The 112,877-nt window shown below is 70.9% G+C and carries 109 protein-coding genes and 1 riboswitch (2 of these 110 only partly in view); of the genes, 57 read left to right on the top strand and 52 right to left on the bottom strand.

Features of this window, described 5'->3' with window-relative positions:
- The 8 genes from AB0B90_RS13710 to AB0B90_RS13675 form a co-directional block, all read left to right on the top strand.
- On the top strand, positions 1–665 hold the 3' portion of the coding sequence (locus AB0B90_RS13710; protein WP_362897252.1) for an acyltransferase. Its footprint begins 493 nt before the window's first position; only the last 665 of its 1,158 coding nucleotides appear in the window; its start codon lies beyond the left edge, outside the window; its stop codon occupies positions 663–665.
- 87 nt (positions 666–752) lie between these two features.
- A complete protein-coding gene (gene dop, locus AB0B90_RS13705; RefSeq protein WP_350948294.1) occupies positions 753–2,270 on the top strand; it encodes a depupylase/deamidase Dop in 1,518 nt (505 codons plus the stop codon).
- A 119-nt stretch (positions 2,271–2,389) separates the two neighbouring features.
- A riboswitch (cobalamin riboswitch) is annotated at positions 2,390–2,520 on the top strand.
- Between the two features lie 34 nt (positions 2,521–2,554).
- A complete protein-coding gene (locus AB0B90_RS13700) occupies positions 2,555–2,749 on the top strand; it encodes a CbtB-domain containing protein (protein ID WP_350948295.1) in 195 nt (64 codons plus the stop codon).
- Positions 2,750–2,756: 7 nt separating this feature from the next.
- The gene (locus AB0B90_RS13695; protein WP_350948296.1) at positions 2,757–3,497 is read left to right on the top strand and encodes a CbtA family protein; all 741 of its coding nucleotides are present in this window, start codon (positions 2,757–2,759) and stop codon (positions 3,495–3,497) included.
- Complete coding sequence (locus tag AB0B90_RS13690) at positions 3,494–4,066, top strand: histidine phosphatase family protein (RefSeq protein ID WP_350948297.1); 573 nt, start codon at positions 3,494–3,496, stop codon at positions 4,064–4,066. Before AB0B90_RS13695 ends, AB0B90_RS13690 begins: the two co-directional genes overlap by 4 nt.
- 43 nt (positions 4,067–4,109) lie before the next feature.
- On the top strand, positions 4,110–6,236 hold the full coding sequence (locus tag AB0B90_RS13685; RefSeq protein WP_362922669.1) for a VWA domain-containing protein: 2,127 nt from the start codon (positions 4,110–4,112) through the stop codon (positions 6,234–6,236).
- A gap of 93 nt (positions 6,237–6,329) precedes the next feature.
- Positions 6,330–6,932 (top strand): cob(I)yrinic acid a,c-diamide adenosyltransferase, encoded by a 603-nt coding sequence (gene cobO, locus AB0B90_RS13680; protein WP_350948299.1) that lies wholly within the window; start codon positions 6,330–6,332, stop codon positions 6,930–6,932.
- Positions 6,926–8,248 (top strand): cobyrinate a,c-diamide synthase, encoded by a 1,323-nt coding sequence (locus tag AB0B90_RS13675; protein WP_350948300.1) that lies wholly within the window; start codon positions 6,926–6,928, stop codon positions 8,246–8,248. The genes cobO and AB0B90_RS13675 overlap by 7 nt, the downstream gene beginning before the upstream one ends.
- A gap of 219 nt (positions 8,249–8,467) precedes the next feature.
- On the opposite strand, the gene AB0B90_RS13670 is transcribed toward AB0B90_RS13675, so the two are convergent.
- The 3 genes from AB0B90_RS13670 to AB0B90_RS13660 all read right to left on the bottom strand — a co-directional run bounded on the left by AB0B90_RS13670 (position 8,468) and on the right by AB0B90_RS13660 (position 10,982).
- On the bottom strand, positions 8,468–9,355 hold the full coding sequence (locus AB0B90_RS13670; protein WP_350948301.1) for a serine/threonine-protein kinase: 888 nt from the start codon (positions 9,353–9,355) through the stop codon (positions 8,468–8,470).
- A gap of 215 nt (positions 9,356–9,570) precedes the next feature.
- A complete protein-coding gene (locus AB0B90_RS13665) occupies positions 9,571–10,365 on the bottom strand; it encodes a serine/threonine-protein kinase (RefSeq protein WP_350948302.1) in 795 nt (264 codons plus the stop codon).
- 212 nt (positions 10,366–10,577) lie between these two features.
- Positions 10,578–10,982, bottom strand: a complete 405-nt coding sequence (locus AB0B90_RS13660; RefSeq protein WP_350948303.1) for a hypothetical protein — start codon at positions 10,980–10,982, stop codon at positions 10,578–10,580.
- Between the two features lie 229 nt (positions 10,983–11,211).
- Here AB0B90_RS13660 and AB0B90_RS13655 point away from each other — a divergent pair, with 229 nt between their 5' ends.
- From AB0B90_RS13655 to AB0B90_RS13620, 8 genes are all read left to right on the top strand, one after another.
- Positions 11,212–11,421: a ubiquitin-like protein Pup gene (locus AB0B90_RS13655; protein WP_329079325.1), complete on the top strand. Its 210-nt coding sequence runs from the start codon at positions 11,212–11,214 to the stop codon at positions 11,419–11,421.
- A 507-nt stretch (positions 11,422–11,928) separates the two neighbouring features.
- Positions 11,929–12,747, top strand: coding sequence for a proteasome subunit beta (gene prcB, locus AB0B90_RS13650; RefSeq protein WP_350948455.1), 819 nt, complete (start codon positions 11,929–11,931; stop codon positions 12,745–12,747).
- 25 nt (positions 12,748–12,772) lie between these two features.
- Entirely contained in the window at positions 12,773–13,573 is an 801-nt protein-coding gene (prcA, locus tag AB0B90_RS13645; RefSeq protein ID WP_350948304.1) for a proteasome subunit alpha, read from the top strand.
- 415 nt (positions 13,574–13,988) lie between these two features.
- Complete coding sequence (locus AB0B90_RS13640) at positions 13,989–14,618, top strand: hypothetical protein (protein WP_362922666.1); 630 nt, start codon at positions 13,989–13,991, stop codon at positions 14,616–14,618.
- Positions 14,619–14,779: 161 nt separating this feature from the next.
- Positions 14,780–16,138: a Pup--protein ligase gene (gene pafA / locus AB0B90_RS13635; protein ID WP_350948306.1), complete on the top strand. Its 1,359-nt coding sequence runs from the start codon at positions 14,780–14,782 to the stop codon at positions 16,136–16,138.
- Between the two features lie 96 nt (positions 16,139–16,234).
- Positions 16,235–17,188, top strand: coding sequence for an FKBP-type peptidyl-prolyl cis-trans isomerase (locus AB0B90_RS13630; protein WP_350948307.1), 954 nt, complete (start codon positions 16,235–16,237; stop codon positions 17,186–17,188).
- A 276-nt stretch (positions 17,189–17,464) separates the two neighbouring features.
- Positions 17,465–18,106: a transcriptional regulator gene (locus AB0B90_RS13625; RefSeq protein ID WP_362922664.1), complete on the top strand. Its 642-nt coding sequence runs from the start codon at positions 17,465–17,467 to the stop codon at positions 18,104–18,106.
- 32 nt (positions 18,107–18,138) lie between these two features.
- Complete coding sequence (locus tag AB0B90_RS13620; protein ID WP_350948456.1) at positions 18,139–18,615, top strand: DUF3291 domain-containing protein; 477 nt, start codon at positions 18,139–18,141, stop codon at positions 18,613–18,615.
- Here the strand turns inward: AB0B90_RS13620 and AB0B90_RS13615 are convergent.
- Positions 18,561–19,676 carry a DUF3866 family protein gene (locus tag AB0B90_RS13615; protein ID WP_362922662.1) on the bottom strand — a complete coding sequence of 372 codons (1,116 nt, stop codon included), beginning with the start codon at positions 19,674–19,676 and terminating at the stop codon, positions 18,561–18,563. The genes AB0B90_RS13620 and AB0B90_RS13615 overlap by 55 nt on opposite strands.
- Positions 19,677–19,715: 39 nt before the next feature.
- Between AB0B90_RS13615 and AB0B90_RS13610 the strand changes: the two genes are divergently transcribed.
- The 6 genes from AB0B90_RS13610 (at position 19,716) to AB0B90_RS13585 (ending at position 26,998) form a co-directional block, all read left to right on the top strand.
- The gene (locus AB0B90_RS13610) at positions 19,716–20,672 is read left to right on the top strand and encodes a WYL domain-containing protein (protein WP_350948310.1); all 957 of its coding nucleotides are present in this window, start codon (positions 19,716–19,718) and stop codon (positions 20,670–20,672) included.
- Positions 20,669–21,625: a WYL domain-containing protein gene (locus AB0B90_RS13605; RefSeq protein WP_350948311.1), complete on the top strand. Its 957-nt coding sequence runs from the start codon at positions 20,669–20,671 to the stop codon at positions 21,623–21,625. The genes AB0B90_RS13610 and AB0B90_RS13605 overlap by 4 nt, the downstream gene beginning before the upstream one ends.
- Before the next feature lie 278 nt (positions 21,626–21,903).
- Positions 21,904–22,239, top strand: coding sequence for a Sec-independent protein translocase subunit TatA (tatA, locus tag AB0B90_RS13600; protein ID WP_350948313.1), 336 nt, complete (start codon positions 21,904–21,906; stop codon positions 22,237–22,239).
- A gap of 58 nt (positions 22,240–22,297) precedes the next feature.
- Positions 22,298–23,236 (top strand): twin-arginine translocase subunit TatC, encoded by a 939-nt coding sequence (gene tatC / locus AB0B90_RS13595; RefSeq protein WP_350948314.1) that lies wholly within the window; start codon positions 22,298–22,300, stop codon positions 23,234–23,236.
- A 17-nt stretch (positions 23,237–23,253) separates the two neighbouring features.
- Complete coding sequence (locus AB0B90_RS13590; RefSeq protein WP_362922659.1) at positions 23,254–24,129, top strand: YegS/Rv2252/BmrU family lipid kinase; 876 nt, start codon at positions 23,254–23,256, stop codon at positions 24,127–24,129.
- Between the two features lie 139 nt (positions 24,130–24,268).
- Positions 24,269–26,998 (top strand): DEAD/DEAH box helicase, encoded by a 2,730-nt coding sequence (locus AB0B90_RS13585; protein WP_362922657.1) that lies wholly within the window; start codon positions 24,269–24,271, stop codon positions 26,996–26,998.
- Positions 26,999–27,094: 96 nt separating this feature from the next.
- Here AB0B90_RS13585 and AB0B90_RS13580 read toward each other — a convergent pair whose 3' ends face one another.
- The 3 genes from AB0B90_RS13580 to AB0B90_RS13570 form a co-directional block, all read right to left on the bottom strand.
- Entirely contained in the window at positions 27,095–28,522 is a 1,428-nt protein-coding gene (locus AB0B90_RS13580) for an RNB domain-containing ribonuclease (protein WP_350948317.1), read from the bottom strand.
- A 120-nt stretch (positions 28,523–28,642) separates the two neighbouring features.
- Positions 28,643–29,545, bottom strand: a complete 903-nt coding sequence (locus AB0B90_RS13575; RefSeq protein ID WP_350948318.1) for a 5'-3' exonuclease H3TH domain-containing protein — start codon at positions 29,543–29,545, stop codon at positions 28,643–28,645.
- Between the two features lie 17 nt (positions 29,546–29,562).
- The gene (locus tag AB0B90_RS13570) at positions 29,563–30,711 is read right to left on the bottom strand and encodes a SpoIIE family protein phosphatase (RefSeq protein WP_350948319.1); all 1,149 of its coding nucleotides are present in this window, start codon (positions 30,709–30,711) and stop codon (positions 29,563–29,565) included.
- Between the two features lie 292 nt (positions 30,712–31,003).
- Between AB0B90_RS13570 and AB0B90_RS13565 the strand changes: the two genes are divergently transcribed.
- A complete protein-coding gene (locus AB0B90_RS13565; protein WP_350948320.1) occupies positions 31,004–32,119 on the top strand; it encodes a Xaa-Pro peptidase family protein in 1,116 nt (371 codons plus the stop codon).
- 89 nt (positions 32,120–32,208) lie between these two features.
- Here the strand turns inward: AB0B90_RS13565 and AB0B90_RS13560 are convergent, their stop codons facing one another.
- Complete coding sequence (locus tag AB0B90_RS13560; RefSeq protein ID WP_350948321.1) at positions 32,209–33,618, bottom strand: NAD(P)/FAD-dependent oxidoreductase; 1,410 nt, start codon at positions 33,616–33,618, stop codon at positions 32,209–32,211.
- A 221-nt stretch (positions 33,619–33,839) separates the two neighbouring features.
- Complete coding sequence (locus AB0B90_RS13555; protein WP_362922653.1) at positions 33,840–34,802, bottom strand: pirin family protein; 963 nt, start codon at positions 34,800–34,802, stop codon at positions 33,840–33,842.
- 163 nt (positions 34,803–34,965) lie between these two features.
- Between AB0B90_RS13555 and AB0B90_RS13550 the strand changes: the two genes are divergently transcribed.
- The 3 genes from AB0B90_RS13550 to AB0B90_RS13540 all read left to right on the top strand — a co-directional run bounded on the left by AB0B90_RS13550 (position 34,966) and on the right by AB0B90_RS13540 (position 38,209).
- Complete coding sequence (locus AB0B90_RS13550; protein WP_350948323.1) at positions 34,966–36,576, top strand: ATP-binding protein; 1,611 nt, start codon at positions 34,966–34,968, stop codon at positions 36,574–36,576.
- Between the two features lie 46 nt (positions 36,577–36,622).
- The gene (locus AB0B90_RS13545) at positions 36,623–37,099 is read left to right on the top strand and encodes an Lrp/AsnC family transcriptional regulator (protein WP_350948324.1); all 477 of its coding nucleotides are present in this window, start codon (positions 36,623–36,625) and stop codon (positions 37,097–37,099) included.
- A gap of 156 nt (positions 37,100–37,255) precedes the next feature.
- Entirely contained in the window at positions 37,256–38,209 is a 954-nt protein-coding gene (locus AB0B90_RS13540; RefSeq protein ID WP_362922651.1) for a nucleoside hydrolase, read from the top strand.
- 23 nt (positions 38,210–38,232) lie between these two features.
- Here the strand turns inward: AB0B90_RS13540 and AB0B90_RS13535 are convergent, their stop codons facing one another.
- The 3 genes from AB0B90_RS13535 to AB0B90_RS13525 form a co-directional block, all read right to left on the bottom strand.
- Positions 38,233–39,204 carry a BadF/BadG/BcrA/BcrD ATPase family protein gene (locus AB0B90_RS13535; protein ID WP_350948326.1) on the bottom strand — a complete coding sequence of 324 codons (972 nt, stop codon included), beginning with the start codon at positions 39,202–39,204 and terminating at the stop codon, positions 38,233–38,235.
- Positions 39,201–40,460, bottom strand: coding sequence for a 6-phospho-beta-glucosidase (locus AB0B90_RS13530; protein WP_350948327.1), 1,260 nt, complete (start codon positions 40,458–40,460; stop codon positions 39,201–39,203). Before AB0B90_RS13530 ends, AB0B90_RS13535 begins: the two co-directional genes overlap by 4 nt.
- A gap of 285 nt (positions 40,461–40,745) precedes the next feature.
- Positions 40,746–41,942: an ROK family transcriptional regulator gene (locus AB0B90_RS13525; protein ID WP_350948328.1), complete on the bottom strand. Its 1,197-nt coding sequence runs from the start codon at positions 41,940–41,942 to the stop codon at positions 40,746–40,748.
- A gap of 172 nt (positions 41,943–42,114) precedes the next feature.
- Here AB0B90_RS13525 and AB0B90_RS13520 point away from each other — a divergent pair, with 172 nt between their 5' ends.
- The 4 genes from AB0B90_RS13520 to AB0B90_RS13505 all read left to right on the top strand — a co-directional run bounded on the left by AB0B90_RS13520 (position 42,115) and on the right by AB0B90_RS13505 (position 48,623).
- Complete coding sequence (locus AB0B90_RS13520) at positions 42,115–44,463, top strand: ATP-binding domain-containing protein (protein WP_350948457.1); 2,349 nt, start codon at positions 42,115–42,117, stop codon at positions 44,461–44,463.
- Between the two features lie 677 nt (positions 44,464–45,140).
- Positions 45,141–47,087 carry an apolipoprotein N-acyltransferase gene (gene lnt, locus AB0B90_RS13515; protein ID WP_362922647.1) on the top strand — a complete coding sequence of 649 codons (1,947 nt, stop codon included), beginning with the start codon at positions 45,141–45,143 and terminating at the stop codon, positions 47,085–47,087.
- The gene (locus tag AB0B90_RS13510) at positions 47,087–47,839 is read left to right on the top strand and encodes a polyprenol monophosphomannose synthase (protein ID WP_350948330.1); all 753 of its coding nucleotides are present in this window, start codon (positions 47,087–47,089) and stop codon (positions 47,837–47,839) included. Before lnt ends, AB0B90_RS13510 begins: the two co-directional genes overlap by 1 nt.
- Before the next feature lie 220 nt (positions 47,840–48,059).
- Complete coding sequence (locus tag AB0B90_RS13505) at positions 48,060–48,623, top strand: FxsA family protein (protein WP_362922645.1); 564 nt, start codon at positions 48,060–48,062, stop codon at positions 48,621–48,623.
- On the opposite strand, the gene AB0B90_RS13500 is transcribed toward AB0B90_RS13505, so the two are convergent.
- Positions 48,610–49,053 (bottom strand): SRPBCC family protein, encoded by a 444-nt coding sequence (locus AB0B90_RS13500; RefSeq protein ID WP_362922643.1) that lies wholly within the window; start codon positions 49,051–49,053, stop codon positions 48,610–48,612. The two genes, AB0B90_RS13505 and AB0B90_RS13500, sit on opposite strands and share 14 nt — an antisense overlap.
- A 255-nt stretch (positions 49,054–49,308) precedes the next feature.
- Between AB0B90_RS13500 and AB0B90_RS13495 the strand changes: the two genes are divergently transcribed.
- A complete protein-coding gene (locus AB0B90_RS13495) occupies positions 49,309–49,800 on the top strand; it encodes a GNAT family N-acetyltransferase (RefSeq protein ID WP_362922641.1) in 492 nt (163 codons plus the stop codon).
- A 127-nt stretch (positions 49,801–49,927) separates the two neighbouring features.
- On the opposite strand, the gene AB0B90_RS13490 is transcribed toward AB0B90_RS13495, so the two are convergent.
- Together AB0B90_RS13490 and AB0B90_RS13485 are read right to left on the bottom strand one after the other, a co-directional pair.
- Positions 49,928–50,494: a snapalysin family zinc-dependent metalloprotease gene (locus AB0B90_RS13490; protein WP_350948334.1), complete on the bottom strand. Its 567-nt coding sequence runs from the start codon at positions 50,492–50,494 to the stop codon at positions 49,928–49,930.
- Positions 50,495–50,559: 65 nt separating this feature from the next.
- On the bottom strand, positions 50,560–51,687 hold the full coding sequence (locus AB0B90_RS13485) for a S1 family peptidase (protein WP_350948335.1): 1,128 nt from the start codon (positions 51,685–51,687) through the stop codon (positions 50,560–50,562).
- Between the two features lie 521 nt (positions 51,688–52,208).
- Here AB0B90_RS13485 and AB0B90_RS13480 point away from each other — a divergent pair.
- A complete protein-coding gene (locus AB0B90_RS13480) occupies positions 52,209–52,394 on the top strand; it encodes a hypothetical protein (protein WP_350948336.1) in 186 nt (61 codons plus the stop codon).
- Positions 52,395–52,537: 143 nt separating this feature from the next.
- Here AB0B90_RS13480 and AB0B90_RS13475 read toward each other — a convergent pair whose 3' ends face one another.
- Both AB0B90_RS13475 and AB0B90_RS13470 read right to left on the bottom strand, forming a co-directional pair.
- Positions 52,538–53,815 (bottom strand): aminoglycoside phosphotransferase family protein, encoded by a 1,278-nt coding sequence (locus AB0B90_RS13475; RefSeq protein ID WP_350948337.1) that lies wholly within the window; start codon positions 53,813–53,815, stop codon positions 52,538–52,540.
- Positions 53,816–53,923: 108 nt separating this feature from the next.
- Positions 53,924–54,796 carry an MHYT domain-containing protein gene (locus AB0B90_RS13470; protein WP_350948338.1) on the bottom strand — a complete coding sequence of 291 codons (873 nt, stop codon included), beginning with the start codon at positions 54,794–54,796 and terminating at the stop codon, positions 53,924–53,926.
- 318 nt (positions 54,797–55,114) lie between these two features.
- On the opposite strand from AB0B90_RS13470, the gene AB0B90_RS13465 reads away from it, so the two are divergent.
- The gene (locus tag AB0B90_RS13465) at positions 55,115–55,375 is read left to right on the top strand and encodes a hypothetical protein (RefSeq protein WP_350948339.1); all 261 of its coding nucleotides are present in this window, start codon (positions 55,115–55,117) and stop codon (positions 55,373–55,375) included.
- Between the two features lie 133 nt (positions 55,376–55,508).
- Here AB0B90_RS13465 and AB0B90_RS13460 read toward each other — a convergent pair whose 3' ends face one another.
- The 4 genes from AB0B90_RS13460 to AB0B90_RS13445 form a co-directional block, all read right to left on the bottom strand.
- Positions 55,509–56,336, bottom strand: coding sequence for an isocitrate lyase/phosphoenolpyruvate mutase family protein (locus AB0B90_RS13460; RefSeq protein ID WP_350948340.1), 828 nt, complete (start codon positions 56,334–56,336; stop codon positions 55,509–55,511).
- A 259-nt stretch (positions 56,337–56,595) separates the two neighbouring features.
- Entirely contained in the window at positions 56,596–56,940 is a 345-nt protein-coding gene (locus AB0B90_RS13455; protein WP_350948341.1) for an RNA polymerase-binding protein RbpA, read from the bottom strand.
- A 147-nt stretch (positions 56,941–57,087) separates the two neighbouring features.
- A complete protein-coding gene (locus tag AB0B90_RS13450) occupies positions 57,088–58,443 on the bottom strand; it encodes an MFS transporter (RefSeq protein WP_350948342.1) in 1,356 nt (451 codons plus the stop codon).
- 76 nt (positions 58,444–58,519) lie between these two features.
- Complete coding sequence (locus AB0B90_RS13445) at positions 58,520–59,317, bottom strand: glycerophosphodiester phosphodiesterase family protein (protein ID WP_350948343.1); 798 nt, start codon at positions 59,315–59,317, stop codon at positions 58,520–58,522.
- A gap of 286 nt (positions 59,318–59,603) precedes the next feature.
- On the opposite strand from AB0B90_RS13445, the gene AB0B90_RS13440 reads away from it, so the two are divergent.
- The gene (locus AB0B90_RS13440; protein WP_350948344.1) at positions 59,604–61,292 is read left to right on the top strand and encodes a ubiquinol-cytochrome c reductase cytochrome b subunit; all 1,689 of its coding nucleotides are present in this window, start codon (positions 59,604–59,606) and stop codon (positions 61,290–61,292) included.
- A gap of 49 nt (positions 61,293–61,341) precedes the next feature.
- Here AB0B90_RS13440 and AB0B90_RS13435 read toward each other — a convergent pair whose 3' ends face one another.
- The 5 genes from AB0B90_RS13435 to AB0B90_RS13415 all read right to left on the bottom strand — a co-directional run bounded on the left by AB0B90_RS13435 (position 61,342) and on the right by AB0B90_RS13415 (position 66,159).
- Positions 61,342–61,899, bottom strand: coding sequence for a TrmH family RNA methyltransferase (locus AB0B90_RS13435; protein WP_350948345.1), 558 nt, complete (start codon positions 61,897–61,899; stop codon positions 61,342–61,344).
- A gap of 235 nt (positions 61,900–62,134) precedes the next feature.
- Positions 62,135–62,749: a methyltransferase gene (locus AB0B90_RS13430; protein WP_350948346.1), complete on the bottom strand. Its 615-nt coding sequence runs from the start codon at positions 62,747–62,749 to the stop codon at positions 62,135–62,137.
- Between the two features lie 163 nt (positions 62,750–62,912).
- Positions 62,913–63,860, bottom strand: a complete 948-nt coding sequence (locus AB0B90_RS13425) for a VWA domain-containing protein (RefSeq protein WP_362922636.1) — start codon at positions 63,858–63,860, stop codon at positions 62,913–62,915.
- On the bottom strand, positions 63,857–64,864 hold the full coding sequence (locus AB0B90_RS13420) for a DUF58 domain-containing protein (protein WP_350948348.1): 1,008 nt from the start codon (positions 64,862–64,864) through the stop codon (positions 63,857–63,859). Before AB0B90_RS13420 ends, AB0B90_RS13425 begins: the two co-directional genes overlap by 4 nt.
- A gap of 290 nt (positions 64,865–65,154) precedes the next feature.
- Entirely contained in the window at positions 65,155–66,159 is a 1,005-nt protein-coding gene (locus AB0B90_RS13415) for a MoxR family ATPase (RefSeq protein WP_350948349.1), read from the bottom strand.
- A gap of 226 nt (positions 66,160–66,385) precedes the next feature.
- On the opposite strand from AB0B90_RS13415, the gene AB0B90_RS13410 reads away from it, so the two are divergent.
- The 5 genes from AB0B90_RS13410 (at position 66,386) to AB0B90_RS13390 (ending at position 71,815) form a co-directional block, all read left to right on the top strand.
- Positions 66,386–67,150, top strand: a complete 765-nt coding sequence (locus AB0B90_RS13410) for a hypothetical protein (RefSeq protein ID WP_350948350.1) — start codon at positions 66,386–66,388, stop codon at positions 67,148–67,150.
- A gap of 282 nt (positions 67,151–67,432) precedes the next feature.
- Positions 67,433–68,035, top strand: a complete 603-nt coding sequence (locus tag AB0B90_RS13405; RefSeq protein ID WP_350948351.1) for a PadR family transcriptional regulator — start codon at positions 67,433–67,435, stop codon at positions 68,033–68,035.
- Between the two features lies 1 nt (position 68,036).
- On the top strand, positions 68,037–69,437 hold the full coding sequence (locus AB0B90_RS13400; RefSeq protein WP_362922633.1) for an FAD-dependent monooxygenase: 1,401 nt from the start codon (positions 68,037–68,039) through the stop codon (positions 69,435–69,437).
- Between the two features lie 190 nt (positions 69,438–69,627).
- Positions 69,628–71,286 (top strand): catalase, encoded by a 1,659-nt coding sequence (locus AB0B90_RS13395; protein ID WP_350948353.1) that lies wholly within the window; start codon positions 69,628–69,630, stop codon positions 71,284–71,286.
- 256 nt (positions 71,287–71,542) lie between these two features.
- Positions 71,543–71,815 carry a WhiB family transcriptional regulator gene (locus AB0B90_RS13390; RefSeq protein WP_350948354.1) on the top strand — a complete coding sequence of 91 codons (273 nt, stop codon included), beginning with the start codon at positions 71,543–71,545 and terminating at the stop codon, positions 71,813–71,815.
- 76 nt (positions 71,816–71,891) lie between these two features.
- Here the strand turns inward: AB0B90_RS13390 and AB0B90_RS13385 are convergent, their stop codons facing one another.
- The 14 genes from AB0B90_RS13385 to AB0B90_RS13320 form a co-directional block, all read right to left on the bottom strand.
- Complete coding sequence (locus AB0B90_RS13385) at positions 71,892–72,830, bottom strand: DUF72 domain-containing protein (RefSeq protein ID WP_362922631.1); 939 nt, start codon at positions 72,828–72,830, stop codon at positions 71,892–71,894.
- A gap of 267 nt (positions 72,831–73,097) precedes the next feature.
- Positions 73,098–73,865 (bottom strand): DUF3152 domain-containing protein, encoded by a 768-nt coding sequence (locus AB0B90_RS13380; protein ID WP_362922629.1) that lies wholly within the window; start codon positions 73,863–73,865, stop codon positions 73,098–73,100.
- A gap of 259 nt (positions 73,866–74,124) precedes the next feature.
- Positions 74,125–75,807: a phosphoenolpyruvate--protein phosphotransferase gene (ptsP, locus tag AB0B90_RS13375; RefSeq protein WP_350948357.1), complete on the bottom strand. Its 1,683-nt coding sequence runs from the start codon at positions 75,805–75,807 to the stop codon at positions 74,125–74,127.
- On the bottom strand, positions 75,800–76,084 hold the full coding sequence (locus AB0B90_RS13370) for an HPr family phosphocarrier protein (protein ID WP_350948358.1): 285 nt from the start codon (positions 76,082–76,084) through the stop codon (positions 75,800–75,802). Before AB0B90_RS13370 ends, ptsP begins: the two co-directional genes overlap by 8 nt.
- Positions 76,085–76,210: 126 nt before the next feature.
- Complete coding sequence (locus AB0B90_RS13365) at positions 76,211–77,242, bottom strand: zinc-dependent dehydrogenase (RefSeq protein ID WP_350948359.1); 1,032 nt, start codon at positions 77,240–77,242, stop codon at positions 76,211–76,213.
- Entirely contained in the window at positions 77,239–77,697 is a 459-nt protein-coding gene (locus tag AB0B90_RS13360) for a PTS sugar transporter subunit IIA (RefSeq protein WP_350948360.1), read from the bottom strand. The genes AB0B90_RS13365 and AB0B90_RS13360 overlap by 4 nt, the downstream gene beginning before the upstream one ends.
- Positions 77,690–77,998: a PTS lactose transporter subunit IIB gene (locus AB0B90_RS13355; RefSeq protein WP_350948361.1), complete on the bottom strand. Its 309-nt coding sequence runs from the start codon at positions 77,996–77,998 to the stop codon at positions 77,690–77,692. The genes AB0B90_RS13360 and AB0B90_RS13355 overlap by 8 nt, the downstream gene beginning before the upstream one ends.
- Before the next feature lie 3 nt (positions 77,999–78,001).
- Entirely contained in the window at positions 78,002–79,114 is a 1,113-nt protein-coding gene (locus AB0B90_RS13350) for a PTS mannitol transporter subunit IICB (protein WP_350948362.1), read from the bottom strand.
- A 65-nt stretch (positions 79,115–79,179) separates the two neighbouring features.
- Entirely contained in the window at positions 79,180–80,121 is a 942-nt protein-coding gene (pfkB, locus tag AB0B90_RS13345; RefSeq protein ID WP_350948363.1) for a 1-phosphofructokinase, read from the bottom strand.
- Positions 80,122–80,218: 97 nt separating this feature from the next.
- A complete protein-coding gene (locus AB0B90_RS13340) occupies positions 80,219–80,980 on the bottom strand; it encodes a DeoR/GlpR family DNA-binding transcription regulator (protein ID WP_350948364.1) in 762 nt (253 codons plus the stop codon).
- Positions 80,981–81,386: 406 nt separating this feature from the next.
- Complete coding sequence (locus AB0B90_RS13335; protein WP_362922627.1) at positions 81,387–81,929, bottom strand: RNA 2'-phosphotransferase; 543 nt, start codon at positions 81,927–81,929, stop codon at positions 81,387–81,389.
- Between the two features lie 27 nt (positions 81,930–81,956).
- A complete protein-coding gene (locus tag AB0B90_RS13330; protein ID WP_350948366.1) occupies positions 81,957–82,397 on the bottom strand; it encodes a type II toxin-antitoxin system PemK/MazF family toxin in 441 nt (146 codons plus the stop codon).
- Positions 82,398–82,548: 151 nt separating this feature from the next.
- A complete protein-coding gene (locus tag AB0B90_RS13325; protein ID WP_350948367.1) occupies positions 82,549–82,752 on the bottom strand; it encodes a DUF5302 domain-containing protein in 204 nt (67 codons plus the stop codon).
- A gap of 141 nt (positions 82,753–82,893) precedes the next feature.
- Complete coding sequence (locus tag AB0B90_RS13320; protein WP_350948368.1) at positions 82,894–83,076, bottom strand: hypothetical protein; 183 nt, start codon at positions 83,074–83,076, stop codon at positions 82,894–82,896.
- Positions 83,077–83,164: 88 nt separating this feature from the next.
- Between AB0B90_RS13320 and AB0B90_RS13315 the strand changes: the two genes are divergently transcribed.
- Positions 83,165–83,686 (top strand): MarR family winged helix-turn-helix transcriptional regulator, encoded by a 522-nt coding sequence (locus AB0B90_RS13315; protein ID WP_350948458.1) that lies wholly within the window; start codon positions 83,165–83,167, stop codon positions 83,684–83,686.
- Complete coding sequence (locus AB0B90_RS13310) at positions 83,641–83,868, top strand: HGxxPAAW family protein (protein WP_350948369.1); 228 nt, start codon at positions 83,641–83,643, stop codon at positions 83,866–83,868. The genes AB0B90_RS13315 and AB0B90_RS13310 overlap by 46 nt, the downstream gene beginning before the upstream one ends.
- A gap of 37 nt (positions 83,869–83,905) precedes the next feature.
- Here the strand turns inward: AB0B90_RS13310 and AB0B90_RS13305 are convergent, their stop codons facing one another.
- Positions 83,906–84,577, bottom strand: coding sequence for a response regulator (locus AB0B90_RS13305; RefSeq protein WP_350948370.1), 672 nt, complete (start codon positions 84,575–84,577; stop codon positions 83,906–83,908).
- Positions 84,574–86,256 (bottom strand): sensor histidine kinase, encoded by a 1,683-nt coding sequence (locus AB0B90_RS13300; protein WP_362922624.1) that lies wholly within the window; start codon positions 86,254–86,256, stop codon positions 84,574–84,576. Before AB0B90_RS13300 ends, AB0B90_RS13305 begins: the two co-directional genes overlap by 4 nt.
- Before the next feature lie 88 nt (positions 86,257–86,344).
- Here AB0B90_RS13300 and AB0B90_RS13295 point away from each other — a divergent pair, with 88 nt between their 5' ends.
- The 3 genes from AB0B90_RS13295 to AB0B90_RS13285 all read left to right on the top strand — a co-directional run bounded on the left by AB0B90_RS13295 (position 86,345) and on the right by AB0B90_RS13285 (position 89,209).
- Positions 86,345–87,709 carry a cation:dicarboxylase symporter family transporter gene (locus AB0B90_RS13295; RefSeq protein ID WP_350948372.1) on the top strand — a complete coding sequence of 455 codons (1,365 nt, stop codon included), beginning with the start codon at positions 86,345–86,347 and terminating at the stop codon, positions 87,707–87,709.
- A gap of 221 nt (positions 87,710–87,930) precedes the next feature.
- Positions 87,931–88,773: an amidohydrolase family protein gene (locus AB0B90_RS13290; protein WP_362922622.1), complete on the top strand. Its 843-nt coding sequence runs from the start codon at positions 87,931–87,933 to the stop codon at positions 88,771–88,773.
- 73 nt (positions 88,774–88,846) lie between these two features.
- Complete coding sequence (locus AB0B90_RS13285) at positions 88,847–89,209, top strand: DUF2203 domain-containing protein (RefSeq protein WP_362922620.1); 363 nt, start codon at positions 88,847–88,849, stop codon at positions 89,207–89,209.
- A 30-nt stretch (positions 89,210–89,239) separates the two neighbouring features.
- Here the strand turns inward: AB0B90_RS13285 and AB0B90_RS13280 are convergent, their stop codons facing one another.
- On the bottom strand, positions 89,240–89,650 hold the full coding sequence (locus AB0B90_RS13280) for an organic hydroperoxide resistance protein (protein WP_362922618.1): 411 nt from the start codon (positions 89,648–89,650) through the stop codon (positions 89,240–89,242).
- 78 nt (positions 89,651–89,728) lie between these two features.
- Between AB0B90_RS13280 and AB0B90_RS13275 the strand changes: the two genes are divergently transcribed.
- Positions 89,729–90,160 (top strand): MarR family transcriptional regulator, encoded by a 432-nt coding sequence (locus AB0B90_RS13275; protein WP_350948378.1) that lies wholly within the window; start codon positions 89,729–89,731, stop codon positions 90,158–90,160.
- Positions 90,157–90,519 carry an MmcQ/YjbR family DNA-binding protein gene (locus tag AB0B90_RS13270; protein ID WP_362922616.1) on the top strand — a complete coding sequence of 121 codons (363 nt, stop codon included), beginning with the start codon at positions 90,157–90,159 and terminating at the stop codon, positions 90,517–90,519. The genes AB0B90_RS13275 and AB0B90_RS13270 overlap by 4 nt, the downstream gene beginning before the upstream one ends.
- On the opposite strand, the gene AB0B90_RS13265 is transcribed toward AB0B90_RS13270, so the two are convergent.
- Positions 90,503–91,444, bottom strand: a complete 942-nt coding sequence (locus AB0B90_RS13265; RefSeq protein ID WP_362922614.1) for a hypothetical protein — start codon at positions 91,442–91,444, stop codon at positions 90,503–90,505. The two genes, AB0B90_RS13270 and AB0B90_RS13265, sit on opposite strands and share 17 nt — an antisense overlap.
- A gap of 120 nt (positions 91,445–91,564) precedes the next feature.
- Between AB0B90_RS13265 and AB0B90_RS13260 the strand changes: the two genes are divergently transcribed.
- From AB0B90_RS13260 to AB0B90_RS13245, 4 genes are read left to right on the top strand one after another with little or no spacing between them, the layout of a single operon-like run.
- Positions 91,565–92,773: an LLM class flavin-dependent oxidoreductase gene (locus AB0B90_RS13260; protein WP_362922612.1), complete on the top strand. Its 1,209-nt coding sequence runs from the start codon at positions 91,565–91,567 to the stop codon at positions 92,771–92,773.
- Entirely contained in the window at positions 92,770–94,095 is a 1,326-nt protein-coding gene (locus AB0B90_RS13255) for an NtaA/DmoA family FMN-dependent monooxygenase (RefSeq protein WP_362922610.1), read from the top strand. Before AB0B90_RS13260 ends, AB0B90_RS13255 begins: the two co-directional genes overlap by 4 nt.
- The gene (locus AB0B90_RS13250) at positions 94,092–95,270 is read left to right on the top strand and encodes an LLM class flavin-dependent oxidoreductase (RefSeq protein ID WP_362922608.1); all 1,179 of its coding nucleotides are present in this window, start codon (positions 94,092–94,094) and stop codon (positions 95,268–95,270) included. Before AB0B90_RS13255 ends, AB0B90_RS13250 begins: the two co-directional genes overlap by 4 nt.
- The gene (locus AB0B90_RS13245) at positions 95,270–96,418 is read left to right on the top strand and encodes an LLM class flavin-dependent oxidoreductase (protein ID WP_362922606.1); all 1,149 of its coding nucleotides are present in this window, start codon (positions 95,270–95,272) and stop codon (positions 96,416–96,418) included. The genes AB0B90_RS13250 and AB0B90_RS13245 overlap by 1 nt, the downstream gene beginning before the upstream one ends.
- 165 nt (positions 96,419–96,583) lie before the next feature.
- Here AB0B90_RS13245 and AB0B90_RS13240 read toward each other — a convergent pair whose 3' ends face one another.
- Positions 96,584–97,741 (bottom strand): cation:proton antiporter, encoded by a 1,158-nt coding sequence (locus tag AB0B90_RS13240; RefSeq protein ID WP_350948385.1) that lies wholly within the window; start codon positions 97,739–97,741, stop codon positions 96,584–96,586.
- Between the two features lie 8 nt (positions 97,742–97,749).
- Positions 97,750–98,232: a cation:proton antiporter regulatory subunit gene (locus AB0B90_RS13235; protein WP_350948386.1), complete on the bottom strand. Its 483-nt coding sequence runs from the start codon at positions 98,230–98,232 to the stop codon at positions 97,750–97,752.
- Between the two features lie 234 nt (positions 98,233–98,466).
- Between AB0B90_RS13235 and AB0B90_RS13230 the strand changes: the two genes are divergently transcribed.
- The 4 genes from AB0B90_RS13230 (at position 98,467) to AB0B90_RS13215 (ending at position 102,245) form a co-directional block, all read left to right on the top strand.
- Positions 98,467–99,255, top strand: coding sequence for an ABC transporter permease subunit (locus AB0B90_RS13230; RefSeq protein WP_350948387.1), 789 nt, complete (start codon positions 98,467–98,469; stop codon positions 99,253–99,255).
- Between the two features lie 131 nt (positions 99,256–99,386).
- The gene (locus AB0B90_RS13225) at positions 99,387–100,112 is read left to right on the top strand and encodes an ABC transporter ATP-binding protein (RefSeq protein ID WP_350948388.1); all 726 of its coding nucleotides are present in this window, start codon (positions 99,387–99,389) and stop codon (positions 100,110–100,112) included.
- Positions 100,109–101,107 (top strand): ABC transporter substrate-binding protein, encoded by a 999-nt coding sequence (locus AB0B90_RS13220; protein ID WP_362922604.1) that lies wholly within the window; start codon positions 100,109–100,111, stop codon positions 101,105–101,107. The genes AB0B90_RS13225 and AB0B90_RS13220 overlap by 4 nt, the downstream gene beginning before the upstream one ends.
- Before the next feature lie 28 nt (positions 101,108–101,135).
- Positions 101,136–102,245, top strand: coding sequence for an LLM class flavin-dependent oxidoreductase (locus tag AB0B90_RS13215; RefSeq protein ID WP_362922602.1), 1,110 nt, complete (start codon positions 101,136–101,138; stop codon positions 102,243–102,245).
- A gap of 193 nt (positions 102,246–102,438) precedes the next feature.
- Here the strand turns inward: AB0B90_RS13215 and AB0B90_RS13210 are convergent, their stop codons facing one another.
- A complete protein-coding gene (locus AB0B90_RS13210) occupies positions 102,439–103,467 on the bottom strand; it encodes a TetR/AcrR family transcriptional regulator (RefSeq protein WP_362922600.1) in 1,029 nt (342 codons plus the stop codon).
- 85 nt (positions 103,468–103,552) lie between these two features.
- On the opposite strand from AB0B90_RS13210, the gene AB0B90_RS13205 reads away from it, so the two are divergent.
- Together AB0B90_RS13205 and AB0B90_RS13200 are read left to right on the top strand one after the other, a co-directional pair.
- Positions 103,553–105,265 (top strand): right-handed parallel beta-helix repeat-containing protein, encoded by a 1,713-nt coding sequence (locus AB0B90_RS13205; protein ID WP_350948392.1) that lies wholly within the window; start codon positions 103,553–103,555, stop codon positions 105,263–105,265.
- Between the two features lie 337 nt (positions 105,266–105,602).
- On the top strand, positions 105,603–105,887 hold the full coding sequence (locus tag AB0B90_RS13200; RefSeq protein WP_362922597.1) for a DUF1540 domain-containing protein: 285 nt from the start codon (positions 105,603–105,605) through the stop codon (positions 105,885–105,887).
- A 108-nt stretch (positions 105,888–105,995) separates the two neighbouring features.
- Here the strand turns inward: AB0B90_RS13200 and AB0B90_RS13195 are convergent, their stop codons facing one another.
- Positions 105,996–106,505, bottom strand: a complete 510-nt coding sequence (locus AB0B90_RS13195; RefSeq protein ID WP_362922595.1) for an ATP-binding protein — start codon at positions 106,503–106,505, stop codon at positions 105,996–105,998.
- Positions 106,506–107,146: 641 nt separating this feature from the next.
- Between AB0B90_RS13195 and AB0B90_RS13190 the strand changes: the two genes are divergently transcribed.
- Positions 107,147–108,523: a helix-turn-helix transcriptional regulator gene (locus AB0B90_RS13190; RefSeq protein WP_350948398.1), complete on the top strand. Its 1,377-nt coding sequence runs from the start codon at positions 107,147–107,149 to the stop codon at positions 108,521–108,523.
- Positions 108,524–108,547: 24 nt separating this feature from the next.
- Here AB0B90_RS13190 and AB0B90_RS13185 read toward each other — a convergent pair whose 3' ends face one another.
- The 4 genes from AB0B90_RS13185 to AB0B90_RS13170 all read right to left on the bottom strand — a co-directional run.
- Positions 108,548–108,739 carry a hypothetical protein gene (locus AB0B90_RS13185; RefSeq protein WP_350948399.1) on the bottom strand — a complete coding sequence of 64 codons (192 nt, stop codon included), beginning with the start codon at positions 108,737–108,739 and terminating at the stop codon, positions 108,548–108,550.
- Between the two features lie 97 nt (positions 108,740–108,836).
- The gene (locus AB0B90_RS13180; protein WP_362922592.1) at positions 108,837–110,288 is read right to left on the bottom strand and encodes an MFS transporter; all 1,452 of its coding nucleotides are present in this window, start codon (positions 110,286–110,288) and stop codon (positions 108,837–108,839) included.
- A 324-nt stretch (positions 110,289–110,612) separates the two neighbouring features.
- Positions 110,613–112,217: a M4 family metallopeptidase gene (locus tag AB0B90_RS13175; protein WP_362922590.1), complete on the bottom strand. Its 1,605-nt coding sequence runs from the start codon at positions 112,215–112,217 to the stop codon at positions 110,613–110,615.
- 232 nt (positions 112,218–112,449) lie between these two features.
- Positions 112,450–112,877: the 3' portion of a DJ-1/PfpI family protein gene (locus AB0B90_RS13170; RefSeq protein ID WP_350948402.1), read on the bottom strand. 544 nt of this gene lie beyond the right edge of the window; only the last 428 of its 972 coding nucleotides appear in the window; the start codon falls outside the window, past its right edge; it ends in the stop codon at positions 112,450–112,452.

Below are 112,877 nucleotides of genomic sequence, written 5' to 3'. Positions count from 1 at the left end.
TGATCTTCGGGGTGACGCTCAACCGCTGCCTGGTCTTCATGGGCGTCTGGCTGCTGGCGGCCGGGTTCTTCGCCGGGAGCGACGAGGCGTGGGTCGAGCTCGTGGTCATGCCCAAGTACGCGGCGTACTTCGTCGGCGGCATGGCGTTCTTCCTGATGACGAGGTTCGGTCCCAGGCTCGTCCTGTGGTGCCTGGCCGGGATCAGCGGCGGCCTGGCCGTGAGCGCGGCGATCGACCGGGTGGCCGGGCGCGTCGAGAAGGTCGGCTACGCCGCGATGCCCGTGCCCGAGTGGGCCGTGGTCGCCACCGTGGTCGGTTTCTACGTGCTCATGGCCATGGTGGCGCTGGGATGGCTGGGATGGCTGCGCTGGCGCGGCCTGGTCGTCCTGGGCGCGCTCACCTACCCGCTCTACCTGTTCCACACCCCGGCCGCGGTCCTGATCGTCCCCGCGCTGCGGGACGTGCTGCCGCCCCCGCTGACCGCCCTGGTCACGGTGCTGGCCGCGACGGCGTTCTCCTATCTGGTGTACCGGGTGGCCGAGCGTCCGCTTCAGGAGTTCGTCAAATCCGTGCGGCGGAGAAGGGCCGCATCCCCGTCTCCGTCACAGCTCCCCGCGCTCTCCTCGATCCCCCTCGCAACGGGCGAAAAGGCTTCGGTGCCATAACTGTCCGACCACCGGGCATAGTGAAGGGTCTAGGGTCGGGAATAGATACCACGGAGAGAAACAGTCCCTGACGAACAGAGGGTGCGCATGACGGTACGGCGGGTGATGGGCATCGAGACCGAATACGGCATCTCCGTGCCCGGACAGCCGGGGGCCAACGCGATGGTGACCTCCTCTCAGGTCGTGAACGCCTATCTGGCGGCCTCGGCCGCCAGGGCACGGCGCGCGCGATGGGACTTCGAGGAGGAGAACCCGTTGCGGGACGCACGGGGGTTCGACCTCGCGCGGGAGGTGGCGGACCAGAGCCAGCTGACCGACGAGGACCTCGGCCTGGCGAACGTGATTCTCACCAACGGGGCCCGGTTGTACGTGGACCACGCCCATCCCGAATACTCCACACCCGAGTGCACCAATCCTCGGGCGGCGGTGATCTGGGACAAGGCGGGCGAACGGGTGATGCACGACGCGGCGGTTCGCGCCTCGGCGATGCCGGCCAACGCCCCGATCCAGCTCTACAAGAACAACACCGACAACAAGGGCGCCTCCTACGGCTGCCATGAGAACTACCTCATGCGCCGGGCCACCTCGTTCGCCGACATCGTCAGGCACCTGACGCCGTTCTTCGTCTCCCGGCAGGTCGTCACCGGCGCGGGCAAGGTCGGCATCGGTCAGGACTCACGGGGCGAGGGCTTCCAGATCAGCCAGCGGGCCGACTTCTTCGAGGTCGAGGTGGGGCTGGAGACGACGCTCAAGCGGCCGATCATCAACACCCGGGACGAACCCCACGCCGACCCGGAGAAATACCGTCGCCTGCACGTCATCATCGGTGACGCCAACATGTCGGAGATCTCGACCTACCTGAAGCTGGGGTCCACCGCGCTCGTCCTGGCGATGATCGAGGACGGCTACTTCACCCGAGACCTCGCCGTGGACAACCCCGTCCAGGCCCTGCGCGCGGTCTCACACGACCCCACGCTCAAGTACGAGATCTCCATGCGCGACGGCCGCAAGCTGACGGCGGTGCAGCTCCAGATGGAATACCTGGAGCTCGCGCGCAAGTATGCCGAGGAGCGCAGCGCCAACGGCCTGGACGAGCCCACCAAGGACATCCTGGAGCGCTGGGAGTCGGTCCTCACCCGCCTGGCGGAGGATCCGATGCAGCTGTCCGGCGAGCTCGACTGGGTGGCCAAGCTGGAGCTTCTGGAGGGATACCGGACCCGTGACGGCCTTCCCTGGTCGCATCCGCGTCTGCAGCTCGTCGATCTCCAGTACTCCGACATCCGTCCCGACCGAGGACTCTACAACCGGCTGGTCGCCCGGGGCCGCATGCAGCGCCTGGTCACCGAGGAGGAGGTGCAGAGGGCCATCGAGGTGCCGCCCAACGACACCCGGGCCTACTTCCGAGGCCGCTGCCTGAGCCAGTACAGCGAGTCGGTGGCCGCGGCCTCCTGGGACTCGGTCATCTTCGACATCCCCGGCCGTGAGTCGCTGCAGCGCGTCCCCACCCTTGAGCCGCTGCGCGGCACCAAGGCCCACGTGGGAGAGCTGTTCGACCGCTGCCGTACCGCCGCTGAGCTGGTGACGGCGCTCACCGGCGAGCAGTGACGTCCTGAGCGGGGCCTGAGAAGGGCCTGAGAGGGGGAGGCGGCCCGGCCGGGCCACCTCCCCCTCTTCGCGCCTACCGGATCCCGTCAAACCGGACACCTGGATTGACGGGGGACGGAGAATCGGGATACGTTCCGGGTGCTTTGTGGCGGTGCGAGGGAAATCCGGTGAAATTCCGGTGCGGTCGCGCCACTGTAATCCGGCCCGCGAGGGCCGGGAGCCAGGTCACACTCGGCCGCCACCGACCTACGAAAAGGGACGCGTCAATCCCGGAGGAGGTGGCCGTGAGCCAGATCTCGGCACCGCACACCCAGCCCATCCCATGGCACTCGCTCACCCGCTGGCTGCTCGCCGTACCGGCGCTGCTGCTTCTCGCCTATCTGGTCACCTTCGACCAGGGGGCGATCTCCCAGGCGGGAAACTACCTGCACGAACTCATGCACGACGGGCGTCACCTGCTCGGCGTACCGTGCCACTGAGCCGCAGGTGATCTCCAAACTCATCGTCCGGGGCCTCGTCGCCGGACTGCTCGCAGGGCTGCTCGCGGCCGTCTTCGCCTACACCGTCGGCGAACCACGCATCGACCAGGCCATCGCGCTCGAGGAGGCGGCCGCGGCCGCCTCCTCGGCCGAACCACACGACGACACCGGGACCGCCGCCCACTCCCACGGTGAGGAGGAGGCCCTCGTCAGCAGGGACGGGCAGCGTTTCGGGCTCTTCCTCGCCCTCGGCCTGTACGGCCTGGCGATCGGGGGCCTGTTCTCCCTCGTCTACGCGGCCGTACGCGGCCGGGCGGGACCTCGCTCGGAACCGGTGCTCGCGGTCACGCTCGCCGCCGCCGCGTTCACCTCCGTCGTCCTCATCCCTTTCATGAAATATCCCGCCAACCCACCGGCGGTCGGTGACCCGGAGACGATCGACCAGCGCACCGTGCTCTATCTGGTCGCCGTGGCCATCGGGATCCTCGCCGTCGCCGCCGGCACCGCCGCCCACCGCTACGCCTCGCGGAGTGAACCGTGGGTGCGCTGGCTGTCGGCGGGCGCCGCCTTCCTGGTCCCCGTCGTCGCGGCCTGGATCCTCCTGCCGGAGATCTCGGAGGTGCCCCAGGGCTTCCCCGCCGATCTCCTGTGGGACTTCCGGATCGCCTCGATAGGAACCCAGGCGGTCTTCTGGGCCGGTGTCGGCGCGCTCTTCGCCTTCGCCGCCCGCAGGCGCGGCCCGGTGTGACGACCCCCTCGGGGGTCACCCGCCTGCTCCTGGTCTGCCACGCCTCCACCTCGGCGACGGCGCGGGCCGCGTTCCCCGTCGACGAACCACTCGACGAACGCGGCCTGCGCCGGGCCGAGAGGATGGCGCGGCACCTCGGCTGGGCAGACCCCGGTTCAGCGGCCTGCCCGGCCGAGCTGCGCTGCGTCCAGACGGCGGCGGCGCTCGGCCTGCGGGCGGAGCACGACCCGCTGCTCGCCGACTGCGACCACGGCCGCTGGAGTGGCATGACGCTCGGCGAGGTCGAGGCCGCGGAGCCCGAGGCGCTCGCCTCCTGGCTCGGCGATCCGGGCGCGGCGCCGCACGGCGGGGAGTCGATCACCGCGCTCCTCGCCAGGGTTTCCGGCTGGCTCGCCGTCCGTACTCCCGGCAGGGCCGTCGCGATCACCCATCCGGCGGTCATCCGTGCCGCGGTCGTCCACGTCCTTGGCGCCCCCGCCCGCTCCTTCTGGCGCGTCGACGTCGCGCCGCTGGCCCGGGTGGCACTCACCGGGCGCGGCGGGCGCTGGCGGCTCAGCCACCTCCCCTGACGGCGCGACCACCCGACCACGTGAATGCGAAGGAGATCCCAAGGTGCGCAACCCCCGCTATCCCTTCACCGCGATCGTGGGGCTGGAGGACCTGAAACTCGCGCTGATCCTCAACGCGGTCTCCCCCCGCGTCGGGGGAGTACTGGTCAGAGGGGAGAAGGGCACCGCCAAGTCCACGATCGTGCGGGCGCTGGCCGCTCTCCTGCCGCCTGTCGAGGTGGTGACCGGTTGCCGGTTCTCCTGCGACCCCGCCGCCCCCGACCCCGGCTGCCCCGACGGGCCACACGGGTCACACGGGTCACACGGGGCCCCCGAGGGGCCGGCGGCCCGGTCCATCAGACCCGCCCGCCTGGTCGAGCTGCCCGTCGGCGCCTCCGAGGACCGCCTCGTCGGCTCCCTCGACATCGAGCGGGCCCTCACCGAGGGCGTGAAATCCTTCGAACCCGGTCTCCTCGCGGGCGCCCACCGGGGTGTCCTGTACGTCGACGAGGTCAACCTTCTCCACGACCACCTGGTGGACCTGCTGCTCGACGCCGCGGCCCTCGGCACCTGCTACGTCGAGCGCGAGGGGGTGTCGGTACGGCACGCCGCCCGGTTCCTGCTGGTCGGGACGATGAACCCCGAGGAGGGGGAGCTGCGCCCGCAACTGCTCGACCGCTTCGGGCTGACCGTTGAGGTAAGGGCCTCGCGGGAGGCGTCCCAGCGGGCGGAGGTGGTCCGGCGCCGTCTGGCCTTCGAGGCCGACCCCGCCGCGTTCGCCGCCGCCTGGTCGGACGAGGATCGGGCGCTGGCCACGCGCATCGCCGAGGCCCGAGCCGGGGTCGCCCAGGTCGTCCTGCCGGAGGCGGCGTTGCTCAAGATCGCCACCGTCTGCGCGGGCTTCGAGGTGGACGGGCTCCGGGCCGACCTGGTCACCGCCGGCGCGGCGATCGCGCACGCCGCCTGGCAGGGCCGCACCTCCGTCACCGCCGACGACGTCCGGGAGGCGGCCAGGCTCGCGCTCCCGCACCGCCGTCGCCGTGACCCCTTCGACGCGCCAGGCCTGGACGAGTCCAGGCTCCAGGATCTCCTGGACAGGATCCCCGACGACCCCGGACCCGATCCTGACGGCCCCCAGGGGCCGGACGACCCCGGCGGCCCCGATCCCGGCAGAGACGAGGGAGGCCCGGAACCCGTATCCGGCGGCTCCGAGGCCGGGGACGCCACCTCGGACGACCCGGGCGGCTCCGGAGGGCACGACGGCGGGGACGCCTCCCCGCACGGGGCCGCCGACGCCCGGGACACCCCCGGCGCCGAGGCGGGGGAGGCTCAGGCCGCGAAACCCCGGGAACCGTCGGAGGCGACCGGGGGAGCACCGGCCCGCGAGCAGATCGTCGACGCCGAGCCCGGGAGCGGGAACAGGCTGTTCACCGTCCCGGGCGTCGGCGCCGGAGCTCCCGGGCGCCGGTCACGCGCCAGGACACCCCTGGGCCGTACCACGGGCGCCAGGGTCCCCGAGGGCCACACCGGCTCCCTCCACCTGCGGGCCACCATCGGCGCCGCCGCCCCGTACCAGGTCGCGCGGGGCAGGAACGGGCCAGGACTGCTGCTGCGCCGCGGCGATCTCAGGGAGGCGGTCCGCGAGGGCCGCGAGGGCAACCTGGTGCTGTTCGTCGTGGACGCGAGCGGTTCGATGGCCGCCAGGCAGCGCATGCGCGCGGTCAAGACAGCGGTGCTCGGCCTGCTCCTCGACGCCTACCAGCGCCGCGACAAGGTCGGGCTCGTCACCTTCCGCGGCGCCCGTGCCGACCTGGTCCTGCCGCCCACCTCCTCCGTCGAGGCCGGCGCGGCCCGGCTGCGCGAGCTTCCCACCGGAGGCCGGACCCCGCTGGCCGCCGGTCTGCTGCGGGCCGCCGAGGTGCTCAGGGTCGAACGCCTGCGCGACCCGTCCAGACGCCCGCTGGTGGTCCTGGTCACCGACGGGCGGACCACCTCGGGAACCGCCGAGGAGTCCCAGCGCGCGGCGGGACTGCTGGCCGGGGTGGCGGGCGTGGTGGTCGACTGCGAGGGCGGGCCCGTGCGCCTCGGCCTCGCCGCCTCCCTGGCGGCGAGGATGGGCGCGGAGACCGTACGCCTCGACGAACTCACCGACCTGGCCGGGATGGTCCGGGAGAGGCGCGGCGCCGCGTGACCGCGAAGGTCCGAGGCCGGTGAGTACGGCGAGAAGGCCGTACCAGATGACGGTGCCGGATGACAGTGACACGACAGTGAGGGGAGGGCGACGATGCCGCAGGGCAGACCCGTCAGCGTGCCCGAGGACGGCCTGACCACCAGACAGCGCCGCACCCGGCCGCTGCTGATCGTCCACACGGGACCGGGCAAGGGCAAGTCCACCGCGGCCTTCGGTCTGGCCCTGCGCGCCTGGAACCAGGGCTGGCCGATCGGGGTCTTCCAGTTCGTCAAGTCCGCCAAGTGGCGCATCGGAGAGGAGCGGGCGCTGCGGGTGCTCGGCGACTCCGGTGAGGGCGGGCCGGTCTCCTGGCACAAGATGGGCGAGGGCTGGTCCTGGATCCAGCGTCCCGGCAGCGAGGAGGACCACGCCGCCGACGCCCGCGAGGGCTGGGAGCAGATCAGACGCGACCTCGCCGCCGAGACGTTCCGCCTGTACGTGCTGGATGAGTTCACGTACCCGATGAAGTGGGGCTGGATCGACGTCGAGGAGGTGGTCGAGACCCTGCGCGGACGGCCGGGAAGCCAGCACGTCGTCGTCACCGGCCGCGACGCCGACCCCCGGCTGCTCGCCGCCGCCGACCTCGTCACGGAGATGGGTAAGATCAAACACCCCATGGACGCGGGGCAGAAGGGGCAGAAGGGCATCGAATGGTAGCCCGGATCGTGATCGCGGCCCCCGCCTCAGGAGCGGGTAAGACGACCGTGGCGACCGGCCTGATGGCGGCCCTCGCCCGCCGGGGCATGGCGGTGTCCCCGCACAAGGTGGGGCCCGACTACATCGACCCCGGCTACCACGCCATGGCCACCGGCCGCCCCGGACGCAACCTCGACCCGTTCCTGGTGGGGGAGGACCTCGTCGCCCCCCTCTTCCTGCACGGCGCGGCGGGGGCGGACATCGCGGTCGTCGAGGGCGTGATGGGCCTGTACGACGGCGCGGGCTCCACCGAGTTCGCCTCCACCGCGCACGTCGCCAGGCTGCTCGGGGCCCCGGTGGTCCTGGTCGTGGACGCCGCCAGGCAGAGCCGCTCCGTCGCGGCGCTGGTGCACGGGTTCGCCTCCTACGACACCCGGATCAGGCTCGGCGGAGTGATCCTCAACCGGGTCGGCTCCGAGCGGCACGAGGCCGTCTGCCGCGAGGCGCTCGCCGAGAGCGGCGTCCCGGTGCTCGGGGCGATCCGTCGCAGCGACGCCGTCACCGCCCCCTCCAGGCACCTGGGCCTGGTTCCCGTCGCCGAGCGCCGCCCCCAGGCCGCCGGTGCCCTGGACGCCGTCGCGGACCTGGTCGCCGCCTCCTGCGACCTGGAGGAACTCCTGCGACTCGCCCGCGGCGCGCCGCCGCTGCCCGCCGTCCCGTGGACTCCCGGACCGCCCGCCGCTCCCGTCACGAGGATCGCGGTCGCCGGAGGGCGGGCCTTCACCTTCGGCTACACCGAGCAGGCCGAGCTGCTGGCGGCGGCGGGAGCCGAGATCGTCCCCTTCGACCCGCTCGTCGACGAGGCCCTCCCCGAGGGGACTCGCGGGATCGTGATCGGAGGCGGCTTCCCTGAGGTCCACGCGGCCGAGCTGTCGGCCAACGAGCCGCTGCGCGACCAGGTCGCCGCGTTCGAGGGGCCGATCTCGGCCGAGTGCGCGGGCCTGCTGTATCTCTCCAGGAGTCTGGACGGCAGGCCGATGTGCGGGCTCCTCGACGTCGAGGCCAGGATGACCGGCACTCTCACCCTCGGCTACCGCGACGCGGTGGCCGTCCGTGACTCGCCGCTCACCAGGGACGGCGAGCGCTACCGGGGCCACGAGTTCCACCGCACCGCGGTCGAGCCCGTCCCCGACCGGCCGCTGTTCCGCTGGCGCGGTGGCGCCGACGGGTTCGCCGACGACCGGATCACCGCCTCCTACCTGCACCTGCACTGGGCCGGCAGTCCCCATCTGGCCTCCAGGTTCGTCGAGGCCTGCCGCCGGGTCCCGGCCGTCTGACAACCCCCCCGCGGTTCGAGCCGGTTCGTGAGCCGGAAATCCCGGCATCCGGCCTTCCCGTTACCTCCACCGGCCTTTATCCGCGGCCTTGTGTCCATTTATTCGAGAAGCGCGCTCCGCCGGACGGCCCGATTTCACGAAACCCGGGATCGCCCGGCGGAAGAGGAGACGAAGGACGCTTTTCCCCGTTTCGAACATCCGGTGAAACGCCGCGAGATCCTAGGCGAAGGCGTCCGGTGGCAGCCTGGCCGCGGGCAGCCGTGGCGGGGCCAGCGCCACCCCCTCCGTGTGGAGGATCGCCGACAGCATGCGGCCCGCCTGTCCCATGCTGATGCGGGCAGCCGGGTCGCGCCGGAGCAGCCCTTCCAGGACGGGCCACAGCACTCCGGCCGGCGTCGCCGGATCCTCGTACCCGCCGCCCACGGGAGGGCGCTGCGCCGGCGTGCGGGAGGTGGGGCGCGGAGGGCGACCCTCCACCGCGAAGTACAGGCTCGCACCGAGCGACCACAGGTCGCTCGCCGGGGTCGGTGGACTGCCCCGCAGCCGCTCCGGCGCGACGAAGGAGGGGACATGGACGAACGGTACGGTCGTGGAGTCGCCCGGATCGCCGTGCAGCGCCGCGACGCCGAAGTCGGCCAGCACCACCCGGTCGCCGGTGAGCAGGATGTTGCGCGGATTGATGTCCCGATGCAGGACACCCGCCCCGTGCGCGTGGCGCAGCCCGCCCAGCAACTGGAAGCCGATCCACGCCGCCCAGTGGATCGGCAGGCGGCCCAGGTGCCGCACGGTCTCCTTGAGTGTGAGGGCCTCCAGCAACTCCATGACGATCCAGAGCCGCCCGTCCTCCTCGAGCAGGTCGTGCACGGAGATCACCGCCGGGTGGTTCAGCCTCCCGGCCGAGCGCGCCTCGCGCAGGGCCCACCGCCGTGCGTCGTGCATGTCCATCCCGTCCTCGGTGAACCGAGGCTGGATCTCCTTGATCGCCACGTTCCGCCTGAGCAGGGAGTCGTGGGCCCGCCACACCGTGCCCACACCGTCCCGCCCGATCGGCGAGGCCAGGTGATAGCGATCACCCAGTAAGCGTGCCTTCCTCGCACCTGTTCCCATGAATCACCTGCTGCACATAGAAGCCGGGCACCTCAGCTGATTCATATTTCCATCTGGAACGATGCACCGGGTGATTACCTAGGGTGATTCTCTGTAACGATTTAGGCGCGTGGGCTTGATGTCGTCTTATTTCACGCCCGTAAAGCCCGTTTGCGGATTCCGGAAAACCGTTCCCGAGGGTGGTGAAAGCGTTTCGGAAACGTTCGTGAACGGCCTCAGGCCGCGCTGAAGCAGCGCACGTCCTCAAGCATCTTCGAGGTCCGCTCGGCGCTCAGCCGCGCTCGCGGATCCTTGCGCAGCAGCCCCCGCAGCACCGGCTCCAGGGCGCCCGCCCGCTTCGGCGCGCGCGGCGGTTCGCGCAGGGCCGCGACCAGCGCCGCCATCGAGTTCACCGTGCGGAACGGGGTCCTGCCCTCCACCGCCATGTACAGCGTCGCGCCGAACGACCACATGTCCGCCTCGCGGGTGCCGCCCCTGCCCTGCAACGCCTCCGGCGCGATGAAGGCCGGGGTGCCCCGGGTGGAGGTCGTCGCCGCCCCTTCCGGCGCGGCGAAGCCGAAGTCGGCCAGCACCACGCGATCACCGGTCAGCATGATGTTGGCGGGTTTGATGTCGCGGTGGATCACCCCGCCGTCGTGCGCGTGCCGCAACGCCTCCAGCAGGCGGCACCCCATCGCCGCCACGAGATCCACCGGGAGCGGGCCCGCCTGTACGAGCGTGTCGTGCAGCGTCAGCGCCTCCAGGAACTCCATGACGATCCAGAGCCGCTCGGACTCCTCGGTGAGGTTGTGCACCGTCACGATGCCCCGGTGGCTCAGCCGCGCCGCCATGCGAGCCTCCCTGACCACCCGCCGCCGCTGCTCGGCCGCGGCGGGCCCGGGTGGCAGAAGTATCTCCTTGAGGGCCACCTCTCGCTCCAGAAGCAGGTCGTATGCACGCCAGACGACGCCGGTCGCCCCCTGTCCGACGCGTGAGACGAGCTTGTACCTGCGCGCGATGATGGTGCTCACCCCCCAATGATCGCAGTTTTCGGTCGCGAAGACCTACCTGGAACGTTCCCGATCTCCCTTGGGCGGCGAATTCGCCTGGATCCGGTGGGTGATGATGCTCACACGAACCGATGCGGGGCCGCGGGGCGCTCGTGCGCGGACGCGGAGGCGCCGGCGGAGATCGAGGCGCGGCCGGGAGCGTCGCTGCGGGGTTCGTGGGGATTCGTGGAGGTTCAGAGGAGGCCGATTCCCAGCATCAGCGTGCCCGCTCCCAGTGCCACCCCGCCCGCGGGGACCAGCCAGATCAGCCGGTTCGGTTTCGTGTCGGAGGGGCGTACGACGGACAGGAAGAAGCCCAGGGGCATCAGGATCGGCGCCGCCACGATCAGGATCCGCGTCAGGTCCTTCAGGCCGCCGGGCAGATCCGTGTGGTCGATGTAGAGCAGGGCGACGAGCGCGAGGAGCACCAGGACGCCCGCGTGCGCGTGGCCGGCCCGCCACAGGCCACGACGCACCGGGTTGTCCAGGTAGCCGGGGACGCCGCGCATGATGTGCGCGAGCAGGGAGGCCCCGCCGAAGGCCACGGCGGGCACGGTGATGAGGAGTGTTCCGGCTGTGCTCAGCGACGACGGTGACATGGGGCCCTCTTCTTTGGATAGTGGTGCTATCCGATTATTGGATAGAGATGCTATCCAGTCAAGGTGGGCGGATTTCACCTCGGGCCCCGGGAGTGAGGTCCCCTGACGGAGGGGAGTTCGGCGCGGCCCGTACGGGCTCCCGCAAAGATCGCGGGATGATCCGCGCGCAATGTCGCCCGGTTCGGGGAAGATATGAATCAGATCCGTCCCCCAGGTGGAGGTGCCACACATGGCAAGCAAGGACACCGGCGGCCAGAAGCAGACCGGCCGGACCGACAAGGAGGTCGAGGAGACCGCCCCGGCGGAGACCTCCGACGTTCAGGAGCGTCACGAGAAGCTCTCCGACGACGTCGACGCGATCCTCGACGAGATCGACGAGGTGCTGGAGGAGAACGCAGAGGAGTTCGTGAGGAGTTACGTGCAGAAGGGCGGACAGTAGGTTCGTCCGTCGGAGTCAAAGGTCAGAGGTGAGGACGGATCCGGCGGGGAGCCGGGAGACCCGTTCTGACCGCGGGCCCGGCTCGGCTCCCGCCGGGCCCGGCTGGCGGGTGACGTGCGGCCGCACCCCGCCGGGAGCGCCCTGTTGGGTGCTCCGCCTCCGAGCGCCGCGAACACGCTGAGCCGACCAGGGGAGGCCCTCCGGGAATGTTCCCGGAGGGAATAGAGAGCCGTGCCACGGCCACCACCCCGCCTCCCACTCGCTCCGGGCGGGCCTTCGCCATCTTCGCGACCCCGTCGTGTTCGCCGTGCCCCGGGGAGGATCGGCGCGAGATCCGGTGACCGGAGCCGATCATCCGTAAAGATTCAAAAGCCCGGCGGAGTGTGGTTCGCGCTGAGCTGATCCAGGGAAGTGCAAGCAGCACGGCAAGATGAGTAAGGTCGGGCCTTAAAGGACCGCACCTTTGGAGGGAGTCGCGTGGGATCTCACAGGGACCTGCCCGCCGGCATGGTGAATCACATCTTTACCGACACCGGGAGCTCCTCGTTCACCGAGTTCGTCAGGTCCCATTCGCCGGACTTGCTGCCTGGCCGTAACGAGGTCCTGGGGACCTCGGTGGGCGATCACATCCCGCACGCCACCACGATCGTCGCGGCGATGTGCGCCGGTGGCGTGGTGATCGCGGGAGACCGCCGGGCGACCTCCGGCAACATCATCTCCCAGCGTGACATGGAGAAGGTGTTCCGCACCGACGACCACTCGGGCCTGGGCATCGCGGGGACGGCGAGCACGGGCATCGAGATGGCCCGCCTCTACCGGGTGGAGCTCGAACACTACGAGAAGCGCGAGGGCCGCACGCTCTCGGTGACGGGCAAGGCCAACCGGCTCGCCACGATGATCCGCGGCAACCTGCCGATGGCGATGCAGGGGCTCGTGGTCGTCCCGCTCTTCGCCGCCTACGACCCCGATGTCGACGGTGGCCGCATCTTCAGCTACGACGTGGGCGGCGGTCCCTACGAACAGCACCACTACCACTCGATCGGATCCGGTTCGATCTTCGCGCGAGGTGCTCTGAAGAAGCTCTACCGCGAGGGTTCCTCCCCCGAGGAGACCGTGCTGACGCTGATCCACGCACTCTACGACGCGGCCGACGACGACTCGGCGACCGGCGGCCCCGACATCACCCGCAAGATCTGGCCCGTCGTCGCGGTGATCACCGCCGACGGATACCGCCGGCTTCCCGACGAGGAGGTCGGAGAGCTCGTCCGGGTCGTGGTCGAGTCCCGGGCCGACCACCCCGACGGCCCCACCGCCCCGCTGCGCTAACACGAGAGGATCACCCCAGGTGTCCATGCCTTTTGGATATGTCTCGCCCGAGCAGCAGATGCGGGACAAGGCGGATTACGCGCGCAAGGGGATCGCGCGGGGCCGTAGCGTCGTCGTCCTGCAGTACGAGGACGGCATCCTGTTCGTCGCTCCCAACCCGTCCCGCGCCCTGCACAAGATCAGCGAGATCTACGACAAGATCGGGTTCGCCGCGGTCGGCCGTTACAACGAGTTCGAGGCCCTGCGCCTCGGCGGCATCCGATACGCCGACATCAACGGCTACACCTACGCCCGCGACGACGTCACCGCCCGTGGCCTGGCCAACCTCTACGCGCAGAACCTCGGCCAGATCTTCACCGAGTCGCTGAAGCCGTTCGAGGTGGAGATCGTGGTCGCCGAGGTCGGCGACTCCTCCGACGAGGACCACATCTACCGGCTGACCTTCGACGGCTCGGTCTTCGACGAGGCGGGGCTGGTGGCCATGGGCGGCCAGGCCGAGACGGTGGCGGCCCGTCTCAAGGAGCGCTACCGCGACGGCCTGTCGCTGACCGAGGCGCTGGAGGCGGCGCTGTTCGCGCTGACCGAGCCGGGAGGCGAGCGCTTCCCCGCGAACCAGCTGGAGGTGGCGGTGCTCGACCGCAACCGCCCGCACCGCAAGTTCCTGCGGCTCAACGGCCCCAGGCTGGAGCGACTGCTGGCCGAAGGTGCCCCCGTGGCCGGGGGCGAGAAGACGGCAGGGGGCGAGAACCCCCTCTCCGCCCCCGAGACGCCGGGCGCCCCGCCGACCGCGCCCGACGGCGACATCGACACCGGATCCAGCGGCTGACCGCGTCCGCGGGCGACGCCGGTGCCGCGCCGGGTGGTCTGACCGCCCGGCGTGGGGGTGCCGTCCTCTGCAGGACGGCACCCCCACGCCGGAAGGCAGGCCTTCTCCTGCGGGACGCCTGAGAACGGTGGCAGCACGGTCCCCCGCGCCGGACGGGCCGGTCAGCGGCACCCCGTGGTCCGTGTCGCGCAAAAGCCCGGCGCGGGCAAGTGGCGCTCCGGCGCCGGACGACACCTCACGACACCCCGCGACACCCGTTCCGCCTCGCCGGGAACACAGCTCCCGGCGAGGCGGGAACGGGTGTCGCTGCGGTGTGTCCTGGATCACATCGTCTCCGGACAACCGGTCCCGCTCCACGCTGGTCACACTCCGTGTGAACAACACCTCCCGGATCCGGACCGGATCCGCCCCTCATATGACCGCCCTCGCGGCTCCTCGACGGCCCGGTGTGGCGCTGGCCCTGCTCGCGGCCGTGGCGCTGGCGTCAGGCTGCGCCGCGGACTCCTCCTCCGCCCCCCTGCCGGTCGCGTCCTCCTCCGCGCCCGCTCCCTCGACAGGCGCGCCGACCCCCACCCCGGGCTCCGCCGCGGCCGTCCCCGAGCTCTTCGGTACCGAGTTCCAGGCGGCTCCGGAACACGACTGGAGCAAGGGGCGTCCGCCGCCCTTCGAGGGCGTCCTGAGGGGCTGGCTCACCGACGTGGACGAAAACGGGGTGGCCGAGTACCGGCCGATCCGCTTCGTCCAGCGCGGTGGCGAGGACGGTCACTTCGACGGCCCCGAGGAAGGCGACGTGGTCCGCTACCTGGCGCCCATCGCCGAGGACGTGCTGTTTCTCGCCGACAGCGGCTGCGACAACACGACGCAGACCTACGACAAGGCCACCAACCTCGGCAGCGAGAGCTGCACCCGTCAGACGTTGATCGACAACGTCAGGGAGGCCGCCTCGCTGACCGGGGTCGAGGGCCTCCACCGGCCGGCCCTGATCACCACGGAGAACGGCAGGATCACCAAGGTTGTCGAGATCTTCTGGCAGGGCGGAGGCTGATCGAGGCCGTCGATCCCGGCGCCTTCGCGCCACTCGCGCCCGGCGGGAACCGGGCGCGGGGCGCGTCCGCGCTTAGGCGCTCACAGCCTGGGGCATAAGCCGTACGACCGAAAACCCCATGATCCCTCCCACGAGAGGGGTTCGGCGAATAGTGTGAGGCAATGGATCGTCGCATCTTCGGGCTTGAGAACGAGTACGGCGTCACCTGCACGTTCAGGGGGCAGCGGCGGCTGTCACCCGACGAGGTAGCGCGTTATCTATTCCGCCGCGTCGTCTCCTGGGGCCGATCGAGCAACGTCTTCCTCCGCAACGGGGCGCGCCTGTATCTGGACGTGGGGAGCCACCCCGAGTACGCCACCCCCGAGTGTGACAACGTGGTGGAGCTCGTCACCCACGACAAGGCGGGCGAGCGCATTCTGGAGGGCCTCCTCGTCGACGCGGAGAAACGCCTCCGTGAGGAGGGGATCGCCGGCGACATCTACCTGTTCAAGAACAACACCGACTCGGCGGGCAACTCCTACGGCTGCCACGAGAACTATCTGGTCGGCCGGCACGGCGAGTTCGGCCGCCTGGCGGACGTGCTGATCCCGTTCCTGGTCACCCGGCAGATCATCTGCGGGGCGGGCAAGGTGCTGCAGACCCCGCGTGGAGCGGTCTACTGCGTCTCCCAGCGGGCCGAGCACATCTGGGAGGGCGTCTCCAGCGCCACCACCCGGTCGCGTCCGATCATCAACACCCGTGACGAGCCGCACGCCGACGCCGAGCGGTTCCGCCGCCTGCACGTCATCGTCGGCGACTCGAACATGAGCGAGACGACCATGCTGCTCAAGGTCGGCGCGACCGACCTGGTGCTTCGCATGATCGAGGCGGGCACCGTGATGCGCGACCTGTCCCTGGAGAACCCGATCCGGGCCATCAGGGAGGTCTCCCACGACATGACCGGGCGGCGGCGGGTGCGGCTGGCCAACGGCCGGGAGGCGTCCTCGCTGGAGATCCAGGAGGAATACCTCTCCAAGGCCCGTGACTTCGTCGACCGCCGCGGCGGAGACGAGGTCAGCCACCGGGTGCTGGAGCTGTGGGAGCGCACGCTCAACGCGGTCGAGACCGGCAGCCTCGACAAGGTCGCCCGCGAGATCGACTGGGTGACCAAGTACCAGCTGATCGAGCGCTACCGCCAGAAGTACGACCTGCCGCTGTCGAGCCCCAGGGTGGCTCAGCTCGACCTCGCCTACCACGACGTGCACCGCCGCCGTGGCCTGTTCTACCTGCTGCAGAAGCGCGGTGCGGTGGAGCGGGTGGCCTCCGACCTGAAGATCTTCGAGGCCAAGTCGGTGCCGCCGCAGACCACCCGGGCCCGGCTGCGCGGTGAGTTCATCCGCAAGGCGCAGGAGAAGCGCCGCGACTTCACCGTCGACTGGGTGCACCTGAAGCTCAACGATCAGGCACAGCGCACCGTGCTGTGCAAGGACCCCTTCCGTAGCGTCGACGAGAGGGTGGACAAGCTCATCGCCGGAATGTGACGGTCATACTTCGGCAAGCTCGTTCCCGGCCTTACCTCCTCCGTACGCCGGGACGGGTAATGTTGCGCGAACCTGACGTCTGCTTGAGGGATACCTATGCGCCGCCGCAGCATGGCCGTACTGGCCGCAGTGCCTTTGATATTCGCCGCAGCATGCGGCTCCGACGGAGGCGCGGCCACCGGCGCCTCCAGTTCCGCCAGCGCGGGCGAGGTCACCGAGCTGCAGGTGACCGGGCAGGCGGGCGCCAAGCCGACCGTCGCGTTCCCGCCGAAGGTCGTCGAGACCTCCTCCTACAAGGTGCTCACCCCCGGCACCACGGGGGAGGCCGCCAAGCCCGGCGCCAGCGTCATCGCCAACTTCACCGTCTTCACCTGGGACGGCAAGGAGAACAAGCTCGCCGGCTCGACCTACGACGAGGGCGGGCCGCAGGTCATCACGCTCAACGAGCAGGTCCCGGAGATCCTCCGCAAGGGCTTCGCCGAGACCAAGGGCGGCGGCAGGTTCATGTCGGTCGTCGCCAAGGACGCGCTGCCCGCCGAGCAGCAGGCGCAGGCCCCTCCCGGCCAGTCGCAGGTCTTCGTGGTCGACGTCGTGGGCGTCCCCCAGGAGAAGGCCGCCAAGGGCACCGCGACCGACCCCGGTCTCGACGGTGTCACGGTGGAGAACCCGGCCGGCGACGCCGCGCCGAAGCTCACCACCAAGACCAAGAAGAAGGCTCCCAAGGAGCTCGTCACCAAGACCGTGATCCAGGGCACGGGCCCCGAGGTCAAGTCCGGCCAGTCGATCCTGGTCCAGTACGCCGGGAAGATCTGGGGTTCGGACGCCGAGTTCGACAGCAGCTGGTCCCGCGGTGCCCAGCCGATCATGTTCCAGATCGGCACCGGCAAGGTCATCAAGGGCTGGGACCAGGGTCTGGTCGGTGTCCCGGTCGGCAGCCGGGTGCTGCTGAGCATCCCGCCGGACCTCGGTTACGGCAAGGAGGGCTCCGGCGAGAAGATCAAGGGCACCGACACCCTGGTCTTCCTGGTCGACGTGCTGGGCGCCTACTGAGCCCGCTGACCGGCTGATCTGACATTCCGCCTCCGGCGGAGGCCCACCGGGCCGCCGCCGGTGCGAGCCGTCCCATCACGGAGCCCGGCCGTACGCGTACGGCCGGGCTCCGAGCTTTTCCGGTTCAGGGCTCGGCCGAGGCCAGGTCCAGGTCAGGACCGGGCGTCGGCGTCGTCCGCCCGGTCTCGTGTCCAGGAAAGGGCGGCCGCGTTCCCGCCCGCCGGGTCCCGTACGGGCGGAGGCGTGAAGTCCGCGACCTCGGCCTACAATCCGCCTGTGAGCGGCGACGATCTCGACACGGTGGCGATACTTCACGACCCGGTGCGCCGGGCCGTCTACGACTACGTGGCCTTCCAGCGCCATGACGTGGGACGTAACGAGGCGGCCGAGGCGGTGGGGGTGCAGCGGACCCTGGCCGCCTTCCACCTCGACAGGCTCGTCGAGGCGGGCCTGCTCGAGAGCGGGTTCCGGCGGTTGACGGAGCGGACGGGGCCCGGCAGCGGCAGGCCGGCGAAGGTGTATCGCAGGGCGCGGGGGGAGTGGCAGGTCAACGTGCCCGCCAGGGACTACCGGACCCTCGCCCTGGTGCTGGCGGAGGCGGTCGAGTCGCTCGGCGGGGACGAGAGGGCCGAGCAGGTGGCCCGGCGTGCGGGAGCCCGGTTCGCCGAGCAGGGTGAGGACCTCGCCGGTGTGCTGCGGCGACGCGGATACGAGCCCTACGAGGAGGACGGCCGGGTGCGGCTGCGCAACTGCCCGTTCCACGTGCCCGCCGAGGAGCATCCGCTGCTGGTCTGCTCGGTGAATTTGGGATTGTGCCGGGGGGTGCTCGACGCGCTCGGTCAGGACGCCTCGACGGCCAGGCTGGACCCACGGCCCGGGGAGTGCTGCGTCGCCTTTTCTAAAAATAATGAAGATTGACATAGAAGGACCGTGGATGATCTGCTGTGCCCATGCACCTGGCCCAGATGAACGTCGCCCACATGCGCGCGCCCAAGGACTCCCCCGAACTCGCCTCCTTCATGGCGGGCCTCGAACCCCTCAACCGGCTGGCCGAGGCCGACCCCGGCTTCGTGTGGCGCCTCAAGGGGGGTGACGGTCCCGAGGACACGGTCGAGCACATGTACGGCGACCACCTGCTGATCAACTACTCCGTGTGGCGGTCGCGTGACGCGCTGTGGGAGTACGTCTACCGCAGTGACCACCTGGCGTTCCTGCAGCGGCGCAGGGAGTGGTTCCTGCGCATCGCGCAGCCGTACTCGGTGATGTGGTGGATCCCCGAGGGGTACGAGCCGACCCTTCCCGAGGGGATGGAGCGTCTGGAGAGGCTGAGGGCCGAAGGCCCCACCCCGGAGGCCTTCACCTTCAAGGACTTCTACGACAGGAGCGAGGCCGCGTGGCGCCCGGCGGCGGCCGAGGCGAGGAAGTAGGCGAGGTCCTCGTCCAGACCCCGGCCCATCGTCGACAGGCGCACCGGAGATCCCTGGAGCGCCTCGTACAGACCGTCCACCGGCACCTCGACCAGCTCGTGGCGGGCGGCGAGCGGGCGTGACTGCTCGGCCACCCGCCTGCCGAAGTCGCCGGGCAGCACGGGCACGGCGACGTGGGCCGGGGTGAGCGCCACCCGGCCGTAGGCGGTGAGCGAGTGGTGCGAGACCCCGATGTGGCGCTCGCGCAGGTCGCCCTCGCTGACCCGCAGCGCCGCCACCGGGCGGCCTCCCAGGACGGCGGCGGCGTTGACCGCCTCGCCGGCCGAGACTCCGGAGAAACCCCAGCGGGTGCCGCTGCCCAGATTGCCCGGTCCCTGGGTGACGATCGCGACGTCGGCCTCCAGGACGTGCCTGGCCGCCAGCAGACCCGTGTGCGGGGTCACCGCCTCCACGTCGCCGCCGAACGCCTGGCCCACGGTGACGACCCCGCACAGCCAGCCGGTCTCCCGTAGCCGTGCGCACGACATGGAGAACCAGGCGGGCAGCGCGCCGCCGTCGAGCATCACGTAGGCGACCCTGAGGGGTCTGCCGCGCTCCGGGCCGTCGGTTTTCTGAGTTTCGCCAGGCTGCGGGGGGTTTTGGCCGTACAGGCCGCAGAGGATCGCGGGCAGGGCCGAGTGCAGGTCGGCGACGATCACCGGCATGCCGTCCACGGAGTCCGCGTCGCGCAGGACCTCGTGGAAGGGCGAATCCTGCTCGTCCGCGCCGAGGACGGTGGCCTGCAACGGGGTGTAGCGTGCCTTCACCAGGTGTCCGGGGCCTTGAGGATCTTGTGGCAAACGGTCGGGGACAGCCACCACCATGGCGTAACCTCCCGTACCGAGACCCATCGCGAGCGCGGTCGTGTTGAGCAGCACCACGTCACCGGGCTCGGGACGTCCCACCAGGGCCGGGTAGGCGAGCGCGCGCGCCTCACCGTCCTCGGTGGTCACGTCGAGTTCCATCGCCCCCGGCCATTCGCGCCGGATCCGTACGACCTCGCCCCTGCGCCATCTGATCACGGGGGAAGGGTAGCGTCACTCGAACAGGAAGGAGGCCGGATGTCGCGCCGGAAGACCGAGCGGCTGCTCAATCTCGTGATCTGCCTGCTGGCCACGCGGCGGCCGCTCAGTGCCGAGCACATCCGCCAGGCGGTGCCCGGTTACGACGCCGACAACGACGAGGCCTTCCAGCGGATGTTCGAGCGGGACAAGAACGAGCTGCGGGAGATAGGCATCCCGATCGAGGTCCACAAGGACCCGTGGGAGGAGGATCCCGGATACCGGATCGTCCGCTCGGCGTACGAGCTGCCGGAGATCACCCTGGAGCCCGACGAGGCCGCCGTGGTCGGCCTGGCGGCACAGGTGTGGCAGCGGGCCAGCTTGGCCGAGGCGGCCAGCGGGGCCCTGCTGAAGCTGCGCGCGGGGGGTGTGCAGACCGACGAGGCCCACGGGGTGCTCGGCGGCGCGCTGGAGCTGCGTGTCGACACCCAGGACCCGTCCTTTCCCGCGCTGTGGGAGGCCGTGCGCGACCGGCGCGCGGTCCGCTTCGCCTACCGGGCGGCGGCGAGCCAGAACGTGCTGACCCGCACGGTGGAGCCGTGGGGCGTCGTCAGCCGCCGGGGCCGCTGGTACATGGTCGGCCACGACCGCGACCGGGAGGCGCCGAGGGTCTTCCGGCTCAGCCGCATCAGCGGGCCGGTCACCACCCTCGGCCGCCCGGGTTCGGTGGTGGTGCCCGAGGACGTCGACATCAAGTCCATGGTCGTCTACAGCGACGCCGCCGTGCGCGAGCGCACCGCCCTCATCCGGGTCAGGCGGGACACCTGCCAGGGGCTGCGCCAGGTGGCGAAGGCGGTGCGGCCCGCCGGCGAGGACTGGGACGAGCTGGACGTCGACTTCACCGACCCCGGCAGGCTGGCCGGATGGATCGTGGGTTTCGCCGCGGACGCGGAGGTCGTCGGCCCCCCGGACGCCCGTGACGCGGTCATCTGCCGCCTGAAGGGAGCTCTCGCGTGAGCACGGCCGACCGCCTGCCCAGGCTGCTCGCACTGGTGCCCTACCTGATGTCGCACCCCGGGGCCCAGGTGCCCGAGGTCGCGAAGATCTTCGGGCTGAGTGAGAAGCAGCTCATCGACGACCTGCAGCTGGTGTGGATGTGCGGGCTGCCCGGCCACACCCCCGGCGACCTGATCGACGTGTCGTGGGACGGCGGGGAGATCGTCATCGACAACGCCGAGACCATCGCCCGCCCGCTGCGGCTGGGCGTGGACGAGGCCAGTGCCCTGCTGGTCGCCCTGCGCCTGCTCGCCGAGATGCCGGAGTTCGGCGAGCGCGACGCGCTGGCCCGGGTCATCGCCAAGTTCGAGCGGGCCTCGGGCGAGGGCGCCGCGGCGGTCAGCAGCCAGGTCGCGGTGGAGGTCGACGCCGCGCCCGACGCGCTGCCCGTCGTCAACGAGGCGCTGCGGCGCGGCAGACGGCTGTCGCTGCGCTACTACGTGCCGGGACGCGACGAGATCACCCCGCGTGAGGTCGACCCGATGCGCCTGGTCGTCGTGGACGGCCGCCCCTACCTGTCGGGCTGGTGTTACCGGGCCGAGGCGGTCCGGCTGTTCCGGCTGGACAGGATGCTCTCCGTCGACGTGCTCGACGTGCCCGCCGACCCGCCCGCGGACGCCGTGGCCGACGAGGTGACGCCCGGGGTGTTCCGGCCCTCGCCGACCGACGAGCTGGTGGAGCTCGAACTCACCCCCGCGGGCCGCTGGGTCGCCGAGTACTACCCGTGCGAGCGGGTCACCGAGCTCGGCGAGGGCCGGGTGCGGGTGGCCCTGCGGGCCAGGGACCAGGGGTGGCTGGTACGCCTGGCGTTGCGCCTCGGGGACACCGGCAGGGTGGTCTCTCCGGCCTCGCTGGACGAGAGTGTCCGGGCCGCGGCCACCGCCGCGCTGAATCGTTATGAGTCGCTTTCCTGACGTACGAAGCCGGAGTCTCCCGACATGAGCTGGATCATCGCCGCGGTCTCACTCGCCTTCGGAGGGCTTGCCCTGCTGGGTTTCCTCGCCGTTCGCGTGCTGCGCGCGGCCGCCGCGCTGAGCCGTGAGGTCGATCGGACGGAGGGGAGACTGGAGCCCGTTCGGGTCCTGTTCGGCGAGCGTACGGCGATCGCGCGGGGCCAAAGGGATGAGTCTGCCGCCGGGGGAGCGTACGATCGGAGGCAAAGACCGCACGTCGCCCGGCGTAAGGATGTGTAATGCCCAACCTCGGACCCACTGAGCTGATCATCATCGGCCTGATCCTGGTGCTGCTCTTCGGTGCCAAGAAGCTGCCGGAAGCCGCCCGCGGGCTCGGCCGGTCGCTGCGCATCTTCAAGTCGGAGACCGCCAAGCTCCGCGACGAGGACGAGACGGAGACCGCGACCGCCACGGTCGTCCAGGCGCAGCCCCAGCCCGCCGCCCCGGCGCCGCAGTCGATCCCGGCGGCGACGCAGCCTCCGGCTCCCGCGCTGAGCGTCGAGGAGGAGGCCCGCCGCCTCGAGGAGCAGGCCGCCCGGCTGCGCGCCCAGGCCGGAGCGCCCAAGCAGCAGTGATCGGCGGTAGCCTGAAGATCTACCCCCATCACTCGACTCGTCACCCCAGGATTCGCGAATGGCGCTGCTGAAGTGGCCCAAATCGGGCCGGAATGGGGCGGCACCGTCGCCCGCAGAGGCGGGCGACGGTCGCATGCCGCTCATGGAGCACCTGCGCGAGCTGCGTAACCGGCTGGTCATCGCCCTGCTCGGCCTGGTCGCCGGCACCATCGTCGGTTTCATCTTCTTCGATCCGATCTGGCAGTTCGTGTCGGCGCCCTACTGTGGGCTCCCGCAGGCGCAGGAGCTGCGGTCCGGTCAGTGCACGATGCTGATCCTCGGCGTCTTCGACTCCTTCTTCGTGAACCTCAAGGTCGCCGCGATGTTCGGCCTCGTGGTCTCCTCGCCGATCTGGCTCTGGCAGATCTGGGGCTTCGTCACCCCGGGCCTGTACCGCAACGAGAAGCGCTACTCGATCCTGTTCATGGTGCTGGCCGTCCCGCTGTTTCTCGCGGGCGCCGCCCTGGCCTACTTCGTGATGGACACGGGCCTGTCGATCCTGCTGGGCTTCGCCCCGCCGGGATCGGTGGTCGGCCTCACGATCGACGAGTATCTCAGCTACGCGCTGATCATGATCATCGTGTTCGGCATCTCCTTCGAGTTGCCGCTGCTCATGGTGTTCCTGAACATCATCGGGGTGCTGCCGCGCTCGCTGGTGGCCAAGCACCGCCGCATGGTCATCTTCCTCATGTTCGTCTTCGGCGCGGTCGCCACCCCCGGTGGCGACCCGTTCACGATGATCGCGCTCGCTCTGCCGATGGTGCTGCTGTTCGGCCTGGCCGAGGGGTTCATGTATCTCAGGGAGAGAAGACAACCCAAGGGTGAGGACTTCTCCCACCTCTCCGACGACGAGGCCTCCTCGCTCGACGACGACATCTCGTCCGTGGGCGCCGTGACCCCGGTCGACGAACCGGCTCCTATCGATTCGAGAACGACCGACACCGATCCCGGCAAATAGCGGATAAGTTCCGGTCTGTGCCCGCAGAGATCGCAGTCCTCGTCAACCCCGCCGCCCGCGGCGGCCGTTCCCGGGGACTGCTCTCCCCGGTGCTCGACCGCCTGCGGCAGGGCGGGCGCGAGGTCTCGGTGATCCTCGGAGACTCCGCCTCCGACGCGCTCGAACGCGCCTGCACGGCCGTCGCCGAGGAGCCGGAGGCGCTGGTGGCCTTCGGCGGCGACGGCCTGGTCCACCTCGCCGTCCAGGCGGTCGCGGGCAGCGGCGTGCCGCTGGGCGTCATCCCCGTGGGCACGGGCAACGACATCGCCGCCGCGCTCGGCATCCCGCTGAAGGCGCCGCTCGCCGCGGCCGACACCGTGTTGCGCGGGCGGGTGCGCACGGTCGACGCCGTGAAGGCGGGCGAGGACGAGTGGTTCGCCGGGGTGCTGGCCTGTGGCTTCGACTCCCGGGTCAACGAGCGGGCCAACACCATGACCTGGCCGCCGGGTATGGCGAGATATCTCGTCGCCCTCGCCGAGGAACTGCGCTCCTTCCGGCCCATCCCGTTCAGGATCGGCCTGGACGACGAGATCGTCGAGCGTGAGGCGATGCTCGTCGCGGTCGGCAACACCCGTTCCTACGGCGCGGGCATGCGTGTGTGCCCCGGCGCGGTCCCCGACGACGGCCTGCTGGACGTGACGATCCTCGGGGCCATCCCCAAGATGGAGTTCCTGCGCACCTTCCCCCGCGTCTACCGGGGCTCCCACGGCGCCCATCCCGCCGTCACCATGCTCCGCGCCCGCCGGGTGACCCTGGAGGCCCAGGGAGTGATCGCCTACGCCGACGGCGAGCGGATCGGCCCCACCCCGCTGACATGCGAGATCGTCCCCGGCGCGCTGGCGGTCCTCGTCTAGGGCCACCGGCGTACGCCGACGGTCCTGGACGAGGACCGTGCGGCGCCGCCCGGACGGCCCGCCGGAGTGGCCCGCGCGATCGACGGGATCCGGGGAGAAGGGGGACGGGCCGGAATCCCGATATCGGTAGGCTGGAGCCATGACGACCCCAGCGGAACGATACGCTGCCTTCCGTCAGAGCCAGGCCGAGAGCGGGCCGGCGCTGACCTCGTTCCGCGGTCTTTACGACTTCGAGCTGGACGACTTCCAGCTCGACGCCTGCCGGGCCCTGGAGGCCGGTGACGGAGTCCTCGTGGCGGCGCCCACCGGCTCGGGCAAGACCGTCGTGGGCGAGTTCGCGGTGCACCTCGCCCTGCGCGAGGGCCGCAAGTGCTTCTACACCACCCCGATCAAGGCGCTGTCCAACCAGAAGTACAACGACCTGGTCAAGCGATACGGCATCGACAAGGTGGGCCTGCTCACCGGCGACAACAGCGTCAACGGCGAGGCTCCCATCGTCGTCATGACGACCGAGGTGCTGCGCAACATGCTCTACGCCGGGTCCTCCACCCTGGCGGGGCTCGGTTTCGTGGTCATGGACGAGGTCCACTACCTCGCCGACCGGTTCCGCGGCGCGGTCTGGGAGGAAGTGATCATCCACCTGCCCGAGTCGGTGCGCCTGGTCGCCCTGTCGGCCACGGTCAGCAACGCCGAGGAGTTCGGCGAGTGGATGGGCGAGGTCCGCGGCGACACCAGCGTCATCGTCGACGAGCACCGCCCGGTCCCGCTCTGGCAGCACATGCTCGTCGGCAGCCGCCTCTACGACCTGTTCGTCACCGGAGACGACGACCGGCGCCCGCAGATCAACCCCAACCTCCTGCGCATCGCCAAGGACGAGGAGCGCCAGGCGTACGGCAGGGGGCGCCGCGGCTACTCGCGGCCTCGCAGGAACGGTCCGCCGGACCGTGCCGCGGCCATCGAGCGCCTGGACGCCGACGCCCTGCTGCCCGCGATCACGTTCATCTTCTCCAGGGCGGGCTGCGACGCCGCCGTCATGCAGTGCCTGCACGACGGCATCCGGCTCACCACCGACGCCGAGCGTCACGAGATCCGGCAGATCGTCGACGAGCGCACCGCGCACCTGCCCGACGAGGACCTGGGTGTGCTCGGCTACCTGGAGTGGCGCGACGCCCTGGAGCGCGGCCTGGCCGCCCACCACGCGGGGATGCTCCCCGCCTTCAAGGAGGTCGTCGAGGAACTGTTCACCCGGGGCCTGGTCAAGGCCGTGTTCGCCACCGAGACGCTCGCGCTGGGCATCAACATGCCCGCCCGCTCCGTGGTGATCGAGAAACTCGACAAGTGGAACGGCGAGACCCACGCCGACCTCACCCCCGGCGAGTACACCCAGCTCACCGGACGGGCCGGGCGCCGAGGCATCGACGTGGAGGGCCACGCGGTCGTCCAGTGGCAGCCGGGCACCGACCCGCTCCAGGTCGCCGGCCTGGCCAGCACCCGCACCTACCCGCTGCGCTCCAGCTTCCGTCCCTCCTACAACATGGCCGTCAACCTCGTCGGCCAGGTGGGCAGGGAGCGGGCCAGGACCCTCCTGGAGTCCTCGTTCGCGCAGTTCCAGGCCGACCGGGCCGTGGTGGGCATCGCCAAGCAGGTGCGCCGAGCGGAGGAGGCCCTGGAGGGCTACCGCCAGGCGATGACCTGCCATCTGGGCGACTTCGAGGAGTACGCCGCGATGCGCAGGGCCCTGTCCGACCGGGAGGCCGAGCTGTCGCGCCGGCGCGGCGCGGCCCGCAGGACGCAGGCGCTGCGCTCGCTGGAGGCGCTCAAGCCGGGTGACATCATCAGGGTGCCCGGCGGGCGCAGGGCCGGTCTGGCCGTCGTCCTCGACCCCGGCCTCAACTCCCGGGGAGAGGGGCCCTCCCCGCTGGTGCTGACCATCGGCAAGCAGGTCAAGAAGCTGTCACCGGCCGACTTTCCCGTCCCGGTCGAGCCGGTCGAGCACCTGCGCATCCCGAAGAACTTCAACGCCCGCTCGCCCAAGGAGCGGGCCAACCTGGTCTCCTCGGTGCACGCCAAGATCGGCGACCGTGACTTCGGCAAGCCCGTGCGGGCACGCGACCACGCCGCGGAGGACGACGAGATCAACCGGCTGCGCACCGAGATCCGCCGGCATCCCTGTCACGGGTGTGACGAGCGCGAGGACCACGCCCGCTGGGCCGAGCGCTACTACAAGCTGCTCCGCGAGACCGAGGGCCTGCGCCGCAGGGTCGAGGGCCGCTCCCACGTCATCGCCCGCACCTTCGACAAGGTCTGCGGGGTGCTCGACCAGCTCGGCTACCTCGACGGTGAGAGCGTCACCGCGGAGGGCCGCCGCCTGGCCCAGCTCTACACCGAGCTGGACCTGCTGACCGCCGAGTGCCTGCGCGCGGGACTCTGGAACAACCTGGACCCGGCCGAGCTGGCCGCGTGCGTGTCGTCGCTGGTCTTCGAGTCGCGGCAGGCCGACGACGCCCGCCAGCCCAGGCTCCCCGCGGGAGCGGCTCAGAAGACGCTGGCGGACATGGTGCGCCTGTGGGGTGAGCTGGATTCGATCGAGAGCGATCACGGCCTGTCGTTCATCAGGGAGCCCGACTTCGGCTTCGCCTGGGCGGCCTTCCGCTGGGCCAAGGGTCACAGCCTGGACGCCGTGCTCCGTGACGGCGTGCCCGGCGCGGAACTGGCCGCGGGAGACTTCGTCCGCTGGACCAAGCAGCTGCTCGACCTCCTCGGTCAGATCTCCGACGCGGCCCCGGCGGGGAGCAAGGTGAAGCAGACCGCGGGCAAGTCGATGGACGCCCTGCGGCGCGGGGTGGTGGCCTACTCGTCCCTGACCTGAGCTCCTGCCGCCGGCCTGCGGCCTCCGCGGCCGGAAACCCGGTCGCGGAGGCCCGGTGGAGGGCTTCGCGGGACCTTGAGCGAGTCCGGGAGCGGGTCAGGCCAGGCTGAAGCGGACCTCGCGGGTGGCCGGGTCGGCGCGTGTCAGCCGCACGCGTACGGCCTCTCCCAGCGGGAGCCCCTCGCCGTCGCAGCGGGCCACCACCGCGGGGTCGGTGACCTGCACCTGACCCCACGGCCGGTCCTCGGCCACGTCGATCACCACGGCGTCGAACGTCTGGCCCACCCGCTCGCGCAGGACGAATGCCTCCACCAGGTCCACGCACGCCCGCTCGACGCCGCCCGCGCGGCGCCCGGTGGCATGCATGATCTCCGGCAGTTCGCCCATGGTCCGCTGGATCTCCTGGGGCACCGGCTCGCCCGCCGCGATGGCCAGGCAGATCTCCGTGGCGTAGCGGTCGATGAGGCGGCGCAGCGGAGCGGTCACGTGCGCGTACGGTGCCCCCACGGCGGCGTGCTCCGCCTGCGCGGGCGGCTCGCCGTTGAAGGCGACGTATCCGGCGCCGCGCAGCAGCACCGTCGACTCCTGCAGGAACGCGGCCTGCTCGGGGATCCTCGGGTCGAGGGAGTGGACGACGTCGCCGTACCCGGCACCCTCGGGCCAGGGCACGCCCAGCGCGGCGGCCACCCGGCGGACCTGGACGATCCTCTCGGCGGGGGCGGGCGGCAGCACCCGCAGCAGGCCGATCTCGGCGTCCAGCATCATGGAGGCGGCGGCCATGCCCGTCAGCAGCGAGAGTTGCGCGTTCCACGCCTCGGCGGCGAGCGGGGCGCGGAACTCGACCCGGTAGCCGTTCTTCTCCGGGACGACCTCCTGGTCGGGGGTGGGCAGCGTCACGCCGCCCCTGGCCCGCTCCTGGGCGAGCCTGAGCCGGCCGATCTCGGCCAGCAGCCGAAGAGTGCCGTCGGCGGTGCCGGTGTCGACCGCGGCCTGCGCGTAGTCGTAGTCGAGCCGCTCGCGGCTGCGTACCAGTGCCCTGCTCACGTCCGCGCCGACGATCAGGCCCTCGGCGTCCAGGTCGACGCACCACAGCGCGGCGGGCCGGGTCACCCCCGGCAGCAGGCTGGCGGCACCCTCTGACAGGACGGGCGGATGCAGCGGCACGCGCCCGTCGGGCAGGTAGACCGTCTCGCCGCGGAGGCGGGCCTCGGCGTCGATCGCGCCACCGGGCCTGACGAACGCCCCGACGTCGGCGATGGCGTACCAGACGCGGTAGCCGCCGGACCGCTCCTCCAGATGCACGGCCTGGTCGAGGTCCATCGCGCCCGGAGGGTCGATGGTGATCAGGGGCAGGTCGGTACGGTCCAGCCGGGGCAGGGCGGGCACCTCGGCGACCCACTCGGCCTCGTCGATCACCGCCCGGGGAAATCCGTCGGGCAGTTTCATCTCACGGCGGATCCGCTCGAAACCGTCGCCGAGCCGTGGATGGGCCCTTTCGGGCACCAGGATGCTCTTGTGAGGCACAGGGAGCAACCTACCGGCTCGCGGCGGACTGCTCACCGGCCGGTCGGGGCGACGGTGATCGGCATGCTGATCGGCACGGCGGAAGAGCAGGTCGGAGGCGGGAAGGCGGGGGACGAGCCGTCAGAGCGCCGAGGTCAGGCGCTCCAGCGGCCCGGACAGGCCGTAGCGCTCACTCAGGGCGGCGAGCGCCTCCGGATCACGGGGCTTGGCGGGAAGCGCGATGTCCACCTCGGGAAGGGGGACGTCGCGGGCGACCCGGACCACCTCGGGGGCCACCCGCAGGTAGTCGCGGGCCGCCGACAGCCTGGCGCGCTGCCCGGCGGTCAGGTCGCCCCCTCCCTCACCCCCGTCGAGGGCCCGCAGCAGCGCCTCCAGCGAGCCGAACCGGGTGATCAGGGCCGCGGCGGTCTTGTCGCCCACCCCCGGCACGCCCGGCAGCCCGTCGCTGGGGTCGCCGCGCAGGGTGGCGAAGTCGGCGTACGAGCGGCCCGGGACACCGTATTTCTCGGTGACGGCGGCCTCGTCGACCAGCTGGAGGTTCTTGACCCCCCTCGCGGTGTAGAGGATCCGGACCGGCCGGGAGTCGTCGACCAGCTGGAACAGGTCGCGGTCGCCGGTGACGACGTCGACCTGACCGCTCGCGCGCGTGGTGAACGTGCCCATCACGTCGTCGGCCTCGTAGCCGGGAACACCGACGAGGGCGATGCCCACCGCGTCGAGCACCCGCTCGATCACCGGCACCTGCGGGGCGAGCGTGTCGGGAGTCTCCTCGGCACCGCCCTCGACGAGCCGATGGGTCTTGTACGTCGGGATGGCCGCCACCCGGAAGGCCGGGCGCCAGTCGGCGTCCATGCAGGCGACGAGTTCGGTGGGGGAGTGCCGCCGGACCAACATGGCGATCATGTCGATGACGCCGCGCACCGCGTTGACGGGCATCCCGTCGGGGGCGGTCATCGACTCGGGGATGCCGTAGAAGGCGCGGTAGTACAGCGAGGGGGTGTCAAGGAGCATCAGGCCGGGCATGGCGACCATTTAACCAATCAGCCGAGCACTCCGATCGCCAGAACGCAGGTGTCGTCCTCGGGGTTGGGGCCGCCGATCACCTCGATGAGCCGGTCGAGCCCGTTGTCCGGGTCTCCTCGCAGCAGGGCCGCGGCCTCCATGGTCAGCGCGAGTCCCTCGTCGATGTCGCGGGTGCGCCGCTCCACCAGCCCGTCGGTGAACAGCAGCAGGAGGTCACCCTCCCGCAGCTCGACCCCGGCCGTCTCGTACGGTTCGTCAGGGGTGGCGCCCAGCAGCACCCCGGCGGGCGGGTCGAGCTGGGTGGCCGTCCCCTCACGGACCAGGATCGGCGCGGGGTGCCCCGCCTGCCCCCAGGTGAACGTCCTGGTGTCCGGGTCGAGATGGCCGACGACCGCGGTCGCCGTCGTCTCGGGCATCCGGTGCAGCACGAGGTCGTTGAGCCAGGCGAGCAGCCTGGCGGGGGAGTGGCCGGTCATCGCGAGGCCGATCAGGGCGTGGCGCAGCTGGGCCATCTGGGAGATCGCGGGCATCCCGTGTCCGGACACGTCGCCGATGGCGAGCAGCACCCTGCCGTCGGCGAGGGGAACGGCGTCGTACCAGTCGCCGCCCAGGCCGGGGTCGACCCCGGCCGCGACGTAGCGGACCGCGATGCGCGCGTGCGGCAGGTCGATGCTGTCTCCCAGGCCCGGCATGATCGCCTCGCGCAGGGTCACGCTCATGTCGTGCTCCTCCGCGACCTGCTCACGGATCCGCAGCAGCTTGCTGCGCGACTCCGACATGATCCGCTCGGCGCGGCGGCGGCCGGTGATGTCCTGGACGACGCCGTGCACGCTGAGATGCCCGTCGCTCACGACGGGGTCGAGCGCGGCGCGCAGGTGGCGCAGCTCACCGCGGCGGCGGATGCGGAACTCGGCCTCCCCGGCCTGGGCCCGGTGCACGACGGACCACAGCAGCCGGTCGAGGTCGGGCCGGTCGGCCGCCTCGACGTGACCGACCAGGTCACGCAGGTGGATCGGGCCGTCGCCGGGGGCGCGGCCGAATATGGTGTACGCCTGATCGGACCAGGTGGACTCTCCGGTCTGGAGATCCCACTCGGCCCAGCCCATCTCACCCATGCGCTCCGCGTGCGCGAGGCGTGCGGTGAGGAGGTGTCGCTCAACGGCCATGTGCTCGTCCGGTTCACCGCGTGACCGCTGTGCCGTCTCAGCGGCGGTCGATGAGGCCGGACCGGTCACCTGGTCGTTTCGTGGGTGGAGGGGTGGCTGGTGGCCGCCCACTACGCCGACCATGTAGCTCGCTCTCGATGTGTGGCTTTATGGATACTTTGCCAACAAAGTGTGATCGTACTTCAACAGATTGTAGTGGTGAGGCTGCTCTCGTGCCTTCCTTTCCCCGACTTTCGGTTCCGGGGCGGGGCCCGGATGCGTCGCCGTTCCGCCGGGGATTAGATTGGTCGGCGTGACGACGGAGCCCTCTGATCTCTATCCCGTGACCCGCCTGGCCGCCGTCCGCGAGGCGACCGCCGCCGCCGGGCTCGACGCGCTGCTGCTCACGCCAGGCCCCGACCTTCGCTACGTGACCGGTTACGAGGCGCTGCCGCTGGAGCGGCTCACCTGCCTGGTACTGCCGGCCGAGGGCGAGGCGTTCCTGATGGTGCCCCGCCTGGAGCTGCCGGCGGCCGAGCGCTCCCCGGCGTCGCGGCTCGGCGTCGAGTTCGTCCCGTGGGACGAGACCGACGATCCGTACGCGGTCGTCGGTCGGCGGCTGGGCGCGGTCCGCAAGGTCGGCCTCGCCGACCGGATGTGGGCGATGCAGTCGCTGCGCCTGCGCGACGCGATCCCCGGGGCCGAGCAGGTGCTCGCCGGGACCGTCCTGCGCGGGCTGAGGATGCGCAAGACCCCGGCAGAGGTGGCGGCGCTGCGCAGGGCGGGGGCCGCGATCGACGCCGTCCACGCCCAGGTGCCCGGTTTCCTGCGGGCGGGCAGGACCGAGCGCGAGATCGGCAGGGACATCACCGAGGCGATCCTCGCGACCGGTCACTCCACCGTCGACTTCGTCATCGTCGGCTCAGGGCCCAACGGCGCCAGTCCGCACCACGAGCTGTCGGACCGCGTCGTGCGGGAGCGCGAGCCGATCGTGGTCGACATCGGGGGCCAGATGCCCGACGGCTACTGCTCGGACTCCACGCGCGTCTACGCCGTCGGCGAGCCTCCGGCGGGCTTCCTGAAGTACTACGAGGTGCTCAGGCGCGCTCAGCAGGCCGCCTGCGACGCCGTGCGCCCCGGGGTGCCGTGCGAGGCGGTCGACGCCGCCGCGCGAGAGGTGATCACGGCCGAGGGCTACGGCGAGTACTTCATCCACCGCACCGGTCACGGCATCGGCCTGGAGACCCACGAGGAGCCCTACATCGTCACGGGCAACGCCGAGCCGCTGGCGCCCGGCTTCGCCTTCTCCGTCGAGCCGGGCATCTACCTGCCGGGAGCCCACGGCGCCCGCATCGAGGACATCCTCGTCTGCACCGACGAGGGTGGCGAGCGGGTCAACCACCGCCCGCGCGAGCTGGTGGTCGTCTAGGACGGAGCGGTCCGCGCGCCGGTGACCGGCCGCACGGTCCCGGTGGCGGTCCGAACCGGGAGCGTGTCGGCTCCCGCCGGGACGCCGGGTCAGAGCCCGTAGGCCTCCAGCAGCCGCAGCCAGATCTCGCTGGCCGTGGGGAAGGACGGGACCGCGTGCCAGAGCCGCTCCAGGGGCACCTCGGCGACGACGGCGATCGTCGCCGAGTGCAGCATCTCGCCCACCGCCGGACCGGCGAAGGTCACCCCGAGCAGCACGCGGCGCCGCTCGTCCACGACGGCCTTGGCCCTGCCCCGGTAGCCGTCACCCTGCAGATAGGCCCCCGTCACCCTGCCCAGGTCGTACTCGACCGCGCGGACGTCGAACCCCTCGGCGCGGGCCTGCGCCTCGCTCCGGCCGACCGAGCACACCTGCGGGTCGGTGAAGACCACCTGCGGCGCGCCGTACGCGTCCGCCACGTCGCGCAGGCCCGGCAGGTCGTCGGTCTCGCCCTTGGCCCGTGCCGCGATGACGTCGCCGCACACCCGTGCCTGGTACTTGCCCATGTGGGTGAGCAGGGCGCGGCCGTTGACGTCGCCCACCGCGTACAGCCAGTCGCCGGGGACGCCGGTCGCGCGCATGCTGTCGTCGACCTCCACCGTGCGCCCGGCCTCCAGGCCGACGGTCTCCATGCCGAGGTCGCCGGTCGCCGGACGCCTGCCGGTGGCCACGAGCAGCTCGTCGGCCTCGACGGGCGGGCCCTCGGACAGGTGGACGGTCACCGGACCCCCGGGCGTGGGCCGCTCGACCTTCGTCACCTGGACGCCCGTGCGCACCGTGATGCCCGCCTCGGCGAACGACTCGGCCACCAGCTCACCCGCGAAAGGCTCCATCCTGCCGAGCAGCCCGCCGCGCGCCAGCACCGTCGTCTCCCGGGCGCCGAGCCCGTGCATGGCCTGGGCCATCTCGCAGGCCACCACGCCGCCGCCCAGCACGGCCAGCCGTCCGGGAACGCTCGTCGCGGCCGTCACCTCGTGGCTCGTCCACGGTGACGCCTCCGCGAGGCCGGGAATCGGCGGGACGGCCGCGCCGCTGCCGGTGGCCAGCACGACCGCCCGCCGGGCGGTCAGCGTGCGGACCGAGCCGTCCTTCGCGGTGACCGCGACCCGTTTGGGACCGTCCAGCCGCCCGTGCCCGCGGACGAACTCCGCCGGCACGCTCTTGATCCACTCGACCTGGCCGCCGTCGTCGAAGTGGGACACCGTCTCGTCGCGCCGGGCGAGCACGGCGGCGGTGTCGATCGGGCCCAGCGTCAGGCCGGGCACCCGGGAGACCTCGGCGACCAGCTCCACCGGGCGCAGCAGCGCCTTGCTGGGGACGCACGCCCAGTAGGCACACTCGCCCCCGGCCAGGTTCCTCTCGACGATCGCGGCGGTCAGTCCTCCCCTGACCGCGCGGTCGGCGACGTTCTCGCCCGCGGGGCCCGCGCCCACAACCACCACGTCGAACTCGTCCGACACGACTTACCTCCCAGAGAGAACCGGCCCATCGACCGCGCGCCGCCTCCGGCGACGCCGGTCGTACCAGCTTCGCACCCCTCGGCCGGAGTCACGCCTCCCGGACCCCGCGTGTCCGGGGCGGGCCGCCTTCGTGCGCGGACCGTCCAGCCTTTCCCCGCTTCTCCGCTTCCTACTCTGTCCTCTGTTCCGGGTAGATCAGGGGGATGTGTGAAAAAGCGGGGTCAGCGGCGGCGTCCGCGCGCCTTGAGGGGGGTGAGGGGCAGCTCTGGGGCGGGCAGCGGGGCGGCTCCCGTGCCGGGCACCGTGCCGAACCCCTCGCCCTCCATCCACTCCCGCCGGAACCCGGCGATCTCCTCGTGGCTGCGGCCGACGAAGTTCCACCACATGACGATCCGCTCCTCGAACGGCTCGCCGCCGAGGAGCAGCAGCCGCCCGGGCACCTCGGCGCTCACGGCCAGCTCCGAGCGCCCGCTGCCCAGGTAGAGCAGCGGGCCGGGGGCGAGATCCGTCTCGCCGACCCGTACCGTGCCGGACAGGGCCAGCGCGGCGTACTCGAAGCCGGGACGGAGCGGGACCGAGGTCCCGGCGCCCGCCTCCAGCGTCATCTCCGCCCCGACCAGCGGGGTGTGGATCGTCGCCGGGGAGGTGACACCGCCCAGCTCGCCCATGACGACGGTCACCGTGACGCCCGGCGACGACGCCGCGGTCAGCGTGGGCAGCGCCGGGTGGTGCTCGAAGGCCGGGGCGGTCTCGCGGGCGGCGGCGGGGAGCGCCACCCACAGCTGGACCCCGTGCAGCACGGCCTCGGCCGGCGACTCCTCGGCGTGGGAGATGGCCCGCCCGGCGGTCATCAGGTTGAGCTGGCCCGGCCTGATCAGCTGCTCGCTGCCGAGGCTGTCGCGGTGCAGGACCTCGCCCTCCACGAGCCAGCTGACGGTCTGCAGGCCGGTGTGCGGGTGCGGGGGAACGTGCATCGTCGCCCGCTCGGGACCGTAGTGGTCGACGAAGCACCACGCGCCGACCATCCTGACGTCCCGGTTCGGCAGGGTCCTGGTGACCTTCATCGCCCGGGGCCCGCCCAGCACCACGTCCCGGCCGGTCAGCAGCTCGTTCACCGGTTTCGCCGACACGTCCGCGAGGCCGCCGCAGGCCGACTCCCGCGGATCCGTTTCCAGGTTGCTCATGGTGCGAATGTACGGTGCGATCCGGTCCCGCCGGGTACGGGGTGGCACAATCCCCGAGCGAGGATCATGTGCGTGGTCGGCGCCCGGTTCCGGTATCTTTCGTCCACCCCGCCGATCGCCCACCGCCCCGGTGGGACGGACATCGCGTGAAGTGAGAGGCCGCATGACCACCGATACACCTCCGAGCGGATCTCGTAAAAGCCGCTGGAGCGCGCAGACGTGGTTCAACGTCGTGCTGCTCGTCATGACCCTGTTGCTCGGGCTGTCGGCGATCATCGGCGCCACGGTCCTGCGGAACGCGGCGGCCGCGTCCACCAGGCTGATCGACCACATCTCGGTGGGCAGGATCCAGGCCGAACGCCTGCAGGCGACCCTGCTGAACCAGGAGACCGGGGTGCGGGGCTTCGTCCTCACCGGCAAGGAGGAGTTCCTGCAGCCGTACCTGGACGGGCGGCGCGACGAGCTCGCCGTGTCGGCGCAGATCGGGCGGCTGGCGCCGGGCGCGGAACCGCTGCGCGCGCTCCAGGAGGTGGAACGGCTGGCCGCCGAGTGGCGGGCCCGCTACGCGGAACCGATGATCGCCAAGGTCAGGGACGAGAGTCCCAAGAGCGTGAGCGCCGAGCAGTCGGAGGAGAGCAAGCGCTCCTTCGACGCCGTCAGAAAGGCGATCGACGCACAGAACACCGCCTGGGGCCAGGCGAGGCAGTCGGCCCGTGCCGATCTGGAAGCCGCCCACGCGGTCAGGGACGCCACCTTCTTCGGCATCCTGGCCGCCTTCCTGATCACCATCATCACGGTGGCGGTGTTGCTGAAGATCGCGGTGTTCGGCCCTCTGGCCCGGCTGCGCGAGGCCTCCCGCAGGGTCACCAGGGGGGACTTCGCGCACCACGTGGACACCGGCGGCCCCGCCGACCTCGCGGAGCTGGCCGACGACATGGAGGCGATGCGCGGGCGTATCGTCAACGAACTGGAGGAGGCACGCGGCTCCCGGCTGCGGATCGCCGCCCAGGCCGAGGAGCTGAAGCGCTCCAACGCGGAGCTGGAGCAGTTCGCCTACGTGGCCTCACACGACCTGCAGGAGCCGCTGCGGAAGATCGCCTCCTTCTGTCAGATGCTCCAGCAGCGATACGCCTCCCAGCTCGACGAGAGGGCCAACACCTACATCGACTTCGCCGTGGACGGCGCCAAGCGCATGCAGGTGCTCATCAACGAGCTGCTGACCTTCTCCCGGGTGGGCCGGATCACCAGGGAACCCGTCGAGATGGACCTGAACGACGTGATCGACAGGGCTCTGTCCAACCTCTCCGCGGCGGTGGAGGAGTCAGGGGCCGAGATCGAGGTCGGTGAGCTGCCCGCGGTCGTCGGTGACCGGACCCAGTTCGTGATGCTCTGGCAGAACCTGATCGGTAACTCCCTGAAGTTCCGCGACCCCGACCGCGCGCCCCGGGTCACGATCGAGTCCGAGCGGATCGACGGGGAGGTGCGGATGACCGTCACCGACAACGGCATCGGCATCTCGCCCACCTTCGCAGAAAAGATCTTCATCATCTTCCAGCGGCTGCACCAGCGGGACGCCTACGAGGGCACGGGGATCGGCCTGGCGCTCTGCAGGAAGATCGTGGAGCAGCACGGCGGCACGATCAGGCTGGACACCGAGTACGACGAGGGTGCCCGCTTCGTCATCACGTTCCCCGCCGAGGCCGTCGCGCCGGAGCGGCAGGAGGAGAGCGGGCGGGAGGACTCTTCGGAGATCACGGTTGGGACCGTGCCGTGACACGCGGACGGCGCGCGCCGACCCGAATGCCGTTACCGTTTACCGGATGGAGGAGATCGACCGCCGTATCGTCACATTACTGGCCAGGGATGGCCGGATGAGCTTCACCGATCTCGCCAGGGAGACGGGGCTCTCGGTGTCGGCGGTGCACCAGCGGGTGCGCCGGTTGGAGAAGCGCGGGGTGCTGCGCGGGTACGCCGCGCTGGTCGACTACGACGCCATCGGGCTCCCGCTCACCGCGTTCGTCTCCATCAAGCCGATCGACCCGGCCGCCGCCGACGACGCGCCGGAGCGGCTGGCCCACCTGAGCGCCGTCGAGGCCTGTCACAGTGTGGCCGGGGACGAGAGCTACATCCTCAAGGTGCGGGTGGCCTCGCCCATCGCGCTTGAGGAGTTGCTGAACCAGATCCGCACCGCCGCCAACGTCTCCACCCGCACGACGGTCGTGCTCAGCACGCCGTACGAGCATCGCGCCCCTGAGCCGGCGGGGCAGGGCGAAGGGAAGCCCGAGGAGCGCGCCTGACCTTTCCCGGGGGCGAGGTCGTCCCGGACGGGCTCGTCCTCTCGTGTGATGAGGGGGGCGCCGGGGGTTCTTCCGGGCGCGCTGACCGGTTCGCTCTCCTGTTTGGGGGGTTGCTCCTGATTTGCCGGGGTGCGGCAATTGATTCAAGCTGGACGGGTGCCTCCCAGAAAGATCATCATCGACTGCGACCCGGGAATCGACGACGCGCTGGCGCTCGTCCTCGCCCACGGGAGCCCTGAGCTGGAGATCCTGGGGATCACCACGGTCGGCGGCAACGTCGAACTGGCCAGGACCACCGACAACGCGCTGCGGCTCCGCGAGTTCCTCGGGTTCGGCGAGGTGCCGGTCGTCGCGGGCAGCGCGGGCGCCCTCCTGCGCCCCCGGGTGGACGCGGCGGGCGTGCACGGAGGCTCGGGTCTCGGGGACGCGCTGCTGCCCGCGGCGTCGCTCCCGCCGGCCGCCGGGCACGCGGCCGACTTCATCATCGAGACGCTCAGGGCCGACCCTGGCGAGGTGACCCTGGTCGCGATCGGCCCGCTGACCAACGTGGCGCTCGCCGTACTCAGGGAGCCCGCGATCGTGAACTGGGCGCGCGGGCTCACGATCCTCGGCGGGTCCTACACCAGGGGCAACTTCTCTCCCGCGGCCGAGTTCAACATCGCCGCCGACCCCGAGGCCGCCGCGATCGTCTTCGGCGCGGGCTGGACGGTGACCATGATCGGTCTCGACGTGAGCCGCGGCGCCGTGACCACGGAGGCGGTGGCGGAGCGCATGGCGACGATGGGCAGGCTCGGCAGCGACCTGCTCCTGCCGTGCGTGCGGTTCTACGGCATGATCACCGCCGAGGACGGCCCCGCGATCCACGACGCCTGCGCGATCGCCCACCTGATCGATCCGTCGCTCATCACCCTCGAGCCCGCCGTCGTGGACGTCGAGACGGCGGGCCGCTTCACCGCGGGGATGACCGTGACCGACTTCGCCCTCCGGGGCCGCGCCCCCAACGCCCTGGTCGGCACCTCCCTCGACGTGGGCCGCTTCTGGGACCTGCTGCTGACCGTCTACGCCGGAGTCGCCGAGTCCATCGGGTCCATCGAGTCCATCGAGTCCTGAGGCCGCTTTGGAGGGGCGGAGCCTCAGGGCAGGGCGTGGAAGTGGGCCCGAAGGCGGGCCCTGGCCTCCTCGGTGGCGCCGAGGGCGTCCAGACCCAGCAGGGCGGCGCCCATGACGGGTGCGACGTCGGAGACGATCGGCCTGGCCTGCGGGGCGCGCTCGGCGAAGCCTCGCTCCAGCAGCTCGTTCATCAGCGGGTCGCGGGCGGTGAGGACGCCTCCGCCCAGGACCACCTCCGTCGGGACGGAGAGCAGGTCCAGGCGTCGCATCGCGACCACCGCGAGCACGACCACCTCCTCGGCCATCCGCGTCACCAGCGACCGGGCCACCGCGTCCCCCCGGTTCGCGACCGCCATCAGCGCCGGGACCAGCTCGCTCAGCCTGCCGTGGGGCACCTCGCCGAAGTGGATGGCGAGTGACACCTCCTCGACGGTCCGGGTGCCGAAGTGCTCGCGGACCACGACGGCCAGCGCGCTGGCCGGGCCCCGGCCGTCCTCGGCGCGCACGGCGTGCCAGAGCGTCTCCTCGCCGAGGCCGAGACCGCCACCCCAGTCGCCGGTGATCCGTCCCAGCGCGGGGTATCTCGCCACCTCCCCCGAGGGGGAGACCGCGACCGCGTTCACCCCCGCGCCGCAGACCACGGCCACCCCCGCGGGCCCGGAGGCCCCGGCGCGCAGCAGCGCGAAGGTGTCGTTGCCGACGCTCGCCCGCCTGCCGTACCCCCGGGAGAGGATCTCCGCGCACAGCGCCTCCTCCTCGACGGGCAGGTCCGCGCCCGCCACGTAGGCGGCCACGTGGTCGGCGTACGGTGTGACCGTTCCCGGCCCGAGTACGGAGCGCACGGTGTCGCCGATCACGTCGATCGCGACGCCCACCCCCGTGGTCTGCGGCTGGAAGGCGCCGCCGCGTCCGGTGGCGAGGACCGAGCCGTCCTCCGCGACCAGCGCGACGTCGGTCTTGCTGTTGCCGCCGTCGACCGCCAGGACCGTTCTCACGCGGTCGCCCAGGACAGGTGCCGGCGGTTGGCCTCGACCAGGCGCCTGGCCAGGTCGCCGGAGAGCGAGGCCTGGCCGATCAGCGGGTGGGCGAGCAGCGCGTCGGCGACGCGGTCCTCGCCGCCGTGCAGCGCGGCCTCGAGCGCCAGCGTCTCGTACGCCGTGACGTGGGCGACGAGCCCGGCGAAGAGGGGCTCCACCGGGTCGACGGGCAGTGCGGCCGCGCCCGCCGAGGTGATCGTGGCCGGTACCTCGATGACCGCCTCGTCGGGCAGGAACGGCAGCGTGCCGTCGTTGCGCAGGTTGACCACCTGGGTGTCGCCGCGGTCGCCGGTCAGCGAGGCGATCAGCGCCACCGCCGCCTCGGAGTAGAAGGCCCCGCCGCGTTCGCCCAGCAGTTCGGGCTTGGTGTCCACCGCGGGGTCGTCGTACAGCTCGAGCAGCGCCGTCTCCATCGCCGAGACCTCGGCCGCGCGCGACGGTCTGCCGTGTTGCTCCTCCACCACCAGGTCGTGCTCGTAGAAGTAGCGCAGATAGTAGGAGGGCACCACGCCCAGGCGGCGGATGAGCGCGGCGGGCAGGCCGACGTCCCCGCCGATCTCCTCGGCGTGGCTCTCCAGCAGCCTGGGCAGCACGTCCACCCCGTCCAGGTGGACGGCCCGCTCCCAGGTGAGGTGGTTCAGACCGACATGGCCCAGCGAGATCCTCGCGGGGGCGACGCCCAGGGTGGCGGCGAAGCGACGTTGGAAGCCGATGGCCACGTTGCACAGGCCGATGGCCCGGTGTCCCGCCTCCAGCAGTGCCCTGGTGACGATGCCGACCGGATTGGTGAAGTCGACGATCCAGGCGCCGGGCGCGTGCCTTCTGACCTTCTCCGCGATGTCCAGCACCACCGGCACCGTGCGCAGCGCCTTGGCCAGCCCACCGGCACCGGTCGTCTCCTGACCGACGCAGCCGCATTCCAGCGGCAGCGTCTCGTCCACGTCGCGCGCCGCCTGGCCGCCGACGCGCAGCTGCAGCAGGACCGCGTGCGCTCCGGTGACGCCCTCCTCGACCGAGGAGGTCGCGACGACCGTGGCCGGGTGCCCGGCCCGCGCCAGCATCCGGCGCGCCATGCCGGACACCGACCTCAGCCGCCGGGCGTCCGGGTCGACCAGCGCTATCTCACTCAGCGGCAGCTCGTCGCGCAGCCGGGCGAAACCGTCGATCAGCTCCGGCGTGTATGTCGAACCGCCTCCGACAACGGCGAGTTTCACCCTTTTGCTCCTGTCAGCGTGACGCTCTCGATGAGGACCTGTTGGGCGAGGAGGAACACGACGATCACCGGGGCCGTGACGAGCAGGGGTGTCACCCCGGTGAGGTTCCACCGCCCACCGCACGGTGCTCGCGAGGACACCGGCCAGGAAAAGAGCGTGTGGTTCTTTTTCTCCGTGAGGGGGGTCGGGGCGAAAGTGGGAAGGCGTCGGTGCACGACGGCTGCCTCCTGAGGGCGGTGGATCCGGGGGGCGTTCTCGGGGAGTTTCGTGCGAGGCCGGGAAGGGTCAGGAGGGGACGGTTGAGCCGAAGACCTCGTCACGGGCGGTCGCGAGGGCGAGGTCGAGCGCGCCGGCGAGGACGGGGTTGCCCTCGACGGTCGACAGCAGCAGCGGGGGCCGGGGGATGGTGAGCGCGTGGAGTTCGTGCTCGACGAGCTCGCGCAGGGTGTCGCCACCGGAGAGGAGGGTTCCGCCGGTCAGCACGATGATCTCGGGGTCGACGACCGAGGTGATCGAGGCCAGTCCGACGGCCAGCCGGGAGGCGATGTCGCGCAGTCCGGCGCGGGCGTCGTCGGCACGCCTGCCGGTGGAGGTGGAGGCCCGCACGGCGTTCAGCACCGCCTGCGTGGGCGTGGTGCCGCGCACGCCGTACGATCTGAGGATCTTGAGTACCGCCGGGCCGCCGGTCAGGGCCTGGTAGCCGTGGTTGGCGTAGCGGCCGGTGTCCCTGGCGGTCGGGGCGCCGGGGGTGGGCATGTAGCCGACCTCCCCGGCACCGCCGGTGGCGCCCCGGTGCAGCCGGCCGCCGAGGACCAGCGCGGCGCCCAGGCCCTCGTCGGCCCAGAGCAGCACGAAGTCGGCGTGCCCGCGGGCCACGCCGTGCGCCTGCTCGGCCTGGGCGACGAGGTTGACGTTGTTCTCCACGGAGACCGGCACGCCGAGACCGTCGCCGAGGGTGCGGACCAGGTCGGGGATGTGCCAGCCGGGCATGTCCTTGCTGGTGGCGTACGCCATCTTCCCCGTACCGGGGTCGATCGTGCCCTGCACGCCGATGACCACGCGCCGCAGCGCCGCGGGGGCGTTCGCGCCCTCCAGCGCGGCACGGACCCGCTCCAGCGCGTCGCCGCCGGAGCGGCCGGGGCTGGGCAGACGGTGCTCGCCGGTCACGGTGCCGGTGATGTCGGCGACCCTGACGTCGATGCCCGCGCGCGTGACGTCCAGCGCGGCGACGTGCGCGGCGGCGGGGTTGAGCCGGTAGACCTCGGCGGTGCGGCCGGGCAGCCCTTCGCGGATGCCGTCGAGCACGACCAGGCCCGCCTCCTGCAGGCGGATGAGGAGCTGCGAGGCGGTGGGCTTGGACAGACCGGTGAGGGCGCCGATCTCCGGGCGGGTCAGCGGGCCGCGCTCCAGTAGCGCCTGCAGGGCGGCGCGGTCGTTGATCGCGCGCAGCAGGCTGGGGGTGCCGGGCGTCGGCTGGGTCACTGGTCCTCCGCGTACGTCCTCGCGTCCACCTGCACGGCGAAGTTAGGAAAGTTTCCTAACTTCGAGTGAATGTAAGGAGCCCCGCGGATTCTCGTCAAGCAGGCAGGGGAGGCCGCAATCAAGCTGTGATGACGGCGGGACGGGTAAACTTCTCGACGGACCTGCTAGGGTGATGGTTTGTCATAACAACCAGTGCAATGGCCCGGAGTATCCCATTACTAGTAACGATAATGGAGCGACGGCAACCCGTCAAATCGAGCTGGCCAGGGAGCAGGAGTACGTTTCCCGCCTTTATGCCCGGCTTGATCTGCTGCGCGAGCGCACTCAGCGACAGCTGGACAGCGTTCTCGCGCAGGGCGGAAGTGGCGGCACGCACCAGAACCGCTCCGAGCGCGACAGCTTCGCGGGGATGTACGCCGAACGCCTGGGCCGTCTGTGGGCGGTCGAGAACGGCCTGTGCTTCGGCCGGCTCGACAACGCCGACGACACCTCGCTCTACATAGGTCGCATCGGCATGGCCGACGACGACCAGCGCCGGATGCTGATCGACTGGCGGGCGCCGGTGGCGCAGCCCTTCTACGGTGCCACCCCCGCGGCCTCGATGGGCGTCACCCGGCGCAGGCACCTGCAGACCAAGGGCCGTACGGTGATCGGGATCGACGACGACCTCCTCGACCTCGACAGCCTCACCGAGGAGGACGTGGCCACCCTCAACGGGGAGGCCGCGCTGCTGGCCTCCCTCGGGGCCAGGCGCACCGGCCGGATGCGTGACATCGTGGCCACCATCCAGTCGGAACAGGACCGCATCATCCGCTCCGACCTCAACGGGGTGCTGGTCGTGCAGGGTGGTCCCGGCACGGGCAAGACCGTGGTCGCGCTGCACCGCGCCGCCTACCTCCTCTACACCCACCGGGAGAAACTGGCCCGCAGGGGCGTGCTCATCCTCGGTCCGAACCTGACCTTCCTGCGCTACATCGAGCAGGTGCTGCCCTCCCTGGGCGAGACCGACGTGCTGCTGTCGACCGTCTCCGAGCTGTACCCGGGAGTCGTCCCCCGCCGCAGGGAACGTGCGGAGGTGGCCGCGGTCAAGGGGGACGTCCGGATGGCCCAGGTCGTCGCGCGGGCCGTGCGCGAGCGGCAGCGGGTGCCGCGCAAGCCGATCGAGATCAAGCTCGACCGCTACACCCTCAAGCTGGAGGGGAACGTCCTGGAGGCCGCCCGCAGCCGGGCGGCCCGCTCCAAGAGGGCGCACAACGAGGCCCGCGCGGTCTTCGTCCGCCACCTGCTCAACGCGCTCGCCCGGCAGGCCGCCAGGCAGCTCGGCAAGGGGATGATCGACGACGACGAGCTGGCCGACATCCGTGAGGACCTCCGCACCGAGCGGCCCGTCAAGGCGGCGCTGAACCGGCTGTGGCCCTACGTCACCCCGCAGCAGCTCCTGATCGGCCTGTTCACCTCCCGCGAGCGCCTCGACCACGCCGCGGCCGAGTTCGGCGCGGCCGAGCGCGAGCTGATGCTGCGCGAGCCGCCACGCAAGGGGGAGGACTGGTGGTCGGAGTCCGACGTGCCGCTCCTGGACGAGGCCGCCGAGTTGCTCGGCGACATCGACCCCGCCGTGCTGCGGGCCGGAGCGTGGATGGCCGAGGAGGAACAGGCCGCGCAGCGCGCCGCCGCGCTCGACGAACGACAGCACCAGCTCGCCTACGCCAAGGAGGTCCTGGAGCTGACCGGGCTGTCCGACATCATGGACGCGGAGAAGTTCGCCGCCCGTCACCTCGGTGACGACGTCTTCTTGACCACCGCCGAGCGCGCGGCGGCCGACCGCACCTGGGCCTTCGGGCACGTCATCGTCGACGAGGCGCAGGAACTGTCGCCGATGGACTGGCGCATGCTGATGCGCCGCTGCCCGACGCGGTCGATGACGATCGTCGGTGACCTGGCCCAGACCGGTTCGTCGGCCGGAGCGCGCTCCTGGGGCCGGGTCCTGGATCCGTACGTGGCGGGACGCTGGCGTGAGGAGACCCTCAGCGTCAACTACCGCACCCCGGCCGAGCTGATGGCCGTGGCCGCCGATGTGCTCACCCTGGTGGATCCGGCGCTGAGCGCCCCGGCCTCGGTGCGGGAGACGGGGGCGCGGCCGTGGGCGGCCTCCCCGACGGACTCCCTCGCCGAGGTCGTCAAGGCCGAGGTCGTCGAGGGCGGACGGCTCGTCGTGATCGTTCCCGAGTCGCGCGCCGAGGAGTTCGGGGCGATCGTGGTCCGCTCCGTCGACGGCGCGGTGGCCGGACCGGGAGCGGCGGCCCTGGACGCGCAGGTGGCGGTGCTGACCGTCGCCGAGGCCAAGGGACTGGAGTTCGACGCGGTCGTCGTGGTCGAACCGGAGCTGATCCTGGACGAGTCCCCACGCGGGGCGAGCGATCTTTACGTGGCATTGACCCGCGCCACCCAGCGGCTTGGCGTCGTACACGACGGCCCGCTTCCCGGTGCCCTCGCTCGACTTGAGCGACATCGGATCACATGAGAGCATTGACGGCTCTCGTCGATCATGTCCCAGCTGCGAAAACTTGATGTTTCCGCTGTTAGTGACACGGTTGACATCTGCGCTGGGCTCGGTAGTTTGCTGCCCAGTCCAGCACGGGACTGGCCGGTCGGCCGCTTTTCGACATCGTCGTCTCCTGCGCCCGTGACGGGGGTCTTCCCCGTCCGTACAGCCAGGCGCAGGGCCGGCAGTCCGTCGAGGCGGGGCACTCCTTCCGGGCGGGGGGTTGGACCCAGGAGGGGTCCGGGCACCCAGTAGACAACGGCAATCCGCGCTCGCCGCCGACGGGACGGAACCGGTCCGAAGGGTCGTCCGGGCCCTCTTCCCGCTCCCGTGCGAGCGCCGCAAGCGTCGGGGCGGCCCGGGGTGGGGGGGGGGGCACCCCCCGGCCGCCCGCGCGCCGGCGGGGGGCGCGCCGCGGGGGCCCACGGGGGGGGGGCGGCGGGGGGCCACAACCCCCCCCCCGGGCCGCCCCGTTGCCGCGTCTGGAGTCCGCTTATCGGGGTTTTGCTGGGTTTGAAGTGCTTTGGTGTTGCTTCTGATTAATGTGGCGGAGAATTTTTGGGGGCGTGCCTGCTGGGCGGTAGCGTTCCGGCTAGCAAGACCGGTCAGGAAGGCCAGACGTCACCCGCCGCACGACATCGCAAGGAGCCTCGCCCGTGGTGCAGGACAAGACGGCCGCTCCGGTACCGGAGCGGCCCACGCAGGGCGTTCCCGCGGGAGGTGCGGCGGCCGGTTCCGTGACCGGCTCGGTGACCGGTCCCGCGAGGAGGGCGACCGCCGGCCCGGTGGACGGCTCGGCGGACGGTGCCGCGGCCGTGCCGGCGGACGGTGCGGACGGTGTCGCGGGCGGCCCGCCCGGCGCGGAGGTTTCGTCCCCCGGCTCGCGCCTGGTGCCGCTCGCCCGGGCCGCGGGCGCGGTGGCCGGCGGCCTGCTGATGTTCCTCGCCTTCCCGCCGCTCGGGCTCTGGTTCCTCGCGCCGCTCGGCATGGCCTCGGCGATCCTGGCCGTACGTGGCACCCGCCCGCGCCGGGGCACCTGGCTCGGCCTCCTCACCGGTCTCGCCATGCTGCTGCCCGCTCTGCACTGGGTGAGCCCGATCGGCACCGACGCCTGGCTGGGGCTGGTCGCCATGGAGAGCGCCTTCTACGCCGCGTGGGGGACGGGCGTCGCGGTGGTGACCCGGTTGCGTCTGTGGCCGTTGTGGGGCGCCGCGCTCTGGGTGGCGGCCGAGTGGGCGCGGGGGCAGTTCCCCTTCGGCGGATTTCCCTGGGCGCGAGTGGCCTTCAGCCAGGGGGAGTCGATCTTCACCCCGTACGCCGCGCTCGGCGGGGCTCCGCTGGTGAGCTTCGCGGTGGCTTTGTGCGGTGGCCTGCTCGCCCTGGCGGTGCTGCGCTTTTTCCCGGCCACGGCCCCCGCTCCAATCACGGCCCCGGCCTCGAGCGCGGTCTCGGCTCAGGTCCCGGCCTCGGCCGAGTCCCAAGGGTCGCTCTCGCGCACGGACCGGCTCCCGGCCTCGGCCGAGGTTCCGCCCGAGTCCTCCGGCTCTCCCGTGGTTCCCGGCCCCCGCCGTGCCCGGGGCCCGCGCTGGGGGCGGGCACTGGCCCTGCCGCTCGCCGGGGCGTTGGCCGTGCCGGTCGCGGCCCTCGCCGTTCCCCGGTACGGCGACGAGGGCAGGAGCGTGACCGTCGGCGTCATCCAGGGCAACGTTCCCGGCCGTGGCATGCACCCGCTGGGCGACGAGCCCGCCGTGGTCCTCGGCAACCACACCCGGATGCTCCACCAGATGGCACGGGATGTGCGAGAGGGCAGGACACCCCGTCCCGACCTGGTCGTGCTGCCGGAGAACTCCACCGACATCGACCCGTTGCGCAACGAGTTCGCCCGGAGCGAGATCGACGCGGCGGTCAAGGACATCGGGGTGCCCGTCCTGGTCGGCGCCGTGGTCGGGATCGGGGAGAACAACCGGGCGACCCGCAGCATCGTCTGGGATCCGGTCACCGGCCCCGGCGCCCACTACGACAAGCAGCAGCTGGTCCCCTTCGGGGAGTTCACCCCGCTCCAGGGCCTCGTGCTCGCCCTGTTCGAGCGGGCCTCCCTGGTCGGCAAGCAGTCGGTGGCGGGCACCCGCGACGGCGACCTCAGGCTGGGGCCGGTGACCGTCGGCGCGATCAACTGCTACGAGGTGGCCTTCGACGGCATCGTGGGCGACACCGCCAGGACGGGGGCCACGCCGCTGGTGGTGCAGACCAACAACGCCACCTACGCCCTGACCAACCTGCCGTCGCAGCAACTCGCCATGTCCCAGTTGCGGGCCGTGGAGCACAATCGGGCTGTGATCACTTCCGCAATTACTGGTATATCGGCATATGTGACCCCGAATGGTTCGATCGCCTGGCGCACCGGTGAGCTGGTTCCCGCCATGAACGTCCTGACCGTTCCGGTCAGGACCGCGCAGACCATCGCCACACGCGTGGGTGCGCTGCCCGAGTGGGCCTTGATACTTGTGGGTGCGGGTGCGGTGGCCACCGCCTGGCGGCGCCGGACGCCCGGTGCGGGGCACCTCGCGAACCGGGAGGACGATCAGCAGGTGGGAGACGCGTGATGGAGCGGATGCTTGGTCGGGTGCTCGTCATCGTCCCGACGTACAACGAGCGGGAGAACCTGCCGCTGATCACCCGGCGGCTGCGCGAGGCCGTCCCCGACGCCCACCTCCTGATCGCGGACGACGACAGCCCCGACGGCACGGGAGCGATCGCCGACAAGCTGGCGGCCGACGACGACCACGTCCACGTGCTGCACCGGCCGGGTGGCAAGCAGGGGTTGGGCGCCGCCTACATCGCGGGTTTCCGCTGGGGTCTTGAGGAGGGGTTCGGCGTTCTCGTGGAGATAGACGCCGACGGATCCCACCAGCCGGAAGAGCTGCCCAAGCTGCTGGACGCGCTGGCCGAGGGGGCCGATCTGGCGATCGGCTCCCGGTGGGTGCCCGGCGGCAAGGTCGTCAACTGGCCGGTCTCGCGGGAGTTCCTGTCGCGCGGCGCGAACGTCTACACCCGGCTGATGCTGGGCCTCCCGGTCCGGGACGCCACGGCGGGCTTCCGCGCCTACCGTGCCTCGGCCCTGGAGAAGATCAGCCTGCACGACGTCGAGTCGCGGGGCTACTGCTTCCAGGTGGACCTGACCCTGCGCACGGCTCGCGGCGGGATGCGCGTCACCGAGGTGCCCATCACCTTCGTGGAGCGCACCGTCGGGGCGAGCAAGATGAGCCGCGGCATCGTGGTCGAGGCACTGTGGCGGGTCACCGTCTGGGGTGTCACCGGTCTGCCCGCCCGCCTGCGCCGCCGCCGAGGTCGCTGACCCCTGGCCCCGCGGTGGCGCGGCCGGCCGATCCTGGCCGCCCGCGCCGCTTCCGTGAGGCCGCCCCCGGTTCGGAGGGGAGCACCGTCCTGAGAGCCGGCTGAAGCCCTGAGGGCCTGAGGACGCTGAGAAAACCGTCCACGCTGAGCGAACGCGGAACGCGCCGCCGCTTCGGGACGTTGTTCATGTCGTACGGCTGTCGCACGAGTTGAGGCGAAAAATGCGCATTCTGCTGTTCCTGACCTTTCTCGTGGTGCCGTTCCTCGAGATATGGGTGCTCATCCAGGTCGGTCAGCTCATCGGCGGGTGGCCCACGGTGGCCCTCCTGCTCGCCGGCAGCCTGCTCGGCGCCTGGATCGTGCGCCGCGAGGGCCGCCGGGCCTGGCGCAGACTTCAGGAGGCGCTGCAGAGCGGCCGGGCACCCGAGCGCGAGCTCGCCGGTGGCGGGCTGACCCTCGTGGGCGGCATGCTGCTGATCGCTCCGGGATTCCTCTCGGACGTCCTTGGTCTCCTGTGCCTGCTGCCGTTCACCCGGCCGATGGTCCGCGGGCTCGGATCCTGGCTTCTCGCCCGCCGGATCCGCACCCTCGTCGAGAGGAACGCGGGTGGTGCCGGGCTCGGCTCGCCGTTCGGCGCGGGTTCGCCCTTCGACGTGTCGCGCGACGGCGGGAGGCCCCCGGGTTCCGGGCCGGTCGTCCACGGCGAGGTCATCCGCGACGAGCCGGGTGACGCGGGAGGCCCAGGCGGGACCAAGGACTCCGACCGGGGGATCATCGGTCGCTGAGCGCGGCCAGGCGGCGCAGCGAGAGCCGGAACAGGGCCGCGTTCAGCGGTTTGATCACCCGCCAGCCGAGCCGACCGGCCGCGCCGAACGGCACGTCGAGGTCCTCCTTCCAGACGATCGTGCTGCCGCCGCCCTCGCGGGGCAGCACGCGGAAAACCCCGGTGCCGCGCACCAGCCGTCCGGTGTGGCGGACTCCCACGCTCCTCGGCGGATCCCACTCGGTGATCTCCATGGTGTCGAGGAACCCGGCCGGTCCCACCCCGGTGAAGGCCTCCAGACGGCTCCCGGTGCCGCGACCGTCTCCGGCGGTGACGCGCGCCCGGGTCAGGACCATCCACTCGTGGTGCCTCGGCCAGTCGGTCAGGACCGAGAACACCTGCTCGGGCCGGGCGTGCGCGTCCACGGAGACGCTGATGTGGGAACGGGTCATCCACGGTTCCTTCCCCGTCTCCGCCGGCCGACCCTCCGGACACCTCGCCGTGCCCCCGTGCCCGTGAGATCCTGCCGTGGGCGGTGACGGGCGCCGGCGAAGGTACTGGAAGAATCTCGTTTTTCTCCTTTTCAGGTCGAGATTCAGTGTGACTGTGGACCCTGAGAGGGCGAAGACGTGACGGCACGGCGCGCCCGGGACGGTTCGCGACGGGAAGAACGACACCGGGAGAGCGTGGAGAGGGGCGGGTTCGCGATGACCGCGTTCGCACAGGGAGCCGACCTGGTCGAGGTCAGGCCGGTCGGCTGGGACGACGCGGCGGCCGTGGCGCTCCGCGGAGCGATGACGGAGGAGATGGACGCCCGCTACGCCGACCTGCTCGCCGTCATCGGCCTCGTGCCCGATGGCATGAACGTCGAGCCGGAGAGCGTCGCCTACACCGGGGTCGCCTACGTGGCGGAGGGCGTCGCGGTCGGGCACGTGGCGTTGCGCAGGCTCGGTGGCGACCTGGAGCTCAAGCGGATGTTCGTGACCCTGTCCCATCGGGGCACCCGCGTGGCACGGGCCCTGCTGGCCGCCGCCGAGGACGCCGCCCGCGCGCTGGGCGCGCCCCGGGTCGTCCTGCAGACAGGCCCCCGCCAGCCGGACGCGGTGAGGATGTACGAGCGGGAGGGCTACACACCCGTCCCGGTCTTCCCGCCCTACGACCGTCTCCCGGGCTCCCTCTGCTTCCAGAAGCCTCTTTGATCCGCCCTCTCGCTCGCGGCGAAGAACGGCTCCCCGGGTTACCGGGGCCGTGCCGGGCCGGTCGCCCGGACACGGGTTCGCCGGCCCGGCCGAGGGGACGGCCGGACCGGCGAGGTGCTCGCGGGGTCTAGGACGCCGCGTGCTCGGGACTGTCGACGTAGATCCGGCCGAAGTCGACCGCCGGGGCGAATCCGGCGAAGTTGCGCTCGACCTCGGCTTTCTCCGCCGCGTTCGGGTTCGCGTTGGTGCAACTCGTACCCGCGCTCGCGCCGGACATCAGGTCCGTGCACCGGCCGGTACGCCGGTCGGGCAGGCCCAGGATGTGGCCGATCTCGTGGGTGGCGATCCGCAGCGGGTTGTGACCCTCCGCGGTCGCCTGCCGGCCCATCCACACGGTTCCGCGGCCCAGGCTGGTGGGCTGCGCACGAGGCCAGCCGTTGTCGGCGAGCACCACGAAGTCCGCGGGGCTGCCGGCCACCAGTCGTACGTTCGAGACGCTGGAGTTCCAGATCTGGGCCGCCTGGTCGACGGCGGATCGGAACTCCGCGGCCCTGCTCGCGTCATACCTGAGCACGCGAACCGCTGCCGTGCGGGCGTCCGCCGCGTGGGCGGGCGCGGCCTGGGCGGGGGTGACCGTCACCAGGAAGGCCAGCCCCAGGATGAGGGCGACGCCGGAGCGAATGATCCTTGACATTTCTGGCGGGCCTCCTCGGCCATCGGGGGGTTGCTCACGGGGAGCAGGCTGGTGAGGAGGCGAGATCAGCCGGTGACGAGTGTCAGCCCGTACGCCGAGAGGATCTCGTTGACCGGCTGGTGGTAGGTGGTACCGCCGACGGAGCAGTTGCCCGAGCCACCGGAGGTGACGCCCTGTGCCTGGTTGCCGGAGATGAAGGAGCCGCCGGAGTCGCCTGGCTCGGCGCACGCGCTGGTGCGGGTCAGGCCGCTCACCGTGCCCTGCGCGTAGGTGACGCTCGCGTTGTGCTGCTGGATGGTGCCGCAGCGCCAGCCCGTGGTGGAGCCGGAGCGGCAGATCGAGGAGCCGACCGAGGCCTGGGTGGAGCCGCGGACGACCACGTTGGCGCCGCCGGAGCCGCGGACGTAGGGGGTCACGGTGTGGCCGGGAGTGGAGACCCAGGCGTAGTCGTTGCCGGGGAACGACGAGCCGTAGAAGGAGCCGGAGGGGGAGCTGGTGGTGGCTCCCGCCCTACCGCAGTGACCGGCGGTCACGAAGCCGGGGGCGGTGCCCCGGCGCGCGGAGAAGCCGATGCTGCAGCGGCTGCCGCCGATGTAGTAGGCGTTGCCGCCGATGATGTTGATGAAGGGCTCGGGCTTCTCGGCGGAGAGCGTCACCTTCACGACGCCCTTGTCCACGCCCGCGGCCGCGGCGAGGGCCTCGCCCGCTGCCTGGTCGCCGGTGAGGATGACGACGCTGTTGGTCGTGACGTCGACGTACCAGAGGGAGGCGCCGGCCTTCGCCTCCGCCGACGCGCCGTCGAGCTTGGCCTTGACGGCCTCGAGGTCGGCGAGGGAGCGGCTGACGACCACGGGCTGCGCGCCCTTGGCCTTGATGGCGGCCGCGGCGGAGGCGTCGGTGGTGGCCACGGAGAGCTGGGAGGCGTCGCCGTTGAGCCAGGCGCCGCCGTACTTGGCGCCCAGTTCCTGGGTCAGGGCGGACTCCGAGGCGGCCGCGCGGTGCTCGTTGGCCAGGCGCTGGACGGCCTGCTCGGCGGTGAGGCCGAGGTCGCGCTGGAGAGCCTCGAGCATCGCGGCCGGAGGCTGGGGGGCGGGGGCAGGGGGGGCGGTTGTCGCGACGGCGGGCGACACGGTGGCGACCAGGTACAGAGCCACGGTGGCGGCTCCAGCCAGAAGGGTACCTCGACGTAACATGCACACTCCTTGTGAGGGGTGATGTCAAGGTATTGGTGAGAAGCATGCGGGGGGATCTCCCAAAAAATCCCTATCGCGATGTTATGGGGGCTTGATCACCTTCGGGCCTGGGGTGAGGTTGAGGGCGCGGTGCTCGCGAACACCTTCCTCCCGGAGAGGCGATGCGACCGAAACGGTTCAGGAATATGGCCGAAACGGCGGGGAGTGATGGACGATCAGGTGCTTCCCCTACTCGCGCGGCCGGGGGGAACTCTGAAAGACTGGTCACCGCGCCTTCGGCGCACAGGTGCCGATTCTCGACAGTTACCAACAGTGACCAAACGGAGCAGCGTCAATGACTTGTTCTGTGCATCCGGAACTCGCGAGGACGCATCGCCGCGCCGCACGTGCGGCCGATCGGTGGAGAGGGGCCCTCACGACGCCCGTTCCCCTCCTCTCCCGGGCACGCCCCGCGCGGGCCGTCGTCCAGGCCGCTCACCATCCGGCCGTCACCGCCCGGATGCCACAGAAGGACACGCACCATGACTGACGAAGCCGCCGTCACCGACGCCGGGAGCGAGGAGACGGCGACGTTGCCGCGCCGCAGCGACGCGCTGCGATGCCCGCACACCGAGGGCGACGAGCGCCGTTGCGTCCTGCCTCCCGACCACGATCTGGACCACGTCTACCCGCACCAGAAGGCTCCCGCCCTGTGCGCGGGTGAGTGACGGGCGATCGAACGGCCGGCAGGGAAACGGCCCGCGGGCGCGAGAGGTCCGGCGGCGCCGTCCCCGGTGACCTCCCGGCGGGAGGCCCTCTCGGAAACAGGCGTCCCTCGGTGTTCTTCGGCGTCGCCCGGCGTCCCCCGGCTTCAGAGGACGCCGATCGCCTCGGCGGCGGTCACGGCCGCGCGGACGGCCTGCGCCGGGTCGCCCTCGTGGTACCGCCGCTCGCTGGGCTCGATGTTGTCGAGAAACTCCTGATAGCGGACCGCGTACGCGAGGTGCTGCAGAGGTTCGGCCAGGACCAGCGCGCGGGCCGGGTCGCAGCCGGGGACGGCCGCGGCCCACGTCTCGCGCCAGGCTTCCGCGGCCGCTTCCCAGAGGTCGCCGGGCAGGAAGTCACGGGGGCGCAGGCCGTCGAGGACGGGGTGGCCGTAGTGGCTGTCGGCGAGGTCCAGCACGACGGTGCCGCGCGGTCCCGCCATCCAGTTGCCCGGATGGAAGTCGCCGTGCACCAGCGTGCACGGCAGGCCGCATGACTCCAGCGAGGCGGCGAGCGACGGCAGACGACCGGCGAGCCGGTGGGCGAGGCGCAACTCCCCGGTGTTCAGGTCACCGGCCGCCTCACCGTCGAGCAGTCCGCCCACCAGCGCGGCCAGAGCCGAGGGGGTGCGGTCGGGAAGTCCGTCGGGTGGCGCGCACCCGTGTTCGGCGAGGGCCGCCTGTGCCCTCGCCAGGCGGCTCACCGCCTCGACGACGATCTCCCGCGACGCCCCGTGACAGTCGCCGCCGGGCACGTGCTCCAGGAGCACCCGCCGGTTCGGGGTGTCGGCCGCCACGATCGCGGGCACCAGGCCGGGATCCTTCGCCGCGAGCATCCCGATCGCGCGGGCCTCGTCGGAGGCGAACCCAGGAGTGATCTTCAGCCAGACCGGTCCCGGGCGCGTGGGGATGCGGAACAACCCCGCCAGGTTCCAGGTCCTCACCTGCCGGACGGGACCCTCGGCGGGTCTGCCCGCCTCACGCAGCGCGGCCTGGGCCCAGGCCAGTGCCTCGCGCGCTCCGGACGCCTTCGCCCACTCCGCCCGGTGCGCCACGGGGCCCGCCAGATCTTCCAGGACCGGCCTGCCGGTCACGTCCGGGGCGCCGGGCCGGAGGTCGGCCGGACCGGCCGCGGGACGGTCCAGAGCCTCGACGTGATAGGTCGTGTGACCGTCGCGAGGGCCATCGCGAGGGCCGCCGCCGTTCTCGACGTCGACCAGGCGCAGCACCACCACGGGCGTGCCGAGCACGCCCTCCAGATGGGTCACGACCGAACCGACCTCGGCCCACCAGGGTTCGGCCACGGGGAACGGGCCCACGGTTCCCAGCCATTCGGTGCCCGACGTCACGAAGGCGCTCACCGTGCGGCCCGATGTTTCGCTCACGGGGGCAGTGTGCCCGCGGGGAAGCGGTCGGTGCCACGGGTTTTCCCCGGGGCCGAGGCGGAGGAGGACGAGGGGCGGCGCTGCCGGGCCCGGGTGGCCGGTCCTCGGTCAGTGCCCGGAGTTGTGGTCGTCGAAGAGGGAGGGCTCGTGCCGCCGGGCCGGCCGCGCGTGGGGCTCCATCGACCCCGCGGGCCGGGGGTTCTCGCTCGGGCGATCGCGCCGCAGTTGGGACAGGAGTCTCGCGTCCTCGCGCATCTCCTCTTCCGAGGGGGACAGGAAGATCGCCAGAAGCAGACCGAGGCTGAGCATGCTGATCCCGACGAGCAGGGGCAGCATGAAGTCCATTCCCTGTGCTCCGCTCGTCGGTGCGGGGGTGCCGTGGAGTTCGACCCCGATGGCGAACATCCCCGTGTAGTGCATCCCGTTCACCGCGAAGCCCATCAGCAGGGCGGCGCCGGTGGTGGCGAGTGCCCCGCGCACGCGCACGCTGAACCAGAGTGCCACCGTCGCCGCGACCACCGCGATGATCAGCGACAGTCCGACCAGGAGGGGGTCGTAGCTCACGTGTGCGGACATGTTCATGGCCGCCATGCCCAGATAGTGCATTCCGGCCACGCCCAGGCCGGTCAGCAGCCCGCCGCCGAGGAGCGCGCCGGTGCTGTTCTCCCGGTGCGAGACCAGGAACAGGCCGGCGCCGACGACGACGATCGCGAGCAGTGCGGACGCGACGGTGAGCGGGACGTCGTAGCGGATCGACGTGCCCATGACGTCGAAGCCCATCATCGCGATGAAGTGCATCACCCAGATGCCGGTCCCGCCGATGGACAGGGCCGCGCCGCCGAGCCAGAGCGCGCGTGAGCTGCCCTCCGCCCCTCGGGCCCGCGCGGCGAACAGCAGTCCCAGCAGGGATCCGGTGCTCGACATGATGTACGAGGCGACCGGCGTGACGAGCCCGTAGGCGAAATGGTCGATGGGGGACATGGCGAACTCCTGGCATGCGGGAGGGTGATGGAACGTGCCAGGACGGGGTCAGGCCGGGCTGGCGTGCGGGGGGATGGAACGTGCCAGGACGGAGTCAGGCCGAGCTGGCGTGCGGGAGTGGTCGTGGGATGGCCATGAGGTGGCCGTGGGGTGGTTCGGGTAGTGACTGGTTGATCGGCCAATCACTACGAGGGGAGCTCACCTTACAGTTCTTCGGTTGCGCATGGCCATAATGGGGTGATTACGAATGTCTAAACCAAGCACGCGGTGACTGTCTCACTCACTTGACGTGAACATCCCAGGAGAGGAGGCGGGCCGATGAGCAGGCTCGCCGGTCGAGGACAGAAGACGCCACCGCCTCCGGTATGGCCGGAGGACCGCTACGAGGTGGTCTGCGAGCGTGACGAGCCGCACGGCGGCACCCACGACCGCTATCACTTCCCGAAGTACGCGGTGAACTCGGCGCGCAGCCTGGAGACGGCAGGGCTCGCCAGGAGGGTGCGCGTGGTCAGGCTGTCCGACGGGGTAGTGATATACGACCGCGTCAACGGCGTCGACCTGCCCGCCGACGAGTGGTGATGGCCACCCTCGGGCGGAGGCGTGAGGGGGCCCGGGTGCCGAGGTCGGAGGGCGCCGGGCCCCGTGGGGACGGACGGGTCACCGGGCCCTGGACCGTCGAGATCAGACGGTTCCAGGGCCCGGGCCGTCGGAGTCAGGGGGTGGGAGGCTCGGAGGGATAAGGGCTCTCGCCGTCCCGGATCGCCGCGAGCATCCGTGCCGCGTACGCCTGCACAGCCTTGTGCAGGCCGTGGCCGAAACTCACGCGGGCCACCCCGAGGGCCGCGAGCTCGCCGATGGACGGTGTGCCGGGACGGAACAGGATGTTGATCGGCCCGTCGATCCCCTCGACCAGCGCGCGAACGGCCTCCGCCTCGGCCACGAAGATCGGATAGACGCAGTCGGCGCCCGCCTCCAGGTAACCGCGCCCCCGCCGCACCGATTCGGTCAGCCGCTCCTCGGGGCTTCCCGGCCCCTGCATGTAGGCGTCGACTCGGGCGTTGATCACCAGGTCCACGCCCGCGTCGGTCGCGGCACTCCTGACGGCGGAGAGGAAGGCGATCTGCTCGTCGACGTCGATCATCGCGCCCGTACGGGGGTCGGAGTCCTCCAGGTTGCAGCCTGACGCCCCCGCGGCGACGAGCCGCTCGACCAGCTCCGCGGGCTCAAGCCGGTAGCCGCGCTCCATGTCGGCGGTGACGGGCAGGCCGACCGAGCGGCTGATCCTGGCGATCGCGGCCAGCATCTCCTCGACCGGGGTCTCCTCGCCGTCGTCGTAGCCGAGCACCGGGGCGATCGCGGCGCTGCCGGTGGCGATCACCGGGAAGCCCGCCGCCTCGACCGCACGGGCCGACGCGGCGTCCCAGACGTTGGGCACTACCAGCGGACGGCCGGGTACGTGCAGCGCCCGTAGTGCCGTGGCTTTCTCATGGGCCGTCGTCGGCGCGGAACCGCCGGTGTCCTCACTGGTGGAAATGGTCATGGAAGCGACCCTAGCCGGGAAGTGGATCGATCTTAAGCACCAATTCCCAACCAGCCGGTTAGGCCACTTCGCCTCGTTCACCGCCTGGAAGAGCCGGACGACCCCCGAGGCGGGGACGCTCTTTCCGAGCGGGAGGGTGAGGCTCTTGGAAGCCTCGGGGCGAGTGGGGGAAGCGACGGTCAGGGGGAGAGGCCGGGGACGGGAAAGAACGGACCCCCGGCCCTCGTGGGGCCGGGGGTCGCCAACTCTCCGAATTCGGTCAGGCGCTCTTGCGGCGCTGGGCGCGTAGAATCGCCAGGCGCTCGTTGAGCACCTCCTCCAGGTCCTCGATCGTGCGGCGCTCCAGCAGCATGTCCCAGTGCGTTCGCGGGGGCTTGGCCTTCTTGGCCTCCGGCTGCTCGCCGTCCACCCGGAGGGCGGTCGCGCCGCACATGCGGCACTCCCAGGTCGCCGGGATCTCTGCTTCAGCGGCAAGCGGAACGTCGAATCGATGGCCCTTCGGGCAGGTGTAGGACACCTCTTGGCGCGGGGCCAGATCGGTGTTGCGGTCGTTCTCGTAGCTGGTCGCCCCGAGTCTGGTGCCGCGTAGCGCACGCTCGCCCATGTCTGAATGCCTCCTGAGGGCCCCGTCGTGAGGGGTTCGTCTCCCACGGCGTACAACGCTTGGTACCGTGTGTGGATTCCCACAGACAGGGTGATCCAATCGCACGTTCTTGACCCGGTCTGCGAAGGACCCTTTTTTCTGGGGTTCTCAGATGCGTTCCGGCACCTGGTTTCCGGCCGCTCTGATGGCCTTGGGCAGGTTGATGAGGGCGAGCAGCACGAATCCGAGCACGAAGAAGATCACCAAAGAGATGATTCCCAGGCGATAGCTGTCGGTCAGCTGGAGCGCCAGGCCGAGGGTGAACGAGCCGAGGAACGTCGAGCCCTTGTCGCTGATCTCGTACAGGCTGTAGTACTCCGCCTCCTTGCCCTTCGGGATCACGTGGGAGAACAGCGATCGCGACAGGGCCTGTGTCCCGCCCATCACGATCGCGATGGCGAATCCCAGCGCGAAGAAGGGCAGGGCCGCGCCCTTGGGCAGGAAGTAGGCCACGGCCACCACGGCGATCCAGGCGATCAGCGCGGCCAGCACGACCCGCTTGGCCCCGTACGAGGCGGCGAGCCTGCCGAGCAGCAGGGCGCCGAAGAAGGCGACGAACTGCACCATCAGGATCGCCGCGATCCGTACCTTCTGGTCCAGCCCGAGCTCCTTGTCGGCGTAGGTGGCCGAGAAGGAGATGACGGTCTGCACGCCGTCGTTGTAGATCAGATAGGCGACGAGGAAACCCAGGGTGAGCGGGTAGCGTCGCAGCTCCCTGATCGTGCGGCCCAGCTGCCGGAAGCTGCCGGTCATGGCCTGGCCCACGTTCTCCGCGCCCGAGGGGAGCGCCCGCCGGTTGCGCAGCCGCAGCAGCGGGATGATCGTGAACCCGCCCCACCACAGGCCCGCGGACGACAGGGCGATGCGCACGGCATCGCCCTCGGTGATGCCGAAGGACTTGTGATAGAGGAACAGGGCCAGGTGGACGGCGAGCAGCAGGCCGCCGCCGAGATAGCCGAAACCCCAGCCCCTGGCGGAGACCTTGTCACGCTCGTCCGCCGTGGAGATCTCCGGCAGGAACGAGTTGTAGATCACGAACGCGGCGGCGAAGGCGACGCTGGACACCAGGAACAGCGCGCCGCCCAGCAGGTAACGTCCGTCGGCGACGAACCAGAAGCAGACGGTCGCGCCGGCGCCGAGGTAGGCGAAGAGACCGAGGAGCTCCTTCTTCCTGCCGGTGTGGTCGGCCAGCGCGCCCACGACGGGCATCAGGATGATCTGCAGGATGGCCGCACAGCCCACCACGAAGGAGTAGTAGGCGCTGGGCCGCACGTCGAACCCGATCACGTCCACGTACGGGCGTCCCTGGGCGGCGGTCTCCGCGATCGTCGTCAGGTACGGGCCGAGGAAGACCGTCAGGATGGTGGTCGGGAAGGCGGAGTTCGCCCAGTCGTAGAAGTACCAGCCGCGCTGTTCGCGGCGGCGGGACTGGGGGGAGTCCTCGACGACCTGTTCTGAGGTCATGGGCGGTCCTCGGTCTTTCGGGGGGAGGGGGAGGCGGGGAGAGGAGAGGGGAAACAGGGGATCGCGGGGATACGGCTTACGCGGCGAGACGGCCCGGATACCACTGGCCGCGAGACTCCAGCACGCCGCGCAGTCCTGAGATGTTGTCGGTCATCAGCCCGTCCACGCCGAGGTCGAGCAGGCGTTCCATCACCCCGGTGTCGTTGACGGTCCACACGTGGATCTGCATACCGAGCGCGTGCGCCGTGCGGATCAGTGCGGGCGTGGTGATCCGCAGGCCGCGGAAGCCGACCGGCACCTGCGCGCACGGCACCCCGGCGCGGGCCAGGCGGGCGAGCAGGCGGCCGTAGCCGGAGGTGGAGGCGGCGGCGCGCAGGGTCGCCACGCCGCGCGGGCCGAGCGATGAGCACACGTCACGGCCGATCGCGGCACGGGCCCTGGCGAGCCGCTCCTCCGAGAAGGAGGTGAGGCAGATCCGGTCGTGGGAGGCGGTCCGCCTGACCGCGGCGGCGAGCGGCGCGATGGCCGCCGACTCCTTGACGTCGATGTTGAAGCGTGCCTCGGGCCACGAGCCCAGCAGGTCCTCCATCAGCGGGATCTCGTCCACGCCGCCGATCCGCGCCTCACGCACCAGCCGGTACGGCAGTCCGGCGATCCTGCCCCTGCGGTCGGTCACCCGGTCCAGGGTGTGGTCGTGGAAGGCGAGCAGCACTCCGTCGGAGGTGGCGTGCGCGTCGGTCTCCAGATACGTGTAACCGAGTTCGACGGCCCGCTCGAAGGCGGGGAAGGTGTTCTCCCTGCCCTCGGCGGCACCACCCCTGTGCGCGAAGGGCAGCGGGCCGGGATGGTCGAGGAAGGCGTAACGGCGTTGCACGTGCAGGAGTATGCCCCCTGCGGGCCGGGCGCGTCATCGCGGGCAGGTGAACGTTTGGATCACAAGGCCCTGAACGGGAGGGGACGGGCGGAGCGGGACGGAGGGCGCGACAGCGGCCGCCCGGCGCCGACCTGACCCGGGGCAAGGCTTTGCCCTGGCCTGCCCATCGCCGTGGATGATGGAAAAACACCTGGTTGTCCACGGGGTGTCTCGCCGTTACGCCCGGTTTTTCCTTCTTCGGGGGCAGGTGGCGTCGAGGCCCTGGTTGTGAGAACGGAGGCCGCGCATGAGCACGGGAAGCACTCCCGGACGCCTGGCGCGCGTGGGCGTCTTCCTCGACGATCGCCTCGGCGCGGCGACGTTCCTCAAGCGGAACATGCGGAAGATCTTTCCTGACCACTGGACGTTCCTGCTGGGCGAGATCGCTCTCTACTCGTTCGTCATCCTGCTGCTGACCGGCACGTTCCTGACGTTCTTCTTCAAGCCCGGCATGAACGAGGTCGTCTACAACGGCTCCTACTCGCCGCTCAAGGGCGTCACCATGTCCGAGGCGTACGCCTCCTCGCTGGACCTCAGCTTCGACGTGCGCGGCGGCCTGCTGATGCGGCAGATGCACCACTGGGCGGCCCTGCTGTTCATCGGCGGCATGATGATCCACATGCTGCGGGTGTTCTTCAACGGCGCCTACCGCAAGCCGCGCGAGCTGAACTGGCTGATCGGCGTCGCCCTGCTCGCTCTCGCGCTGTTCGAGGGCCTGACCGGCTACTCCCTGCTCGACGACCTGCTCTCCGGTGCCGGCCTGAGGATCACCGCCGGTGTGGCGCAGTCGCTGCCGGTGGTGGGCACCTGGCTCAGCTTCTTCCTCATCGGCGGCGAGTATCCCGGCCAGGACGTCATCGCCCGCTTCTACTCGATCCACATCCTGCTCATCCCGGCCGTACTGCTGGCGCTCATCACCGCCCACCTGATCCTGACGTGGGTGTTGAAGCACACGCAGATGCCGGGCAAGGGCCGCACCAACGACAACGTGGTGGGCGCGCCGACCTACCCCTCCTTCATGATCAAATCGGGCGCCTACTTCATGTTCACCTTCGGCGTCGTCGCGCTGCTGGGCACCTTCGCCCAGATCAACCCCGTCTGGCTGTACGGCCCCTACGTGCCGTCCGACATCTCGGCGGGGACCCAGCCCGACTTCTACCTGGCGCTCCTGGACGGCTCGCTGCGCCTGATGCCCTCCTGGGAGATCAACTTCCTGGGCTTCACGCTGCCGATGAGCGTGCTGATCCCGGCGCTGCTCCCTCTGGGGATCATCCTGACCGGCTTGGCGCTCTATCCGTTCGTCGAGCAGTGGGTCACCGGGGACCGCCGCGAGCACCACATCGTGGACCGTCCCCGAAACAACCCGCACCGCACCGCGATCGGCGTGTCGGCGGTCACGTTCTACGGCGTCCTGTGGCTGATGGCCTCCAACGACGTGATCGCCTCGGTCTTCCACCTCTCGCTGAACAAGATGATCTACATCGGCCGGGTCCTGGTCTTCCTCGGCCCGGCACTGGCGTACCTCGTCACCTACCGGATCTGCCTGGGGCTGCAGCGCCGCGACGCCGACGCCCTCGGTCACGGCGTGGAGACCGGTGTGATCAAGCGTCGGCCCACGGGTGAGTACTTCGAGGTCCACGTTCCCCCCCTCGAATCCATCGAGGCCCAGGTCCGAGGCAAGGAGCCGGTCCCGATCCTCGAAGGGGCGGCCGAGGAGGGCGACGGGGACGGCGCCCCGCCGCGCGGAGGGAAGCACCACCCGCTGCGCGAACTCCGCGCCAGGATGAGCAGGGCGTACGGCGGCGAGAAGGTCCCGCTCGGCGACGGGGATCACGACGGTCACGACGGGCGTGAGGGGAGCGGCGGGCACGACGGGCGCGACCGCGCCGGGCGCGCGGCCGTCGGCCGCGGAACGGAGGAGAAGAGGTCGCCGTGACCGGCCGGGGCGGTCGCTCCTCGGGCGGCACCTCGCCCGTCGAGGGCCGTCACTCCTCGGCGGGCACCTTGCCCGACCACTCCTGGCGGCGGGCCTCCGCGATCGCGATCGCCGCCGCCACCGCGACGTTGAACGACCCGACCCGGCCGACCTGAGGGATGTAACAGACGCCGTCGGCGGCCTCCAGCAGCGCGGGGGAGCAGCCGTGGTCCTCGCTGCCCACCACCAGGCACACGTCGCCGTCGAGCCTGGCCTCGGACAGGGGCACCGCGTCGCCGGTGAGTTCCACCGCCACCACGGCGAACCCGTCCTCCTTCGCCGCCCGTACGGCCTCCAGGACGGGGACCGGCTCCTCCCAGGCCACCAGCCTGTCGGTGCCCAGCGCGGTCTTCTGCGCCTTGGGGTTGGTCGGCGGGGTGGCGTTGCCCGCCAGCCAGATCCGCTCCACACCGAAGGCGGCGGCCGTGCGGAAGATGGAGCCGATGTTGAACGGGCCGGTCACCGACTCCAGGATCAGAGCCAGCCGCCCTTCGGTGTTCCTCCGCCAGGTGCGGTTGAGGCGTTTGACATCGGTCGGGCGCAGTTGCCTGCGCGGATTCGCCGTCATCGGTCGTTCACTGTTTCTCGTCGTTCCTCGTTCGTTCCGGGTTCGTTCAGAATTCGTTCAGGGGTCGTTCCGCGCTCTGTCCGCGGTGACCGTGTCTCGTCGCGTCTCACCACTTCAGTGCCGCTCAGGGCCGCTCAGGGCCGCTCAGCCGCCACCCGGTGCCATCCGGTGCCATCCGGTGCCATCCGGTGTCGGGAGTCCTCGGCGCCTCTGGTGCCCGCCGGAGAACGGCCGCTCACGGCGCGGGGTCCGTCCCCGGGCGCGCCTCCACCCGGAGGATCCGGTACGAGGAGCGGGAGGCCACGCGCTCGGTGGGCCAGCCCCGCTCGTTCAGCCAGCGCTGCAGGGAGTCGGAGCCCAGGTGTTTCTGGACGACCAGGTGGGCGACGCCGTCGGGGGTGAGACGCGACAGCCAGCGGGTCAGCATCTCGTGCATCGCGGCCTTGCCGATGCGGATCGCGGGGTTGGACCAGATGGCGGAGAACCGCACCTGTGGGGGGACCTCGTCGACATGCATCGACCTTACTTTGTCAAGGGAGGCGGCCCTGGCGTTTCTCGCGCACAGCTCGACCGACCTGCGGTTGACGTCCACCGCCCAGACCGTCGCCTCCGGGGCACGCGAGGCCATCGTCAGCGCGATCGGCCCGTAGCCGCAGCCCAGGTCGAGCAGGTCACCGCTCGGTGGGGGAGGCGGGACGCTCTCCAGCAGGATCCGGGTGCCCTGGTCGACACGCTCGGCGGAGAACACCCCGCTGTCGGTCTCCAGCTTCAGATGAAGGTCGGGGAGCACGAGCGTGACCGAGCCGGGACGGCCCGCGGTCTCCGGACGCTCCTCGAAGTAATGTGCCACGTCGTAGAACGTTACCAACGGCGGGGACCGGCTCAGGGCGGCCACGACGCCGAAGGCGGCAAGACCACCCCGTACACCCGCCCCGCTCCCGGCCGGTCGGCGGAGACGGGAGCGCCCGCCCCCACCCGCCGCCCCAGTCGTACGTCCGCCCCGACGTGTGAGATCAGGGGATCCGCGACCCCAGCAGCAAGGCCACTCCGGCGGTCACCAGCCCGGCCAGGATCGCCGCCACCACGAACCACTGGGTGATCTCCTGGTTGACCGTCCGGTACCCCAGCGAGGTGCCGATCTGCTCGTACACCTGCCGCAACTGGCTACCCGACTCCGCCTCGTAGGCCCGGCCGCCGGTGCCGTCCGACAGGGTCTGCAGGGTGGCCTTGTTCACCGGCACGTTCACGTCGCGGCCGTCGATCGAGACCGTGCCGTCCTGGGTGCCGTAGGCGATCGTGGAGACCGGCACCCGTGAGTTCATCGCCGTCTCGATCGCCTCGGCCACCGAGCGGCCCGAGGTGTTGTCGCCGTCGGACAACAGCACGATCGCGGCCGGAGGCGGGTCGGTCACCGCCTGCTGGTCGAAGGAGCGTAGCGACTCCAGGGAGCTGAAGACCGCCTCGCCGATCGCGGTGCCCGCCCGGGTGCTGAGATTGCCGAGGGAGGTGTTGACCGCCTGGTGGTCGGTGGTGGGTGAGATCACGACCGAGGCGGAGCGGGCGAAGGCGACCAGCCCGACGTTGAACCGCTCCGGCAGGTCGGCGACGAACTTCTGGGCGGCCTCCTTGGCCGCGGTGATCCGGTTCGGCTGGACGTCGCCGGCCTCCATCGAGAGCGAGACGTCCAGCGCGATGATGATCGTCGCGCGGTCGCGGGGGATGCGTACCGAGTCGGCGGGGCGGGCCGCCCCCACGATCAGGAGGCTCATCATGACGAGGAACAGCGCGGGGGCCACATGCCGCCGCCAGCCGGGCCCCGCGGGGGACACCAGCGCCAGCAGGGGCAGGTTGGTGAACCGCAGCGCGTAGCGGCGCCGGGCGAACTGGGCGGCCACGTAGCCGGCCACGAGCAGCGCCAGCGCGGCGAACAGCCACAGCCAGACCGGAGAGAGGAAGGTCACCGGGTCGCTCCCGATCTTGGGGGCCGATGGGTCAGGTGTGCCATACGGCGCTGCCGCAGCACGAACTGGGCGATGTCGAACACCCAGTCGCGGTCGGTGCGCAGCACCAGGTGGGCCACCCCGCAGCGGCGCAGCGCCATCCGGTTGGTCATCCGCTGCGCGGCGGCGGCCTCCGCGTACGCGTGGCGGACCTTGGGGGTGAGCTGGATCTGGCGGTTCCTGCCCGTCTCGGGGTCGGTCATGGTGACCAGCCCCACCGGTGGCAGCTCCAGCTCGCGAGGGTCGATCACTTCGACGGCCAGCACCTGGTGGTGGGCGGCCAACCGGCGGATCGGCCGCTCCCAGGGCAGCTCCAGGCCGGGATCGAGGGTGGGCTCGGGATCGAGGAAGTCGGAGACGATCACTCGAAGACCGCGCCGCCGCCGCGCCGAGGCGAGGATCTCGATCGCCTCGGCCAGGTCCGGGGCATCGGCGACGGCACGGCCCCTCGGGGCGTCCATCAGCGAGTGCAGCAGGCCGTACAGGGCCGGGCGGCCGCTCCTGGCGGGCATCCGGTGGACGTACTCGTCGTGCAGGACGTAGGTGCCGAAGCGGTTTCCGATCCGGCCGGACAGGAAGCCGATCGCCCCGACGGCGGCCACGACCAGATCCCGCTTCTCCATGTCGGCGGTGCCGAAGTCCATGCTGGGCGACAGGTCCGCCAGGGCCCAGGTCTCCAGTTCCCGGTCGGCGATCAGGTCGCGCACGTGCGGGACGGTCGTGCGCGCGGTCACCGCCCAGTCCATCCGCCGGATGTCGTCCTCGCCGGGCACGTAGACCCGGCTGTCGCCGAACTCGCTGCCCGGACCGGGCAGGAGCCCCTGGTGGGCCCCCTGCAGCAGCCCGTCCAGGCGCCGGACGATGGTGAGCTCCAGCCGCCGCAACGCCTGCTCGGCGGTGTTTGTTTGCGACGCTGCGCGTCGCGGTGAGGCCGCTCTTACCCGGCTCCTTCCCTCGTCGCTCATCCGCTTCGCTCCTTCGCTCCTCAGTCCAGTCCCCGGCGCGGCCTCACGCGCTGGTTGGCGACGCTGCGCGTCGCGGTTCGGCCGCTCTTGTCCGGCTCGTGTTTGTTTGCGACGCTGCGCGTCGCGGTTCGGCCGCTCTTGTCCGGCTCGTGTTTGTTTGCGACGCTGCGCGTCGCGGTTCGGCCGCTCTTGTCCGGCTCCTTCCCTCGTCGAGGAAGGTCGTTCGTTCCTCACGACCTTCCTCTCCTCAGTCCAGTCCCCGGCGCGGCCTCACGGCCCTTTTCAGCAGGTCATCGAGGGCCCTGGTTCCAGACGACCAGGGGGGGCGGTACCGCGGCGAGGATCTGGCGGACCACCTCCTCGGGGTCGATCCCGTCGGCCAGGGCGTCGAAGGTGAGCATCAGCCGGTGGGACATCACGTCCACCGCCACGTCGCGCACGTCGTCGGGGAGCAGGTAGTCACGGCCGCGCAGCAGCGCCAGGCCGCGGCCCGCGGCGACCAGGCCGAGGGTGGCCCGAGGGCTGACGCCGATCTCGATGTTCTCCTGCAGCTCGGCCAGGCCGTAGTCGGCGGGGGAGCGGGTGGCCATCACAAGCCTGACCACGTAGTCGGCGACGAGCTGATGGACCGACACCTGGTCGGCCATGGACTGCAGCGCGGCCAGCCGCGCGGGGTCGAGCACCGCTCTGGGGGTCGGCGGTGTCACGCTCATCCGGTGCAGGATCTCCAGCTCCTCGTGGGCGCTGGGGTGGCTGACGCGGACCTTGAACAGGAACCGGTCGCGCTGGACCTCGGGGAGGGGGTAGACGCCCTCGGACTCGATCGGGTTCTGGGTGGCCAGCACGATGAACGGCTTCGGCAGGGAGTGGGTCTCCCCGGCCAGGGTCACCTGCCGCTCGGCCATGACCTCCAGCAGCGCCGACTGCACCTTCGCCGGGGCCCGGTTGATCTCGTCGGCGAGCAGGAAGTTGACGAACACCGGGCCGAGCTCGACATCGAAGGCCTCGCGGGAGGGGTGGTACACCCGAGTTCCCACGATGTCGCTGGGGACCAGGTCGGGAGTGAACTGGATGCGGGCGAACTCCCCGCCGACCACCGTGGCCAGGGTCGAGGCCGCCAGGGTCTTGGCCACCCCGGGCACGCCCTCCAGCAGGCAGTGACCTCGGGCGAGGAGTGCCACGAGCAGCCGCTCCACCATGTGTTCCTGCCCGACGATGACCCGCCGGACCTCGGCCAGGGCGTCGCGCAGCAATCCGGTGTCGGTCTCGCGCGGCAGTTCTTCGGCGACGGTCATGTCGGTATTCCATCAAATGAAGTGGCGGCTCGCACGGCGGGCTCGCTCCGTATTTCCTGACAGTGCCCGCATGGGGCCCGCATGGGGCCCGCATGGGGCCCGCAGCGGGACCCGGCGGGTTCGTGTGCCGGTCCTTCCGCAGGTCCGGCGGGTTCCGTTCGGAGTCCCGTCGGGTGGTCGATCCCGGTCCCCGTGGAGCGTGGTGTGATCGGCGGGGTGTGCTTTCATGTCAGACGTGGCCACTCCACTCCAGTACGGTGATCCGCCCCAGTTGGGGCCCTTCGTCGTGCAGGCCCGTCTGCGCGTGGGACCCGCGGGTCTGGTCTACCTCGGGTTGGCGCCCGACGGCCGGGCCGTCTCGGTCGCGGTGCTGACCAAGGGGGCGGCGCTCGACCCGGCGGCCCGTGACCGTTTCGTCACCGGGGTCCGCGAAGCGACGGCGAGCCGTTCCGGCGTACGGGGCTGGATGGCCTGGGCGACGCGCACGCGTACCGCCGCGGCCGATGCGGTCCCGCAGGTGCTGGCGATGGACGGTGGGAGCGCCCCGTGGGTGGCCACGCCGTATGAGCCGGACCGGGCGGGGGCGGAGCGGTTCCTCGAGGCGGTGCTGGTCAGCGGCACGCTGATCGGTGAGCAGCACGGTCCTGACTTCGCGCCGCACTGGGTGGGTGACCGCTCCCCGGCGCTGCCACCGCCGCCCAAGGGCGCGCCGCCGCCGACCGAGACCCGCCGGTCCGTGATCATCGCGGGGGTCGTGCTGACCGTGCTGCTCGTGCTGCTGGCCGTGATGGTCTGGCTTCTGTTGCGCAGGGAAGACGATTCCGAGCCGTTGCCGAGGCCGTTGCCGCCCACGGTGTTCGTCCCGACCCCGCCGCCGGTCCCGGCGACACCCGAGCCCGGCGAGCCCACGCCGTCACCGTCGCCGAGTCAGAGCGGGACCGGAACGCCAGGGCCGGATCGGGGCGACGAGAACGAGGGCGAGCCGATCTAGGGGGCCCATCCGGGGATGTCCGGCGGGCTCGGGCCGGATGCGCGCGTCGAGTTCGAAGCGAGCCGGGTGGGTGTCCGGATGGAGAGATCGCGCGGGTCTTCCTCCTGGTGAGTGACCATCTGGGCGCGTTCGTCGCGCATGTCGACGGCATGTCCCGGTGAGGCGGGGCGTCGAGTCCGAAGCGAGCCGGTGGACGTCCTCATGGGGGATTCCTCTCGTACTGCTACTCGTTTACGAGTACTCATGTTTGACTATGTCGCCTACTCGTGTTTGAGTAGTCGTATGAGTAGTACGCGACTGTTCATCCTGGGGGCGCTGGCTCGCCGGGGACCGATGCACGGTCATCAGATCCGGCAGAGCGCGCAGACGGACCGGACCGAGTTGTGGACCGACATCAAGGTCGGCTCCCTGTACGGGGCGCTGCACCGCATGGAGGCCGAGGGCGTGATCGAGACGGTGCGCACCGAGCAGCAGGGCAATCTCCCGGCGCGGACCGTCTACGCGATCACCGAGGACGGCGCGCTGGAGCTGGAGTCGCTGCGTGAGGCGGCCCTGCGTGACACCCGGCTGCGGCCCGATCCCGTGGACCTCGCTCTTCAGCTCAGCGCCGACATGGGCGAGCGGGAGCTGAGGGCCGTCATCGAGGACCGGCATCGCAGGCTCACCGCCGAGCTCCAGAGCTGGCAGCGGCTGAGGGAGGCGGCCACCCCCCACCTCCGCGGCCTCGAACCGCTCGGCTTCGACCACACCCTCATCCGCCTGCGGGCGGAGATCACGTGGCACGAGACGCTGCTTGGGGAACTGCCCCGGCTTCTCGGCGCCACCGGTGGATCCCCGGAAACGCCCTCCGATGCCACCCCCGACGAAGACGAAGGAGGAGCCTGACATGCCCGCCGAACCACTCGACGTCCTCGTCGTCGGAGGTGGCATCGGAGGGCTGGCGCTGGCTCAGGCACTGCTGCCCTCCGGTGTGAACGTCCAGGTCTACGAGCGTGCGCGTGAGGCCGCCGACTGGGTGCAGGGTTACCGCATCCACATGAACCAGATCGGCAGCCGGGCGCTGCACCGCTGCCTGCCGCGCCCACTGTGGGAGGCGTTCCTCGCCACCTCGGGTCACCCCGGCCCCGGCTTCGGCTTCCACACCCACCGGCTGCGCGAGCTCGTGTTCGTGGAGGAGAGCGTGATGACCGGCGGGGCCGCCGACCCTTCCGGCGGCCAGTACGCGGTCAGCCGCACCACCCTGCGCAGGCTCCTGCTCGCCGGTCTGGAGGGCGTCGTCCACCACGGCAAGACGTTCCAGCGCTACGAGACGAGACCGGACGGCAGGGTCACCGCCTTCTTCGCCGACGGCACCTCGGCCACCGGTGATGTGCTGGTCGGCGCGGACGGCGCCGACTCGCGCGTACGCGGGCAGTATCTGCCGGGGGCCCGTCGCGTCGACACCGGCGCGCTCGCGATCGGCGCGAGGCTGCCGCTGGACGACCGGGTTCGTGGGTGGCTGCCACGAAACCTCGCCGACGGGCTCAATCTCATCCTGCCGCCGAGCGGGAGCGCGATGTTCACCGCGGCCTTCAACGGCAGACGCAGGGCGGAGAGCCTCCTCGCCCGGGGGAGCGGCCTCGGTTCCAGCCGTGGAGCCGGGCCGGCCGCCCGGGAAGGGGATGGGGCGGGCCTGGAGACCGATCTCGCCGGGTTCGGGCTCGACCTGAGGGCCCTGGCCGACGATCTTCAGGACTACGTGCTGTGGGCCTTCGTCGCCCCTCGCGGGATCTACCCGGCCGGTGCCGCGGACCTCGACGGTGGCGGGCTCAGGGACCTGGCCGGGACGATGACCTCCGGCTGGCATCCCGCCCTGCGCCGCCTGGTCGCCGAGGCCGACCCGGCCAGTGTTCGGTTGATGCCGTTCAAGACCTCCGTCCCCGTCGGCCGCTGGCCCACGACGACGGTGACACTGCTCGGGGACGCCATCCACAACATGACCCCCGCGATGGGCTTCGGCGCCAACACGGCGCTACGCGACGCCGCGCTGCTGGCGAGCAGGCTGGTGGCGTTCCAGCGGGGCCGGGGCACCCTGGCGGAGGCCGTCGGCGGCTACGAGGCCCGGATGCGTGAGTACGGCTTCGGAGCCGTCCGCACCTCCGCGAGGTTCACGAATTTCATGATCTCCGGCAGTCCTCTCGTCCGGCACGGCGCGAAGACCTGGTTCCGCCTGTGCGACGCCCTGCCGCCGGTCAAGCGGATGAGCTTCGGGCACCTGTGGACCGACGGCGCGACCGGGGAAGGGTAGGCGCGGCCGGGGGCACAGGGGCATCGCGCGGGGGGCGCTCAGGGGCGCGCCCCCCCGTAAACCGCCGCCCTTTTTCGTGAAGATTTTTTCCTTTGTCGCTATAAAGCGCCCTATGTCGGATAAGGAGCCCGTGTGTCGATATGTACTTGGCACGCCGATAGCGACCGCGGCAGGGAAAGGAAACGTTGTCATGACGGATGTGTCGAGCATGGGCCCCCAGTCGGGCGATGACCGCCCGGTCCTGACCAACCGTCAGGGGCACCAGGTCTACGACAACCAGAACCAGCGCACGGTCGGCGCGAGGGGCCCGGCCACGCTGGAGAACTACCAGTTCCTGGAGAAGATCAGCCACTTCGACCGCGAGCGCATCCCCGAGCGGGTGGTCCACGCCCGGGGGGTGACCACCTACGGCCACTTCGAGGCCTACGGCAAGCTCGGCGACGAGCCGATCAGCCGCTACACCAGGGCGAGGCTCTTCCAGGAGGCGGGCAAGCGGACCGACGTGGCCGTGCGCTTCTCCACGGTGATCGGCGGCAGGGACTCCTCGGAGGCCGCCCGCGACCCACGCGGGTTCGCGGTGAAGTTCTACACCGAGGACGGCAACTGGGACCTCGTCGGCAACAACCTGGGGGTCTTCTTCATCAGGGACGCCATCAAGTTCCCCGACGTGATCCACGCGCTCAAGCCGGACCCGGTGACGTTCAGGCAGGAGCCGGGACGGATCTTCGACTTCATGTCGCAGACGCCGGAGAGCATGCACATGATCGTCAACCTGTTCAGCCCACGCGGCATCCCCTCCGACTACCGGCATATGCAGGGATTCGGGGTCAACACCTACAAGTGGGTGAACGCCCAGGGCGAGACCCACCTGGTCAAGTATCACTGGATGCCCAAGCAGGGCGTGCGCAGCATGACCGAGGAGGACGCCGCCGTCGTCCAGGGGCAGGATCTCGGGCATGCCACCAAGGACCTGCACGAGGCGATCGACCGCGGCGACTTCCCCGAGTGGGAGCTGCTGGTGCAGATCATGAGCGACGACGACCACCCCGAGCTGGACTTCGACCCGCTGGACGACACCAAGGTGTGGCCCGAGAACGAGTTCCCGCCCATGCCGGTCGGCAAGATGGTCCTCAATCGCAACGTGGCCAACAATTTCGCCGAGAACGAGCAGATCTCCTTCGGCACCGGGGTCCTGGTCGACGGGCTCGACTTCTCCGACGACAAGATGCTGGTGGGCCGTACGTTCTCCTACAGCGACACCCAGCGCTACCGCGTGGGGCCCAACTACCTGCAGCTGCCGGTCAACCAGGCCAAGAACGCCGAGGTGCGCACCAACCAGCGCGACGGCCTGATGACCTACCACGTCGACGGGCAGGGCGAGAACCCGCACGTCAACTATGAGCCGTCGATCACCGGAGGGCTCAGGGAGGGGCAGAGGCCCGCCCACGACGAGCAGGGCCCGCTCATCTCGGGCCGGGTGACCCGCAAGCGCATCCCGCGTACCGACGACTACACGCAGGCGGGCCAGCGCTACCTGCTGATGGAGGAGTGGGAGCGCGACGACCTCGTGCGGAACTTCGTCGACCTGATCTCCCAGGCCTCGCGCCCGGTTCAGGAGCGCATGGTCTGGCATTTCCTGATGGTCGAGGACGATCTCGGCCTCAGGGTCGGGGAGGGGCTCGGGATCAGCCCCGACGACGTCTCCCATCTGGAGCCGCTGGCGAGCCAGGACCTGAGTGACGAGGACCGTGAGCGGATGTCCAAACTGGGCAAGAACGGGCCTCGCCCGGTGGAGGGCATGAAGATGACCCACTGCGTGCCCAACGAGCGGGCGCGGGCGGAGCGCTAGCGAACCGCCGCCGGGCCGGAGCGAACCGTACTCCGGGCCCGGCGGCGGAAGGCGTGGGCCGGTGCTCGGGGACGGCGTCCCGCGGGCGCGGGGAGATGATCCATCCGCCCCGGAAGCCCGCCGACCAGGACCTTCAGCCAGGGAGAGATCCTCGGTCAAGGAAGCCCGATTTTTCCGCTTAAAAGGTATGAATGCCATTACAGCGGGCACGCGATTCTCAATCCGAGACGCCGTTCCCACTCCCAATTGGATCGCCATGCCTGTTAAGAGCAACGTCATTCCGATCATCCACTGGTCTCGCCGTTCGTCCTGTCTCAGCGAGGACCCCGAGCTGTTCTTCCCCGTGTCCTATGAGGGGCCGGGCCGTGAGCAGTACGAGCGCGCCAGGGCGGTGTGCCGCCTGTGCCCGGTGCGCGGGCGTTGCCTGGAGTACGCGTTGAACACCCAGCAGATGTACGGCGTGTGGGGAGGCACCACCCCGGAGGAGCGCAGGGCCACCATGACCAGGGCGAAGCGGCAGGTCAGGTAGCGCGGCCTTCCTCGTCAACGGGCCCGCCGGCGCCGCCCGCCCGGCGCACGGTCCGGTCAGCCCGGAGCCGACCGGTTCACCGCGGCCTCCCCGGGCTCACGGCGCCCTCGGGTTCCTCGGCCTCGCCACGGTCTCCGGATTCGCCGACGAGGGCGCGGAAACGGGCGGCGTTGCGCTGGGAGTTGTCCGCGCAGCAGTTGTTGAAGAGCACATGGGTGATCTCGGCACCCTCCGCGAGCTTCTTCACCCTCGCCGCCCAGCGGGCGAGCTCCTCCTCCGAGTACAGGTACGCGAAGCGCTCGTCGACGTTCTTGCTGGTCCACTTGTCGGAATGCCCGTGCATCCGTACCACGGCGAGGTCGGAGGTCGCGGCGAGGACCGGCGGGACCGACGAGGCGTGCCCCTGCGGCATGTCGACCCCCACGTACGCGAGGTCGTGCCCGGCGAGAAAGGCGAGGGTGTCCTCGCGGTTCTCCTCGCTCATCCAGGTGCGGTCGCGGAACTCGACACTGACGCGCATCGGTGCGCAGCGCCGGGCGCATTCCAGGATGTGGCGCCTGTTGCCCTCCCCGATCGGGAACCACGGCGGGAACTGGAAGAGCACCGCCCCCAGCTTGCCGGCCTCGTGCAGCGGGCCCAGCGCGTCGAGGAAGCGCCGCCAGACCTCGTCCAGGATCTCCGGTGGCACGTCCTTCGGGTAGAGGTTGCGCCCCTGTGGCGCGCCGAGGCTCTCCCGCAGGTCCCTGTAGAGGGAGGCGGGCCGGGTGGGGTGCCCGGTGAGCATGGAGAACGCCTTGATGTCGAAGGTGAAGTCCGCGGGGGTGCGGTCGCGCCAGGCCTCCACGGTGCTCCGCGACGGCGGATGGTAGTAGGTGGCGTCCACCTCGACGACCGGGAACCGCGTCGCGTAGTAGGCGAGGCGTTTCGCCGGGGTGGAGGCGTCCTCGGGATACCAGCCGGACTCCAGCAGCGAGCGGTGGGTCCACGAGGCCGTGCCCACACAGATCCTGCCCATGCCCACGTCCTCCCCTGACAGGCCCGGCGTTCGCCGCTGCTCGTATGCCTACCGGGTGCCCTGGGAGGGGGCGGTGAATCCCTCCCGGTGGCGGCTTCGCCGTACGGGGGGATGATCCGGCGGTGGGTGACCACCGCACCGGCCCGGAGGAGGGTCCGGCGTCCGCGCGATGCCGGACACGGCGAGCACGACACCGCGCCGCTACGGACTCCCCAGCACCGTGCCCGAAATGCCCGCCATACTCACCCTAAGCGGGCGGGGCCGGGTTCAGCGCCGGGGGGACGGCCAGGGGTTGGGACGGCAGCCGTGCAGGGACTTGGTCTGCTGGAGCATCACCGGTGCCCGCCGGCCGCGCCCCGGGCAGGACACGTGGCCGTGGCCGAGACCGTGGCCGACCTCGTGGCTGATCACGTACTCGCGGTAGGAGGCCACGTCGCGGCCGTAGCCGCGCGCCCCGCTGTTCCAGCGGACCGCGTTGATGACCGCGCGCTCGCCGTTCCAGCAGGAGAGTATGCCGTTGGTCCGCATCGGCAGGCATCGCCTGTCGGTCGTCCGCGGGCTGCTCAGGGAGACCCTGATGCTCGCCGGGCCGCGGGGCACCCGCTTGAACCGGTATCCCCAGCCGCGCCGGTCGTTGAGGATCCGGTGCACCTCGGCGGCGAACTCCTCCGCCTCGAACGGCAGGCCGCGCTCGACCTCCACGATGTACCGGATCACCTTGCCCTTCCTCCCCTTGGGCGGGGCGGCCTCGCCGGGGGCGACGGCGTAGCGGCCCTTGGCCGCCCGGGGCACCTTCATCCTCAGCGGCTGCTGGCGGCCGTTGGCGAGCAGGAGCGGCTCCTTGGCGGGTGACAGGGGCGCGGCCGTGTCCTGCGGCTGAGGCGGCGGGGTCGGCGTCTGGGGAACCACCGGTATGCCGGGCGGGGCGGCGTCGGGGGGAGGTGCGGGCCTGTCGGGAACGGGGTCGAGGCGACCGCTCAGCACCGTGGCCCCACCGGCTGTGAACGTGACCACGATGCTCAGCGCGAGAAGCAACAGAACGGTCTTAGGGTCACGTCTCTTTTCGTTCCTGGACATAGACCGTAAACCCTATTGCCCCTTGGAGGTAACTCATCAAATCAGGAGCAAATCCATCATATGCAGCCAACGCAGGGGCATTTCACGGCATGCCAACGGCGACCGCACGTATGCGGTCGCCGTTGGATCAAAGGGGAGCGGACTCAGCGGGGTCCGCGTGGACTCGACAGACGGATCGCCGCCGGCACCGCGGCCCGGCCCTGGACGGGACGGGATCTCACCGGCCCGAGGCGATCAGCTTCCTGGCCTCTCCCGGATCGTCGGTGGCCAGGGCGAGCCGGGCGTTCTCGCGGCACCGCTCCAGGGAGTGGGCGGCGAGACTCTCCCGTACCGCGGGGACGCCGGGCGCGGACATCGACAGGCTGGTGACCCCCAGCCCGACCAGGACCGTCGCCATGAGCGGGTCGGCCGCCGCCTCGCCGCACACGCCGACCGGCTTGCCCGCCGCCTGTCCGGCCGCCGCGCAGTCGGCGATCAGCTGGAGCAGCGCGGCCTGCCAGGGGTCGAGCAGGTCGGCGAGTTCCCCGTGCTGACGGTCGGAGGCGAAGGTGTACTGGCTCAGGTCGTTGGTGCCGATGCTCAGGAAGTCGAGCTCCTCCAGCAGGCGTCCGGCGCGCAGCGCGGCGGCGGGAACCTCGATCATCGCCCCGACCCGCGCGATGCCCCGGGCGCGTGCCCGCGCGGCGAAGTCGGCGGCCTCGGCCACCGTCGTCACCATCGGTGCCATCACCCACGCTTCGGCCCCGGTCGCGCGGGCGGCCTCGGCGATGGCGTCGAGCTGGGTGTCGAGCACCTCCGGCCTGACCCGGGAGACCCGAAGTCCCCGGATGCCCAGCGCGGGGTTGGTCTCCTCGGCCAGTCCGAGGAACGGCAGCGGCTTGTCCGTGCCCGCGTCGAGGGTGCGGACCACGACGTGCCCGCCGCCGGGTGCGGCACGGAAGACCGCGGCATAGGCGGCCACCTGCTCCTCGTAGGTCGGCTCCTCGCGCCGGTCCAGGAAGAGGAACTCCGTGCGGAACAGCCCCACCCCCTCGGCGTCGAATCCCCCGGCCCCCTCCGCGGAAGGGGTGTGGCCCGAGGGGGTGAGGTCGGCCGCCGAGCCGACGTTGAGCAGCAGCTTGACCGGGTGGCCGTCGGAGGTCCGCCCGGGGCCACGGCTGGTGGCCTTCCTGAGGCGGTCTTCCTCGGCCCGGCGCTGGACCGCGGTGGCGGCCTCCTCGCCGATGCCGACCTCCACCTCGCCCAGCTGGCCGTCGACCGAGATCCACGTTCCCTCGCCGATGTCGTCGGCTCCCCGGCAGGCGACCACGGCGGGCAGGCCGCGGGCGCGGGCGAGGATGGCGGTGTGGCTCGTCGGGCCGCCCTTCTCGGTGACGAGGGCGAGAACGGACCCGGGATCCAGGTTCACCGTGTCGGCGGGGGAGAGATCCCCGGCGACCAGGACGAACGGGTGGCCGGGGTCGGGCACCCCGGGGACGGGCAGGCCCAGCACCGCCGCCACGGCCCGGTTGCGGATGTCGTCGAGGTCCGCGGCGCGTTCGGCGAAGTAGCCGCCCGCATCCAGCAGCGCGCGCCGGTGATGGGCGCAGGCCTCGTCGACGGCGTGCGCGGCGTTCCGGCCCGACCTGACGCTCGTCTCCACGGACTCGTGCAGGCCGGGGTCGTCGGCGATGAAGGACTGCGCCTCCAGGATCGCCTTCGCGTCTGCGTCGGGCGCCTTCTCCGCGCGCGCCGCCAGCTCCGCGGCCGTGGCCCGCAGCGCGTCCAGCGCCAGAGCGAGCTCGGCGTCGGCGTCGGTGACGGGGGAGGGTGCGGGCAGCTCCGGCGGACCCGCCATCCGGCAGACCCGTCCGGCGGCCCGGCCCGGGCTCACGCCCAGGCCGTTGAGCGTCTCAGCCACGGGAGTTCTCTTCGGCGTCGAGGTCACGGGCGAGCAGTTCGGCGAGAGAGTCGAGCGCCTCGTCGGCTCCCGCTCCCTCCGCCTCGAGCGTGACCTCCGTGCCGTGCGTGGCGCCCAGTGCCAGTACGGCGAGCATGCTGTTGGCCGGTACGGGTTTGCCCTCTCCGACACGGATGCGGACGGGCACCCCCTGCTTGCCCGCGGCCTGCACGAAGATCTTCGCGGGCCGGGCGTGAAGGCCCGTGCTTGAGGCGACGACCACTGTCCTCTCCGGCATCTCCGGTTCTCCTTCTGCGCTTTGTGCGCGTTCTGCGAGTGGTGCGAGCTTGACGGGCCTGTGCCGGTTGTGTGCCGGGCCCCTCCCACCTGGTCCGGCGGGAGGGGCCCGGCGGGCCGGCACCGGTCAGGGTTCGATGGTCACCTTGATGGCCTCGCCCCTGCTGACGATGTCGATGCCCTCAAGGACCTCCGTGAGCGGCAGCCGATGTGTGATCAGGTCGGCGACCGGCACCGAGCCGTCGGCGATCAGCCGCAGAGCCTGGGCGTTGTGCGCCGGGCTCGACCCGTTGGCGCCGACGATGGTCAGCTCCCGGTAGTGGACCAGGTTGGAGTCACACCGGATGATCGGGTTGTCCTTGGGCAGGCCGCCGAAGAAGCTGATCCGCCCCTGGCGGGCGACCATCTGCAGCGCCTGCTCCTGGGCCGCGCCGGCGGCGGCGGCGGTGATGACGACGTCGGCCCCCCTGCCCTCGGTCAGTTTGAGCACCTGCTCGACGACGTCCTCACCGTGGACGACCGCGTCCGGGTGGACCAGCTTGGCGGCCATCTCCAGCCGCCCGGCGTTGATGTCGACGAGGAAGACGCGTGCCGCGCCCCGCGCCCGGGCCAGCCGCACGTGCAGGCAGCCGATCGGGCCGGAGCCCATGATCACCACGTCGTCGCCCTCGCCCACGCGGGCCAGTTCCTGGCCGTTGAGCACGCAGGCCAGCGGCTCGGCCACCGACGCCTCGGCGAAACCGATCTCGTCGGGAATGCGGTTGACGCCGTTGACCGCGAGGACCTTCGCCGGGATGATCATGTACTCGGCGAAACCACCGTCGTAGTGGTAGCCCATCGACTCCTGGTTCGGGCAGACGGTCATCCGGCCCCGGCGGCACTCCGGGCACGTACCGCAGGGGATCGCGGCGATCACCTGCACCCGGTCACCCGGGGCCCACTCGCCGGCGTCGACGGCCTCGACCACCTCGCCGGCGATCTCGTGCCCCATCACCCTGGGCGGATGGATGTGGTGGTGGCCGTGCTTGAGGATCTTCGCGTCGGTGCCGCAGGTCGAGCAGTTGCGCACGCGTATCTTGATCTCGCCTGGTCCGGTGACGGGTTCCGGCGCCTCCTCGACGCGGATGTCGCCGGGGGCGTAGAAACGGGCGACCTTCACTGTGCTTCGTCCTCTTCGTTCGGTTGCAGCAGCCGGACCACCTCGGCGACTTCCGTCGCCTCACGAAGGGCCCGGGCCTGGTCGGGATCCATCAGGATCTGGGCGAGTTCGGCGAGCAGCCGCACGTGGCCGTCACCCTTGGCGGCGATGCCGATGCACACTGTCACCTGCTCGCCGTCCCAGTCGACGCCCTCGGGGAAGCGCACGAAGCTGATGGCGTCGTACAGGACCGCGTCCTTGCCGGCCAGGGTGCCGTGCGGGATGGCGACCCCCTCGCCGACGTAGGTGGAGATCGACCGCTCCCGTTCGAGCATGGTGTCGATGTACTCGCTCTCCACCGCGCCGACGGCGAGCAGGGCCTCTCCGCACTGCAGGATCGCGTCGTCCCGGCCGGCGGCCGAGGCCGCCAGCCGGATGGCGCGTGGGTCCAGCGGCAACGGTGCCGTCTCAGGCATTGACGGTGCCGCCGCTCTTGATCGTGCTGACCAGCTTGGTCACCGCGGGATCTCCGATGAAGACCTGGAACGGGATCAGCACCTTGTCCGGGGCTCCGGCCCGGGCCCGGCTCGCCAGTCCGGCGTGGCAGAGCACCACGTCGGCGTCGGCGGGGATCGTGTTGACCGGGGTGTGCTCCACCGCGATGTTCTGCGGCTTCAGCTGCTTACGGAGCTGGCTGGCGAGCATGACGCTGCTGCCCATTCCCGCGTCGCAGGCGACGACGATCTTGTGGATGTCCTTGCTCTCGATGCTGGCCATCGATTAGGCCTCCTTGACGGTGGGTGCGGTCTGCGGCTCTTCGACGCTCTCCCCACTCTCCTCACTGTCGTCCTTGCCGCGCCCGAAGCCGAGGAGCGCCGCCGCGACGGCGAAGGAGACGAGCGTGGCGGCGGCGACGCCGGCGATGGTGCCGAACAGTCCACCCCTGGGGGTCACCGCGAGGAAGGCGAAGATGCTGCCGGGCGACGGCGTGGCCACCAGCCCGGCCCCGGTCATGAGGAAGACCAGGACGCCCGTGGCGCCACCGGCGATGACCGCGAGGATCAGCCGGGGCTTCATGAGCACGTAGGGGAAGTAGATCTCGTGGATGCCGCCGAAGAAGTGGATGATGATCGCGGCGGGGGTGCTGGGACGCAGCGCGCGGGGGCCGAAGAACATGAAGGCGAGCAGCAGGCCGAGGCCGGGGCCGGGGTTCGACTCCAGCATGAACAGGATCGACTTGCCGTCCTCGGCCGCCTGGGCGATGCCCAGCGGGCCCATCACGCCGTGGTTGATGGCGTTGTTGAGGAAGAGCACCTTGGCGGGCTCGATGACGATCGAGGCGATCGGCAGCAGGTTGTTGTTGATCAGCCAGGCGACCGCGTCACTCGCGACCGAGGTGATCGAGGCGACGACGGGGCCGATGGCCTTGAGTCCGACCAGGGCCATGGCGCCGCCGATGATGCCGGCGCTGAAGTTGTCCACCAGCATCTCGAAGCCGGCCTTGACGCGGTCGGCGATGAGTCCGTCGAACAGCTTCAGGAGGTACGCGGTGAGCGGACCGATGATCATCGCGCCGAGGAACATCGGGCTTTCCGCACCGGCGACGATGCCCATGGTGGCGACGGCGCCGACCACGGCGCCGCGCTGGCCGTGGACCATCCGACCGCCGGTGTAGCCGATCAGGACCGGCAGCAGCGTCGTGACGATCGGCCCGACCAGGGTGGCGAAGTCCTCGTTGGGCAGCCAGCCGGTGGGGATGAACAGGGCGGTGATCAGGCCCCAGGCGATGAACGCGCCGATGTTCGGCATGATCATCCCGGCGAGGTATCCGCCGAAACGCTGAATAACTGCTCGCGCCCCGGTTCCTGTGACAGTTGGGGTGTATTCACTCATGTGGTTCTGCTCCTTCCGGGGCGGTCGGCGGTTAGGCCGACCTGGGGGGTGGATCTGTGCCGCCGTCAGCCCTCGGGCCGCAGCGGCAGGGTGGGATCGGCTCCGGTGACGCTCACGTCGTCACGATGGATGTGGTGTGGGGATGGCATCCGGCTTCCCGGTAGCCCGACCGCGGCGGTCGCCCAGGCCAGCGCCTCCACCAGCGCGCGCTCGCCTCGCGCCCCGCCCGCGAGGAAGCCCGCGAGCATGGCGTCGCCGGCACCGACGGTGCTGCGTGGTTCGGCCACCGGGCACTGGCCGTGCCAGATCTGGTCGTCCTGCAGCAGGATCGCGCCGTCGGCGCCCAGACTGGCCAGGACGGTGCCCGCGCCTCGCGCCCGCAGGTTCTCCGCGGCCTTGATGGCGTCGCCCAGGGACGAGATGACGATCCCCGTGGCCTCGGCCAGCTCCTCCCGGTTGGGTTTGACCAGGGCGGGAGCCTCGGCGAGCGCCGAGACGAACGCGGGTCCGCTGGTGTCGACCGCGACGTTGATGCCCGCGCCGCTGAACCGCTCGCACAGGCGGGCGTAGACGTCGGCGGGCACCTCGGGCGGGAGACTGCCCGAGGCGACCACCCAGTCCGCGGAGCTGGCCGCGCCGAGCACCGCCTCGGCGATGGTGTCGAGTTCGGTCGGCGACAGGGCCGTTCCCGGTTCGTTGATCTTGGTGACCGTGCCGTCGGGCTCGGCCAGCGCGACATTGGACCGGGTGGCCCCGCCGACGGGGACGGTGATCATCTCGATGCCCTCGGCCGAGAGCAGGCTCACCAGTCGGCGGCCCTCGTCGCCGCCGAAGGGGACGACCGCGCACGAGCGGACCTGGTTGGCCAGCAGCGCGCGGGAGACGTTGACGCCCTTGCCGCCGGGGTCGAGGTGGGTGGCGGCGGCGCGGATGACGGCCCCGCGGGTCATCGACCCGACCTCGATCGTGCGGTCCAGGCTGGGATTGAGGGTCAAAGTGACGATCATGCCGGGACCACCTTGGTCGTACGGTTCCGGCGGGTGCCGAGGGGGGCGGGGACGGTCACCTGCGAGGTCCTGGCGGTGAGCGAGGGGGAGGGGAGGATCACGCCCGGATCACCTCCGGGCCCGCTGCGGCCATCTCGGCCGCGACCCCGGAATCGAGCCCGGTGTCACTGATCACCACGTCGATCTCCTGGATCGAGGCGAAACGCGCCAGGTAGGTGTTGGGGAACTTGGTGTGGTCGGCGAGCAACACGCACCGCTGCGCCGCGTCGATCATCGCCCGCTTGATGGCGGCCTCGGCCGGGTCGGGTGTCGTCAGCCCCTTGGCCACCGAGCAGCCGTTGGCGGCCATGAACGCCACGTCCACGTGCAGGTCGGCGAGAGGGCGCAGTGCCCAGTCGTCGACGGTGGCCAGGGTCCGCCCGCGGACCCGGCCGCCCAGCATGATCACCGTCAGGTTGGGGCGGGTGGCCATCGCCGTCGCCAGCGGCGGTGAGTTCACGATCACGGTCAGCTCCCGATCGACCGGAAGTGCCTGCACCAGCCTGCCGGTGGTCGAACCGGCGTCGATGATGATCGCGCCGTCGTCGGGGAGCTCGGCGAGCGCCGCCTTCGCGATGCGTTCCTTCTCCGCGATCATCACCTCGTCGCGGGCGGCCAGCTCGGGCTCGAACCCCAGCCGCTCGACCAGGATCGCTCCGCCGTGCACGCGTCGCAGCATCCCGGAGCGCTCCAGCGCGGTCAGGTCGCGCCGGATGGTCTCCGTGGTGACGGCGAACTCCTCCGCCAGCGTCACCACGTCCACCCGTCCGACGGCCCGCGCCCGGCGCAGAATCTCCTGTTGCCGCTCCTCGGCGTACATGCTGTTGATTCACCACCGTTTCCGTGTTGTTTCAGCTTTATTTACACCCGAATGTGTTGGAACGTCAATGGGCTACCTCCTGGCTAACACAGCATGACCATAAAAAAACCCAGGTATTTACCGGTAAACCGAGGGGTCGGGCGGGGGTGGGGTCACGGTTTGGCCCATATTTGGGAACACGTTGGAATCACTGTGGCTCTTGGTGTGAAGTGAGGCCGATCCGGGCTCCGCCCGGCGGCGAAGTGAGGAGCGCCGCGGGCTCTTCCCGTGCGAAAGACGCGTCTCAGGAGGGATCCGGGGAGGTTCGAGGAGCTCCGGGGATCTTCGGGAAGGACGGGGAACGCCCCGGACTTCCCGGCGGATGGGAGTCCGGGGCCATCACGGGGGTTCTGTCGCGGGAAGTGCCTCAGCCGGGAAACGAGATGTGGGCGGGCGGCACGTGGGCGGCCAGCCAGACGCCGTTGGCGCTCACCCGGAACTCGTGACCCGCCCGGTGCATCTCTCCCGCGCGGACGACCAGCACGACCGGCCTGCCCCGGCGCGCGCCCACCCGGGTCGCGGTCTCCCGGTCGGGGGACAGGTGCACGGCGTGCCGATCCATCGGCCGCAGGCCCTCCTGCCGGATGGCGGCCACGTGCGCGCCCACCGTTCCGTGAAAGAGGATCTCGGGCGGTTCGACCGCGGGAAGGCCAAGATCGACGTCGACCGTGTGGCCCTGGTTGGCGCGGATCCGGTCGCCCTCGATGCTGAAGCGCCGCTTGTCGTTGCCCGCGACCACCCGCGCGAGCTCCTCACGGGTGATCGCGAAACCGTGCCGCGCGGCGGCGGCCAGCAGGGCTTCGATGTCCACCCAGCCCTGCGGGCCGAGGACGAGCCCGATGCGCTCTGGCTGGTGCCTGAGGTGCTGGGAGAGATATTTGGAGACTCGAACCAGCCGCTTGTCGTCCATGGATACGGGTCTCCGGGTGGGGTGGGCTCAGCCGTCGGCGGCCCAGCCGTGGGTGCGCTTGAGGACGGCGGCCACGCGGGCGAAGCGCGCGCCGTCGAGGATGGAGCCCTCGCGCCGGATGTCGCCCTCGGCGAGACTGAAGATCCGATCCAGGCGCAGGTAGGAGACCCGGTTCTCCCGGTCCCACTGGCCGGGGCCGAGCTCCAGGTAGTCGTCGGGGTCGCCGCCGGCCCGGCTGGTCAGCATCAGTGCGAGCAGCTTGCGCCCGTGGCGGCCGACGACCAGGAGGGGCCGGTCCTTGCCCCGGTTCGGATCCTCCTCGTAGGGGACCCATGCCCAGACGATCTCGCCGGGGTCGGCGAGCCCGTCGAGGTCGGGGGAGTAGTGCAGGGTCGCGGTTCGGTCGACGCGGTGGACCTCGCTGACCGCGCCTCGGGCCGGTCGGGGGTCCTCGCCAAGATCACGCACGCGCACAGCTTAACGGCAGACTCCGGCCGCTTCCAAGGGGGCACCCGGAGCCGGTGGCGGGAAAGCGCGCCGCCCGCCGGCCGCGATGCCGGCGGGCGGCCGAGGTCCCGGTGGGCGGGTGCCCTCATCCTGGACCTGGTGCGAAGACGGCTCAGCCGCCGCTCTTGCGCCGGAAGGAGCGCTTGGCCGCAGCCGGGCCGTGAGCACCGTGGATCTTCGAGGAGTTCTTCCCCTTGCCCCCGGAGCCCGCGTCCGCCTGGGCGAGCCTCTTGCGCTCCAGTGCCTCGCGGAACTTGCGCTTCAGCTCGTCGTCGGAACTCTCGGAACCTTCGGGTTCCGGCGTGACGTCAGACATTACAGACCTCCTGATCTATCGGGCGGTCCAACCCCGACCAACAGGATCATCATCCTCTCATCCGGACCCCTTCGGCGTGCAGGCCCCTGGCTTCGGCTCTGAGAGGAAGGGCATGTGCCGCGAGCTCCGCCGGCGCACGGGTCAGTGCATTCCCAGCGCCATCATCAGCAGCAGGCCGGCGAGGTGGCCGACGACCACGAAGACGATCACAAAGACGAAGACGAACTTGGCCGGGCCGTGCTCGAAATGCCGGCCCTCCTTGAGGGTGGGGCGCTTGGCCTGGCGCTCGGCGATCCGCTCCTCGATCGGCCTGCTGTGAAACATGGGGGTCCTTTGCTCACCGATGGTTGGGGCGATAATCGTTTGTGTACCAATTATCGTACTATGTCGCTTGGAGGCGCACGTGAGTGACATGGCCGACCCCCTGAGCCTGGACCGTCAGGTGTGCTTCGCCCTGGCGATCGCCTCGCGCAACGTCATCGGTCTCTACCGGCCCCTGCTGGAGCCGATGGGGCTCACCCATCCCCAGTATCTGGTCATGCTCGCCCTCTGGGAGCGGGCACCGCTCTCGGTCAAGGAGCTGAGCGAGCTACTGAGACTCGACCCCGGTACGCTGTCCCCGCTGCTGAAGCGTCTCGAGGCCGTCGGTTACATCCGGAGGCGGCGTGACAGCCAGGACCAGCGTGTCCTGGCCGTCTCGCTCACACCGGAGGGCAGCGGGCTACGGGGCGAGGCGGAGAAGGTTCCGCCGGCGATCGTCAAGCGTCTGGGGATGACCGTGGAGGAGCTCCAGGAGCTCCACCGGTCGCTGACACGGCTGATCGCCGCGGCGGACGGCGCGGCATCACCGACTCACGAAGAGTCACAGGACAGGGAGAGGAAAGGCTCATGGCCGGAAGTCACGGGGGAAGCCCCAAGTCGTGGTTCGCGGTGATCGTCATCCTGCTGGGGTTCACCGTGGGGGGCGTCGCCCTGTGCCTCGGCCCCAACTGGACGTTCTTCTGGGTGGGGGCCGGGATCGTCGCGGTGGGCGGTGTGATCGCCCTGATGGTCGACATCTTCTCCGATGTCATCATCGACGCGCCCCGCGTGCCGATGGACCAGAGCAACGGCTGATCGGGCCTTCTGCGGCGCCTCCCCGCCCGGCGGGATCTCAAGTGATCCGGTAGAGCAGCTCGGGTCGTCCGAGTCCGCCGTACTGGGGTACCCGGTGCGTGATCCCGTTCTCCGTCAGATGCTCCAGGTAGCGGCGGGCGGTCACCCGGGAGACGCCGATCGCCGCCCCGGCGGTCTGGGCCGACAGGCCGCCGGGCGCCTTGCGCAGCTCCGCCAGCACGGCGTCGAGCGTGGCCTGCGTCATCCCCTTGGGAAGGAGGCTCTGCGTCGGACCCCGCAGTGCCGCCAGCGCGCGGTCCACCTCGCCCTGACCGTTCGCCTCTCCCACGCCCTCCACCGACGACCGGAACTCCGCGTAGCGGACGAGCTTCTCGTTCAGCGAGGCGAAGGTGAACGGCTTGAGCAGATACTGGGCCACGCCGACGGAGACCGCCGACCTGACCACCGACAGGTCCCGCGCCGAGGTGACCGCGATCACGTCCGACATCACGCCCGCCGCCCGCAGCGCGCGGCACACCTCCAGCCCGTGCATGTCCGGCAGGTAGAGGTCGAGCAGGATGAGATCGACGGGGTGCCGCCGCAGGAAGCGCAACGCGTCGCCGCCGGACCTGACCACCGCCTCCACCCTGAAGCCGGGCACCCGCTCCACGAACACCCGGTTCGCCTCGGCGGTGATCTCCTCGTCCTCGACGACCAGTACCGAGATCATGAGACGCCCTTCCCTCGCAGTGGCAGCCGCACGGTGAACACCGCGCCCGTCCCGCTCTCCGTCGTCCTTCCGGCGTCCCGCTCGTCCTCGCCCGCGAGCGCGCGGACGGTTTCCACGGCCGGGTCCGGTTCGCCGGTCCCGCCGACCTCGATCGTCCCGCCCATGCGGCGGACCGCCTGACCGACCATGGCCAGGCCGAGGCCGCGGCCGTCGCCCTTGGTGGTCCAGCCCCGGCGGAAGGCATCCTGAGCCGTCGCCGGGTCGAGGCCCTGGCCGCTGTCCGCCACGCTGATCACGAAGGTCGTCTCGTCGGCGCGCAGCCGCACCTCCACCCGCGCGGGCCCGGTGCCCGACATGGCCGCGTCCGCCGCATTGTCTATCAGGTTGCCGACGATCGTCACCAGGTCGCGGGTGTCCAGGCCGAGGTCGTCGAGCTCGCTGTCCGGCGTGATCGCCAGCTCCACTCCCCGTTCCCCGGCCTCGGCGCTCTTGCCCAGCAACAGCGCGGCGAGTACGGGTTCGCGCACGGCGCCCACCACCCGGTCCGTGAGCTGCTGCGCGGCCTTGATCTCCTCGGTCGCGAACGCCACCGCCTGCTCGGCGCGACCCAGCTCGACGAGGGTGATGACCGTGTGCAGCCGGTTCGCCGACTCGTGCGCGGCGGCCCGCAGGGAGTCGGCGAAGCCGCGCTCGGCGTCGAGCTGCCCGGTCAGGGACTGCAGCTCCGTGTGGTCGCGAAGGGTGACCACGGTGCCGAGCGAGCGGTTGCCGGAGCGGACCACCGCGACGTTCACCACCAGCGTCCGCTCTCCGGTCATGTGGATCTCGTCGCTACGGTTCTCACCCGCCGAGAGGCGCTCGCTCAGCGAAGGGGGAAGGCCCAGCCGGCCGATGTGCCTGCCGCTCACCTCGCCCGTCAGGCCCAGGAGTTCCCTGGCGCCGTCGTTGCAGAGCGTCACCGTGCCCGCGTCGTCGACGAGCAGCAGCCCTTCCCGTACGGCGTGCAGGATCGCGTCGTGGTACTCGTACATCCGGCTCAGCTCGGCGGGGCCCATCCCGTGGGTCTGGCGACGCAGCCGGGCACCGACCAGGTAGGTGCCCGCTCCGCCGACGGACAGGCCGAGCAGACCGGTCAGCGCGGCGCCGGCGATCTGCCCGCGGAGCCTGACGCTGATCTTGCTGATGGTGATGCCCGCGCTGACCAGGGCTTTCACCTCGCCGCGGGCGTCGCGGACCGGGGCGACGGCACGGACCGAGGGACCGAGCGTGCCGGTGTAGGTCTCGGTGAACACCTGTCCCGCGAGGGCGGGCGCGGTGTGGCCGAGGAACCGGTGGCCGATCCGGGCCGGGTCGGGATGCGTGTAGCGCACGCCGTCGAGGCTCATGATCGTGACGAAGTCGACCCCCGTCTCCCGCCTCACCCGTTCCGCGTACGGCTGCAGGGCCGCGGAGTCACCCAGGTGGGTGAGGACGGAGGGGGAGTCGGCCACGCTGACGGTCACCGCCCTGGCGGTGCCGACGGCCTCCTCGACGAGCAGGTCACGCACCTGCAGGAACGCCAGCAGCGCGCCACCGGCCACGGTGACGCCTACCACGACGATCTGGAGCACCAGCATCTGCCGGGCGAGGCTCCAGTCGCGCATGCGTCTGGGAAATTTCCGCAAGCTCACGAACTTCACGAACGAAATGTACGCAAGGGTGACTTAGATCACACGCCCGGACCATAGTCGCTCGACCGGACTTTCCTTCTAGCGCGGTGGAGCACGCATGAGCGCGGCCCGAGATAGAACACACTACCTGTACATAGCCGTCATCCTCGCTGTGATCGCCGGCATCGCGATCGGCTTCGCGGCCCCCGAGGCCGGCATCGCACTGAAGCCGCTCGGCACCGCCTTCGTCGCCCTGATCAAGATGATGATCAGCCCGATCATCTTCTGCACCATCGTCCTCGGTGTCGGATCGGTCACCAAGGCCGCCAAGGTCGGCAGGGTCGGAGGCCTCGCGCTCGGCTACTTCGTCGCGATGTCGACCGTCGCGCTGGGCATCGGCCTGCTCGTGGGCAACCTGGTCGACCCCGGCCACGGCCTGCAGCTCACCGACGAACTGCGCAAGGCCGCCGAGGCGGAGGCGGTCAAGGGCGGTGAGACCGACACGACCACGTTCCTGCTCGGGATCATCCCCACCACGCTGGTGTCGGCGTTCACCGGGGGGCAGGTGCTGCAGACCCTCCTCGTCGCGCTGCTCGCCGGGTTCGCCCTGCAGGCGATGGGCGAGCGCGCCAAGCCCATCCTGAACGGCATCACGCACATCCAGCGGCTCGTCTTCCGTATCCTCGCCATGATCATGTGGGCCGCCCCGGTCGGCGCCTTCGGCGCGATAGCCGCGGTCGTCGGAGCCACCGGCATGGACGCGCTCAGGAGCCTCGGCGTCATCATGCTCGCCTTCTACCTGACCTGCGTGCTCTTCGTGTTCGTCATCCTCGGGCCGATGCTCTGGCTCGTGGCGCGCGTCGGGCTGTTCCCGCTGCTGCGCTATCTCGGCCGGGAGTTCCTGCTGATCCTGTCGACCTCGTCGTCGGAGTCGGCCCTGCCCCGCCTGATCGCCAAGATGGAGCACCTCGGCGTGAGCAAGCCCGTCGTCGGCATCACCGTGCCGACCGGGTACTCCTTCAACCTGGACGGCACCGCCATCTACCTCACCATGGCCACGCTGTTCGTCGCGAGCGCCACCGGTGCCCCGCTCGCCTTCGGTGAGCAGGTCTCCCTGCTGGTGTTCATGATCATCGCGTCGAAGGGCGCGGCCGGGGTCACCGGTGCGGGTCTGGCCACCCTCGCGGGCGGCCTGCAGTCCCACCGCCCCGACCTGGTCGACGGTGTCGGCCTCATCGTCGGCATCGACCGCTTCATGTCCGAGGCGCGGGCGCTGACCAACTTCGCGGGCAACGCGGTCGCCACCGTCCTGATCGGCACCTGGACGGGAGAGTTCGACCGGCAGCGCGCGGCCGAGGTCCTGGCGGGCAGGGCGCCGTTCGACGAGACGACCCTCCTCGACGACGACAACGAGGGTGAGGACGCCTCGCCGCCCTCGCCGTCCTCCGCGCGCCCGGACGACCAGGCCCTGACCCCGGCGTAGCCGGTGTGACGACGGGCGACCCTCCGAAGGGCGCACGGGCCGGTGGTGGACGCTCTGCTCGGGGGAGCGACCGCCACCGGCCCGTACGTGTGAGGACGCGCCTGTCGAAGCGATCACCGTCGGCCGGTTCCCGCGGATCCGGCGGCGTTGACACCCCTGTCACGTCGTCCTAGTTTGAGCAGGCTCAGACGACTGATCACGAAATCGAAGGGGAGCGGTGGATGGCCGTCATCGATGCCCACCAGCACTTCTGGAATCTGGAGACGGGCTCCTACCCCTGGCTGACGCCGGAGGCGGGGCCGCTCTACCGCACCTTCGCCCCCGAGGAACTCGTCCCGCAGCTCGCCGCCGCCGGTGTGCGGCGGACCGTGCTGGTCCAGGCCGCCGACACCTACGCCGACACCGACGCGATGCTGGCGCAGGCGGACGCCCACGACTTCATCGCCGCCGTGGTGGGGTGGGTGCCGCTGAACCGGCCGGACGAGGCGGCGGAGGCGCTGGAGCGTTACGGCAGGCATCCGAGGTTCGCCGGGGTGAGGCACCTCATCCACGACGACCCCGACCCCGACTGGGTCGTCCAGGACACGGTGATCGAGAGCCTGGGCCTGCTCGCCGCGGCGGGGCTGCCGTTCGACGTGGTCGCCGTGCTGCCCAGGCACCTGGAGCACGTGCCGTTCCTCGCCGAGCGCGTCCCCGGGCTGCGGCTGGTCATCGACCACCTGTCCAAGCCGCCGATCAGGGAGAAGGGGTGGGAGCCGTGGGCGTCGCTGATCGCCCGCGCCGCCGAGCACCCCAACGTGTACGGCAAGGTGTCCGGTCTCAACACCGCCGCCGATCCCGAGACCTGGACCGCCGAGGACCTTCGCCCCTACGTCGACCACGCGCTTGAGGTGTTCGGCCCCGAGCGGCTGATGTTCGGCAGCGACTGGCCGGTGGCCGTCCTCGCGGGCGACTACGCCAAGGTCTGGCAGGAGACCGGCGTGCTGCTCTCGGGTCTCGACGAGGCCGCCAGGCAGGCGATCCTCGGCGGTACCGCGGCGCGCTTCTACGACATCGAGACCTGATCCGGTCTTCGCCGCTCACCTCGGAGCCGGTTGCCTCGCCGCGTTCCGGCAGGGGACGCGCTAGCGTGCGAGGGTGGACAAGATCTTCACCGTTGAGGAGGCGCGGGCGCTCATGCCCGTGCTGCTGGAGCGGGCCGCCGCGTTCGTGGCGATGCGGGGGGAGTTGGCGGAGCTCGCGCACGAGCTCCGCAGCACCGGGACGTCGCAGGCCGGTGGCCTGGCGGAGGCGAAGGCCTTCGAGGCCAGGCTGGAGGAGATCCTCGGCTGGTTCGAGGAGCGGGGTATCGAGGTCAAGGGCGTCGCGCCCCTGCTGGTCGACTTCCCCTCGGTGCTCGACGGGGTGCGGGTGCGGCTGTGCTGGCTGGAAGGGGACCGCGAGCTGGCGTGGTACCACCGAGAAGAACTCGGCTTCGCCGGTCGCAGACCCCTTCCCTGACCACGCTCCCCGGAGGGTCCGGGGGCCTGACTACTCGACCACCAGGTTGACCGGGATGTTGCCCCGGGTGGCGTTGGAGTAGGGGCAGACCTGGTGGGCGGCCTCCACGAGGGCGGTGCCGGCCTCCCCGTGCAACTCGTCGGGCAGCTCGACGCGCAGCGTCACGGCGAGCGCGAAGCCCTCACCCTCGGGGACGAGGCCCACCTCGGCGGTCACCGAGGCTTCGGACACGTCGGTCTTCCGCCTCCTGCCGATGAGCTGGAGCGCGCTGGCGAAGCAGGCGGCGTATCCGGCCGCGAACAACTGCTCGGGATTGGTGCCCTCGCCGGAACCGCCCAGCTCCTTCGGTGGTGCGAGGGTCACGTCGAGGCGCTTGTCGGACGAGACCGCCCGTCCCTCTCTGCCGTTGGCGGTGGCGATGGCCGTGTAGATCGTACTCATCGTGATCCCTTCTCGGTTTCGGACAACTTAATTGTGCACAATTAAGTTGATAACAGTCAAGGTCGGTATAATCGAGACGTGAAGATCACCGTCGAGAATCTGGTCTGCTTCGACGTGCACGCCGCCTCTCGCGCCCTGGACGCCGTCTACCGCAGGGTGCTGGGCGAGCTCGGCCTGACCTACCCGCAGTACCTGGTCATGATGGTGCTCTGGGAGCGCGAGCCGGTGACAGTCAAGGAGCTCGGCGTGAGGCTGCGGCTCGACTCGGGCACCCTGTCCCCGCTGCTGAAGAGGCTGGAGGCGGCCGGCCTGGTGCGTCGCGAGCGCAGTACGGAGGACGAGCGATCGGTGCTGGTGCGGCTCACCGACGAGGGGGGCCGGCTGGGGGAGCGGGCGTGCGACGTCCCCGCCCGGATCTTCGAGGCCGCCGGTCTCGCCCCCGTCGAGGTCCTGGACCTGCAGCGGACCCTGCGCCGTCTCGTCGCCTCCCTCGACGAGTCGGCGCGATGACCGCGGCCGACGACGTACGCCGCGTCGCCCTGGCGCTGCCCAGGACCGAGGAGAGAATCGTCAGGGACCGGGTGACCTTCCGGGTGGGCCGGATCGTCTACGCCGCGATCTCGCCGGACGAGACCTCGATGGGTTTCGCCTTCCCCAAGGAGGAGCGGGCCGCGCTGGTGGCGGCCGAGCCGGAGAAGTTCCACATGCCCCGGCCCTCCGACGAGCGTTACCACTGGGTGCGGGTGTGGCTCGCGGCGATCGACGAAGCCGAGACGCGCGAGATCGTCGAGGAGGCGTGGCGGATGGTCGCCCCCAAAAGGCTCGCGGCCGCTCATCTCGGAGAGCCGGTGATCAGGAGGTTCCGCTGAGGTGGACCTCCCGGGCCAGCTTCGTCGTCTGGGCGGTGGAGCGCTGCCAGGTGCTTCCCGCGGGGTGGGCGGTCAGCAGGACCACGATCCAGCGCTCCTTGGGGCCGACGAGTCCCGTGGTGTGCAGGACCGGGCGCCCCAGGTCGGGGACCGGCCCTGAGCGGGCGGGGACGACCCGTGCGGTGAGCATGGACTCGGTGGAGGTGGAGGTGGAGGTGGAGGTCGAGGGGTGGGCGGCGGACGCGGGGGCCGCCGAGGCCGAAGGCAGGGGGGTGGGAGCGGTCGCCGGGCGACAGCGGACCGGGGGCGTGGAGCCGTACCCCGACCAGCCCTGTTTGACCGCCCACGGCCCGCGCACCGCGCGGGGGATGCCGAAGTACTGGTCGAAACCGTCGGAGCCGCACTGCCCCGACCTGCGCAGGTGGCCCAGGATCAGGCCGCCGACCTTGGGGTCGGCCTGGTCGAGCAGGTAGCGGTAGGTCGTGGCGACGTCCATCGCGCTGAGTGAGGTGTAGCCCCAGAAGCCCGGCTTGTCGGCCGGCGGGGGAGCGGTGTCGGTGAGCCGCAGCTTGCGCGCCATCCGCTGGACGATCTTTCCCTGGCCGCCCCGGGTCCAGAAGGACGTCGCGGCGCCGTCGTCGCTCACTCGCAGCATGGCCTTCAGCAGCGCGAGGTCCCGCTCGGGAACGCTCTTGCGCGACTCCAGGTAGTCGATCGCGATGAGGATCTTCACCACCGACGCCGATCGGAATCTCCGGTGCGCGTTGCGGTACTCGGTCACCTTCGCCGTCTGCCGGTCGAAGACCACGTACCCGGCCGTCACCCCCGGTGGGATGTTCGGCTTGCCGGGGGCGGTGGCCGAGGCCGGAGCGGTGGTGGCGATGAGCGGGAGGGCCATCGCGAGAGCTGCCAGAAAACGCGTCACGGGACAAATGCCTACCAGATCCCGATGCCGACGTCAGGAAGACGTCAGCGATGGGCCGACTCCCGAGATATAACCAACTAAACATGTAGAGATTAAGGGGTTTGGTGTTATTGTCGTCGTATGTCGGCAGTTCCCCTGCATCTCGCCGTCGCATTCGACGGCGCCGGATGGCACCCCGCGGCCTGGCGTGACCCCGCCGCCTCCCCGAAAGCCCTGTTCACCGCCGCCTACTGGGCCGCCCTGGTGGCCGAGGCCGAGCACGGCCTCCTCGACTTCGTCACCATCGAGGACTCCTTCGCCCTGCAGACCACGCTCCTGGACGGGCACGACGGCCGCACCGACCAGGTGCGCGGGCGTCTCGACGCCGCCCTCGTCGCCTCCAGGATCGCCCCGCTGACGAGCAGGATCGGGCTGGTGCCCACGGTCACCACCACGCACACCGAGCCCTTCCACGTCGCGAGCTCCATCGCCACCCTCGACTACGTCAGCTCCGGGCGGGCCGGATGGCGCGCACAGATCTCCGGGCGCCACACCGAGGCCGCCCACTTCGGCCGCCGGGAGGTTCCCGTGCTGACGCGGGAGAGCCTCGGCGACATCGACAGGGCACCCCTGGTGCGGGAACTGTTCGGTGACGCCGCCGACGCCGTCGAGGTGGTGCGACGCCTCTGGGACAGCTGGGAGGACGACGCGGTCATCCGCGACGTGGCCACCGGCCGGTTCGTCGACCGCGACAGACTCCACTACGTCGACTTCGAGGGCGAGCACTTCACCGTGAAGGGGCCCTCCATCGTGCCGCGACCGCCCCAGGGGCAGCCGCTCGTCACCGCGCTGGCACACTCCCGGCTGCCGTACGAGTTCGCCGCGCGCGGCGCCGACGTCATCTACGTCACGCCGCACGACACCGAGCAGGCGCGGGCCGTCGTGGCGCAGGTGCGCGAGATCGCGGAAGAGGTGCGCGACCCGGACGCCGAGAGACTGAAGATCTTCGCGGACCTCGTCGTGTTCCTGGGAGAGGACGGGAACGACGCCCGCGAGCGCGGGGCCCGGCTCGACGAACTCGACGGTGCCGCCTACACCTCCGACGCCGCGATCTTCACGGGCACGCCCGGCGAGCTCGCCGACCTCCTCCTGGAATGGCGCGCGGCCGGCCTGGAGGGTTTCAGGCTACGGCCCGCCGTGCTGCCGACCGACCTGAACGCGATCACGCGCGGCCTGGTGCCCGAGCTCCAGAAACGCGGCGCCTTCCGCCGCGCGTACGAGGCCGACACCCTCCGCGGCCATCTCCACCTGCCCCGACCCGCCGGCCGCTACGCAGGGAGCCGACGATGAAGCAGATCATCCTCGCCGCCCACTTCCCGGGCGTGAACAACCACACGGTCTGGAGCGATCCCGCCTCGGGCAGCCAGATCGACTTCGCCTCGTTCACCCACCTGGCGCGGACCGCCGAGCGCGGGAAGTTCGACTTCTTCTTCCTCGCCGACGGGCAGCGGCTCCGCGAACAGCGCGGGAAGATCCACGATCTCGACGTGGTCGGCCGCCCCGACTCGCTCACCGTGCTCTCCGGTCTGGCCGCGGTCACCGACCACCTCGGCCTGGCCGGAACGATCAACGCCACCTTCAACGAGCCGTACGAGCTCGCCCGCAAGCTCGCCACCCTCGACCACCTGTCCGGAGGCCGGGCCGGGTGGAACGTCGTCACCTCCTCCGACGCCTTCACCGGGGAGAACTTCCGCCGGGGCGGTTTCCTGGAGTACGCGCGACGCTACGAGCGAGCCGAGGAGTTCGTGCGGACCGTCAACGAACTCTGGGACTCCTGGGCGGCCGACGACCTCTTCGCCGACCCGGCGGCCGGCACGTTCGCCAGGCCGGACGCGGGGGAGTTCGCCCACCGGGGCACCCACTTCGACATCGGCGGCCACTTCACCGTGCCGCGCAGCCCGCAGGGCCGTCCGCTGACCATCCAGGCGGGCGACTCCGAGGGCGGCAGGGCCTTCGCGGCGGCCACCGCCGACGCCATCTTCTCCCGGCACAGCCGGCTCCAGGAGGGACAGGCGTTCTACCGGGACATCAAGTCGAGGCTGGCCGCGCACGGCCGGTCGCCCGACTCCCTGAAGATCCTTCCCGGTGCCACGTTCGCGCTCGGCGACACCGACGCCGAGGCACAGGAGAACGCCGACCACATCCGCCGCCAGCAGGTCAGCCCGCAGACCGCGATCCTGCTGCTGGAGCAACTGTGGAACCGTGACCTGTCGGCCTACGACCCCGAGGGGCCGCTGCCCGAGATCGACCCCGACGTCTCCGAGGACTCGATCATCAAGGGCCGGACCCGGTTGTCCCGCGACCCGCTCAAGACGGCGGCGGAGTGGCGGGCCCTGGCCGAGTCCAAGAAGCTCGGCATCCGCGACCTGATCATCGAGGTGACCGGCAGGCAGTCCTTCATCGGCTCGCCCTCGCGCGTCGCCGAGGAGATCAACGAGTTCGTGCAGAACGACGCCTCCGACGGGTTCATCCTGGTGCCGCACCTCACCCCCGGCGGCCTGGACGCCTTCGTCGACACGGTCGTCCCCCTGCTGCAGGAGCGCGGGGTCTTCCGCGCCGAGTACGAGACCACCACGCTGCGCGGTCACCTGGGCCTGGAGAACGAACGATGAAATTTCTGGCGATCACCTTGATTGTCCATGGCCCCGACCCCATCACCGGTGAGCTCAAGTCGACCAACGCGCGCCTGCGCGAGGTCGTCGAGAACGCCGTGCTGGCCGAGGAGCTCGGGTTCGACGGTTTCGGCGTCGGGGAGCGGCACGAGCGCCCGTTCATCTCCTCGTCCCCGCCGGTCGTGCTCAGCCACATCGCGGCCAGGACGTCGACGATCAGGCTGTTCACCGCGGTCACCACGCTGAGCCTGCTGGACCCGGTACGGGCCTACGAGGACTACGCCACCCTCGACCACCTCTCCGACGGCCGCCTGGAACTCATCATCGGCAAGGGCAACGGCGCAGCGCAGGCCCAGCTGTTCCACGTGACCGGCGAGGACCAGTGGGAGCGCAACCGGGAGGGCTACGAGTTGTTCCGCCGCCTGTGGCGGGAGGACAGGGTCACCTGGTCGGGGAGGTTCCGGCCGTCCCTGACCGACGCGGAGACCTGGCCGCGCCCGCTGCAGCGCCCCGTCCGCGTCTGGCACGGCAGCGCCACCAGCAAGGAGTCGGTGGAGCTCGCCGCCCTGTACGGCGACCCGCTCTTCTCCGCCAACGTCAGCAACCCGGTCGAGCCGTACGCCGAGCTGGTCCGCCACTACCGGGAACGCTGGGAGTTCCACGGTCACGACCCCGCCGACGCCCTGGTGGGCGCGGGCACCGCGGGCTACTACGCGACCAGGAGGTCCCAGGACGCGATCGACACCTACCGGCCGATCTTCAACGCGAGGCTGGAGCTGTTCAGGAAGGTCGGGGTGGACCCGGTCTTCCACACCCTGGAGGACGCGATCGAGCGCAGCTCGATCCTGGTCGGCAGCCCGCAGCAGATCATCGACAAGGTCCACCGCTACCACGAGCGGCTCGGGCACGAGGTCATGCACCTGCACGCCGACGCGGACGGCCTCACCGACAAGCAGCACCGGACGGCCCTGGAACTCTTCCAGAGCGACATCGCCCCCGTGCTGCGCGCGGAGATCCCCAGCAGGCCGTTTCCCCGTCAGGAGGGCTCCGAGCCGGGGAGTCCGGGTTCCGGAGGTCCGGGCTCCGGGAGTCCGGGCACGGAGAGCTCTCGACGCGAGAGCCCGGTCTCCGAAGCTCCCCGCCCCGGGAACTCACAGCGTGAGGAGGTGCGGTGATGACCTCCCTGTCGATCCTCGACCTCGCTCCCATCCCCTCCGGTGGCACCGCCGGCGAGGCGCTGCGCAACACCCTGGACCTGGCTCGGCGGGCCGAGGAGTTCGGCTACCTCCGCTACTGGGTGGCCGAGCACCACCTCGCGCCCGGTGTCGCCAGTGCCGCCCCCGCCGTGCTCATCGGCCTGGTGGCCGCCGCGACCAGCACGATCAGGGTCGGCTCGGGAGCCGTCCAGGTCGGTCACCAGACCGCGCTGTCGGTGGTCGAGCAGTTCGGTCTCGTCGACGCGCTCTACCCGGGTCGTATCGACCTCGGCCTGGGCCGGTCGGGTCAGCGCGGGGCCGAACTTCGCGCGAGCGTCGAGCTCTCGGAATCGGAGAAGACCCCGCCTCCGCCGACGCCCGCCAGGATCGTGGACGGGCTGCTCATCCCCGAGCCCTTCTCCTTCGCCGCGCTCGTGAAGTCGCCGCTGTTCTCGCTGTACGGCGCGTTGCTGCAGCAGCCGGGTGCGCGAAGCCCCGACTTCGCCGACCAGGTCGACGAGATCGCGGCTCTGCTGGCCGGGACCTATCGTTCCCCCGAGGGGGTGGCCGCGCACGCCGTGCCGGGCGAGGGCGCGGACCTGAGCCTGTGGATCCTGGGCAGCAGCGGCGGGCAGAGCGCCCAGGTGGCGGGGGAGCGGGGACTGCCGTTCGCGGCGAACTACCACGTCAGCCCGTCCGGGGTGCTGGACGCCGCTCAGGCGTATCGGGAGGCGTTCAAGCCCTCGGAGGTGCTCGGCGAGCCCTACCTGATCGTCTCGGCCGACGTGGTCGTGGCGGAGGACGACGAGACGGCGAGGGAGCTCGCCTCCCCGTACGGGCTCTGGGTCCGCAGCATCCGCACCGGCGCCGGGGCGATCCCGTTCCCGACTCCGGCCGAGGCCGCCGCCCACGAGTGGACGCGGGAGGACCTCGCGCTGGTCGCCGACCGGCTCGCCACCCAGTTCGTCGGCTCCCCGCGGACCGTCGCGGAGAAGCTGCGCGTGCTGCGCGACGTCACCGGCGCCGACGAGTTGCTCATCACCACCATGACCCACGACCACGCCGACCGGGTCCGCTCTTATGAGTTGCTCGCCGCGGAATGGGAGGGAGGCGTCGTCACAGGCTGAGCCCGCGTCGTCCACGTCCTCCCCGGCACCCGGCGGTCACCGCCGGGTGCCGGAGCTTTTCCGGTCCGTACTCCAGGAAACCGGTCCGCACTCCGGGAAAGACGACCGGCTGAGCGGTCTTGGGAATCGCGTCCGGCCCGCCGGGACGGCGGGCCGGACGCGATCTCAGGCGCGCTTGGCGATGGCGGTGATGAAGGGCTGGACGAGCCGCGCGGCGAGCGGGCCGAACGCGGCGAGGATGAGAACGTACGTGGCGGCGAGCGGTCCCAGGTCGGGATGGACCCCGGCGGCCACCGCGAGTCCGGCGATCACGATGTTGAACTCACCCCGGGGGATGAGCGCGATACCGGCCCGCGCCTGCCCGGCGTTGGCGATGCCCGCCCGGCGGGCGGCGTAGGCGCCGGTGAGCAGTTTCGTGATCATGCTGATCAGGGCGAGCAACGCGGCGAGCCCGGCGACCGGCAGGATCTTGGTCGGGTCGGTCTGCAGGCCGAAGAAGACGAAGAACACCGCGGCGAACAGGTCGCGGAGCGGGGTGAGCAGCGCCTGCGCGTCCTCGGCCAGTTCACCCGAGAGCGCGATCCCGACAAGGAAGGCGCCGACCGCGGCCGAGACCTGCAGTTGCTGCGCCACTCCGGCGACCAGCAGCGCGAGGCCGACGACCTTCAGCAGCAGCACCTCGGAGTTGGGGCTGGAGACGAAGGCCTCGATGAACCTGCCGTAGCGGAGCGCGACCAGCAGCACGACGCTCACCGTGGCGAGCGCGATCGCCACGGTGATAGCGCCACCGGCGAAGCTCACCCCGGCCAGCACCGCGGTGAGGATCGGCAGATAGATGGCCATCGTCAGGTCTTCGAAGACCAGCAGCGACAGCACCACCGGTGTCTCGCGGTTACCGATCCACCCCAGGTCGGACAGCACCTTCGCGGTGATGCCCGAGGAGGTCGCGTACGTGACGCCGGCCATGGCGATGGCGGCCACCGGCCCCCAGCCGAGCAGCAGCGCGGCGATCGCGCCCGGAGCCGCGTTGAGCACCAGGTCGACGACGCCCGCTCGCGCGTTGCCCTTCAGGCTCGTCACGAGCTCGTCGGCGTTGTACTCCAGGCCGAGGGTGAGCAACAGCAGGATCACGCCGAGCTCGGCACCGACCGCGATGAACTCCTCGCTGGTGGCCAGCGGCAGGATGCCGCCGGTGCCGAAGGCGAGGCCCGCGATGAGATAGAGGGGGATGGGGGATATGCCTGCTTTTAGGGCTAGTGCTCCGAGGATGCCGAGCCCGAGAAGGACAGCGCCGAGCTCAAGGAAAAGGATCGCTGTGTGCACCCGGCGTCCTACCCGCCGGAAAGGATATCGGAGACGGCGGAGGTGCTCTCCGGGCTGCCCACCACGACCACCACGTCGCCCCGGGACAGCATGAAGTCGGGAGCGGGGCTGGCGAAGACCTGACCTTCGCGCACCACGGCCACGATGGAGGCGCCGGTGCGGGTGCGTACGCGCGCGTCACCCATCGGCCGGCCCGCGTACGGGGAGGCGGGCGGGATCGGCAGCTGCATGCTGACCAGACCCTCGACCTCGCGGTGCAGATCGTTGAGGCGCTGCACGATGCGCGGGGCGCCGAGCAACTCGGCGAGCGCGTCGGCCTCCTCGTCGTTCAGCTTGATGGTCTCGCACGCGCGATCAGGATCGTCGGGGTCGTATATCACCAGGTCACGGCGGCCGGTGCGGTGAGTGACGATCCCGATGCGCCTGCCTGAGCGCGTGGTGAACTCGTGTCGCAGTCCTATCCCAGGCAGTGCCGTCTGCTCGACCTCCACCGTGCCAGCTCCTCCGCGTGCGCATGCGTTCTTCCTTTACGGAAAACCTACCAATCCGGGGGCCCTCGACATACCAGTGGCTTCGGGCCGGTGACGCACCGGCGGCAATAACCTGTATTACCGATTGACTTTGTGGGTTATTTGCCGGACGATGGGCGGGAACCCAGCCCCCAGCCGTGAGTGAGGTCTTCCGTGTCCGCTCCCGCCGTCGACGCGGGGATACGACAACGGGCCGTGCGAACACGGTCACGCGTCCCCCTTCTCTCCGCCACCGCCTGGCAGCGTCTCGCCAGCCCTCTGGTCATCGTCGTCGTCTGGCAGGTCGCCAGCACCGCCGGACTCCTAGAGGAACGGCTCCTCGCCTCACCCGCCAAGATCCTCACCACCGCCGCCGGGCTCGTCCAGGAAGGGGTCCTGCCCGAGGCGATCGCCGTCTCGCTCCAGCGGGCCGCGATCGGCTTCACCCTCGGCGCGGTCGCCGGAGTCGGCCTCGCCCTGGTCGCCGGGCTCAGCCGCGTCGGTGAGAACGCCGTCGACCCGCCGCTGCAGATGCTGCGAGCGCTTCCGCTTTTCGGCCTGATCCCGCTGTTCATCCTGTGGTTCGGCATCGGGGAGACCCCCAAGGTGGCCCTGGTCGCCCTCGGTGTGCTCTTCCCGCTCTACCTCAACACCTTCTCCGGGATCCGCGGCGTCGACGGCAAACTCGCCGAGGTGGCCCGGGTGCTGCGGCTGAGCCGTACCGAGACGATCGCCCACATCGTCCTGCCGGGCGCGCTCGCCCAGACGCTCGTCGGCCTGCGGCAGAGCCTGGGCGTGGCCTGGCTGGCGCTGATCGTGGCCGAGCAGATCAACGCGGACGCCGGACTGGGATACATGATCAACAACGCCCGGGAGTTCCTGCGCACCGACGTGGTCGTCGTCGGTCTGATCGTCTACGCGGTCCTCGGCCTGCTGACGGACGCGCTGGTGCGCCTGCTGGAGAGGAGGGCCCTGTCATGGCGGCAGAATTTCCTGTCACGCTGACCTCGTCCCGTACGGAGACGCCTTCGCGCACCGATTCCCGGCCGCCGGCGAGGACGCCTTCGCGGACCGAGCCGCAGACCTTCGTGAAAGCGTCGTCCCGCACCGAGAGTCGGCCCGCCACGGCGGCTCCGGTGGCGGCTGTCAGGGGCCTCACCAGGGATTTCGGGCGGCGAAGGGTCCTCGACGGGGTCGACCTGGAGATCGGCCGGGGCGAGTTCGTCGCCCTGCTCGGCCGCAGCGGTTCCGGCAAGTCCACCCTCCTGCGGGTGCTCGCGGGGCTCGACCCCGGCGCCGAGGGCGAGGTCGAGGTCGGAGGCGTCGGAGGCGTCGGAGGCGTCGGAGGCACTGTCGCCGTGGCCTTCCAGGAACCCCGGCTGGTGCCGTGGAAGCGGGTCCTGGCCAACGTCGCCCTCGGTCTTCGCGCCCCCGACCCGGACGCCGCCGCGCGGGCCGCGCTGGAGGAGGTCGGTCTCGGCGGGCTGAGCGACGCCTGGCCGCTCACCCTGTCGGGCGGGGAGGCCCAGCGGGCCTCCCTGGCCAGGGCACTGGTCCGCGAGCCCGGTCTGCTCCTGCTCGACGAGCCGTTCAGCGCCCTGGACGCGCTGACCCGCATCACCATCCACCGCCTCGTACTCGACCTGTGGGAGAGGCACCGCCCCGGCATCCTGCTCGTCACCCACGACGTGGACGAGGCCATGCTGCTGGCCGACCGCGTCCTGGTACTCGACGGAGGCACCGTCGCCCACGAGTCCCGGATCGAACTGCCCCGGCCCCGCCACCGCGACCACCCCGACCTCATCGCACTGCGCTCCACCCTGCTCGACCGGCTGGGCGTCACCCCGGAAGGAACCGCATGAAACGTCGTGTCACCGCCCTGATCGCCGCGGCACTGCTCCTCACCGTCACCGCGGCCTGCGGGGCGGGGGAGGAACAGGGCGCCCGGGCCGACGGCTCGATCGACCTGTCCCAGGTGACGCTGCGCGTCGGCGACCAGAAGGGCACGGGTCTGCAGGCGCTGCTGACCGCGGCCGGCCAGCTCGACGACGTCAAGTACAAGGTGACCTGGTCCCAGTTCACCTCGGGGCCGCCGATCCTGGAGGCCATCAACGCCGGTTCCCTGGACTTCGGCGCGGTGGGCAACGCCCCGCCGGTCTTCGCCGCCGCAGCGGGCGCGAAGATCTCCGTCGTCGCGGTCGCCGAGAAGGGGCTCGGTGGCCAGGCCGTCGTCGTCCCCGCGGACTCGCCCATCAAGACCCCGGCCGACCTGCGCGGTAAGCGCGTCGCCGTGGCCAAGGGCAGCTCCGCGAACTTCCACCTGCTCGCCGTGCTGAAGAAGGAGGGGCTGGGCTTCGGCGACATCCAGCCCCAGTATCTCCAGCCACCGGACGCCCTGGCCGCGCTCTCCTCCGGCAAGATCGACGCCTGGGCCATCTGGGATCCCTACACCGCCCAGGCCGAGGCGCAGACCAAGGCGCGCATCCTGGTCGACGGCGAGGGCTACGCCAACGGCTTCGAGTTCCAGATCACGGGCAAGGACGTCCTCGCCGACCCGGCCCGCACGGCGGCGCTGGGAGACTGGGTGGCGCGAATCCGCAAGGCGCACCAGTGGGCCAACGAACACCAGGACGAGTGGAGCAAGGTCTTCTCCGAGCTCACCGGCCTGGACCAGGGGATCGTCGGCACGGCGATCAAGCGCAGTTCGTACCGGGACCTCAAGCTCGCCGGGGACGTCGTCGAACGCGAGCAGCTCGTGGCCGACGCCTTCAGCGAGGAGAAGCTCATCCCGGTGTCCATCACGTTCGCCGACGTCGTCGACACCCGCTTCGACGCCACCCTGGAGAACCCCTCGTGACATCCCATCCGAGGCCCGGAGGCACTCGATGAAGTTCCACTGGTTCCTGCCCACCGCCGGCGACAGCCGGGTCCTCACCGGGGGCGGCCACGGCCTCGCCAGGGGGCACGGCCGCTCCGAGGCGGCGGCGTTCCGCGCGCCGGACATCGAATACCTGGCGCAGGTCGCCCGCTCCGCCGAGCAACTCGGCTTCGAGGCCGTCCTCACCCCGACCGGCACCTGGTGCGAGGACGCCTGGCTGGTCACCGCCGCGCTGACCCGCGAGACCGAGCGGCTGAAATTTCTCGTCGCGTTCCGGCCGGGCTTCATGTCCCCGACGCTGGCCGCGCAGATGGCCGCCACCTACCAGCGGCTCTCGCGCGGCAGGCTCCTGCTCAACGTGGTGACCGGCGGGGAGACCGTCGAGCAGGCCAGGTTCGGCGACCACCTGTCCAAAGACGAACGCTACGAGCGCACCGACGAGTTCCTCTCGATCGTGCGCGGAGCGTGGAGCGGCACCCCGTACGACTTCGACGGCATGCACTACCGCGTCGAGGGCGCGATGGTCTCCGAGACGCCGGACCCCGTCCCGGAGATCTACTTCGGCGGCTCCTCGCAGGCGGCGGGACCGGTCGCGGCCAGGCACGTGGACGTCTACCTCACCTGGGGCGAGCCACCGGAACAGGTCGCGAGGAAGATCGAGTGGATCCGCGGGCTGGCCGAGGAGCAGGGCCGCAAGCTCCGCTTCGGCATCCGGCTGCACGTGATCACCCGCGACACCGAACGCGACGCCTGGGCGGAGGCCGAGCGACTGCTGGCCGCCATCGACCCGGCCGACATCGTCTCGGCCAGGAAGCTGCTGGGCCGCAGCGAGTCGGTCGGCCAGAAACGCATGCTGGAACTGCACGAGGGCTTCACCGGTGGCGGCGCCCGCGACCTGGAGATCCACCCGAACCTCTGGGCCGGGGTCGGTCTCGTCAGGGGCGGCGCCGGGACCGCGCTGGTGGGCAGCCACTCCCAGGTCGCCGAGCGGATCGAGGAGTACGCCTCGCTCGGCATCGAGGAGTTCGTCCTGTCCGGCTACCCCCATCTGGAGGAGTCGTACTGGTTCGGTGAGAACGTGCTTCCCCGGTTCGCCGCCGCACCCGCGTCGAGGTGAGCACGAGGGCGGTCGTGGCCGGGTTCGCCGACCGCGGTCCGCTTCGCGGAACGCCACGGGATTCGCGGCCTGGCTGAAACCGGCCCGGCCGCGAATCCCGGCTGCAACCGGCCCGGCTTGGAACCTGTCCGGCCGTACCTCGCCGGGGGGTGACCGGCCGGGGCCCCGTTCGGTGAGGACCCGTTCGAGCGGGTCAGGTGCGGTCCGGCGGGTCGCCCGGTCGCTGTGTGGAGCGGTGGCGCCTGCGGTAGGCGCGTTGCTGGCAGGCCCGCGAGCAGTAGGCCCGCGGGCGACCCGCCTCGGCCCGGTCCAGGGTCGTTCCGCACATCACGCACAAAGCTCTTTCGTCACGCATTGCATCACGCTCACGAATCAGAGCCTCGACGCCGTCCAGCACGCGCCGCAGGCCGAACTCGAAGGAGTCCTCCGGCTCGTCGTAACCGCCCGCCTCCCAGATGTGGGTCAGCGTGGGATAGCGGTGGAGGTTCTCGTACAGGGACTGCCTGGCTCCCCACCACTCCTCCTCGGAGACCCCGGTGTGCCGCTCTACCCTGGCGATCTCCGCGGCCCTCGCCGCCTCGCTGTCCACGAACCGGCCGACGAGGCCCACCACGGCGACCATCTCGGCGGGCTTCAGGCCGCTCTTCGCCACGGTGCTGAGCGCGTACTCGAAGTTGGCGACGGAGTTCGGTCCCGGGATGTGCCGGCTGCCGCGCGTCCCGGCCAGCCAGGGGTGGCGCAGGCGCAGAGCCCAGCCGCGCCGCGCCCATCCTTCGAGCGCCTCGCGCCACCCGTGCGCCGTGCTCACCGAGGTTCCCGCCGCCGCGACGGTCTCGCCCGTCGCCGCCTCCGTCGTCCCCGCCGCCTCCGTCGTCCCCGCCGCCTCCGCCCCGCCTGACGTGCTCCCCGCGTCACCCGCGGCCTGACCTGACGCGCCACCCGTGCCCGGCGCGGCACCCGGCGTGGTGTCGGCCAGCACCGCGTCGCACATCAACTCGACGAGCTGCGCCTTTCCCGGTACGTGCCGGTAGAGCGACATGCTGGTGAAGCCGAGCCGTTCGCCGACCCGGCGCATGGACAGCGCCTCGATCCCTTCGGTGTCGGCGATCTCGACGGCCGCGCGCACGATCGCGTCGACGCTCAGCCCCTGTCTCGGCGCGGCGTCCCGCGGCTTTCGCCACAGCAGTTCGACCGTCCGGTCGGGACCCTCCTCGACGGCCACCCCGTCCTCCTTCCGGCTTGACGCTCGGACCCAATATCTGTTTATGCTGTATAACGCTGTTTACATTATAAACGAGGAGTGTTCCTTGAGTGAGCTCTACGTCTCCCCATCCGGCGACGACGCCTGGCCCGGCACCCGCAGACAGCCCCTCGCGAGCCTCGCCCGCGCCCGTGACCTGGCACGCGGCACCGGCACCGTGGTCAACCTGCTGGCGGGCACCCACAGGCTCGCGGAAACCTTCCGGCTCACCGAGGCCGACTCCGGCGTGACCTACCGGGCCGTGGGTGAGGCCGTCATCAGCGGAGGCAGAGTGATCACCGGCTGGCAGGAGCGGGACGGTGTGTGGCTGGCCGAGGTCGGCGACCTCGACACCCGGCAGCTCCACGTCGACGGACGCAGGGCCGAACGAGCCGCGATCGACACGATTCCCGGGAACGTCACCAGAACCGACACGGGTTACGTCACCGACAGCACGGCCCCCCAGGGCTGGGGAAACCCCGGCGACGTCGAGTTCGTCCTGCGCGGCGTCTACCCGTGGACCGAGGCCCGCTTCGGTGTCGCCGCCGTCGAGGGCGACGAGCACTCGACCGTCATCACCATGGCCCAGCCCGCCTTCGCCTGGGCGATCGACCTCTACAACTCGGCCGTCCCGTGGGAGAGCATCGAATCCCACGGCCCCGGCCTGCCGACCCGGGTGGAGAACGGTGTGGGCTTCCTGACCGAGCCCGGCACCTTCGCCCTCGACAGGTCCCGCCCCGGCCACCACGTCCTGCACTACCGGCCGCGCCCCGGCGAGGATCCCGGGCGGACGGAGGTCGTCGCACCCGTGCTGGAGGAACTGGTCAACGTCACCGGGGCCCGCGACGTCGCCTTCCTGGGCATCACCTTCGCCGACGCCACCTGGATGCGACCGAGTCGTCCCGAAGGTTTTCTGCACTACCACGGCAGCGGCTACTACGACGGCGGCCCCATCGAAAAGGTGTCGTTCGGCGAGGGCGCGTGGGTGACGGTCCCCGGGGAGTCGCTGGCGATCCCCGCGAACGTCGTGTTCGAGGGCGCGGGAAGCGCCTCGGTCGAAGACTGCCGCTTCACCAGGCTGGGCGCCACGGCCCTGCGGTTCTCCGGCGACAGCACCGGCATCCTGGTGCGAGGCAACGTGTTCGAGGGCGTCTGCGGAGGCGGGATCTCGATCAGCGGGAGCCGCGGCGCCACGGTCGAGAACAACTGGATCCACGACATCGGCCTGGAGTACTCCGGCGCGCCCGGCATCGCGGTGAGCGCGAGCGAGGACTCCACGATCGCGCACAACCAGGTGAACGACGTCCCGCACTGCGGCATCGTGGCCGGCGTCGGTAAGAGCACCCGGATCCTGCGCAACCTCACCTTCAACACGCTGAAGGTGCTGGCCGACGGCGGCGGCATCTACCTGTCGGGCCCGCAGGGCGACTCCCACGACAACGGCGCGGTGATCCGAGGCAACGTCGTGCGCGACACGCTCACGCCGTACAACTTCGCGCTCTACACCGACTACGGCGCCGCCTGGGTCACCGTCGAGGACAACGCCGTCCAGCGCGCCGACAACACCGCCGTCCTGCAGGTCTGGCCGCCGCTGGAGAACGTCGTCTTCCGAGGCAACGTCTGGGACGCCGACCCCGTGGGCTGGGACGACCCGCCGCAGGGCGTCACCCTGGAGGACAACGCGACACTGGCCGACGAGAAGGACTTCGAGGTCCGCACGGCGGAGATCGCCGCGCGGGCCGGCCTGGAGCCCGGCTACGCCCACCTGCTGGACCGGTGACCGCGGGCGCTCCCCGGGCACCGTCGGCCGCCATCCAAACCCGTCGTACGCGAAACGAACGGCCCGGCTCTCTTGGAGAAGCCTTGGGATCGCCGGGAGCGTGAAGCCGACGCGGGCGCGGTATGAGACGGGATAGTCCCGGTGCCCGTACGCGGGCACGGGCCGCGCCATGTCCTGCCGTGAGCATCGGCAGCCGTGACATGGCGCGGCGCGAGGCGGGCCGACGTCCCGGACGCTGACCGGGGGACACGCCGGTGCCGCAACCGGGTGACACCGACACATCACTGGGCGACGGCTCGTCGAGCCTGGGAGCGGCCCGAGCGAGGAGAGTTCAGTCATGGAGATGCCCGCGGTCAACGAGTGCCAGGTCGAGGCGTGCGCGTACAACACCGCGCACAGCTGCCACGCCCTCGCCATCACGGTCGGCAACAGCAGCCACGCCGAGTGCGAGACCTTCTTCAAGGTCCCTTCGAAGGGGGGCGACCCGGCCCACACCGGCCGCGTCGGCGCCTGCAAGATGGCCGACTGTCAGCACAACGTCCAGTACGAGTGCCAGGCGTCCGGCATCGTCGTCGGCTACGCCCAGCAGGACATCGACTGCCTCACCTACGCGCCCGCCTGACCCCGGGCGGCCCGGATCAGGACGACGGCAGGACCGGGCCGAGCCGTTCGGTGACGAGCCGCACCTCTTGTTCTGCTGCGCTCGTCACCTGTCAAAACAGCGGGGCCGTCATGGTGATCGATCATCGTGACGGATCGCGGGGCAGGATCGACGTCGGGTGGGCAGGGCGAAGGTGACGGCCTTGCCGGGGGTGCCGGTGGTGTGGGTCGTGGCGGGGTGGACGTGGCACCGCCCTTGGGAGAGCCGGTGGACCAGGAGCAGGCCGCGGCCGTTCTCGGTGAGCAGGGGCAGGCCGATCTCCTCCACCGAGTCGAGAAGGTCGAGGATGATGCGGACCTCGTGGAGGTCGGGGTCGCCGTCGACGACCTCGCACCAGGTGGGGACGCCGTCCAGACTGAGGACGCGCAGCTCGTACGGGGGACGGGCGTGCCTCTCGGCGTTGGCGGCCAGCTCCGCCACGATGGTCTCCGCGTCGGAGACGGCCTCGTCGTCCAGACCGGCCTCCCTGAGCACCTCCCGGAGCACGGCGCGGGCGCGACGTGAGGCCGAGCCCGGCTGAAGGATCTTGACCAGTACGCGAACGTCGCCGCCTTCCATCACACCGGCGTGTTGTCCCATCAAGCCGCCTCCTCGGTCGTGATCCGGAGGGAAGGCCGGATCCTCGCCGGGATGCTCCTGGGCACCGTGGGGGATGCCGCCGGATGGCCGCATGAGCACGCTCCGTTCGCTGTCGGTGACTGTGGACAGCAGGAAACGCGACGGGCGTAGCGGCGTGAAGATCGGGTGCTGCTCGTTTGCCAAGGCTCAGGGAACGCCATGTCCAGCGTGGCAGGCCCTTGGTCGTTTCCCCAGTTCAGACGGTTATTCGACATCAAATCTGGCGCAAAGCGAACCTGTGCGGACGTATGGGCAAGCCTGTTGCCGCAGCGGTGGTAACAGGCTTTGGCTGTGTCGAATGGAACGGGGTGAGCAGGTAGGTGAATTCAGGGGCACGGCTCGACGGTTCGACGGCTGGTGGGCGCTCGAGGTCGAAGGGCCGGGGCTGCGACGTCCTGCGCATACCCAGGTGCGGCGCCTTGACCAGATCGAGGAGACGTTCGGCGACCTGTTGACGCTCCACTTCGACGCCGAGGTGGAATGCCGTCTTGCGTTCACTCGTGTGGGCTGGTCGGTTTCTGGTCGTTCTTCTTGGCGGGGTGGTGTGCGACGACTCTCCTTCATCACAATGGGTAGTCATTCGGATACCGAAGGAGAGTGGCATGGGTGGGTCGCGGAGTCGTAGGGCTCGTCCTGAGCTGGTCAGCGCGCGGGTGCAGCGGGGGATGAGCCAGGAGGCGGCGGCGGAGGCGCTCGGGGTGACGCCGACGACCTGGGCGCGCTGGGAGCGCGGAGAGCAGGGGGTGCGTGCCTGCTACCGGCCGCTGATCGCCGCCGTGTTCGGGGTCGAGGCGGTCGAGGTCGAACGGTGGATAGACGGGTGGTCCTACGGGGAGACATCATCGTGGCCGATCGCGGGCTGTGACGACGACTCACCGGCGGCTACCGTGAAATCGGCCGCGCTTCTGTGGAGGTTGGAGATGGACCCGTCCCGGCGTCACCTACTGGCCTCGCTGCCGTTCGTGCCCGGAGCCCTGGGCGAGTGGCTGGTCTCCTGGAACTACGGCACCCCGACCGCGTCGGCCGCCCGGCAGGACGAGGGACGCGAGGTGGGTCTCGCCGACGTGGCGCGGATCGTCGAGGCACAGAAGGCGTTCGGCCAGATAGACCAGCGGTTCGGGGCCGGGCTGGTACGCCCGGTGGTGGTCAAATACCTGCACGAGACCGTGGCGCCGCTGCTGCGGGGTCGTTACGACGAGCGGGTGGGCTCCGAGCTGATGACGGCGGCGGCCGGGATGACCTGGCTCGCGGGCTGGACGGCCTTCGACCTGAACCGGCACGGCCAGGCCCAGCAGCACTTCGGCCAGGCGCTGCGGCTGGCCAAGAACGCCGACGACCCGCTGACCGGTGCCTGGGTGCTGGCGACGCTGACCTTGCAGGCCATTCATCTGGAGCAGGGGGCCTGGGCAGTCTGGCTGGCCCGAGCCGCCGTCGACACCGCTCGCCGGGCTGAGGCACCCCCTCGCGTCATGGCCGTGATGCTGGCGAGGGAGGCCAGGGCAACGGCCTTGCAGACCAAACCGGCTGAGAGCCACGATCGACACAGCGCCAAGCAGGTCGAGCGACTGCTCGTCGAAGTCGAGCGCGCCTATGCCCAAGGGGCCACTGACCGTGATCCGGAGTGGGTCGGCAAGTACGACGAGGTGGAGCTGAACGGACAGGCAGGCGGGTGCTGGCGGCTTCTGGGTGACTATGCGCGGGCGGCGGCTTGCGCGGAAGCGGCGGTGACCGAATTCAGTGAGCGCCTTCCTCGATCCGCCCAGATCAACCGGCTTAGTGCCGCTGGGGCGTACCTGGGAATGGGCGAGCTGGACCAAGCCCTTGCCTGCGCGCGGGCCGCCATCCCGGCGACCAAGACGCTGACCTCCGCTCGCACGGTAGAGCGTCTTCAGCGGTTCGCCGGACAGCTTGAGCCGTACGGGGACAGCGTGATGGTTCGAGAGTTCCGGGATCACCTGAACAGAGAGCTCGCCGCCTGACCGGGGCGACCTTGAGGTTGTTGTTCACAGACGGTGCCGGGCGGCGTCGATCGCCTCAACGATCTCCCGGTCGCGAAGGGCCTCGGCCATCATGTCGCGGTAGCGGGACGAAAAGTCGTTCCCGCCGCTGTCGAAGCAGCCGACCCAGGGAAAGCGCCGCCGGATGGCCTCGTAGTCGATGGCGTCCGTGTCAGATGCGTCCGCCGGTCCGCTCATGCCCCCAGTGCAAACGGTCACGAAGAGAGCTTATTCGATCACATAAAGACAGTCGGGGGTTTGCGGGTGAGTGAGCGCGGCGCGGTCGAGGCGGGGCTCAGGTGCGGGAGGGACGGCGGGAGGCGATCACGTCGGTGACGGCCACGATCAGCGCGACCAGTACGAAGGCGATGGTGACCAGCAGTGAGTGCCGGAACGCCGTCGCGTACTCGCCGCCCGAGGAGGCGACCTCGGAGAGGAACACCGAGCCGATCGCCGCGATGCCGACGGCGGCGCCGATGCGCTGCCCTGTCTGGAGTACGCCCCCGGCAGTGCCCGCTTCGGGGACCGGCACCTCCGACAGGGTGAGCGTCTGGTTCGGGGAGATCACCAGGCCGCTGCCCAGGCCGGCGAGGAGCAGCGGGACCGCGGTGGCCCAGGCCACGTGGGGGCCGGGGACGAGTTCCACCGCGAGCGCGGTGACGGCGAGGGAGACCGCGACCGTCACGAGCCCGGCCACCACCAGCGGGCGGCCGAGCCGGGTGACGAACCTGCCGCTGAACAGGGAGGTCACGGCCGAGCCCGCCGCGAACGGCGTGGTCGCCAGTCCCGCCTCCAGGGCCGAGTAGCCCAGGCCGTTCTGCAGGTACAGGGTGAGGATGAAGAAGATCGCGGTGAAGCCCGCGAAGTAGAGCGCCCCGAGCAGGGCGCCGAGCGCGTACGAGCGCCTGCGGAACAGGGACAGGTCGACGACCGGCTGGTGGTGCCGCCCGTACCGGCGCTCCCAGGCCACGAAGGCCGCGAGCAGGGCGAGCCCGGCGAGCAGGGACGGCCACCTGGCCGAGGCGCCCCACTCCTGACCCTCGACGAGTGGCAGGAGCACCAGCAGGACGCAGGCGGCGAGCAGCAGCACGCCCACCGGGTCCATGGTCTGCCGGGGGCGGGACTCCTTGGCGGCGGGCCGGATGTAGCGGTAGGCCAGGACGACGGCCAAGGCGCCGATCGGCACGTTGACGTAGAAGACGAGGCGCCAGCCGTCGGTGTCGCCGCCGAGGTTGATGAGCGCCCCGCCGAGCAGCGGGCCGATCGCGGTCGAGATGCCGATGACGGTGCCCAGCATCCCGAACGCCCGGCCTCGCTCCGCTCCACGGAAGAGCTGCTGGATCAGCCCGCTGACCTGCGGATTGATCACTCCGCCCGCGATCCCCTGCACGAGTCTCGCGACGACCAGCAAGGTCGGGTTCTGGGCGAGCCCGGCCGCCGCGCTCGCCGCGGTGAACAGTACGACGCCGAAGACGAACGCGTTGCGCCGGCCGTGCGTGTCGCCGAACCGCCCGGCGGGGACGAGCACCAGCCCGAAGGTGAGCGCGTACCCGGAGACCACCCACTGCAGGGTGCTCTGCGGGGCCTCCAGCCCGGTACGGATGGAGGGCAGCGCCACGTTGACGATGCTGACGTCCAGCAGGGTCATGAAACCGGCGACGAGGCAGACGGTGAGCGCCTTCCAGCGGCGCGGATCGGCTCCCTCGCGATGCCGGGGGGACGTCGTCCTGTCGGGGCCGGTGCTCATCCGGTCGTATGGGGGAGCGGCGCTCCGGCCCGTGATCGGCTGAGGATCTTCATGACCGCCCCGTTCCCCGTCTTCGGTCGCGCTTTCCGCCTTTTAGCAGGGCGTATGTACCCTTTGTAGCCTTTCCAATCATGGTTCGCGCCCCGGAGCGTGATCCGGCCCTCGCGGGTGTGCCCGCGAGGGCCGGGGGAGAGTTCTCACGCCGGGGTGATTCCCCGGCCATCACGGATGTGCCCGCGAGGGCCGGGGGGAAGTCCTCACGCCAGGGTGGTTTCCGGGTCCGCGAGGGCCGGAGGTCACCGTCGGCGCTGGGAGCACCTCACGTCACGGACACGACACCTCACTGCTCGTGGCCGGGACGTTCACCGCGGTCCAGGCGGCCTTGACCGCGTTCACCTCGGTGCAGCCGCCCGGGTAGAGCGACTTGGCGGCCGCCACGGTGGCGAGGCGCGCCTTGGCGTGCGTCCACGGGGAGGTCTTGGTGTTCAGCCCGGCCTGGAAGATCCGGCCGGCCTTCTGGATGCCGATGCCCGTCAGGGTCGTCGGACCCGAGCAGACGGTGCTGGCCGGCTTGCCCACCGGGTTGGTGCCCTCGGCGAGCAGGTAGAACCAGTGGTTCTGCGGGCCCGCCGCCGCGTGGACCGCGGTGGAGGGGATGGAGGAGCTGTAGCAGTTCGGGTGTCCCTTGGCCGAGGGGTTGTACATGTTGCGGATCTCGCCCGAGCCGGTCAGGTTGACCTCCTCGCCCACCAGGTAGTCCGGCGGGTCGAGGGAGGCGGGCTGGTTGGCGTAGTGCTCGGTCAGCGCGCCGAAGATGTCACCGGTCGACTCGTTCAGGCCACCGGCCTCGTTGCCGCTGCCCCCGCTGCCGCCGGAGTACTGGAAGATGCCGTGGCCGTACTCGTGGCCGACCACGTCCATCGGGGTGGCCTGCCTGGTGTTCGCCGAGTTGCGCCCGAAGCTGGTGTAGCTGCCGTTCCAGTAGGCGTTGACGTCGTTCAGGCCGACCCGGGCCGGGAAGGCGCCGCCGGAGCCGGTGAACCCGTTGCGGCCCAGCCAGCTGCTGAGCATGTTCCATTCGGTCTGGGCCGCGTACAACGCGTCGACGCAGGCGGTCTCCAGGTTGGTGCCCGAGCCGTTGCCCCAGAGGTCGTCGGTCCCGGTGTAGGCCGAACCGTTCTGGCCGCCGCAGCGCAGGCCGGGCCGGGTGGTGTCGGTCATCGAGTACGAGCTGCCCGAGCCCGAGGTCTGGATGGTCACCGGGTTGCCGTTGTAGTAGCTGTTGCCGGTTCCGGCGTGCACGTCGTCGTAGGAGTCGAAGACCGATCCGTCGAGGGCGTCCACGAAGACGTGCAGGACGCTCGGAGCCTCGGCGGTGGCGCCGGTGACGACCACCTCCCAGGCCAGTCTGGGCGTCGTGGTGGTGGCGTGCACGAGCAGCTTGGGCGCGGTCGCGCTCTCCACGACGGGCAGCTGCGCGCGGGCGGTGGCGGTCGCCGTGGCGGCGTCCACCTTGCTCGTGACGTCGATCGTGATCCTGGACTGCTGGCCCGAGCTCACGGACCCGACGAGCTCTCCTGCCCTGTCGGTGGAGACGATCACCTCACCGCCGTAGACCGGCAGCCCGCGGTAGGTGCGCGCGTAGGTGAGGTACTGCAGGCCGTACGCACCGGCGATGTTCCTGGTGAGGGTGAACTTCTCGTTCTGTCCCTTGAGGACGGCTTCCGACCTGGCGGCGAGGGTCGCGTTGGCGGTGGTGACCGCGCGGTTGCGAGCTTCCGCGTCCGGCGGCGCGTACACCGGCGGCTCGGCGGACACGGTTCGGGCTGCGGCGGCGTCCGCCGGGGTGGCGGCGTTCACCGCCGTGGGGGTGGTCATGGCGGCGACGACCAGTACGGCCACGGCGCCAAGCTTGACCTTCGGATTCACGCGGGTGATTCCTCTCGATGTCCCTTGGGGGGTAGGAGGGATGCAAGGAGCCCTAAGAAGTCCGGGCTTTTTTAAGGTGGCATCGAGATGGGCGGCTGAATACCTCGCAAAGTTCCATAACGTCGTGATATGGGCTGATACGCGTACGAGAGCGGACCAGCTGGAGCGCTCTCACCTGCGCGGACGCCACTCCGCCGCCACATGGGGAACGGCCGCCCGCGTTTGGAGCGCGTCAGGACCGTGTGGTGGATGTCGCCGTGGACCGGTATCGCGAGGGCGGAACCCCGTACCGGTCGACGAACGCCTGACGCAGGGTCTCGGTCGTCCCGAACCCACAGCGGATCGCCACGCCGGTCATCGGCAGAGAGGTCGAGGTCAGGAGGTACGCGGCGGCCTCGGTGCGGGCCTGCCGCACGAACCGCCCCGGTGTCTGGCCGAGATGTTCCAGGAACAGCCTGGTCAGATGCCGCTCGCTCACCCCCGCGCCGTGCGCCAGCGCGACCGTGGTCAGGTCGGCGCCCAGGTGTGTCGTGACGTACTCGGCAACCTGTCTGACCAGGCTGTTCTCGGGCGAGGGCGAGGCGGTGAACATGCTCATCTGTGCCTGGTCACCCGGACGCTGAAGGTAGGTCACCAGACCGCGTGCCACTCGCCGCGCCA

It is taken from the genome of Streptosporangium sp. NPDC049078 (assembly GCF_040648855.1).
Classification (GTDB): Bacteria; Actinomycetota; Actinomycetes; order Streptosporangiales; family Streptosporangiaceae; genus Streptosporangium.
This window is presented reverse-complemented; position numbering and strand designations above follow the sequence as displayed.

Excerpts from the sequence above, each read along its gene's own strand:
- AB0B90_RS13505 (WP_362922645.1), top strand. The coding sequence starts at position 48,060 with ATGCGCATTCTGCTGTTCCTGACCTTTCTCGTGGTGCCGTTCCTCGAG.
- prcB (WP_350948455.1), top strand. The coding sequence starts at position 11,929 with ATGGTGAATCACATCTTTACCGACACCGGGAGCTCCTCGTTCACCGAG.
- AB0B90_RS13400 (WP_362922633.1), top strand. The coding sequence starts at position 68,037 with ATGCCCGCCGAACCACTCGACGTCCTCGTCGTCGGAGGTGGCATCGGA.
- AB0B90_RS13305 (WP_350948370.1), bottom strand. The coding sequence starts at position 84,577 with ATGATCTCGGTACTGGTCGTCGAGGACGAGGAGATCACCGCCGAGGCG.
- AB0B90_RS13610 (WP_350948310.1), top strand. The coding sequence starts at position 19,716 with ATGTCGCGCCGGAAGACCGAGCGGCTGCTCAATCTCGTGATCTGCCTG.
- cobO (WP_350948299.1), top strand. The coding sequence starts at position 6,330 with ATGCCGCAGGGCAGACCCGTCAGCGTGCCCGAGGACGGCCTGACCACC.
- AB0B90_RS13255 (WP_362922610.1), top strand. The coding sequence starts at position 92,770 with ATGAAGCAGATCATCCTCGCCGCCCACTTCCCGGGCGTGAACAACCAC.
- AB0B90_RS13215 (WP_362922602.1), top strand. The coding sequence starts at position 101,136 with ATGAAGTTCCACTGGTTCCTGCCCACCGCCGGCGACAGCCGGGTCCTC.
- AB0B90_RS13220 (WP_362922604.1), top strand. The coding sequence starts at position 100,109 with ATGAAACGTCGTGTCACCGCCCTGATCGCCGCGGCACTGCTCCTCACC.
- pfkB (WP_350948363.1), bottom strand. The coding sequence starts at position 80,121 with ATGATCGTCACTTTGACCCTCAATCCCAGCCTGGACCGCACGATCGAG.
- AB0B90_RS13190 (WP_350948398.1), top strand. The coding sequence starts at position 107,147 with ATGGGTGGGTCGCGGAGTCGTAGGGCTCGTCCTGAGCTGGTCAGCGCG.
- AB0B90_RS13670 (WP_350948301.1), bottom strand. The coding sequence starts at position 9,355 with ATGGGAACAGGTGCGAGGAAGGCACGCTTACTGGGTGATCGCTATCAC.
- AB0B90_RS13510 (WP_350948330.1), top strand. The coding sequence starts at position 47,087 with ATGGAGCGGATGCTTGGTCGGGTGCTCGTCATCGTCCCGACGTACAAC.
- AB0B90_RS13295 (WP_350948372.1), top strand. The coding sequence starts at position 86,345 with ATGAGCGCGGCCCGAGATAGAACACACTACCTGTACATAGCCGTCATC.
- AB0B90_RS13310 (WP_350948369.1), top strand. The coding sequence starts at position 83,641 with ATGGCCGGAAGTCACGGGGGAAGCCCCAAGTCGTGGTTCGCGGTGATC.
- AB0B90_RS13355 (WP_350948361.1), bottom strand. The coding sequence starts at position 77,998 with ATGGCCAGCATCGAGAGCAAGGACATCCACAAGATCGTCGTCGCCTGC.
- AB0B90_RS13465 (WP_350948339.1), top strand. The coding sequence starts at position 55,115 with ATGAGCAGGCTCGCCGGTCGAGGACAGAAGACGCCACCGCCTCCGGTA.
- AB0B90_RS13460 (WP_350948340.1), bottom strand. The coding sequence starts at position 56,336 with ATGACCATTTCCACCAGTGAGGACACCGGCGGTTCCGCGCCGACGACG.
- AB0B90_RS13545 (WP_350948324.1), top strand. The coding sequence starts at position 36,623 with ATGGAGGAGATCGACCGCCGTATCGTCACATTACTGGCCAGGGATGGC.
- AB0B90_RS13385 (WP_362922631.1), bottom strand. The coding sequence starts at position 72,830 with ATGGGCAGGATCTGTGTGGGCACGGCCTCGTGGACCCACCGCTCGCTG.
- AB0B90_RS13585 (WP_362922657.1), top strand. The coding sequence starts at position 24,269 with ATGACGACCCCAGCGGAACGATACGCTGCCTTCCGTCAGAGCCAGGCC.
- AB0B90_RS13360 (WP_350948360.1), bottom strand. The coding sequence starts at position 77,697 with ATGCCTGAGACGGCACCGTTGCCGCTGGACCCACGCGCCATCCGGCTG.
- AB0B90_RS13470 (WP_350948338.1), bottom strand. The coding sequence starts at position 54,796 with ATGTCCCCCATCGACCATTTCGCCTACGGGCTCGTCACGCCGGTCGCC.
- AB0B90_RS13290 (WP_362922622.1), top strand. The coding sequence starts at position 87,931 with ATGGCCGTCATCGATGCCCACCAGCACTTCTGGAATCTGGAGACGGGC.
- AB0B90_RS13500 (WP_362922643.1), bottom strand. The coding sequence starts at position 49,053 with ATGACCCGTTCCCACATCAGCGTCTCCGTGGACGCGCACGCCCGGCCC.
- AB0B90_RS13405 (WP_350948351.1), top strand. The coding sequence starts at position 67,433 with ATGAGTAGTACGCGACTGTTCATCCTGGGGGCGCTGGCTCGCCGGGGA.
- tatC (WP_350948314.1), top strand. The coding sequence starts at position 22,298 with ATGGCGCTGCTGAAGTGGCCCAAATCGGGCCGGAATGGGGCGGCACCG.
- AB0B90_RS13640 (WP_362922666.1), top strand. The coding sequence starts at position 13,989 with ATGACCGCCCTCGCGGCTCCTCGACGGCCCGGTGTGGCGCTGGCCCTG.
- AB0B90_RS13395 (WP_350948353.1), top strand. The coding sequence starts at position 69,628 with ATGACGGATGTGTCGAGCATGGGCCCCCAGTCGGGCGATGACCGCCCG.
- AB0B90_RS13270 (WP_362922616.1), top strand. The coding sequence starts at position 90,157 with ATGACCGCGGCCGACGACGTACGCCGCGTCGCCCTGGCGCTGCCCAGG.
- AB0B90_RS13440 (WP_350948344.1), top strand. The coding sequence starts at position 59,604 with ATGAGCACGGGAAGCACTCCCGGACGCCTGGCGCGCGTGGGCGTCTTC.
- AB0B90_RS13195 (WP_362922595.1), bottom strand. The coding sequence starts at position 106,505 with ATGGGACAACACGCCGGTGTGATGGAAGGCGGCGACGTTCGCGTACTG.
- AB0B90_RS13340 (WP_350948364.1), bottom strand. The coding sequence starts at position 80,980 with ATGTACGCCGAGGAGCGGCAACAGGAGATTCTGCGCCGGGCGCGGGCC.
- AB0B90_RS13315 (WP_350948458.1), top strand. The coding sequence starts at position 83,165 with ATGGCCGACCCCCTGAGCCTGGACCGTCAGGTGTGCTTCGCCCTGGCG.
- AB0B90_RS13675 (WP_350948300.1), top strand. The coding sequence starts at position 6,926 with ATGGTAGCCCGGATCGTGATCGCGGCCCCCGCCTCAGGAGCGGGTAAG.
- prcA (WP_350948304.1), top strand. The coding sequence starts at position 12,773 with ATGCCTTTTGGATATGTCTCGCCCGAGCAGCAGATGCGGGACAAGGCG.
- AB0B90_RS13350 (WP_350948362.1), bottom strand. The coding sequence starts at position 79,114 with ATGAGTGAATACACCCCAACTGTCACAGGAACCGGGGCGCGAGCAGTT.
- AB0B90_RS13335 (WP_362922627.1), bottom strand. The coding sequence starts at position 81,929 with ATGGACGACAAGCGGCTGGTTCGAGTCTCCAAATATCTCTCCCAGCAC.
- AB0B90_RS13555 (WP_362922653.1), bottom strand. The coding sequence starts at position 34,802 with ATGAGCAACCTGGAAACGGATCCGCGGGAGTCGGCCTGCGGCGGCCTC.
- AB0B90_RS13495 (WP_362922641.1), top strand. The coding sequence starts at position 49,309 with ATGACCGCGTTCGCACAGGGAGCCGACCTGGTCGAGGTCAGGCCGGTC.
- AB0B90_RS13370 (WP_350948358.1), bottom strand. The coding sequence starts at position 76,084 with ATGCCGGAGAGGACAGTGGTCGTCGCCTCAAGCACGGGCCTTCACGCC.
- AB0B90_RS13390 (WP_350948354.1), top strand. The coding sequence starts at position 71,543 with ATGCCTGTTAAGAGCAACGTCATTCCGATCATCCACTGGTCTCGCCGT.
- AB0B90_RS13480 (WP_350948336.1), top strand. The coding sequence starts at position 52,209 with ATGACTGACGAAGCCGCCGTCACCGACGCCGGGAGCGAGGAGACGGCG.
- AB0B90_RS13575 (WP_350948318.1), bottom strand. The coding sequence starts at position 29,545 with ATGCCCGGCCTGATGCTCCTTGACACCCCCTCGCTGTACTACCGCGCC.
- AB0B90_RS13570 (WP_350948319.1), bottom strand. The coding sequence starts at position 30,711 with ATGGCCGTTGAGCGACACCTCCTCACCGCACGCCTCGCGCACGCGGAG.
- AB0B90_RS13320 (WP_350948368.1), bottom strand. The coding sequence starts at position 83,076 with ATGTTTCACAGCAGGCCGATCGAGGAGCGGATCGCCGAGCGCCAGGCC.
- AB0B90_RS13410 (WP_350948350.1), top strand. The coding sequence starts at position 66,386 with ATGTCAGACGTGGCCACTCCACTCCAGTACGGTGATCCGCCCCAGTTG.
- AB0B90_RS13180 (WP_362922592.1), bottom strand. The coding sequence starts at position 110,288 with ATGAGCACCGGCCCCGACAGGACGACGTCCCCCCGGCATCGCGAGGGA.
- AB0B90_RS13325 (WP_350948367.1), bottom strand. The coding sequence starts at position 82,752 with ATGTCTGACGTCACGCCGGAACCCGAAGGTTCCGAGAGTTCCGACGAC.
- AB0B90_RS13280 (WP_362922618.1), bottom strand. The coding sequence starts at position 89,650 with ATGAGTACGATCTACACGGCCATCGCCACCGCCAACGGCAGAGAGGGA.
- AB0B90_RS13485 (WP_350948335.1), bottom strand. The coding sequence starts at position 51,687 with ATGTTACGTCGAGGTACCCTTCTGGCTGGAGCCGCCACCGTGGCTCTG.
- tatA (WP_350948313.1), top strand. The coding sequence starts at position 21,904 with ATGCCCAACCTCGGACCCACTGAGCTGATCATCATCGGCCTGATCCTG.
- AB0B90_RS13420 (WP_350948348.1), bottom strand. The coding sequence starts at position 64,864 with ATGAGCGACGAGGGAAGGAGCCGGGTAAGAGCGGCCTCACCGCGACGC.
- AB0B90_RS13415 (WP_350948349.1), bottom strand. The coding sequence starts at position 66,159 with ATGACCGTCGCCGAAGAACTGCCGCGCGAGACCGACACCGGATTGCTG.
- AB0B90_RS13520 (WP_350948457.1), top strand. The coding sequence starts at position 42,115 with ATGGTTTGTCATAACAACCAGTGCAATGGCCCGGAGTATCCCATTACT.
- AB0B90_RS13185 (WP_350948399.1), bottom strand. The coding sequence starts at position 108,739 with ATGAGCGGACCGGCGGACGCATCTGACACGGACGCCATCGACTACGAG.
- AB0B90_RS13490 (WP_350948334.1), bottom strand. The coding sequence starts at position 50,494 with ATGTCAAGGATCATTCGCTCCGGCGTCGCCCTCATCCTGGGGCTGGCC.
- AB0B90_RS13630 (WP_350948307.1), top strand. The coding sequence starts at position 16,235 with ATGCGCCGCCGCAGCATGGCCGTACTGGCCGCAGTGCCTTTGATATTC.
- AB0B90_RS13450 (WP_350948342.1), bottom strand. The coding sequence starts at position 58,443 with ATGACCTCAGAACAGGTCGTCGAGGACTCCCCCCAGTCCCGCCGCCGC.
- AB0B90_RS13455 (WP_350948341.1), bottom strand. The coding sequence starts at position 56,940 with ATGGGCGAGCGTGCGCTACGCGGCACCAGACTCGGGGCGACCAGCTAC.
- AB0B90_RS13655 (WP_329079325.1), top strand. The coding sequence starts at position 11,212 with ATGGCAAGCAAGGACACCGGCGGCCAGAAGCAGACCGGCCGGACCGAC.
- AB0B90_RS13435 (WP_350948345.1), bottom strand. The coding sequence starts at position 61,899 with ATGACGGCGAATCCGCGCAGGCAACTGCGCCCGACCGATGTCAAACGC.
- dop (WP_350948294.1), top strand. The coding sequence starts at position 753 with ATGACGGTACGGCGGGTGATGGGCATCGAGACCGAATACGGCATCTCC.
- AB0B90_RS13200 (WP_362922597.1), top strand. The coding sequence starts at position 105,603 with ATGGAGATGCCCGCGGTCAACGAGTGCCAGGTCGAGGCGTGCGCGTAC.
- pafA (WP_350948306.1), top strand. The coding sequence starts at position 14,780 with ATGGATCGTCGCATCTTCGGGCTTGAGAACGAGTACGGCGTCACCTGC.
- AB0B90_RS13620 (WP_350948456.1), top strand. The coding sequence starts at position 18,139 with ATGCACCTGGCCCAGATGAACGTCGCCCACATGCGCGCGCCCAAGGAC.
- AB0B90_RS13550 (WP_350948323.1), top strand. The coding sequence starts at position 34,966 with ATGACCACCGATACACCTCCGAGCGGATCTCGTAAAAGCCGCTGGAGC.
- AB0B90_RS13660 (WP_350948303.1), bottom strand. The coding sequence starts at position 10,982 with ATGTCACCGTCGTCGCTGAGCACAGCCGGAACACTCCTCATCACCGTG.
- AB0B90_RS13250 (WP_362922608.1), top strand. The coding sequence starts at position 94,092 with ATGAAATTTCTGGCGATCACCTTGATTGTCCATGGCCCCGACCCCATC.
- AB0B90_RS13245 (WP_362922606.1), top strand. The coding sequence starts at position 95,270 with ATGACCTCCCTGTCGATCCTCGACCTCGCTCCCATCCCCTCCGGTGGC.
- AB0B90_RS13260 (WP_362922612.1), top strand. The coding sequence starts at position 91,565 with ATGTCGGCAGTTCCCCTGCATCTCGCCGTCGCATTCGACGGCGCCGGA.